General features: G+C 72.8%; 72 protein-coding genes, 2 tRNA genes and 2 pseudogenes. 41 read left to right on the top strand and 35 right to left on the bottom strand.

Going from position 1 to position 113,877, the window contains the following annotated elements; all coding sequences use genetic code 11:
- Positions 1–389 precede the first annotated feature (389 nt).
- Complete coding sequence (locus ACFWPI_RS12165; RefSeq protein WP_380377396.1) at positions 390–1,406, bottom strand: hypothetical protein; 1,017 nt, start codon at positions 1,404–1,406, stop codon at positions 390–392.
- 779 nt (positions 1,407–2,185) lie between these two features.
- Here ACFWPI_RS12165 and ACFWPI_RS12170 point away from each other — a divergent pair.
- Positions 2,186–2,869, top strand: coding sequence for an alpha/beta fold hydrolase (locus ACFWPI_RS12170; RefSeq protein WP_380377394.1), 684 nt, complete (start codon positions 2,186–2,188; stop codon positions 2,867–2,869).
- A gap of 36 nt (positions 2,870–2,905) precedes the next feature.
- On the opposite strand, the gene ACFWPI_RS12175 is transcribed toward ACFWPI_RS12170, so the two are convergent.
- Positions 2,906–3,532, bottom strand: coding sequence for a TetR/AcrR family transcriptional regulator (locus tag ACFWPI_RS12175; RefSeq protein ID WP_380377392.1), 627 nt, complete (start codon positions 3,530–3,532; stop codon positions 2,906–2,908).
- 188 nt (positions 3,533–3,720) lie between these two features.
- Between ACFWPI_RS12175 and ACFWPI_RS12180 the strand changes: the two genes are divergently transcribed.
- Positions 3,721–4,686, top strand: a complete 966-nt coding sequence (locus ACFWPI_RS12180) for an alpha/beta hydrolase family protein (RefSeq protein WP_380377390.1) — start codon at positions 3,721–3,723, stop codon at positions 4,684–4,686.
- Positions 4,687–4,772: 86 nt separating this feature from the next.
- Here the strand turns inward: ACFWPI_RS12180 and ACFWPI_RS12185 are convergent, their stop codons facing one another.
- The 5 genes and pseudogenes from ACFWPI_RS12185 to ACFWPI_RS12205 all read right to left on the bottom strand — a co-directional run bounded on the left by ACFWPI_RS12185 (position 4,773) and on the right by ACFWPI_RS12205 (position 8,715).
- On the bottom strand, positions 4,773–5,654 hold the full coding sequence (locus tag ACFWPI_RS12185; RefSeq protein WP_380377388.1) for a hypothetical protein: 882 nt from the start codon (positions 5,652–5,654) through the stop codon (positions 4,773–4,775).
- A gap of 89 nt (positions 5,655–5,743) precedes the next feature.
- Positions 5,744–5,944: an MbtH family protein gene (locus tag ACFWPI_RS12190; protein ID WP_380377387.1), complete on the bottom strand. Its 201-nt coding sequence runs from the start codon at positions 5,942–5,944 to the stop codon at positions 5,744–5,746.
- Positions 5,945–5,993: 49 nt separating this feature from the next.
- Positions 5,994–6,815 (bottom strand): annotated as a pseudogene (gene ddaH, locus ACFWPI_RS12195) (dimethylargininase); the annotation flags it as partial.
- A gap of 84 nt (positions 6,816–6,899) precedes the next feature.
- On the bottom strand, positions 6,900–7,724 hold the full coding sequence (locus ACFWPI_RS12200; RefSeq protein ID WP_063352421.1) for an ABC transporter permease: 825 nt from the start codon (positions 7,722–7,724) through the stop codon (positions 6,900–6,902).
- A 79-nt stretch (positions 7,725–7,803) separates the two neighbouring features.
- Positions 7,804–8,715 (bottom strand): ABC transporter ATP-binding protein, encoded by a 912-nt coding sequence (locus ACFWPI_RS12205; RefSeq protein ID WP_380338990.1) that lies wholly within the window; start codon positions 8,713–8,715, stop codon positions 7,804–7,806.
- Between the two features lie 458 nt (positions 8,716–9,173).
- Between ACFWPI_RS12205 and ACFWPI_RS12210 the strand changes: the two genes are divergently transcribed.
- Entirely contained in the window at positions 9,174–9,650 is a 477-nt protein-coding gene (locus ACFWPI_RS12210; RefSeq protein ID WP_380377384.1) for a GNAT family N-acetyltransferase, read from the top strand.
- 346 nt (positions 9,651–9,996) lie between these two features.
- Entirely contained in the window at positions 9,997–17,211 is a 7,215-nt protein-coding gene (locus tag ACFWPI_RS12215) for an amino acid adenylation domain-containing protein (RefSeq protein ID WP_380377382.1), read from the top strand.
- A gap of 74 nt (positions 17,212–17,285) precedes the next feature.
- On the opposite strand, the gene ACFWPI_RS12220 is transcribed toward ACFWPI_RS12215, so the two are convergent.
- Positions 17,286–18,119, bottom strand: a complete 834-nt coding sequence (locus ACFWPI_RS12220) for a thioesterase II family protein (RefSeq protein WP_380377381.1) — start codon at positions 18,117–18,119, stop codon at positions 17,286–17,288.
- Between the two features lie 337 nt (positions 18,120–18,456).
- Here ACFWPI_RS12220 and asnB point away from each other — a divergent pair, with 337 nt between their 5' ends.
- From asnB to ACFWPI_RS12300, 16 genes and pseudogenes are all read left to right on the top strand, one after another.
- Positions 18,457–20,340, top strand: a complete 1,884-nt coding sequence (gene asnB, locus ACFWPI_RS12225) for an asparagine synthase (glutamine-hydrolyzing) (RefSeq protein WP_380377379.1) — start codon at positions 18,457–18,459, stop codon at positions 20,338–20,340.
- On the top strand, positions 20,337–21,080 hold the full coding sequence (locus tag ACFWPI_RS12230; RefSeq protein ID WP_380377377.1) for an aspartate/glutamate racemase family protein: 744 nt from the start codon (positions 20,337–20,339) through the stop codon (positions 21,078–21,080). Before asnB ends, ACFWPI_RS12230 begins: the two co-directional genes overlap by 4 nt.
- The gene (locus ACFWPI_RS12235) at positions 21,077–22,864 is read left to right on the top strand and encodes a non-ribosomal peptide synthetase (RefSeq protein WP_380377375.1); all 1,788 of its coding nucleotides are present in this window, start codon (positions 21,077–21,079) and stop codon (positions 22,862–22,864) included. The genes ACFWPI_RS12230 and ACFWPI_RS12235 overlap by 4 nt, the downstream gene beginning before the upstream one ends.
- The gene (locus ACFWPI_RS12240; RefSeq protein WP_380377373.1) at positions 22,861–29,385 is read left to right on the top strand and encodes an amino acid adenylation domain-containing protein; all 6,525 of its coding nucleotides are present in this window, start codon (positions 22,861–22,863) and stop codon (positions 29,383–29,385) included. The genes ACFWPI_RS12235 and ACFWPI_RS12240 overlap by 4 nt, the downstream gene beginning before the upstream one ends.
- Position 29,386: 1 nt before the next feature.
- Positions 29,387–30,124, top strand: coding sequence for an aspartyl/asparaginyl beta-hydroxylase domain-containing protein (locus ACFWPI_RS12245; protein WP_063352428.1), 738 nt, complete (start codon positions 29,387–29,389; stop codon positions 30,122–30,124).
- A gap of 122 nt (positions 30,125–30,246) precedes the next feature.
- Positions 30,247–34,719 carry an SDR family NAD(P)-dependent oxidoreductase gene (locus ACFWPI_RS12250; protein WP_380377371.1) on the top strand — a complete coding sequence of 1,491 codons (4,473 nt, stop codon included), beginning with the start codon at positions 30,247–30,249 and terminating at the stop codon, positions 34,717–34,719.
- On the top strand, positions 34,716–43,322 hold the full coding sequence (locus tag ACFWPI_RS12255; RefSeq protein WP_380377370.1) for an amino acid adenylation domain-containing protein: 8,607 nt from the start codon (positions 34,716–34,718) through the stop codon (positions 43,320–43,322). Before ACFWPI_RS12250 ends, ACFWPI_RS12255 begins: the two co-directional genes overlap by 4 nt.
- Before the next feature lie 100 nt (positions 43,323–43,422).
- Complete coding sequence (locus ACFWPI_RS12260; protein WP_380374105.1) at positions 43,423–48,948, top strand: SDR family NAD(P)-dependent oxidoreductase; 5,526 nt, start codon at positions 43,423–43,425, stop codon at positions 48,946–48,948.
- Positions 48,945–52,124: an amino acid adenylation domain-containing protein gene (locus tag ACFWPI_RS12265; protein ID WP_380374102.1), complete on the top strand. Its 3,180-nt coding sequence runs from the start codon at positions 48,945–48,947 to the stop codon at positions 52,122–52,124. The genes ACFWPI_RS12260 and ACFWPI_RS12265 overlap by 4 nt, the downstream gene beginning before the upstream one ends.
- Positions 52,125–52,198: 74 nt before the next feature.
- On the top strand, positions 52,199–54,019 hold the full coding sequence (locus tag ACFWPI_RS12270) for a non-ribosomal peptide synthetase (RefSeq protein WP_380374099.1): 1,821 nt from the start codon (positions 52,199–52,201) through the stop codon (positions 54,017–54,019).
- The gene (locus ACFWPI_RS12275; RefSeq protein ID WP_380374097.1) at positions 54,016–55,218 is read left to right on the top strand and encodes an argininosuccinate synthase-related protein; all 1,203 of its coding nucleotides are present in this window, start codon (positions 54,016–54,018) and stop codon (positions 55,216–55,218) included. The genes ACFWPI_RS12270 and ACFWPI_RS12275 overlap by 4 nt, the downstream gene beginning before the upstream one ends.
- 1 nt (position 55,219) lies before the next feature.
- Entirely contained in the window at positions 55,220–56,515 is a 1,296-nt protein-coding gene (locus ACFWPI_RS12280) for an acetyl-CoA carboxylase biotin carboxylase subunit family protein (RefSeq protein ID WP_380374095.1), read from the top strand.
- 118 nt (positions 56,516–56,633) lie between these two features.
- On the top strand, positions 56,634–59,171 hold the full coding sequence (locus tag ACFWPI_RS12285; RefSeq protein WP_380374092.1) for a penicillin acylase family protein: 2,538 nt from the start codon (positions 56,634–56,636) through the stop codon (positions 59,169–59,171).
- 5 nt (positions 59,172–59,176) lie between these two features.
- Positions 59,177–59,575 carry a hypothetical protein gene (locus tag ACFWPI_RS12290; protein WP_380374089.1) on the top strand — a complete coding sequence of 133 codons (399 nt, stop codon included), beginning with the start codon at positions 59,177–59,179 and terminating at the stop codon, positions 59,573–59,575.
- Positions 59,576–59,752: 177 nt separating this feature from the next.
- Positions 59,753–59,936 (top strand): annotated as a pseudogene (locus ACFWPI_RS12295) (transposase); the annotation flags it as partial.
- 349 nt (positions 59,937–60,285) lie between these two features.
- A complete protein-coding gene (locus ACFWPI_RS12300) occupies positions 60,286–60,774 on the top strand; it encodes a GNAT family N-acetyltransferase (RefSeq protein WP_380374086.1) in 489 nt (162 codons plus the stop codon).
- A gap of 419 nt (positions 60,775–61,193) precedes the next feature.
- Here ACFWPI_RS12300 and ACFWPI_RS12305 read toward each other — a convergent pair whose 3' ends face one another.
- Positions 61,194–62,237, bottom strand: coding sequence for a TIGR02391 family protein (locus ACFWPI_RS12305; RefSeq protein WP_380374083.1), 1,044 nt, complete (start codon positions 62,235–62,237; stop codon positions 61,194–61,196).
- A 356-nt stretch (positions 62,238–62,593) separates the two neighbouring features.
- Here ACFWPI_RS12305 and ACFWPI_RS12310 point away from each other — a divergent pair, with 356 nt between their 5' ends.
- Positions 62,594–62,761, top strand: a complete 168-nt coding sequence (locus ACFWPI_RS12310; RefSeq protein ID WP_380374080.1) for a hypothetical protein — start codon at positions 62,594–62,596, stop codon at positions 62,759–62,761.
- A gap of 171 nt (positions 62,762–62,932) precedes the next feature.
- Here ACFWPI_RS12310 and ACFWPI_RS12315 read toward each other — a convergent pair whose 3' ends face one another.
- The gene (locus ACFWPI_RS12315; protein WP_380374077.1) at positions 62,933–64,090 is read right to left on the bottom strand and encodes a hypothetical protein; all 1,158 of its coding nucleotides are present in this window, start codon (positions 64,088–64,090) and stop codon (positions 62,933–62,935) included.
- A 611-nt stretch (positions 64,091–64,701) separates the two neighbouring features.
- On the opposite strand from ACFWPI_RS12315, the gene ACFWPI_RS12320 reads away from it, so the two are divergent.
- Both ACFWPI_RS12320 and ACFWPI_RS12325 read left to right on the top strand, forming a co-directional pair.
- Complete coding sequence (locus tag ACFWPI_RS12320; RefSeq protein ID WP_380374074.1) at positions 64,702–65,418, top strand: DUF6193 family natural product biosynthesis protein; 717 nt, start codon at positions 64,702–64,704, stop codon at positions 65,416–65,418.
- 114 nt (positions 65,419–65,532) lie between these two features.
- On the top strand, positions 65,533–65,949 hold the full coding sequence (locus ACFWPI_RS12325) for a hypothetical protein (RefSeq protein ID WP_380374071.1): 417 nt from the start codon (positions 65,533–65,535) through the stop codon (positions 65,947–65,949).
- Positions 65,950–65,970: 21 nt separating this feature from the next.
- Here ACFWPI_RS12325 and ACFWPI_RS12330 read toward each other — a convergent pair whose 3' ends face one another.
- From ACFWPI_RS12330 to ACFWPI_RS12345, 4 genes are all read right to left on the bottom strand, one after another.
- Positions 65,971–66,609, bottom strand: coding sequence for a flavin reductase family protein (locus ACFWPI_RS12330; RefSeq protein WP_380374069.1), 639 nt, complete (start codon positions 66,607–66,609; stop codon positions 65,971–65,973).
- Positions 66,610–66,824: 215 nt separating this feature from the next.
- Positions 66,825–67,283, bottom strand: coding sequence for an NUDIX hydrolase (locus tag ACFWPI_RS12335; RefSeq protein WP_380374066.1), 459 nt, complete (start codon positions 67,281–67,283; stop codon positions 66,825–66,827).
- Positions 67,280–68,533 (bottom strand): DegT/DnrJ/EryC1/StrS family aminotransferase, encoded by a 1,254-nt coding sequence (locus ACFWPI_RS12340; RefSeq protein ID WP_380374063.1) that lies wholly within the window; start codon positions 68,531–68,533, stop codon positions 67,280–67,282. Before ACFWPI_RS12340 ends, ACFWPI_RS12335 begins: the two co-directional genes overlap by 4 nt.
- The gene (locus tag ACFWPI_RS12345; protein WP_380374061.1) at positions 68,530–69,522 is read right to left on the bottom strand and encodes a Gfo/Idh/MocA family protein; all 993 of its coding nucleotides are present in this window, start codon (positions 69,520–69,522) and stop codon (positions 68,530–68,532) included. The genes ACFWPI_RS12340 and ACFWPI_RS12345 overlap by 4 nt, the downstream gene beginning before the upstream one ends.
- Positions 69,523–69,677: 155 nt before the next feature.
- Here ACFWPI_RS12345 and ACFWPI_RS12350 point away from each other — a divergent pair, with 155 nt between their 5' ends.
- The gene (locus tag ACFWPI_RS12350; RefSeq protein WP_380374059.1) at positions 69,678–71,003 is read left to right on the top strand and encodes a helix-turn-helix transcriptional regulator; all 1,326 of its coding nucleotides are present in this window, start codon (positions 69,678–69,680) and stop codon (positions 71,001–71,003) included.
- A 129-nt stretch (positions 71,004–71,132) separates the two neighbouring features.
- On the opposite strand, the gene ACFWPI_RS12355 is transcribed toward ACFWPI_RS12350, so the two are convergent.
- The gene (locus tag ACFWPI_RS12355; RefSeq protein ID WP_380374056.1) at positions 71,133–72,059 is read right to left on the bottom strand and encodes an alpha/beta fold hydrolase; all 927 of its coding nucleotides are present in this window, start codon (positions 72,057–72,059) and stop codon (positions 71,133–71,135) included.
- An 82-nt stretch (positions 72,060–72,141) separates the two neighbouring features.
- On the opposite strand from ACFWPI_RS12355, the gene ACFWPI_RS12360 reads away from it, so the two are divergent.
- Entirely contained in the window at positions 72,142–72,819 is a 678-nt protein-coding gene (locus ACFWPI_RS12360) for a TetR/AcrR family transcriptional regulator (protein ID WP_380374054.1), read from the top strand.
- 54 nt (positions 72,820–72,873) lie between these two features.
- On the opposite strand, the gene ACFWPI_RS12365 is transcribed toward ACFWPI_RS12360, so the two are convergent.
- The 3 genes from ACFWPI_RS12365 to ACFWPI_RS12375 are packed head-to-tail and all read right to left on the bottom strand — an operon-like array spanning position 72,874 to position 75,569.
- The gene (locus ACFWPI_RS12365; protein WP_380374051.1) at positions 72,874–74,313 is read right to left on the bottom strand and encodes an MFS transporter; all 1,440 of its coding nucleotides are present in this window, start codon (positions 74,311–74,313) and stop codon (positions 72,874–72,876) included.
- Positions 74,310–75,170, bottom strand: coding sequence for a glycerophosphodiester phosphodiesterase (locus ACFWPI_RS12370; RefSeq protein ID WP_380374048.1), 861 nt, complete (start codon positions 75,168–75,170; stop codon positions 74,310–74,312). The genes ACFWPI_RS12365 and ACFWPI_RS12370 overlap by 4 nt, the downstream gene beginning before the upstream one ends.
- Positions 75,171–75,218: 48 nt before the next feature.
- Positions 75,219–75,569, bottom strand: coding sequence for a hypothetical protein (locus ACFWPI_RS12375; RefSeq protein WP_380374045.1), 351 nt, complete (start codon positions 75,567–75,569; stop codon positions 75,219–75,221).
- Between the two features lie 111 nt (positions 75,570–75,680).
- On the opposite strand from ACFWPI_RS12375, the gene ACFWPI_RS12380 reads away from it, so the two are divergent.
- From ACFWPI_RS12380 to ACFWPI_RS12390, 3 genes are all read left to right on the top strand, one after another.
- Positions 75,681–75,752, top strand: a tRNA-Gln gene (locus ACFWPI_RS12380).
- Between the two features lie 2 nt (positions 75,753–75,754).
- Complete coding sequence (locus tag ACFWPI_RS12385) at positions 75,755–78,127, top strand: hypothetical protein (RefSeq protein WP_380374043.1); 2,373 nt, start codon at positions 75,755–75,757, stop codon at positions 78,125–78,127.
- A 36-nt stretch (positions 78,128–78,163) separates the two neighbouring features.
- Positions 78,164–78,880, top strand: a complete 717-nt coding sequence (locus tag ACFWPI_RS12390; protein ID WP_380374040.1) for a hypothetical protein — start codon at positions 78,164–78,166, stop codon at positions 78,878–78,880.
- A gap of 146 nt (positions 78,881–79,026) precedes the next feature.
- Here the strand turns inward: ACFWPI_RS12390 and ACFWPI_RS12395 are convergent.
- Positions 79,027–79,097 (bottom strand) — tRNA-Cys (locus ACFWPI_RS12395).
- A 338-nt stretch (positions 79,098–79,435) separates the two neighbouring features.
- Here ACFWPI_RS12395 and ACFWPI_RS12400 point away from each other — a divergent pair.
- Positions 79,436–80,104: a hypothetical protein gene (locus ACFWPI_RS12400; protein ID WP_380424762.1), complete on the top strand. Its 669-nt coding sequence runs from the start codon at positions 79,436–79,438 to the stop codon at positions 80,102–80,104.
- Between the two features lie 122 nt (positions 80,105–80,226).
- On the opposite strand, the gene ACFWPI_RS12405 is transcribed toward ACFWPI_RS12400, so the two are convergent.
- From ACFWPI_RS12405 to ACFWPI_RS12415, 3 genes are all read right to left on the bottom strand, one after another.
- The gene (locus ACFWPI_RS12405; RefSeq protein WP_208869253.1) at positions 80,227–80,886 is read right to left on the bottom strand and encodes a polysaccharide deacetylase family protein; all 660 of its coding nucleotides are present in this window, start codon (positions 80,884–80,886) and stop codon (positions 80,227–80,229) included.
- A gap of 365 nt (positions 80,887–81,251) precedes the next feature.
- Positions 81,252–82,118 carry a hypothetical protein gene (locus tag ACFWPI_RS12410; protein ID WP_380374034.1) on the bottom strand — a complete coding sequence of 289 codons (867 nt, stop codon included), beginning with the start codon at positions 82,116–82,118 and terminating at the stop codon, positions 81,252–81,254.
- 192 nt (positions 82,119–82,310) lie between these two features.
- Positions 82,311–82,748 carry a DoxX family protein gene (locus tag ACFWPI_RS12415; RefSeq protein WP_380374031.1) on the bottom strand — a complete coding sequence of 146 codons (438 nt, stop codon included), beginning with the start codon at positions 82,746–82,748 and terminating at the stop codon, positions 82,311–82,313.
- A 430-nt stretch (positions 82,749–83,178) separates the two neighbouring features.
- On the opposite strand from ACFWPI_RS12415, the gene ACFWPI_RS12420 reads away from it, so the two are divergent.
- Positions 83,179–84,288, top strand: a complete 1,110-nt coding sequence (locus ACFWPI_RS12420) for a hypothetical protein (RefSeq protein WP_380374029.1) — start codon at positions 83,179–83,181, stop codon at positions 84,286–84,288.
- Positions 84,289–84,362: 74 nt separating this feature from the next.
- On the opposite strand, the gene ACFWPI_RS12425 is transcribed toward ACFWPI_RS12420, so the two are convergent.
- Positions 84,363–85,160: a DUF2785 domain-containing protein gene (locus ACFWPI_RS12425; RefSeq protein WP_380374026.1), complete on the bottom strand. Its 798-nt coding sequence runs from the start codon at positions 85,158–85,160 to the stop codon at positions 84,363–84,365.
- A gap of 194 nt (positions 85,161–85,354) precedes the next feature.
- A complete protein-coding gene (locus tag ACFWPI_RS12430; RefSeq protein WP_380374024.1) occupies positions 85,355–86,047 on the bottom strand; it encodes an alpha/beta fold hydrolase in 693 nt (230 codons plus the stop codon).
- A 197-nt stretch (positions 86,048–86,244) separates the two neighbouring features.
- Here ACFWPI_RS12430 and ACFWPI_RS12435 point away from each other — a divergent pair, with 197 nt between their 5' ends.
- Positions 86,245–86,397 (top strand): hypothetical protein, encoded by a 153-nt coding sequence (locus ACFWPI_RS12435; RefSeq protein ID WP_380374022.1) that lies wholly within the window; start codon positions 86,245–86,247, stop codon positions 86,395–86,397.
- On the opposite strand, the gene ACFWPI_RS12440 is transcribed toward ACFWPI_RS12435, so the two are convergent.
- The gene (locus tag ACFWPI_RS12440) at positions 86,394–87,599 is read right to left on the bottom strand and encodes a ricin-type beta-trefoil lectin domain protein (RefSeq protein WP_380374019.1); all 1,206 of its coding nucleotides are present in this window, start codon (positions 87,597–87,599) and stop codon (positions 86,394–86,396) included. The two genes, ACFWPI_RS12435 and ACFWPI_RS12440, sit on opposite strands and share 4 nt — an antisense overlap.
- A gap of 476 nt (positions 87,600–88,075) precedes the next feature.
- Between ACFWPI_RS12440 and ACFWPI_RS12445 the strand changes: the two genes are divergently transcribed.
- The 3 genes from ACFWPI_RS12445 to ACFWPI_RS12455 all read left to right on the top strand — a co-directional run bounded on the left by ACFWPI_RS12445 (position 88,076) and on the right by ACFWPI_RS12455 (position 91,541).
- Positions 88,076–89,257 carry an acyl-CoA desaturase gene (locus ACFWPI_RS12445; RefSeq protein WP_380374017.1) on the top strand — a complete coding sequence of 394 codons (1,182 nt, stop codon included), beginning with the start codon at positions 88,076–88,078 and terminating at the stop codon, positions 89,255–89,257.
- 71 nt (positions 89,258–89,328) lie between these two features.
- The gene (locus ACFWPI_RS12450) at positions 89,329–90,507 is read left to right on the top strand and encodes a glycosyltransferase family 4 protein (RefSeq protein ID WP_380374111.1); all 1,179 of its coding nucleotides are present in this window, start codon (positions 89,329–89,331) and stop codon (positions 90,505–90,507) included.
- Positions 90,508–90,554: 47 nt separating this feature from the next.
- Complete coding sequence (locus ACFWPI_RS12455; RefSeq protein ID WP_380374014.1) at positions 90,555–91,541, top strand: alpha/beta fold hydrolase; 987 nt, start codon at positions 90,555–90,557, stop codon at positions 91,539–91,541.
- Here the strand turns inward: ACFWPI_RS12455 and ACFWPI_RS12460 are convergent.
- Both ACFWPI_RS12460 and ACFWPI_RS12465 read right to left on the bottom strand, forming a co-directional pair.
- Entirely contained in the window at positions 91,486–91,986 is a 501-nt protein-coding gene (locus ACFWPI_RS12460; protein ID WP_380374012.1) for a carboxymuconolactone decarboxylase family protein, read from the bottom strand. The two genes, ACFWPI_RS12455 and ACFWPI_RS12460, sit on opposite strands and share 56 nt — an antisense overlap.
- Before the next feature lie 63 nt (positions 91,987–92,049).
- A complete protein-coding gene (locus tag ACFWPI_RS12465; protein WP_380424765.1) occupies positions 92,050–92,430 on the bottom strand; it encodes a transposase in 381 nt (126 codons plus the stop codon).
- Between the two features lie 211 nt (positions 92,431–92,641).
- Here ACFWPI_RS12465 and ACFWPI_RS12470 point away from each other — a divergent pair, with 211 nt between their 5' ends.
- Positions 92,642–92,890 (top strand): hypothetical protein, encoded by a 249-nt coding sequence (locus ACFWPI_RS12470; protein ID WP_380374006.1) that lies wholly within the window; start codon positions 92,642–92,644, stop codon positions 92,888–92,890.
- Between the two features lie 348 nt (positions 92,891–93,238).
- On the opposite strand, the gene ACFWPI_RS12475 is transcribed toward ACFWPI_RS12470, so the two are convergent.
- The 3 genes from ACFWPI_RS12475 to ACFWPI_RS12485 form a co-directional block, all read right to left on the bottom strand.
- Positions 93,239–93,973 carry a hypothetical protein gene (locus ACFWPI_RS12475; protein ID WP_380374004.1) on the bottom strand — a complete coding sequence of 245 codons (735 nt, stop codon included), beginning with the start codon at positions 93,971–93,973 and terminating at the stop codon, positions 93,239–93,241.
- 471 nt (positions 93,974–94,444) lie between these two features.
- Positions 94,445–94,972, bottom strand: coding sequence for a hypothetical protein (locus tag ACFWPI_RS12480; RefSeq protein WP_380374001.1), 528 nt, complete (start codon positions 94,970–94,972; stop codon positions 94,445–94,447).
- Positions 94,973–94,995: 23 nt separating this feature from the next.
- Positions 94,996–103,068 (bottom strand): ricin-type beta-trefoil lectin domain protein, encoded by an 8,073-nt coding sequence (locus ACFWPI_RS12485; RefSeq protein WP_380374108.1) that lies wholly within the window; start codon positions 103,066–103,068, stop codon positions 94,996–94,998.
- A gap of 367 nt (positions 103,069–103,435) precedes the next feature.
- Between ACFWPI_RS12485 and ACFWPI_RS12490 the strand changes: the two genes are divergently transcribed.
- Positions 103,436–107,473, top strand: a complete 4,038-nt coding sequence (locus tag ACFWPI_RS12490; protein WP_380373998.1) for a ricin-type beta-trefoil lectin domain protein — start codon at positions 103,436–103,438, stop codon at positions 107,471–107,473.
- A gap of 273 nt (positions 107,474–107,746) precedes the next feature.
- Here ACFWPI_RS12490 and ACFWPI_RS12495 read toward each other — a convergent pair whose 3' ends face one another.
- The 4 genes from ACFWPI_RS12495 to ACFWPI_RS12510 all read right to left on the bottom strand — a co-directional run bounded on the left by ACFWPI_RS12495 (position 107,747) and on the right by ACFWPI_RS12510 (position 109,809).
- Positions 107,747–107,944: a hypothetical protein gene (locus ACFWPI_RS12495; protein ID WP_380373996.1), complete on the bottom strand. Its 198-nt coding sequence runs from the start codon at positions 107,942–107,944 to the stop codon at positions 107,747–107,749.
- Positions 107,945–108,212: 268 nt separating this feature from the next.
- The gene (locus tag ACFWPI_RS12500) at positions 108,213–108,719 is read right to left on the bottom strand and encodes a DUF6328 family protein (protein WP_380373993.1); all 507 of its coding nucleotides are present in this window, start codon (positions 108,717–108,719) and stop codon (positions 108,213–108,215) included.
- Positions 108,720–108,810: 91 nt separating this feature from the next.
- The gene (locus tag ACFWPI_RS12505) at positions 108,811–109,191 is read right to left on the bottom strand and encodes a hypothetical protein (protein ID WP_380373991.1); all 381 of its coding nucleotides are present in this window, start codon (positions 109,189–109,191) and stop codon (positions 108,811–108,813) included.
- Between the two features lie 354 nt (positions 109,192–109,545).
- On the bottom strand, positions 109,546–109,809 hold the full coding sequence (locus tag ACFWPI_RS12510; protein WP_380373988.1) for a hypothetical protein: 264 nt from the start codon (positions 109,807–109,809) through the stop codon (positions 109,546–109,548).
- A gap of 254 nt (positions 109,810–110,063) precedes the next feature.
- Here ACFWPI_RS12510 and ACFWPI_RS12515 point away from each other — a divergent pair, with 254 nt between their 5' ends.
- The 3 genes from ACFWPI_RS12515 to ACFWPI_RS12525 all read left to right on the top strand — a co-directional run bounded on the left by ACFWPI_RS12515 (position 110,064) and on the right by ACFWPI_RS12525 (position 111,921).
- Positions 110,064–110,357, top strand: coding sequence for a hypothetical protein (locus ACFWPI_RS12515; protein WP_380373985.1), 294 nt, complete (start codon positions 110,064–110,066; stop codon positions 110,355–110,357).
- Positions 110,358–110,672: 315 nt separating this feature from the next.
- Positions 110,673–111,008, top strand: a complete 336-nt coding sequence (locus ACFWPI_RS12520; protein WP_380373982.1) for a hypothetical protein — start codon at positions 110,673–110,675, stop codon at positions 111,006–111,008.
- Positions 111,009–111,249: 241 nt separating this feature from the next.
- Positions 111,250–111,921 (top strand): DedA family protein, encoded by a 672-nt coding sequence (locus ACFWPI_RS12525; RefSeq protein ID WP_380373980.1) that lies wholly within the window; start codon positions 111,250–111,252, stop codon positions 111,919–111,921.
- 124 nt (positions 111,922–112,045) lie between these two features.
- Here ACFWPI_RS12525 and ACFWPI_RS12530 read toward each other — a convergent pair whose 3' ends face one another.
- Entirely contained in the window at positions 112,046–112,522 is a 477-nt protein-coding gene (locus ACFWPI_RS12530; RefSeq protein WP_363584375.1) for a DNA starvation/stationary phase protection protein, read from the bottom strand.
- Positions 112,523–112,939: 417 nt separating this feature from the next.
- Here ACFWPI_RS12530 and ACFWPI_RS12535 point away from each other — a divergent pair, with 417 nt between their 5' ends.
- Together ACFWPI_RS12535 and ACFWPI_RS12540 are read left to right on the top strand one after the other, a co-directional pair.
- Entirely contained in the window at positions 112,940–113,341 is a 402-nt protein-coding gene (locus ACFWPI_RS12535) for an SsgA family sporulation/cell division regulator (protein ID WP_380373977.1), read from the top strand.
- 237 nt (positions 113,342–113,578) lie between these two features.
- On the top strand, positions 113,579–113,734 hold the full coding sequence (locus ACFWPI_RS12540) for a DUF6131 family protein (RefSeq protein ID WP_167745913.1): 156 nt from the start codon (positions 113,579–113,581) through the stop codon (positions 113,732–113,734).
- Positions 113,735–113,877 lie beyond the last annotated feature (143 nt).

The following is a 113,877-nucleotide window of genomic DNA, read 5'->3' on the forward strand; positions in this document are numbered from 1 at the left end:
AGGGCATGAACGATCACCCCACCCCGGACACCCCCCCCCCCCCCCCGCGCATCCCGAACCAGAGTGTGTCGGCCTGCGGGGGCCGTCCCCCTGTCAGGTGAACGGCCCCGGCAGGATGCTGGTCGGCTGAAGTCCGCGCGGCGCGATCGGTGACCGCCGCGTCGTGCCGCTCAAACAGGGTGATCCGGCTGGCCAGGCTTTCCGGACCTCTCCGTCATGCGGCGACGCTCCGTCACCTGCCAGCGCCGACGTCGGTGTTCGAGGAATGCCTTCCACAGCTCCAGGCGGTGGCGAGAATCCTTCGGAAACATAAAGCGGAGGACTCCGAGGATGACGGCGGCCACCAGAACGGGCGCGGACCCCGGGTGGTCGGTGAGGAACGGCACGGATCAGCCCTTCCTGTCACACAATTCGAGCGTGGCAGTGCCCAGCGCCACCCGGTAGGCGTCGCCGTGTCGAGTGAATCCCGCACCCCTGATTCCAGCCTCCCGGTGAGTCAGGGCCAGCGCCAGGTCATAGGGTTCGGGATAGCCGGTCCAGCGGAACGTCCACGAGTCCTCTGCGCCCCAGAGCCGGCGTACGGCACCGTGCCGGATCACCTCCGGTTCCCTCCTACGTTCGACTCCGGGGCGCTGCAGGGGGTCCCATGACAGACTGGTCGCCCAGCGGCCGCGCCGGTCAACGAGGTTGTAGCGGGAGACGAGACCGGCCAGCAGAGTGGTGGCGTCCCGCGAGATCGGGGGAACCGATGCCAGAGCGCGGCGTTCGTGCCCGGTGAGGTCGTAGTCCACCGTGAAATAGGAGTGCAGGGGCACACGACTGCGCCTGTTGCCGCGCTGGCATCCGGCTGGGTCACCGGTGATGGTCAACAGTGCACCGGTGGGCAGATGACGCAGGCAGAGGGAGCGCTGCCCGTGGCACGTGTAGCTGACCTCGTGTCGTAGTCCGGGGATGCCGCGCGAGACGGTCCCCTTGGTGGCCAGCAGTCTGGTGGCGACGTTCTCCGGGGCGCGCTCCGCCACCATCACCAACTGGTCCCGGCGGGGCGACATCACCGGGTCGTATGAAGCGACGACCGCGTAGCCCCACCTCGCAGTCGGACCGCTGTATACGTTGTCATTGAACAGCGCGAGCGCCAGCAGGGCCCGAAAGGCACGCTGGTCGTCCGAGCAGTGGTCCAGGCCGAGCCCGTGGGTGTCGCTGCTGACCGCGGATCGGGCGGCGGCCTCGCTCTCCGCGGTGTACTGGATGCGGAGCGGGATCCGCTCCTCGGCAGTCATGGTGTGGACGGGCAGCCCGCCCAACTCGCGCGCGGCGGTCAACCGCGCCTGCCGGAAGGGGATCGTGTCCCCGGACTCACGCTGGATGCGGCGTGTGAGCGTAACGATGTCCCTGTCGAGCGTCATGTCCGGCTCCCGGTGGGCGCGACTCAGTGCTCCCGCCCACTGCGCCCCATAGGAGGAACGACAGCTCTGCACCACGCGCGCCCGACGGCACTTTGCGTCCTCAACCCCGGGCGGCTGCGGGAGAAGCCCGGGTCCGACGTAACGGCGAGCGTGGTCGCCTGGCCAAAGCATAGCGCCTTGACGGCGTGCGGACGACGTCAAGAGATCGGCAAGGAGGCTCTGTGGCCGGGGATTTGTGCTGCCGGCTGAGCTCGGGCATCGGGTTGTTCCGGCGGGTCAGCGTCGGCAGGTGGGGCCGTCGACGACCTTGGTACCGGTCGGCGCGGCGGGCGTCGTGGGTTCGACGCGGCTCGGGGGTGCGCCCTGGTGTGGGTTGCGGGGGGGGGGGAGCCCCCGGGGGTGTCGGGGGGTTGGTCGCATCGACCGGGGGCGGGGCGGCGGCGAAGACTGGTGGTCGTCTCGTAGAGGCGAAGGTCGGGTGTCGGTGGCGGGTGGCTTGCCCTGACGCGCCTTCATCATGCAATCGGAGGACGGATCATGACGTCACGCAGTCGGCGAGCAGTGCTCCTGCTCGCCACCGCTGCTCTCGCACTGGGAAGCGCGGCCGCGTGCGGCACGTCCCGCGTGCCGGGTGCGGTCGGCTCGGCCGGTTCGGCGGCCGGCTCTGACGGCCGGCTCTGACGGCCGGCTCTGACGGCTCCGACGGTTCCGCCCGGACGGTCGTCAACAACGGGCACCGGCTGGTCTTCCACGTCACGCCCGGCCGTCTGCCCGCGGTCGTGCTGGATGCCGGCGGCGGGCAGGACTCGTCCTACTGGAAGGACCTGGCGCCGGCCCTGGCCAAGGACACCGGTGCGGAGATCATCACGTACGACCGGGCCGGTCTGGGTGCCAGCGAGGAGGTGGCCGGACCGTGGCGGGTCGACGACGCCGTGTCGGATCTGGCGGCGGTGCTGACGGCGGCAGGCGCCACGAGCCACGTGGTCCTGGCTTCGCACTCGGAGGCCGGGGAGATCGCCACCTACTTCGTGCGCAGCCACCCCGGGTGGGTGGGGGGTGCGGTTCTGATCGACGCCAGCCTGCCCGACTTCTACACCGACGGCGAGATCGACCGGGTCGTGGCCGCGAACAAGGACCAGGTCGCCGCTCTCGCCTCCCAGCCCTCCACTCCCCAGACCCGCCAACTGCTCTCCGTGGCACAGGACTACGCGGCCATGCACCGCGCATACCACCAGGCGTCCTGGCCGCAGGACCTTCCGGCGACGGTCATCGCCTCGGCCAGGACACCGTTCGAGACCTCGCCGCAGGATGCCCAGCTCTGGCGCGACGCGCAGGCGGCGTTCGCTCACGCCGCCCCCGACCGCGACCTGGTCGTGGCCGACAACAGCTCGCACGACGTCCCGCTCGACCGCCCCGACGTGGTGATCAGGTCCGTCCACGCCATGCTGGCCAGGACGGGCTGAACCGGGGAGCTCACGGTTGCGGAAGGCTCTCGCGCGTCAGGATGACGGCGGTCGCTGGAGACCCTGGAGGAGCAGGTCGACCAGGCGGCGGGGGTCGTAGCGGGGGTCGCCGTCGCGGCCGGCGCAGAGGTTGCCGATGCCGCGCATCAGTTCGTAGGCCTGCGTTCCGGGCCTGATCTCGCCGGCCTCGGCCGCGGCGGCGAGCAGCTGTGCGCAGACGGGCACCAGGCGGTCGAGGAAGTAGGCGTGCAGCGCGTCGAAGCCGCTGCCGTCCGACTGCAGCGCGTTGGCGAGTCCGTGCTTGGTGACCAGGAAGTCGACGAAGAGGTCGACCCATTGGCGAAGTGCCGCGAACGGGGAGTCGGCCTCGGCCAGCAGGGCCGGGCCGGCTTCGGCGCAGGCCTCGACCTGGTGGCGGTAGACGGCGACGACGAGATCCGCGCGGGTCGGGAAGTGGCGGTAGATCGTTCCCGTTCCGACGCCCGCCCTGGCCGCGATCTCGCGGATCGGCGCGTCGACGCCGGAGGAGACGAACACCTCGGCGGCGGCGGCCAGCAGCGTCTGCCGGTTGCGCTGCGCGTCGGCCCGCCTTCCCCTGGCCGGCGACTCCCCGGGCGGGGTCTCCCCTGGCTGGGTCTCCCTGGACTGGCCCGCAGTGGACACGACGTTCTCCTTCCGACAGCCGACAGCCGTTGGCCGATGACCGTTGACTAAGCGGAACGCTGTTCCGTATAGTAAGTGGAACAAGGTTCCGGTTACAGCATAGCCGAAACCGGACGCTCCCGACCGCCTCGCCCGACGCCGGCCGCTCAGGCCCGACCGGGAAAGGCCCCCGAAGGGACATGCGCACCATGAGCGAATCGACGCACCCGGCCGACACCTTCGGCCCGCCCGCCCCCGTCCCCGTCCTCTCCGTCAGTCCGGTCGTCCTGCCGGTGCCCGGCCGGGCCGTGGACCTGGAGGTGCGGGTCTCCGCCCCACTGTCCGGGAGCGACCTGCCGGTCGTCCTCCTCTCCCACGGCCAGGGCCACTCGAACCACCTCTCCTCGCTGAACGGCTACGCCCCCCTCGTCAACTTCTGGGCCGCGCACGGCTTCGTCGTGATCCAGCCCACCCACCTCAGCTCGACGACGCTGGACCTCGCCCCCGACACCCCCGGGGCGCCCATGTACTGGCGGTCCCGGGCCGAGGACATGACGCACATCCTCGACCGGCTCGACGCGATCGAGGCCGCCGTCCCCCAACTCCTCGGACGCCTGGACCACGGCAGGGTCGCCGTCGCCGGGCACTCGATGGGCGGGCACACCGCGAGCCTGCTGCTCGGCGCCCGGCTCACCGACCCCGACGACGGGACAACCGTGAACCTGGCCGAGCCCCGGATCACGGCGGGCGTCCTCCTGGCCGCACCCGGCAGGGGCGGTGACGCCCTCACCCCGCAGGTGGCCGAAAACTACCCCTTCCTCTCGACCCCGGACTTCTCCCGGATGACGACGCCCACGCTCGTGGTCGCCGGGGACAAGGACGCCTCCGCCCACCTGACGGTCCGGGGCCCGGACTGGCACACCGATCCGTACACCCTCTTCCCCGGCCCCAAGTCGCTGCTCACCCTGTTCGACGCGGAGCACGGACTCGGCGGGATCTCCGGATACGACGTCGCCGAGACCACGGACGAGAACCCCGCACGGGTCGCGCTGCTCCAACGGCTCACCTGGGCCTACCTGCGCACCGCGCTCCACCCCGGCGACCCCGCCTGGCAGACGGCATGCGAAGCGCTGGCAGCCGAAGCCGACCCGCTCGGCCGGGTCGACTCCAAGTAGCACCGGCCGACCGCGTACGTCATTCGACGCCGCCTCCCCGGTGAGTACGAGAGCGCGGGTGGTCGAACGGCCGTCGACCACCCGCGCTACTCCACCGGCGAAACGTGCAGCGCAGGAAGCGTGGGCGCCGTGGCCGGTCGTCCCGTCAACTCGCGGTAATGGCGCACCCGGAACACCCCGGACAGACCCGCCGTCACCGTCACAGCGAGCGCCAGCCACAGGGTGGAGCCCGCCATGGCGAGCACCCCGAAGGCCCGGTCGACCGCCGTGAGGCCCACGCCGAAGACCGCCACCGACGGAAAGAAGGACAGCGTGACGGGCAGAGCGATCCAGGTCGAACTGCGCGCGGTGTCCCCGCCGTGGGACCGGAACGCCTGCCGGGAAGTCCGCATCGCCTCACGGACCCCGATGCCGTCGATCATCATCGCCGGCAGTACCAGGTAGGAAGCCATCGCCCACGGGATGCCGACCAGCAGCAGCGACCCGAAGAAGATCACCACCACACCGACCAGTGCCCACACCACGATCGCCGGCAGCCGCCGCAGCGCCCGCCCGTAGCCGGCCCCGATCCCGACCGGCCGCCCCCGCAACGCGTCATCCGCCGCGACGATCAGCACCGCGTTGAAGAACGTGGCGAAGACCGCCACAACGAGGATCGCGACCACCACCAATGCCACGTTCCCCAGGACGGCCCCCGACCACAGCCCCGCCACCCCCAAGGCGAGCGCCCCGACCAACCCGGCGAGCACCACACCGGCGATCCCGGGCAGGAGCAGCAGCGCCTTGTGCTCCCACATCACCCGCGCCGATTCCCTGACCGGCCTCTCCGTGCACAACGTCCCACCCCAAAGGTTCTTAGCCGGGCGCGGCAGGTCACTCCCTGTGGCTCTCCGGCAGCTCCCGGCCCGCTTCCTGATCGGCCGTCCGTCGAACTCGTCGCGCAGCGGCCTCAGCAGGAACTCTGCCATCCCGTAGGGCAGCCGTCTGCGGGCCAGGGAGGGGTGCTGCGTTTCTGCGGCACGACCGGGCGGGGTGAGTGGGCGGGGCGGTGTGGGGGTCAGTCGTGGGTCAGGGTGCGGGGGCGGATGTCGGGCCAGGTCTGCTCGATGTGGTCGAGGCAGGCCTGGCGTCGCGCTGCGCCGAACACCGTCTTCCAGCCTTCGGGCACGGTGGCGAAGGCGGGCCACAGTGAGTGCTGGCCTTCTGCGTTGACCAGGACCAGGTAGTCGGCGTCGGGGTCGTCGAAGGGATTCGTCACCGCGTCGTCCTCTCGTGCTCGGTGAAAACCGGTGGGCTTGTCGGTGCGGTCAGTGGCCGCGCAGTTCCAGGGTGCAGCACTTGACGCTGCCGCCCGCCTTGAGGAGTTCGGTGAGGTCCACGCCGATCGGCTCGAAGCCGCGTCGGCGCAGTTCGCCGATCAGGTGGGTGGCCGACTCGGGGAGCAGGACGTGGCGGCCGTCGGAGAGCGCGTTGAGGCCGAAGACGGCGGCGTCCTCGGCGGTCGCCTGGATGGCGTCCGGGAACAGTTCGCGCAGTACCGCCCGGCTGCCGGGGGTGAAGGCCTCCGGGTAGTACATGATCTCGTCGTCGGAGAGGACGGCGAGCGCCGTGTCCAGGTGGTAGAACTCCGGGTCGACCAGGGTCAGGCTGGTCACCGGGACGCCGAAGAACTCCTGGGCCTCGGCGTGCGACCTCGGGTCGGTGCGGAAGCCCGTGCCGGCCAGCAGCCGGCGGCCGGCCAGCAGGTAGTCGCCCTCGCCCTCGTTGATGTGCTCGGGCCACAGCAGTTCGGACCAGCCCCGCTCGCGGAACCAGGACAGGTAGGCCGGGCCCTCGGCGGTGCGCTCGGCGTGGCGGAAGCGCGCGCCCAGGACCTTCCCGTCGACCACGGTCGCGCCGTTGGCCGCGAAGACCATGTCGGGCAGTCCGGGCAGCGGGTCGATCTCCTCGACGGTGTGGCCGAGTTCGCGGTAGAGGTCGCGCAGCCTGGTCCACTGGGCGAGCGCGAGCGCGCCGTCGACCGGCTTCTCCGGGTGCATCCAGGGGTTGATGGAGTAGCTGACGCCGAAGTGGCTGGGCCGGCACATCAGGAAACGGCGCGGGCTCGCGGCGCGGGCTGTCATCGGGGTGGTTCTCCTTGGTCTGCGTGCTGCACGGTCTACGTGTTGCGGGTCTGCGGGTCTGCGTGTTGCTCCGGGAGGTCCGGGGCCGGTTCAGTCGATGAGTCGGCGGCGCATCCCGCGGACGGCCAGGAACCAGGCGAGGACGGCGAATGCGGCCAGGACGGCCCCGTGCAGGGCGTCGCCCGCCCCGAGCGTCCCGAAGGCGGCGTGGCGCACCAGCTGCGTGCAGTGGAAGATCGGGTTGACGGCCGCCACTCCCTGGACCCAGTCGGGCAGCCCGTCCAGCGGGAAGAACACGCCCGCGGCCATCACCAGCGGTGTGAGCACGCCGGACACCACGAGCCGCAGCCAGTCGATCGCCGGCACCAGGCAGGACACCCACATGCCGAGCAGGGCGAAGGCGAAGCCGGAGACCAGCGCCACCAGCGGCACCAGCAGCAGCTCCGGCCCCGGCGGCAGGCCGATGGCGAGGCAGACCAGCAGCGGCGCGGTGCCGTAGACGGAGGACTTGACGGCGATCCAGGACGCCTCGGCGGTGACCAGTTCCCAGACGTCGACGGGCTGGCACAGGACGGCGTCGTAGATCTTCTGGTACTTGCGGCGGTTGAAGCTCTCGAACATCCCGGCGAAGGCCGAGGCGAAGAGCACCGAGGTGACCACCATGCCGACGCCGACGAACTGCGGGTACGGGTGTCCCTGGACCGAGTCGATCAGCCGGCTGAAGCCGATGCCGAACCCGGTCATGTAGACCAGCGGCTCGATCAGCGAGCCGAAGGTGATGGCGGGCCAGTAGCGGCGGAAGAGCAGCAGTTCGCGCAGCCACACCGCCCGCATGGTCGGCCACAGGGCGGGCGGGAGGCCTGGGGCGGGGCCGGTCTGGGCCTCGGTGCGGGGCATGGGCGTCGCCGTCGTCATCGGGTGTCCTCTCTGTGGGGGCGGGCAGGCGGGCGGTAGGTCAGGGGACGAGGGGGGCGAGGGAGCGGCCGGCCCGGGCTCAGCCGAACAGCTCTCCGGTCAGTGCGACGAACACGTCCTCCAGGGAGGTCGGGCGCAGCACGTCCGGCGGGCCGAGACGCTCGTGCAGCTGCGCGGAGATGGTCTCGGCGCGCAGGACGGAGACCGCCGGCCCGGTCCGCCGGCTGGGCAGTCCGGCCCGGGCGGCCTCGGCCTCGACGAGTTCGCGCCGGGCCGCGTCGCCCCGGTACTCGGCGGCCTGTGCGCCCGCGTGCGCGCGCAGCAGTTCGGCGGGGGTGCCCCGGGCGATCACCCGGCCGCCGGTCACCACGGCCACCTCGTCGGCGAGCCGTTCCGCCTCTTCGATGTAGTGGGTCGACATGACGACGGTGGTGCCGCTCTCGCGCATCCCGTCGATGACGTCCCACAGGTCCTGCCGGATCTGCGGGTCCAGGCCGACGGTGGGCTCGTCCATGAGCAGCAGCCGCGGGTTGTTGACGATGCCCCGGGCCAGCAGGACCCGGCGGCGCATGCCGCCGGAGAGCGCGTCGGCGCGGGTGTTCGCGCGGTCGGTCAGCCGGACGGCGGCCAGCGCCTGGTCGACCGCCTCACGGTAGCGCTCGCGCGGCAGGGCCGTGAACCGGACGAACACGTCGAGATTCTGGCGCACCGTCAGTTCGGGGTCGATGTTGTCGTGCTGCGGGACGACGCCGACCAGGGAGCGGGCGCGGCGGGAGTCCTCCGGCATCCGGTGCCCGAACACCTCCACGGTGCCCGCGTCCGCGCGGGTCTGCCCCGTGAGCATCCGCATGGTGGTGGACTTGCCCGCGCCGTTGGGCCCGAGCAGGCCCAGGAACATGCCGGGCGGCACTTCCAGGTCCAGGCCGCCCACCGCGGTGGTGGCACCGAACGTCTTGACCGCGCCGCTGATTCGGACGGCAGGAGTGTCCACGCGGGCGCTCCTTTCGGGGAGTCGGGGAAGGCAGGAGAAGCGCAGGGGATGTGCAGGGGATGTGCAGGGCAAGGCGAGGAGAAGGCGGAGGAAGTCGGGCGAGGCCAGGGGAAGTTCGGCGTCGGGGAAGGTACAAGGGAAGTCGGGGAATGTCACCGCCCGGTGCGCCGAAATCCTCGCTCCCCGGGGGCCGGGCCCGCGCGATCATCTAACCGCAGAATCGACTTGTCAGGAACCTGCTTTCGGGGGTTCCCCTGTCCATGACCAGGTGTTAGGTTGCTCGAAGATCAATGCCGCCGGGACGCACTATGTCGGCCCATCCGGGGGGAAATTCGGCTCCATCGCCCATAGTTCGCGACCGTAGCGTCGGTGTGCAACGGGTGCCGATCACGTATTCCTCCTTCGGTCGTCACCCGCGGCACCACCACCCCTTCACGCACCTGACCGAGGAGATGTGGATGCAGTCCGACGGACCGCTCACCGCGAACGTCCGCCTGCGGGCCGCGGTAGCCGAGGACGCCGGTGTCGTCACCGAGGTCTTCCTGGCCTCCCGCACCGCGACCATGCCGTACCTGCCCCGTCTGCACAGTGACGAGGCCACCCTGAGCTGGATCACCCACGTCGTGCTCCCGGACACCCGGGTGTGGCTGGCCGAGGACGCCGGGACCGGGGCCGTGCTGGGCTTCGCCTCGCTCGACGGCAGCCTGCTCGACCACCTCTACCTGCGCCCCGAGGCGCGTCGTCGCGGCATCGGGACGGTGCTGCTGGAGGCCGTCAAGTCGGCCAGCCCGCAGGAGCTCTCGCTGCACGTCTTCCAGAAGAACACCGAGGCGCGCGCCTTCTACGAGCGGCACGGCTTCGTCGTGGTGGACACCAACGACGGCAGCCGCAACGAGGAGAACGAGCCGGACATGACCTACCGCTGGACCGCGTGACTCCCGCCCGCACAGCGCGGTAGCCGGCAGTCCCCCCGCCGAGGGACGTCGGCGGGCCCCCACGGCCCCGGAGCCCACAAGGACCCCCGGAGGCCACCACGGCCGGGGCCCGCGACGGCCCCGGGGCCCCCGGCGGCCCGCGAATCACCGCGGCCCGCACATCACCACAGCGGGGCTCACAACGGCCTGAACTCACCACGGCCGCGGCCCCGACGGCCCCGGGGCCCACGACGCCCCGCGACTCACCACGGCCGGGGCCCACAACGGCCAAGAGCCACCGGAAACCACCGTCCGGCCCGCCCGACCCACCCGGCCGGCGGGGCGGTTCCACCTGGAGGGATGCCCCGTGCTGGGCGAACACAGCCTGCCCGCGGAGACACCGCTGTCGTACGCACAGTTGGCGCTCTGGTTCAACGACCGCCTCCAAGGCGGCGACGCCTCGTACAACGTCCCGGTGGCGCTGCGGCTGACCGGCCCGGTCGACCACGAGGCGCTGCGGTCCGCCCTGGCCGACGTGGTGGAGCGGCACGCGGCCCTGCGCACCGTCTTCCCCGAGCGCGATGGCGTACCGCGCCAGCAGGTGCTGGCGATGGCCGAGCTGGCGCCGGTCCTCACCGTGGTGCCCGTCACCGAGGAGGAGCTGCCCGCCCTGATCGAGGCCGGGGCCGGGCACGTCTTCGACCTGGAGGCCGAGGCCCCGCTGCGGGTGCACCTGTTCGTGCTCGGCCCGCAGCAGCACGTGGTGCTGATGGTGCTGCACCACATCGCCGGCGACGGCTGGTCGCTGGCCCCGCTGGCCCGCGACCTGAGCACCGCCTACCTGGCCCGCAGCCAGGACCGGGCGCCCGTCTGGTCCCCGCTGCCCGGCACGTACGCCGAGTACGCCGTGCGCCAGCACGCGAACCTCGGCGACCTGGACGACCCGCAGGGCCAGGGCGGGCGCCAACTCGCCTACTGGCGCCAGGCGTTGGCGGGCCTGCCGGACTTCCTGGAGCTGCCCACCGACCACCCCCGCCCGGCCGTGATGTCGCACCGGGGCGAGTACTTCCCGTGGGACCTCCCGGCCGAGCTGCACCGCGAGCTGCTGGCGCTGTCCCGCTCCTGCCGGGTCAGCATGTTCATGGTGCTCCAGGCGGCGCTGGCGACGGTGCTGACCCGGTCGGGGGCCGGTACGGACATCCCGATCGCCAGCCCGATCGCGGGCCGCACCGACGAGCGCTACGACGACGTGGTCGGCTACTTCGTCAACCCGTTGGTCCTGCGCCTGGACACCTCCGGTGACCCGACCTTCCGCGAGCTGCTCAAGCGGGTGCGCCGCACCGACCTCCAGGGCTTCGCCCACCAGGAGTTCCCGTTCGAGCGGCTGATCACCGCGCTCAATCCGCACCGCTCGCTGGGCTGGCACCCGCTGTTCCAGGTGATGCTGGCCTTCCAGAACACCCCCGAGGCCTCCCTCGCGCTGCCCGGCATCGAGAGCGAGATCGCCGAGGCGGGCCCGGGCGGTGCCAAGTTCGACCTGTCCTTCAACATGCGCGAGGTGCACGACGCCGACGGCGCCCCGGCCGGGCTCGGCTGCTTCGTCGAGTACAGCACCGACCTGTTCACCCGCGAGGGCGCCGAGGCCCTGACCGCCCGGCTCGGCCGGCTGCTCGCCGCGGCCGCGGCCGACCCGGACCAGCGGATCGGCGGGTACGACCTGCTCGGCGCCGAGGAGCGGCTCGACCTGTTCGAGCGCGCCCACGGGCCCGCTCTGCCCGTCCTGCCCACCCTGCCGGCCCCCGCCGTGACGTACCACGGCGCCTTCGAGGAGCGCGCCGCCCTGGAGGGCGAGGTCACGGCCCTCGTCGCCGAGGACGGCCGGTTCACCTTCGCCGAGGTCAACGAGCGGGCCAACCGGCTCGCCCGGGAGCTCGTGCGGCGCGGGGCCGGCCCCGAGCGCTACGTCGTCCTGGCGCTGCCGCGCACCACCGACCTGCTGATCGCGCTGCTCGCCGTCCTCAAGTCGGGCGCCGCCTACATACCGGTCAGCCCCGCCATGCCGCGCGAGCGGCTGGCCGGCATCCTCGCCGACGCCGCCCCGGTCTGCGTGCTCGCCACGGCCGCCGACGCCGGCCGGCTGCCGGACGGCGCGCCCGTCCTGGTGCTGGACGAGCCCGGGGCGCGGGCCGCCGTCGCCGCCCACCCCGGCGGGAACCTGACGGACGCCGACCGCACCGGCCCCACCGGCCCGGACGACCCGGCCTACGTCATCCACACCTCCGGCTCGACCGGGGTGCCCAAGGGCGTGGTGATCCCGCACGGCGGCCTCAGCAGCCTGATGCACCACCACCGCACCCGCATGGTCCGCCCGTCCGGCGGCCCGCAGGGCCGGCGCCTCCAGCTCGGCCTGGTCGCCTCGATCACCTTCGACACCGCCTGGGAGCCGCTGTTCTGGCTGCTGGAGGGCCACCCGCTGCACCTGCTGAGCGACGAGGTCCGGCTCGACCCGCAGGCCCTGGTCGGCTACGTCCGCCGGGAGCGCCTCGACTTCCTGGACCTCACCCCGACGTACGTCCCGGCGCTCACCGCCGCCGGCCTGTTCGCCGAGGGCCACCACCGCCCGGCCGTGCTGATGCTGGGCGGCGAGGCCGTCGGGCCGGCGCTGTGGAGCGAACTCTCCGCCCTGCCGGACGTGGCGGTGTTCAACTACTACGGCCCGACCGAGTGCACCGTCGACGCGCTCGCCTGCTCCCTGGCGGACAGCCGCACCCCCGTCATCGGCCGCCCGCTCGACAACACCCGGGCGTACCTGCTGGACGACCTGCTGCGCCCCGTCCCGCTCGGCGTGCCCGGCGAGCTCTACCTGTCCGGTCCGCACCTGGCCCGCGGCTACCTGCGCCGCCCCGCGCTCACCGCCGAGCGCTTCGTCGCCGACCCGTACGGCCCGCCCGGCGCCCGGATGTACCGCACCGGCGACCTCGCCCGGATGCGCCGCGACGGCCAGGTGGAGTACCTCGGCCGGGCCGACGGGCAGATCAAGATCCGCGGTTTCCGGATCGAGCCCGGCGAGATCGAGGCGGTGCTGCTGCGCCACCCCGCGATCGTGCAGGCCGCCGTCCTGGCCCGGGGCGCCGGCGCCGAGGAGCGCCACCTCGCCGCCTACCTGGTGACCGAGGACGGGAACGCCCCCGACCTCGCCGAGGTGCGCGAGCTGCTGGCCGGGCAGCTGCCCGACTACATGATCCCGGCGGCCTACGCCGTGCTGGCCCGGCTCCCGCTCAACTCCAGTGGGAAGCTGGACGGTTCCGCTCTGCCGGAGCCCGAGCTGCGGGCCGCCACCGGCCGCTCCCGGGCCCCCCGGGACGCCCGCGAGGCCGCGCTGTGCGCGCTGCTCGCCGAGGTCCTCGGCGTGGCCGAGGTCGGCCCCGACGACGACTTCTTCGCGCTCGGCGGCCACTCCCTGCTCGCCACCCGGCTGGTCAGCCGGGTGCGCACCGCCCTGGGGGCCGAACTGCCCATCCGGGCGGTCTTCGAGAGCCCGACGGCCGCCGGGCTCGCCCGCGCGGTGGACGCCGGGCGATGTCGCCCGGCGCTGGCCGCCGCCGCCCGCCCCGAGCGGATCCCGCTCTCGCACGCCCAGCGCCGGCTCTGGTTCCTCCAGCAGCTGGACCCGCACAGCGACGCGTACCACATCCCGCTGGCCCTGCGCCTGACCGGCGCCCTGGACATGGACGCCCTCGCCGCCGCGCTGCACGACTGCGCCGCACGCCACGAGGCCCTGCGCACCGTCTTCCCGCTCTCCCGCGGCGAGGACGCGGCCCCCCACCAGCGGATCCTCGCCCCGGAGCAACTCCCGCCGCTGCTGCGGCAGTCCGGCACCGCCACGGTGACCGAGGAGGGCCTGACCGAGGCCCTGCGCACCGCCGCCGCCCAGCCCTTCGACCTCGCGTCGGAGCCGCCGCTGCGCGCCCACCTCTTCGCCCTCGCCCCCGAGCGGCACGTCCTGCTGCTGACGGTCCACCACATCGCTTGCGACGGCTGGTCGATGGGCCCGCTCGCCCGCGACCTGGGCGCCGCCTACCAGGCCCGCACGGCCGGCCGGGCCCCCGAGTGGAGCGCCCTGCCCGTCCAGTACGCCGACTACACCCAGTGGCAGCTCGCGCTGCTCGGGGACGACGAGGACCCGGGCAGCACCGCCGCCCGGCAGTGGCAGTACTGGAGCGGGGCGCTGGCCGGCCTGCCCGAGGAGATCGCGCTGCCGGTGGACCGGCGGCGCACCGCCGAGACCGGCCAGCAGGCCGGCCGGGTGCCGCTGCGGCTGAGCGGCGCGGACCACCGCGCCCTGGCGGAGCTCGCCCGGGCCGACGGCGCCAGCCTCTTCATGGCCGTCCAGGCCGGTCTGGCGGCTCTGCTCACCCGCCTCGGCGCCGGCACCGACCTGCCGATCGGCACCCCGATCGCCGGGCGCACCGACGAGGCCCTGGACGACCTGGTCGGCTTCTTCGTCAACACGCTGGTGCTGCGCACCGACACCGACGGGGACCCGGGCTTCCGGGAGCTGCTGCGCCGCGTCAAGGACGCCGACCTCGCCGCCTACGCCCACCAGGACCTGCCGTTCGAGCGGATCGTCGAGCTGGTCAACCCGGAGCGCTCCCCCGGCCGCCACCCGCTCTTCCAGGTCGCCCTGGTGATGGAGCAGGCGGGCGCCGCCGTGGAGATCCCCGGCCTCGACAGCGAGCTGCTCACCGCCGGCCCGGCGCCGGCCAAGTTCGACCTCACCGTCACCCTGGGCACGCCCGCCGGCCCGGACGACGAGCTGACCGGCGCCGTCGAGTACCGCGCCGACCTGTTCGACCGGGCCACGGTCGAGGCGATCGCCGGCTGCCTGACGCGGCTGCTCGGCGCGGCCGCGGCCGATCCCCAGCGGCCGATCTCCCGGCTCGAACTGTCCGCCGAGGGCGAGCGGCCGCGGCTGCTGGAGCGCTCCGCCGGCGAGCGGCGGGAGCTGGCCCCGACCACGCTGGCCGCCCTCGTGTCGGCAGGGCTCGCCGCGCCGTCCGACACCCCCGCCCTGGTGTTCGAGGGCCGGGCGCTCGGCCCGGCCGAGCTGGACCGCCGGATCGACGCGCTGGCCCACCGGCTCGCCGCGGTCGGTGTCCGCCCGGGCAGCCGGGTCGCGGTGGCCGTGCCCCGCTCGGTGGAGCTCGTGGTGGCGCTGTGCGCCGTCCACCGCGCCGGCGGCGCCTACCTGCCGCTGGACCCGGACTACCCGGCCGACCGGCTCGCGTACATGCTGGCGGACGCCCGCCCGGCCGCGGTGATCGCCGCCCCGGAGCAGGCCGCCGCGCTGCGCCCCGCCGAGGGCGTGCCCTGCCTGTCGCCGCAGGACCTGCCGGCGCCCGAGGGCGTCGCGCCGACCGCCCCCGGCCCCGGGGACCCGGCCTACGTGATCTACACCTCGGGCTCGACCGGGCGGCCGAAGGGCGTGCTCGTCCCGCACCACGCCATCGCCAACCGGCTGCGCTGGGGCCAGGAGGAGTACCGGCTCGGCGCCCGGGACGGCGTGCTGCAGAAGACCTCGGCCAGCTTCGACATCTCGCTGTGGGAGTTCTTCTGGCCGCTGATCACCGGCGCCACCCTGGTGCTGGCGAAGCCCGACGGGCACCGCGACCCGGCCTACCTGGCGGAGCTGATCCAGCGCGAGGGCGTGAGCGTCGCCCAGTTCGTGCCGTCCATGCTGGACGTCTTCCTCCAGCACCCGCGAGCCGCCGAGTGCACCGGGCTGCGCCTGGTGGTGGCCAGCGGCGAGGCGCTGCCCGCGGCCACCGTGCGCCGGTTCCGGCAGGTGCTCCCGGGCGTCCGGCTGGACAACCTCTACGGGCCCACCGAGGCCGCCGTGGAGGTGACGGCCTGGGAGTGCGGCCCGGCGGACGAGCAGGCGCACCCGGTGCCGATCGGGCGGCCGGTCTGGAACTCCGGCGGCTACGTGCTGGACACCGCCCTCAACCCCGTCCCGCCGGGCGTGCCGGGTGAGCTCTACCTGACCGGCGAGCAGCTCGCGTACGGCTACCTCGGCCGCTCGGCGCTCACCGCCGAGCGCTTCGTCGCGGACCCGCACGGCGCGCCGGGCACCCGGATGTACCGCACGGGCGACCTGGCCCGCCACCGCCCCGACGGCGTGGTGGAGTACCTGGGCCGGGTGGACAGCCAGGTGAAGCTGCGCGGCCACCGCATCGAGCTCGGCGAGATCGAGACCCGGCTCGGCGAGCACCCTGCGGTCACGGCCTGCGCCGTCACCGTGCGCGAGGACCGGACCGGCACCGCCCGGCTGGTCGCGTACGTGGTGCCGGACGGCGCCGCGCAGCCGCCCACGGCCGCCGCGCTGCGCGCCCACCTGCGCGGCCACCTGCCCGAGTTCATGGTGCCCACCGCCTACGTGCTGCTCGGCGCGCTGCCGGTGACGGCCAACGGCAAGCTGGACCGCCGGGCGCTGCCCGAGCCGCAGACCCACGTCGAGAGCCGGGCCCGGGAGCCGCGCACGCCGGCCGAACGCACGCTGGTCGCGGTCTTCGCCGAGCTGCTGGGCGTGCCCGCGGTCGGCCCGGAGGACGACTTCTTCCTGCTCGGCGGCCACTCGCTGCTGCTGATCCGGCTGGTCGAGCGCATCCACGCGGAGTTCGGCGTCGACCTGCCCGTGAAGGCGCTGTTCGAGGCCCCGACCCCGGCCGCGCTGGCGCAGCGGCTGACCGGGCCGCGGCCCGGGCGCGCCGACGCCCCCTTCGAACCGCTCCTGGCCCTGCGGGCCACGGGCGACCGGGCGCCGCTGTTCTGCGTCCACCCGGTGACGGGCGACGGCCTCGGCTTCATCGGCCTGCTGCGCGGGCTCGACCCGGACCAGCCGGTCCACGCCTTCCAGGGCATCGGCCCGGTCGGCGGCGGGGAGCGGCCGGCCGACGTGGACGGCCTGGCCCGGGAGTACCTGGCGCGGATGCGCGCCGTCCAGCCGCACGGCCCCTACCGGGTGCTCGGCTGGTCCTTCGGCGGGCTGGTCGCGCACCAGATCGGCGTGCTGCTGCGCGAGCAGGGCGAGCAGGTCGACCTGGTCGCGCTGCTGGACAGCCACCCGGCGCCGCCGGACGCCGGGGAGGTCACCGACACCGCCGTGCTGGCCGAGCTGCTGACGGCGACGGGCGCGCCCGCCGCCGAGGTGGCGGCCGTCCTGGCGCAGCAGTGGCGGCCCAAGCCCTCGGAGCTGCTCGACCGGCTGGCCGTGGCGCTGCGCGAGGCCGCGCCGCGCGACGAGGACGAGCTGGCGGTGTTCCTCGACTCCTGCCGCTACCACGCCGCGCTGATGGCGGCGTGGACGCCGGGGGTGCTGGACGCGCCGCTGACCACCTTCACCGCGACCGGCGACCACCGGCCGCAGGACACGGTGGCCGTCTGGTCGGCCCACGCCACCGGGCCGGTGGCCAACCACCCGCTCGCCGCCCGGCACCTGGACCTCGCCGACGCCGGGCCGATCGACGAGATCGCCCGGGTCGTCGCCGCCGTCCTGCGACGGGCCGACGAGGGCCGGCGATGACGGTCCGTCCGGAGCGTTCCGGACGGACCGCCACCCGCCGCCCGGCCCCGTCGTACGGAACCGGGCGGCCGGGGTCAGGCGCCCGGCGCCCGGCCCTCCTGGGGGCCGTCCGCGGTGTCCAGGCACGCCCGGGCCTGCGCCGCGAGCTCCGCGAGCACCTCGGCCCGCTGCTGGTGCAGGAAGAAGTGGTCGCCCGGCAGGATGCGGTGACGGAAGCCGGCCGCCGTGGTGGACCGCCAGCCGGTGATCCACTCCGGTCCGGCCATCAGGTCGTCGGCGCCGCCGAGCGCCAGCACCGGGCAGGGCAGCACGGTCGGCCGGATCCGGTCGTTGTACTCGCCCAGCAGGGTGACGTCGGCCCGGAGCACCGGCAGGATCATCTGCATCAGGTCGGCGAACTCCAGCACCTCGGCCGGGGTCCCGCCGAGGCCGACGATGCGCTCCAGGAGTTCGTCGTCGGTGAGTCCGTGCAGCCGGGTGACGTCCGGGGTGCCGGGGGCCCGGCCGCCGGAGACCACGAGGGACAGCGGCAGCGGCCGTGCCTCGGCGGCGAGCCGGCGGGTCGTCTCGTAGGCGATCCGGGCGCCCATGCTGTGGCCGAAGAGGATGAACGGTTCGTCCGCCGGGCGGCTCGCCAGCAGGGCGAGCAGGCCGTCGACCACCTCGTCCATGACGGCCGACGGCGGCTCGGCGAGGCGGGTGCCCCGGCCCGCCAGTTCCACCGGAACGATCGTCAGGCCCGGCTGCTCGCCGGACCGGGCCCACGGCAGGTAGGCGCTCGCGGAGCCGCCGGCGTGCGGCAGGCAGTAGACGCGTACGGGCCCGGACCGCCCGTTCGGCGCGGCGTCCCGGTGCCACGGCGTCCATCGGGCCACCTCGTCGTGCTGTACGGCGGACGAACCGGTCATCGCTGCTCCTTTTTCTTTCCCAGTCAATTACGCGAAGCCTGAACAGGCCTCCCGCACGACTTTATGCGGTAATTCACGGGTTGGTCCAGCCCGTATTCCGGCATGCCCTGGGCAGATCCAACCAGGCGATGCCGCAGCTCAGTTGTGCCCTGAAATAGTCGGTTGGCGCATAAGGATCTTGAGTCTTTCCCGGAACACCGAGCTCTGTTACGGTGCTCCTCGTCCGGGTTTCTTTCGGATATTTCCAGAGTATTTCGATCGGCGAGTTCCGACGACAAGTTCCGACGACAAGTTCCGACGACGAGTTCCGAACGCACGACGGGAGAGGGCGGACAGAATGTGCGGAATAACCGGCGTATTCGTCCTGGGCGGCGGTCGCCCGGCCGATGCCGCCGTGGTCCGGGAGATGACGGCGTGCCTGGTGCACCGCGGCCCCGACGACGACGGCCACTACGCCACGGACGGCCTGTGCCTGGGCTTTCGCCGGCTGGCCCTGAACGACCTCGCCGGCGGCAACCAGCCGCACCGCACCGAGGACGGCACCCTGGTCTCGGTCTGCAACGGCGAGATCTACAACCACCGCGAGCTGCGCACCGCGCTGAGCCGCCGCGGCCACCGGTTCCGCACCGAGAGCGACACCGAGGTGCTGGTCCACCTGTACCGCGAGTACGGCGAGGACCTGACGGCCCACCTGGACGGCCAGTTCGGCTTCGCGCTGCACGACGCCGGCGCGCAGCGGCTGCTGCTCGCCCGCGACCGGGCCGGCATCGTCCCGCTCTTCTACACCGTCGCCGACGGCCAGCTGATCTTCGCCTCCGAGATCAAGGCGATCCTGCGCCACCCCGCCGTCAGCGCCCGGGTCGACCTGCGCGGCCTCGACCAGGTGCTGACGCTGCCCGGACTGGTCAGCCCGCGCACCATGTTCGAGGGCATCAGCGCCCTGCGCCCCGGCGAGCGGCTGATCGCCGACCGCTCCGGCGTGCGCACCGAACGGTACTGGGACCTCGACTTCCCGCTCGCCGCCGACCTCGACCCGGTGGCCCCCGAGGCCCTGGACCGGGAGCTGGACCGGTACGCCCACCGCACCGCCGACCTGCTCGACGAGGCCGTGCGCAGCCGGCTGCTCGCCGACGTGCCGATCGGCATGTACCTCAGCGGCGGCCTCGACTCCAGCCTGATCGGCGCCCTGATGGCCCGGGCCCGGCCCGGCCACGCCTGGCCCAGCTTCTCCGTCACCTTCCCCGGCCGCGACTTCGACGAGGGCCCGCACCAGCGGCTGGTCGCCGCCAAGCTGGGCACCGAGCACCACGAAGTCCCGGTCGGCGAGCACGAGGTGGCCGAGCGGATCACCGCGATGGTGCGCCACGCCGAGGCACCCGTGCGCGAGTCGTACAACGTCTGCTCGCTGGCGCTGTCCGAGGCCGTCCGCGCCGCCGGGACGGTCGGCGCGCTCAGCGGCGAGGGCGCCGACGAGCTGTTCGGCGGCTACCCCGGCTACCGCTTCGACGCCACCGGGCTCGGCGGCAGCCGGCTCACCGGCCTGGACGCCCGGCTGGAACGCGAGATCCGCGAACGGATGTGGGGCGTCGACCTCGGCTACGAGCAGGACCAGCTGCCCGCCCAGGAGTTCCGCCGCGAGCTGTACGCCGAGGACCTGGCCCACGGGCTGGACGAGTTCTCCGTCACCAACCAGCGCCTCGTCGACCCCGAGCGGCTGGCCGGGCGCCACCCGCTGCACCAGCGCTCCTACCTCGACTACCACCTGCGGCTCGCCGACCACCTGCTCGGCGACCACGGCGACCGGATGGCCCTGGCCAACGGCGTCGAGCTGCGCTTCCCCTTCCTGGCGAACGCGGTGGTCGACCACGCCACCACGCTGCCACCGGAGTTGATGCTCGCCCACGGCCGGGAGAAGGCCGTGCTGCGCCGGGCGGCCGAGGGCCTGGTGCCCGGCGAGGTACTCAGCCGGCAGAAGTACGGCTTCCGCGGCCAGACCAGCAGCCACCTGCTGAGCACCGGCGCCGACTGGTTCGAGGAGCTGGTCTCCCCCGTGACCGTCCGCCGCCAGGGCTACTTCAACCCGGACACCATCGCCGCCCTGACGCGGCGTCAGCGCGGCGACGGCCAGCAGGTGCACGCCCACCTGGACACCGACTACCTGATGCTCGTCGCGACCTTCGCCCTCTTCGTCGAGGAGTTCGATCTGCCGTGCCTGGGATGACCGCCACAGCCGCCGGGCCGATCGCCGGCCCCGGCACCCGCCCGCGCCACCCGCTGGTCGGGGTGGTCGGCGGCATGGGGCCGCTGGCCTCCGTCGAACTGCTGCGCACCGTCTACCGGGCCTGCCGGCTCCACCCCGAGCAGGACACCCCGCGGGTGCTGCTCTGGTCCGACCCGGCCGTGGTGGACCGCACCGAGGCCATCGGCAGCGGCGAACTCGACGAACTGCGCCGCGCCGTGGAGTCCTCGCTGCGCGGCCTGCTGGCCGCCGGCGCGGAACGCGTGGTCGTCGCCTGCATCACCGCCCACCACGTGCTCGGCGACCTGCCGGCCGACCTCGCGGCCCGCTGCGTCTCACTGGTCGACGTGGTGCACGAGGAACTGGCCGCATCCGGCGAACCGCACCTGCTGCTCTGCTCCTCCGGCACCGCCCGGGCCGGCATCCTCACCTCGGGCGCCGCCGGGGCCCGGGCCGCCCGGCAGCTGGTGGCCCTGCGCCCGCCGGACCAGGAGGCACTGCACCGGGAGATCCACCGCCTCAAGCGCGGCGAGGACCCGGCCCGCACCATCGACTTCCTGCGCGAGACCCTGCCCCGCTACGGCGTGCGGTCCTTCGTCGCCGCCTGCACCGAGCTGCACCTGGTCACCAGGGCGATCGAGGACGCCGGTCTGAGCGAGGCCCTGCCCTCCCTCGACCCGCTGACGGTCGTGGCCCACCGGATCATGAACGGAGAGTTGTGAGCCACACGAGCATCCTCGACCGCTGGGCCGACCAGGTCGAGCGCCGAGCCGCCGCCCCCGCCCTCGCCACCGCCGAGCGGGTCTGGAGCCACCAGGAGCTGGCCAAGCTGGCCGCCGGCCTGCGCGACCGCCTCGCCACCGGCACCGGCCCGGTCCTGGTCGCCTGCGCGGACCCCGTCCCGGTGGTCGCGGCGATCCTCGCCTGCGCCGCCACCGGCCGCCCGTTCGCCCCGGTGGACACCCGCCAGCCCGCCGCCCGCTGGACGGCCCTGCTGGAGGACCTCCGGCCGGGCACCGTGCTCGCCGACGCCGCCGGCCGCTCCGCGCTGGCCGCCGCCGGACACGGCCCGACCACCGGCGGGCAGCACCTGGCCGTCGCCGGACAGGGCGAACTGCCGCTGCTCACCGCCGAGTCGATCACCCCGCTGCCCTGGGCGGCCGACGACTGGACCGGCATCAGCGGCCCCGACGCCGGCTACGTCTACTTCACCTCGGGCACCACCGGCCGCCCCAAGGGCATCCGGGGCAGCTTCGAGGCCGTCGCGCACTTCCTGGACTGGGAGATCGCCGAGTTCGGCATCGCCCCGGGCACCCGGATCTCCATGCTCACCTCCCCCGGCTTCGACGCCTTCCTGCGCGACGCCCTCGTCCCGCTGTGCGCCGGCGGCACCGCCGTCCTCCCCGCGCCCGGCGCGATCCCCGTCGGCGCGGCCCTGGCCCGCTGGCTGACCGAGCAGCAGGTCGACCTGCTGCACTGCGTGCCCACCGTGTTCCGCACCCTGCGCGCCGCCGGGCTGGCCGCCGACTCCCTGCCGCGGCTGCGCAGCGTGCTGATGGCCGGGGAGCCGGTCCGCCCCGCCGACATCGCCTGGTGGCGGGCCCTGTTCGGGGGCGACAAGGAGCTGGTCAACCTCTACGGGCCGTCCGAGACCACCATGACCAAGGTCTTCCGCCGGCTCACCGCCGAGGACGCCGAGGCCGAGACCGTCCCGGCCGGCCACCCGATGCCCGGGGTCGAGATCGCGGTGCTGTTCGGCGGACGCCCGGTGGTGGACGCGATCGGCGAGATCGAGATCCGCACCCCGTTCCCGCTGCGCGGCTACCTGGGCGACGCGGCCGGCGGCTTCGTCGCACCGGACCGGTACCGCACCGGCGACCTCGGCCGGCTGGGCGCCGACGGCACCCTGGAGGTCCTGGGCCGCCGCGACCAGCAGGTCAAGGTGAACGGCGCCCGGGTCGAACTCGGCGAGATCGAGGACCTGCTGCGCCGCCACCCCGCGGTGGCGGACGTCTGCGCCGCCCTGGTCGAGGAGGCCGACGGCGAACCGGTGCTCTGCGCCTACCTGGTCGCCGACGGCGCCACCGACGAGGAGCTGCGCGCGCACGCCGCCGAGGGCCTGCCCGCCGCCGCCCGCCCCGCCCTGTACCTGCGGCTCGCCGCGATCCCGCGCACCCTCAGCGGCAAGGCCGACCGGCGGGCGCTGCCCAGCCCGGCCGCCGCCCTGGCCGGGCGCACCGGCGAACAGCCGCTGGACGGCCTGGAGGCCGGCATCGCCGAGCTGTGGCGCGAGCTGCTGCACGTGCCCGCCGTCGGCCGGCACGACGACTTCGCCCTGCTCGGCGGGGACTCCCTGGGCATCGCCCGCCTGCTGGACGGGCTGCGCACCCGCTTCGGCGTCGAGGTGCCGCTGCGGGTGTACGTCGGCGACCCGACCGTCGCCGGGCTGGCCGCGGCCGTCGCCGCCGGCCGCGCGGACGCCTCGCCGGAGGGCGGCCGCCGATGAGCCGCGACACCTCCCTGCCGCTGCGCGGCGACCGCGCCCGCGCGCCGCTGTCCTACGCCCAGCGCTCCATCTGGCGGGCCGAGCAGGTGCTGCCCGGCACCGCCCTGCACAACGAGAGCGCCGCCTTCCACGTCAGCGGCCCGCTGGACGTGGCCGCCCTGGAACGGGCGCTGGCCGCCGTCGCCCGGCGGCACGAGGTGGTGCGCTGCGCCGTCGCCGCCGACGGGGCGGGCGAGCCGTGGCAGCTGTTCGCCGACCTGGTCCGCCCGGCCGTCGAGACCGTCGACCTGACCGGCGTCCCCGAGGGCGAGCGCGCGGAGCGGCTCGCCGAGCTCACCGCCCGCGCCGTGGCCGTGCCCTTCGACCTGGCCCGGCCCCCGCTGATGCGCACCCAGCTGTTCCTGCTGGGCGGGGGCCGCTCGCTGCTGCTGTTCACCGCCCACCACATCGTGGTCGACGCCTGGGGCTTCGGCGTCTTCCTGGAGTCGCTGGCCGCCTGCTACGCCGCCGAACTCGGCGGCGAGGCGCCGGCCCCCTTCCCCGCTGGCGGACCCGACTTCGGCGACTTCGCCGCCTGGCAGCGCGGCGACGACAGCGACACCAGCCACGCCGCCGGAATCGACCACTGGCAGACCCGGCTGGGCGGCGAACTGCCCACCGCCGACCTGCCGTCCGACGTCGGCCCCGGCGGCGACCCGGCGGCCGGCGCGCTGCACCACTTCACCGTCCCCGCCGAACTGGCCGCCCGGCTCAGCGCCTTCGGCCGGGGCGAACTGGCCAGCCTGTCCACCGTGCTGCTCACCGCCTTCTGCGCCACCGCCGCCCGCTGGACGGGCCAGGACGACCTGGTGGTCGGCATGCCGGTGGCGACCCGCGGCCGCACCGCCCTCGCCGGCGTCGTCGGACCGCTGCTCAACCTCGTCGCCCACCGCAGCGACCTCGGCGGCGAGCCGAGCTTCCGGCAGGCCCTGGCCCGCACCCGCCAGCACCTGAAGGCCGACCTGCGCCACCGCGACACCCCCTTCGACCTGGTCCTGGAGCGGCTCGGCCGCGCCGCGGGCGGGCGCACGCCGCTGTTCCAGCTGATGTACTCCTTCCACAGCGGCCCCACCACCACCCTGGAGCTGCCCGGCGTCACCACCGCCCCGGCGCCCTCGCACAGCGGCACGGCCAAGTACGACCTGACCTTCTTCCTGCGTCCGCGCCCCTCGGGCGCGCTGGACGCGACGCTGGAGTACCGCACGGCGCTGCTCGCCCCCGAGACGGCGGCCGACTTCGCGGACTCGCTGCTGTGCCTGCTGGAGGCCGCCGCGGCCGACCCGGACCGGCCGCTGGCCGAGCTTCCGGTGCTCTCCGAAGGCCGGCGCCGGCGCGTCCTGGTCGACTTCAACCGGGCGCCCGACGCCGAGCGCGCCTGGGCCACCGTGCCCGAGGCGCTGCGCGGACTCGCCCGGCAGGACGGCGCCGCACCGGCCGTCGAGTCGCCCGGCCACGCCTTCGGCCGGGCCGCGGCCGACGCGGCCGCCGACCGGGTCGCCCGCCGGCTGATGGCCCGGCACGGCGTGGCGCCCGGCGACCGGGTGGCCCTGCGCGTCGAGCGCGGCGCGCAGCTGGTGCCGCTGATCGTCGGCATCTGGCGGGCCGGGGCCGTGCTGGTCCCGCTGGACGAGGCCATGCCCGCCGCGCGGGCCGAGCACGTGCTCGCCGACAGCGGCGCCCGCCTGCTGATCGGCGACCCCGCCGAGGGGCTGCCCGCCGCCGACCCGGCCGCGCTGCTCGACGAGGGCCTGGACGCCTCCGACTCCGGGGCGGGCGAGCCGCTGCCCGGCGCCGGGCCCGAGGACCTCGCGTACCTGATGTACACCTCGGGCTCCACCGGGCTGCCCAAGGGCGTGGCGGTGCCGCACGGCTGCGTCGCCAACCTGCTGCACAGCGTGGTCCGCGCCGAACCGGGCCTGCGCGCCGACGACACCCTGCTCGCCGTCACCTCGATCACCTTCGACATCTCCGTCCTGGAGCTGTTCGCCCCGCTGCTGGCCGGCGGCCGGGTCGTGGTCGCCCCGCGCGAGAGCGTCCGCGACGCCGAGGCGCTGGGCGCGCTGCTGGAGCGCAGCGGCGCCACCGTCATGCAGGCCACCCCCTCGCTCTGGCGCGGGCTGCTGGACGGCGGCTGGGCGGGCCGGCCCGGGCTGCGGGCGCTGTGCGGCGGCGAGGCCCTGGACGCCGACCTCGCGGATCGACTGCTGGCGCGCTGCGCCGGGCTGTGGAACCTGTACGGGCCGACCGAGACGACCATCTGGTCCACCGTCGGGCGGGTGCTGCCCGGCGAGGGCGTCACGGTGGGGCGCCCGGTGGCCGGCACCGTCTGCTACGTCCTGGACCGGCGGCTGCGGCCGGTGCCGCGCGGCGCCGTCGGCGAGCTGGTGATCGGCGGGGCCGGCGTGAGCGCCGGGTACCGCAACCGCCCGGAGCTGACCGCCGCCGCCTTCGTGGCCGACCCGGTCGACCCGGCCGGCGGCACCGTCTACCGCACCGGCGACCTGGCCCGCCACCTGCCGGACGGCCGGATCGTCGTGCTCGGCCGGGCCGACCAGCAGGTGAAGATCCTCGGCCACCGCATCGAGGTCGGCGAGGTGGAGTCCCTGCTCGCCGCCCACCCCGAGGTCCGCCAGGCGGCGGTGGTCGTGGACCGGGGGCAGCCCGCCGGGCCCCGGCTGGTCGCCTTCGTCACCGCCCGCACCGAGAACGACGAACTGCCCGACCGGCTGCGCCGCCACCTGCGCGAGCGGCTGCCCGCCGCCGCCGTCCCCGGGGTGATCGCCCCGCTGCCCGCACTGCCGCTCAACACCAGCGGCAAGGTGGACCGTCCGGCGCTGCTGCTGCGCGCCGGGGAGCTCACCGCCGCCCGGCGGGCCGCGCCCGTCACCGAGGCCGAGCAGGCCGCCGTCGCGCTCTGGGCGGAGGTCCTGGGCCTGCCGCCCGAGCGGGTCGGCACCACCGACGACTTCTTCGCCGCCGGCGGCAACTCCATCGCCGCGACCCGGCTGCTCGGCCGCGTCCGGGCCCGCTTCGGCGCCGCGCCCTCGCTCGCCGACTTCTACACCGACCCCACCCCCGCCGCCCTGGCGCGGGTGCGGCCCACCGCCCCGGCGTCCGCCGCCCGGACGGCCGGGCCGGCCCCGGACGCCGTCCCGATGACCGACCAGCAGCGCCAGCTGTGGCTGCTGCACCGCCTGGCCCCCGACTCGCCCGCCTACCACCTGCCCGCCGCGCTCGACCTGACCGGCCCGGTGGACGAGGCGGCCCTGACCGGGGCGCTCGCCGACCTGACCGCCCGGCACCCGGTGCTCGCCGCCCGCTGCGAGCTGCGCGAGGACGGCCCGGTGCTGGTCCTCGCGCCGCCCGCCGCACCGGCCCTGACCGTCCTGGACGCGGCGCCCGAGGAGCTGCCCGAGCTGGCCCGGGCGGAGGCCGTGCGCCCGTTCGACCTGGCCGGTGAGCCGCCGCTGCGGCTCACCCTGGTGCGCACCGGCCCCGAGCGCTCGGTGCTGCTGTGCACCGCGCACCACCTCGCGGTCGACGGCTGGTCGATCGGCGTGGCCGTGCGCGAGCTGGCCACGCTGTACGCCGCCCGCCTCGGCCTGGCCGAGCCGCCGCCCGCGCTCGACCTGGACTTCGCCGGCTACGCGGCCGACTGCGCCGACGAGGCTGGCCTGACGCTGCGTCAGGAGAACCTGGAGTACTGGCTGAAGCGGCTCGACGGGCACCCCGGGGTGCTCGACCTGCCCGCCGACGCACCGACCCGGACCAGGCCGACGGGAGCCGGCGAGACCCTGCCGGTGGCACTCGCCCCGGAGCTGACGGCCGCGCTGCGCGAGGGCGCCGCCCGGCTGCGCACCACGCCCTTCACCCTGCTGCTCGCCGTGTACGCGGCGCTGCTGGGCCGCTACGCGGGCAGCGACGACGTCCTGGTGGGCGTGCCCGTCGCCAACCGCGACCGGCCCGAACTGGAGTCGCTGGTCGGCTCGTTGGCCAACACCCTGCCGGTGCGCGTGGACCTGGCCGGGGCGCCGTCCTTCGCCGAACTCGCCGCCCGCACCGGGCGGGCGCTGGCGGGCGACCTCGGCCGTCCACTGGTCGCCTTCGACCGGCTGGTGGCCGGCCTCGGCCTGCCCCGCGAGCCGGGCCGGCCGACCCTGGTCCAGGCCTCGCTGGTGTTCCAGGACGCGCCGCCGGCCGACGTCCGGCTGGGCGCGGCCGCCGGCGTGCTGCGCCAGGTCCCCACCGGGGCGGCCAAGTACGACCTGACCCTGGCCCTGGACGAGCGCGCCGACCGGATCGCCGGCGCCCTGGAGTACGCCACGGACCGCTTCGGCCCGCAGTTCGCGGACCGCTTCGCCCGGCACTTCCACGCCCTGCTGCGTGCCGCCCTGGCCTCGCCGCAGGCCCCCCTCGACGCCGTCGAGCTCACCGACCCCGCGCTGCCCGCCCCCCGCCCGGCCCGCCCCGCGGGCGAGGCGCGCGCCGAGCACGCCGTGTCGGTGTCCGAGCTGTTCCGGGCCCGGGCCGCGGCCCGTCCGGACGCCCCCGCGATCCGGGCCGAGGGCGTGACGGTCGGCTACCGCCGGCTCGACGCCTGGAGCGACCGGATCGCGGCCCGGCTGCTGGAGCGCGGCGCGGCCCCCGGCCGGTTCGTCTCGGTGCTGCTGCCCGCCGGCCCGGTGCAGAGCGCCGCGATCCTCGGCGTCGCCAAGACCGGGGCCGCCTTCGCGGTGCTCGACCCGGCCGACCCGGCCGCCCGCCTGACCGCGCTGCTGGCCGACGCCGAACCGGTGTGCCTGCTGGCCGCCGAGAGCACGCTCGCCCTGCACCCTGAACTGCGCCCCGAACTGCGCTCCGAACTGCGCTCCGAACTGCGGGCGGACGACGGGCACTTCGCCGGCATCCCGGTCGAGGTCGTCGACCCGCGGGTGCCGGCCGCCGACGAGCCCGCGGGCCCCGCCCCGGCCGCCTCCCCCGCCGGCCCCGGCGACCCGCTCTGCCTGGTCTACACCTCCGGCTCCACCGGCACGCCCAAGGGCATCGCCCTGCCGCACGCGGCGCTCGCCCAGTTCGCCCACTGGCAGCGCGAGCACTTCGGCATCCGGCCGGACAGCCGGATCGCCCAGTGGGCCCCGTTCACCTACGACGCCGCGTACACCGAGGTGTTCGCCGCGCTCTGCTCCGGCGCGGTGCTCTGCCTGCCGCCGCAGGGGCTGCGCCGCGACCCGCTCGCGGTGGCCGGGTGGCTGCGGGCCGAACGGATCACCCAGATCCAGACCGTCCCGGCCTTCTTCCAGCTGGTCACCGAGGCGCTGGACGCCACCGGCTCGCACCTGCCGGACCTCGCCCACGTGCTGATGGCCGGCGAGGTGCTCCCGGTGGCGCTGGCCGCCGCCTGGGCGCACCGCCCCGACCGGCCGCGGCTGCACAACCTCTACGGACCCACCGAGTGCGTGCTGGCGACGCACCGCGAGCTGGCGCCGGGCGAGGAGTTCCCGGCCGGGGTGCCGATCGGCAGCCCGATCCCGGGCCGCGAGGCGGTGGTCCTGGACCGCCAGGGCCGGCTCTGCCCGGTCGGGGTGGTCGGCGAGATCCACCTGCGCAGCGACTTCCTGGCCGGCTCGTACCACCGCAGGCCCGAGGAGAGCGCCCGGGCATACGTCGCCGACCCCTGGCAGGCCGGGGGCCGGCTGTACCGCACCGGGGACCTGGGCCGCCGTCTCCCGGACGGCGAGCTGGCGTTCGTCGGCCGGATCGGCAGCCAGCTGAAGATCCGCGGCAACCGGATCGAGCTGGAGGAGATCGAGGCGCTGCTGGAGCTGCACCCGGGGGTCCGCGAGGCGGCCGCCGCCGCGCACGGCCAGGGCGGTGCCCGCAGGCTGGTCGGCTACGCGGTCGCGGCGCCCGGGGTCACCGGCGCCGAGCTGCGGGCGCACCTGGCCGAGCGGCTCCCGGCGGCGGTCGTGCCGGACACCGTGATGCTGCTGGACGCGCTGCCCAGGACGCGCACCAACAAGCGGGACCGGGCCCGGCTGCCGCTGCCCGGGGCCGCCGCCCGGCCCGCCGACGCCGCCCCGCTGGCCGGGGTCGAGCAGCTCGTCGCCGACGCCTGGCGCCGGTTGCTGGGCGGCGGCCCGGTCGGCCGGCACACCAACTTCTTCGAGGCCGGCGGCGACTCGCTGCTGGCCGCCCGGCTCCAACTGGAGCTGGCCCGCCGCCTGGAGCGGCCGGTCCGGCTGGTGGACATCTTCGGCCGGCCCACCATCGCCGAGTTCGCGGCCGGCCTCACCGAGGGCGCCGCCCCGGACGGCCGGGCCGCCGCCGAGACCGCCGAACCGCGCGGCGAACGCCGCCAGAGCGCCGTCCGGGCCCGCGCCAGGGCCCGCCGCGAGGCCCGGGACCGGGCCGAGGGCCCGGCCGCCGACCAGCACACACCGGCCGGGCCGACGACCCGGACCGCACCGACAGGGAGGGACTGACATGGACGTTCAGGGCGTGATGACGGAGCTGCACGGCATCCTCGGCACCGAGGGGCTGGAGCGGGTCGAGGAGTGCCTGCGCATCCTCACCGGCGAGCAGGCCCCGGAGTACCTGCACGACGACCAGGAGCCGACCCGGCTGTTCTTCCCCGGGATCAGCGCCCTGCCCTGGCACGACACCGCCGAACTGCCCTGGGTGGCCCGGCTGGAGGAGGCGTACGACCGGATCAAGGCCGAGTTCCTGGAGCTGCGCGCCGAGCAGGCCCGCTTCGCCCCGTACGAGGACCTGTACACCAAGGAGCTCGGCTGGCAGGGCTGGGACACCTACCAGCTGTACCGCAACGGCAGCTGGCGGGACGAGGTCCTGGAGCGCTGCCCCGAGACCCACGCCGCCGTCTCGGCGAGCCCGCACGGGCCGCGCGACGGCATGTTCACCATCCTCAACCCCGGCGTGCACATCACCCCGCACACCGGCGGCGTGAACCTGCTGCTGACCGCGCACCTGCCGCTGATCGTCCCGCCCGGCTGCGCCATCAAGGTCGGCGACGACGAGCGGGGCTGGGAGGAGGGCAAGGTGATCCTCTTCGACGACAGCTTCATCCACGAGGCCTGGAACAAGGGCACCCAGCAGCGCGCCGTCCTGCTCTGGGACGTCTGGCACCCGGAGCTGACGCCCGTCGAGGTCCGGGCCCTGGAGTTCCTGATGCCCCGTTTCCAGCGCTACCTCATGGCGGTCTGAGCCGCCCGGCGGCCCTGATCCCCACGGCAGCCCTGAACCCCATGGCGGTCTGAGCCCCGGCCGCGCACCCGGTCCTGCCCGCCCCGCCGCGCGCGGAGCCCACCTCACCCACGGAGAACACCTTGAACGCACAGCCGGTCATTCCCGACGAGGCCGAGACCGACGGCCGGGTCGCCGTCGTCGGCCTCGCGGGCCGCTTCCCCGGAGCCGATTCCGTCGACGCGCTGTGGGAGCTGCTGGCCTCCGGCTCCGAGGCGATCAGCCGGTTCGGCCCCGAGGAGCTGCGGGCCGCCGGGGTGCCGGACGGCGAGGCCGGCAGGCCCGGGTACGTGGCCGCCAAGGGCGTGCTGGCGGACGTCGCCGGCTTCGACTCCCAGCTGTTCGGCTACAACGCGCTGGAGGCCTCGGTCATCGACCCGCAGCAGCGGATCTTCCTCGAATGCGCCTGGGAGGCGCTGGAGGACGCCGGCTGCGACCCCGACCGGGCCCCCGGACCGATCGCGGTCTACGCCGGGTCGCTGCTGAGCACCTACCTGATCCACAACCTGCTGCCGCGCACCGACCTGCGGGACTCCCTCGGCGTGCCGATGCTCTTCCAGGGCAACCAGCCCGACCAGCTGGCCCCCCGCGCCGCGTACAAGCTCAACCTGCGCGGCCCGGCGGTCAGCGTGCAGACCGCCTGCTCGACCTCGCTGGTCGCCGTGCACCTCGCGGTGCAGAGCCTGCTGTCCGAGGAGTGCGACCTCGCGCTCGCCGGCGGCGTCACCGTCACCGTGCCGCACCGCTCCGGCTACCTGCCGGTGCCCGGCGGCATCGAGTCCCCGGACGGGCACTGCCGGCCCTTCGGCGCCGAGGCGGCCGGCACGGTCTTCGGCAACGGCGCGGGCGTCGTGGTGCTCAAGCGCCTCGCCGACGCGCTCGCCGACGGCGACCGGGTGCACGCCGTCATCCTCGGCTCGGCCGTCAACAACGACGGTGCGAACAAGGCGGGTTACACCGCCCCCGGGGTCGCCGGCCAGACCGCCGTGATCCGCGAGGCGCTGTCCGTCGCGGGCGTCGCCCCGGACAGCATCGGCTACGTCGAGGCGCACGGCACCGGCACCCCGATCGGCGACCCGATCGAGGTCGAGGCGCTCACCGCCGCCTTCCGCGCCGAGCAGGACGCCGACGACAGGTCCGCCACCGGCTGGTGCGGCCTGGGCTCGGTCAAGTCCAACCTCGGCCACCTGGACACCGCCGCCGGCGTCACCGGCCTGATCAAGGCCATCCTGACGGTGCGCGGCGGCCGCATCCCGGCGAGCCTGCACGCCGAGGCCGTCAACCCCGAACTCGGCCTCGCCGACAGCCCGTTCTTCGTCCCGGCCGGCCTCACCGACTGGCCGGTCGCCGACGGCCCGCGCCGGGCCGCCGTCAGCGCCTTCGGCATCGGCGGCACCAACGCGCACGTGATCCTGGAGCAGGCCCCCGAGCCGGCCCCGCGCGAGACCGCCGCGCCGGGCGCCGTCCCCGTCGCCCTGCCGCTGTCGGCCCGCACCGCCGCCGCGCTGGACGCCGCCGCCGAACGGCTCGCCGACGACCTCGCCGCCCACCCGGACCGCCCGCTGGCCGACGTCGCCCGCACCCTGCGCACCGGCCGGCGCCAGCTGGTCCAGCGCCGCGTCGTGGTCGCCGACGACACCGCCGCCGCCGTGGCCGCGCTGCGCGGCGGCGGCCGCCGGGAGTCGGTCCGGGCCCGCGCCGGGCAGGGCGCCGCCCCCGTCGCCTTCCTGCTGCCCGGCCAGGGCGCGCAGTACCCGGGCATGGCCCTGGGCCTGCACCGGGCGCACCCGGTGTTCCGGGCCGCCCTGGACGAGGCCGCCGACCTGCTGCGCCCGCACCTGGGCCTCGACCTGGTCGAGCTGCTGCGCGGCGGCGACGCCGACCTGCTGCGCCGCAGCTCCGTCACCCAGCCCGCCGTCCTGGCGGTCGGCCACGCCACGGCCGCACTGTGGCGGCACTGGGGCGTGCGCCCGGCGGCGCTGCTGGGCCACAGCCTCGGCGAGTACACCGCGGCGCTGCTCTCCGGCGTCCTCGACCTGCCCGAGGCGCTCGCCCTGGTCGCCGCCCGCGGCCGGCTGATGGAGCAGACCGCGCCCGGCGCGATGCTGGCCGTCCCGCTGGACGAGGCGGCCGCGGCCGACCTCGCCGCCGCGCACGGCCTGGACCTCGCCGCCGTCAACGGACCGGGCGCCTCGGTGCTGTCCGGCACCGCCGAGGCCGTCGAGCGGGCCGCCGCCGAGCTGGGCGAGCGGGGCCTGCGCGCCCTGCGCCTGCCGGTGGAGCGGGCGTTCCACAGCGCCCTGTGCGCGCCCGCCGCCGAGCAGTTCGCGGCCGAGCTCGCCAAGGTGACGCTGCACGAGCCCACCGTGCCGTTCCTGTCCAACCTCACCGGCGACTGGATCACCCCGGAGCAGGCCACCGACCCCGGCTACTGGGTGCGCCAGATGCTCGCCCCGGTGCGCTTCCACGACGGGCTGACCCGCCTGGCGGCGCTCGACGAGCGGATGGTGCTGGTGGAGACCGGCCCCGGCAGCGTGCTGACCGACCTGGCCCGCGCGGCCGCCGAGGGCACCGCCGGGCCGCGGCTCGCCCTGCCGCCGCTACCCACCCGCGGGCGGCGCGGCGCCGAGGACGAGCCCGGCAGCGCCGTCCTCGCGCTCGGCAGCCTGTGGGCGCACGGCGCCGCCGTCGACTGGGAGCCCGTCGACGCCGACGCCCGCCCCGCCGACCTGCCCGGCTACCCCTTCGAGCGGCTCCCGCACTGGATCGAGCCCGCCGTCCCCGGCCGGGCGCCCGCCACCGCGCTGCCCGCCGCGGACCTCGACGCGGTGCACGCGACCGTCAACTGGCGCCCGCTCGCCGAGGCCGCCGGGGACGACCCGCTGGCCGGCCGCCGCCAGACCTGGCTGGTCCTGCTGGACCGGGCCGGCGCCGCCCAGCCCCTGGTCGAGCTGCTGACGGCCCGCGGCCAGATCGTCACCACCGTCCAGCCCGGCCCGGCCTACCGCCGGGTGCGCCGCGGCGTCTACGAGCTCGACCCCGCCGACCCGGCCCAGTACGCGAAGCTGCTGGCCGACCTGCGCGGCCTGGTCCGCACGCCCACCGCCGTCCTGTACGCCTGGGGCCTGGACGAGACGCCGGACGAGACCGCCGGCTACTTCGGCCTGGTCCACCTCGCCCGGGCGATGTCCGCCGAGAGCGTGCTGAACGAGGTCCGGCTCGGCGTCGTGACCGCCGGGGCCTTCCCGGCCGCCCCCGGCGAGCAGCCCCGGCCCGCCGCCGCCCTGCTCAGCGGCCCGGTCCAGGTGCTCGGCGAGGAGTACCGCAACCTGCGCTGCACCCAGGTCGACCTCGCCGTCGGCACCCCGCTCGACGAGGCCGCCGCCGACGCGGTGGTGCGCGCCGTGCTCACCGGCCCGGCCCGGCTGCTCGCCCTGCGCGAGGGCGCCCTGCTCACCCGCACCGTCGAGCCCGCCGAGCGCCCCGTCCCGACCGCCCCGGCCCGGGTGCGGGCCGGCAGCACCTGGCTGCTCACCGGCGGCCTCGGCGGGATCGGCCTGACCCTCGCCCGGGCCCTGGCGAGGGCCGGCGCCGCCCGGCTCGTCCTGCTCGGCCGCGGCGCCGCCGACGAGGCCGCGCTCGCCGCGGTGCGCGAGAGCGGCGCCGAGGTGCTGGCCGTCCAGGCCGACGTCACCGACGCCGCAGCGCTGGACCGGGCACTGGAGCAGGCCCGTGCGGCCTTCGGCCGGATCGACGGCGTCGTCCACGCGGCCGGCGTGCCCGGCGGCGGCTCCGTCGAGCTGCGCTCCGACGACAGCATGCGCACCGTCCTCGCCCCCAAGACCGCCGGCCTGCGCCACCTGCTCGCCGCGCTGCGGCCCGGGGAGGCCGAGGTGCTGGTGCTCTGCTCCTCGCTCGCCACCCTGATCCCGACCTACGGCCAGGCCGACTACGCGGCCGCCAACGCCTACCTCGCCGCCGTCGCGGAGGCCGAGGCCGCGCGCGGCGAGCGCCACGCGGTGGCCGTCGACTGGGACATGTGGGCCGGCGTCGGCATGGCCAGCCGGGCCGAGGTCCCCGAGGCCCTGCGGGCCTTCCAGGCCGACATGCTGGCCGGCGCGCTCACCCCCGAGCAGGGCGCCCGCGCCTTCGCCGCCCTGCTGGAGGGCCCGCCCGGACGGGCCGTGGTGGCCCGGGCCGGCGCCGCGATCGCGGACGGCACGCTGCACACCTCCGCCGCCCCCGCCGCCGAGGCGCCCCGGACGGCGGCCCTGCCCCGCCCCGAGCTCGCCACGCCGTACACCGCCCCGGCCACCCCGACCGAGGAGCGCCTGGCCGAGATCTACGCCGAACTGCTCGGCCTCGACCGGGTCGGGGTGGACGACGACTTCCTGGAGCTCGGCGGCCACTCGCTGCTGGCCGCCCAGATCGCGGCCCGGCTGCGGGCCGAGTTCGAGGTCGACGTCCCCGCCCGGGTCTTCTTCGAGGGCGGCCGCGTCGCCGACCTCGCCACCGAGATCGAAGACCGCATCCTCGCCGACCTGGAGAACCAGTGACCAACCCCGCAGGCCGCCGCGAGGACCGCCTCGCCCGGCTCACCCCCGAGCAGCGCGCCGCCTTCGAGGCGCGCGCCCGGGGCCGCGCAGGCACCACCCCGGCCGCCACGGCCGGCCCCGCCGCCCCGGCCCCGGCCGTGCCGCCGCGCGACCCGGCGCTGCCGGCGCCGCTGTCCTTCGGCCAGGAGCGGCTCTGGTTCCTGGAGCAGCTCACCCCCGGGCTCGGGGTGTTCAACGAGTACGTGGGCCTGCGCCTGAGCGGCCCGCTGGACGTCGCCGCGCTGGAGGCCGCGTTGGACGGCCTGGTGGAGCGGCACGAGGCGCTGCGCACCGTCGTCGCCGCCGGCCAGGACGGCCCGGTGCAGCGGGTGCTGGAGCGCACCGCCCCGGTGCTGCGGGTGGCCGAGCCGGCCGGCGGCGAGGCCGGCTGGAGCGAGGCCGAGGAGCGCGCGCTGGCCGAGCGGGAGGCGGCCCTGCCGTTCGACCTGGAGCACGGCCCGCTGCTGCGCGCCCTGCTGATCCGCTCCGCGCCCGAGCGCGCCCTGCTGGTCGTGGTCAACCACCACCTGGTCGGCGACGCCTGGTCCCGCGCGGTGCTGGTGGAGGAGCTCTGCGCCCGCTACCGGGCCTTCCGCGAGGGCGGCCCGGCCCCCGAGCCGCTCGCCGTGCAGTACGCCGACTGGGCGCAGTGGCAGCGCCGCGAGCTCACCGACACCGCGCTGGCCGAGCCGCTCGGCTACTGGCGCGAGCGGCTGGAGGGCGCCCCGCACGTCCTGGAGCTGACCACCGACCGGCCCCGGCCGGCCGTGCCCAGCCACCGGGGCGGCCGGGTGCACTTCACCCTGGACGCCGCCACCACCGAGGCCGTGGAGGCCGCGGCCCGGGCGGCCCGGGCCACCCCGTTCATGGTCACGCTGGCCGCCTGGCAGGCCGTCCTGATGCGCCACTCCGGCCAGCAGGACGTCGTCGTCGGCGTGCCCACCGCGGGCCGCGACCGGCCCGAACTCGCCGGACTCGTCGGCATGTTCGTCAACAGCCTGGTGCTGCGCTCGGACCTCTCCGGCGACCCGACCTTCGGCGAACTGCTCGACCGGGTGCGGGAGACCTCGCTCGGCGCGCTGGCCCACACCCAGGTGCCCTTCGAGCGCCTGGTCCGCGAGCTGCGCCCGGACCGCGACCTCAGCCACGCCCCGCTCTACCAGGTGCAGTTCGGCTACCGCAACGTCCCCGCCCCCGACATCGCCCTGCCCGGCGTCACCGTCGAGCTGGTCGAGCTGGACAACGGCCTCTGTCGCACCGACCTGAGCCTGGAACTCGCCCGCGACGGCGAACTCACGGCAGGCGTCTGCGAGTTCAGCGGCGACCTGTTCGACGACGACACCGTGCGCACGCTGACCGAGGCCCTCCAGCGGGTGCTGGCCCGCGGCGCCGCCGACCCCGGCCTGCGGCTCTCCGACCTGCTCGCGCTCACCCCCGTCGAGCAGGCCCTGCTGGCCTCGGCCGGCGACGGCCCGGCGCTGCCCGAGGACGCGCCGGACGTCGTGACGGCCTTCGCCGAGGCCGTGCGCACCCGCCCGGACGCCGAGGCCGTGCTGCCCGGCGGCCGCCCGGACCAGGCCCTCACCTTCGCCCGACTGGACGCCCGGGTCGACGAGTTGCTCGCCAGGCTCCAGGCCGCCGGGGTGCGCCCCGGCGACCGGGTCGGCCTGTGCCTGCGCCGCGGCACCGACCTGCCCGCCGCCATGCTCGCCGTGCTCCGGGCCGGCGCCGCCTACCTGCCGCTCGACCCGGACTACCCGGCGGCCCGGCTGCGCCACGTGGTCGAGGACGCCGAGCCCGCCGTGGTCGTGGTGCACGCCGCGACCCGGGACGCCGCGCCCGCCGGCGCCCCGCTGCTCGACCTCGACGCCCCGGCCGAGTCCTCTGCAGCAGCACCCGTATCCGTATCCGTGGACCCGGACGCCCCCGCGTACGTCATCCACACCTCCGGCTCGACCGGCCGCCCCAAGGGCGTCGTCGTGCTGCGCCGCAACCTCACCGCCTTCCTGGCGGCGATGGACCGCGTACTGGCGGACGACGGGGAGCCCGCCACCTGGCTGGCCGTCACCAGCGTCTCCTTCGACATCTCCGTCCTGGAACTGCTCTGGACGCTCAGCCGGGGCCACCGCGTCGTGGTCAACCCCGACCCCGGCACGGCGGCGGCCCCCGCCCCGGCCCCCTCCACTCGGAACGCCGCGGCCTCGCAGGACGCCCCGGCCGTCCCCGAGTTCAGCCTCTTCTACTTCGCCAGCGACACCGCCGGCGCCGAGCCCGGCCCCGACCAGTACCGGCTGCTGCTGGACGGCGCCCGCTTCGCCGACACCAACGGCTTCTCCGCCGTCTGGCTGCCCGAGCGGCACTTCCACGCCTTCGGCGGGCCGTTCCCGGCCCCGTCGGTGCTGGCCGCCGCGATCGCCCAGGCCACCGAGCGGATCGGGATCCGGGCCGGCAGCGTGGTGCTGCCGCTGCACCACCCCGTCCGGGTCGCCGAGGAGTGGTCGGTCGTCGACAACCTGTCCGGCGGGCGGGTCGGGCTCTCCTTCGCCTCGGGCTGGCACGCGGACGACTTCGTCCTCGCCAAGGACGCCTACCAGGACCGCCAGGCGCTCACCGTCAGCGGGATCGAGCAGGTGCGCCGGCTGTGGCGCGGCGAACGGCTCCCCTTCGAGGGGCCCGGCGGCCGCACCGTCGACGTCCAGGTGCTGCCCCGCCCCGTCCAGGCCGAGCTGCCGTACTGGCTCACCTCCTCGGGCAACCCCGAGACCTGCCGCACGGCCGGCCGGGTCGGCGCCCGACTGCTGACCCACCTGCTGGGCCAGAGCGTCGAGGAACTCGGCGAGAAGATCGCCCTCTACCGGGAGGCCTGGCACGAGGCCGGCCACCCGGGCGACCCGCACGTGACCCTGATGCTGCACAGCTACGTCGGCGCCGACGCCGACGTCCGGGCGCACGCCTGGCAGCCGTTCCGCGACTACCTGCGCAGCTCGGTCGGCCTGATCGAGAACCTGGCCCGCAGCCTCGGCATGGACGTGCGCAGCAGCGACTTCACCGCGGAGGACCAGGAGGCCCTGCTCGACCACGCCTGCGCCCGCTACCTGGGCCACGGCTCGCTGATCGGCACCGCCGAGGAGTGCCTGCCGCTGGTGCACCGGCTGGCCGCCGCCGGCGTGGACGAGATCGGCTGCCTGGTCGACTTCGGCGTCGACACCGACGTCGCGCTGGCCGCCCTGCCCCGGCTGGCCGAGCTGCGCCGCACCGCGGCCGCCGCACCGGCCGCCCTCGCGGTCGCGGCCGACACCGAGCTGACGGCGCTGGTGCGCGCCCACGGCGTCACCCACCTGCAGTGCACCCCCTCGCGGGCCCGCACCCTGCTCGACGAGGCCGACCCGCAGGCCCTGCGCGGCCTGCGGCAGCTGCTGCTCGGCGGCGAGGCCCTCGACGCCGAGCTGGTGCGCCGGCTGGCCGAACACCTCGGCGGCCCGATCCGCAACATGTACGGGCCGACCGAGACGACCGTCTGGTCCACCACCGCCGAGGTCGACCCGGCCGAGGGCCCGGTCACCATCGGCGGCCCGATCGCCGGCACCACCGTGCGCGTCCTCGACCCGTACGGGCGGCGGGTGCCCGTCGGCGTGCCGGGCGAACTCCTGATCGGCGGCGCCGGGGTGACGGCCGGCTACCTCGGGCTGCCCCGGCTCACCGACGAACGCTTCGTCGCCGACCCCGAGTCGGCCGATTCCAACCCGGCCGACCCGGCCGCCCGGCTGTACCGCACCGGCGACCTCGTCCGCACCCTGCCCGACGGCCGCCTCCAGTACCTCTCCCGCAACGACCACCAGGTCAAGATCCGCGGCTTCCGGATCGAGACCGGCGAGGTGGAAGCCGCGCTCACCGCGCTGCCCGGCATCCGCCAGTGCGTGGTCACCGCCTACGGCCTGGGCACCGCCCGGGCCGCGCTGGCCGCCTACCTGGTGCCCGAGGACCCGGCCGCGCCGCCCGCCCCGGCCGAGCTGCGGGCCGCCCTGGCCGGGCAGCTGCCGGGCTTCCTGATCCCGTCCCGGTTCATCCCGCTCGACGCGCTGCCGCTCACGAGCAACGGCAAGGTCGACCGCGCGGCGCTGCCCGCCCCCGAGACCGTCCCCGCCGCCGGCCGCGACCGCACCGCGCCCGCCACGTCGACCGAGGAGCGGATCGCCGCGATCTGGCGCGAGGCCCTGACCCTCGACGAGGTCGGCACCGAGGAGGACTTCTTCGAGCTCGGCGGCCACTCCCTGCTGGCCGCCCGGATGGTCGCCGGGATCCGCCGCGACCTGGACGTCCAGCTGCCGCTGCGCACCCTGTTCGACTCGCCGACCGTCGCCGCCCTCGCCCGGGCCGTGGACGCGCTGGGCGCCGGCGGGGCCACCGCGGCGCCCGCCGAACCGGTCGAGCTGCGGCCCGACCCGGCCCGCCGCCACGAGCCCTTCCCGCTGACGGACGTGCAGCGCGCGTACTGGATCGGCCGCAGCGGCGCCGTCGGCGGTGACGTCGCCTGCCACCTCTACCTCGAAGTGGACGTCGCCGACGTCGACCCGCAGCGCCTCCAGGACGCCTGGCAGGCCCTGGTGCGGCGGCACGACGCGCTGCGCCTGGTCTTCGCCGAGGACGGCACCCAGCGCATCCTGCCCGAGGTGCCCGCGTACCAGCTGGCCGTCGAGGACCTGCGCGGGCTGCCGGAGCCCGAGCGGGCCGACGCCCTCGCCGGGACCCGCGCCCGGATGTCGCACCAGGTGCTGCCCGCCGACACCTGGCCGCTGTTCGAACTGCACGCCAGCCGGACCGAGGGCACCGACGCCCGGCTGCACCTGAGCATCGACACCCTGATCGCCGACGGCGGCAGCGTGCAGATCCTGCTGCGCGAGCTGCTGGCGATCTACCAGGGCTCGCTCGACCCGCGCCCGATGGAGCTCTCGTTCCGCGACTACGTGCTGGCCGAACAGACCCGCCGCGAGGGCCCCGCGCTGCAACGCGACCTCGACTACTGGCACGGCCGCCTGGAGACCCTGCCGCCCGCCCCCGCGCTGCCGCTGGCGCGGCGCCCCGAGGAGCTGACGCAGACCAGGTTCCACCGCCGCGAGGCGCACCTGCCCGCCGAGCTGTGGGAGCGGCTGAAGAGCCGGGCCGCCGCCGGCCGGGTCACGCCCTCGGCGCTCGCCCTGGCCGCCTACGCCACCGTGCTCGGCACCTGGGCGGCGGCCGACCGCTTCACCCTCAACCTGACCCTGTTCAACCGCGTCGGCGAGCACCCCGACCTGGCTGCCATGGTCGGCGACTTCACCGCGCTCAGCCTCTTCGAGGTGGACGGCGCCACGGCCGGCTCCTTCGCCGACCGGGCCCGCCGGCTCCAGGACCGGCTCTGGGAGGACCTGGACCACCAGCTGGTCAGCGGCGTGCGGGTCGGCGGCGACCTGGCCCGCCGGCGCGGGGTGGCCGACGCCGCCATGCCGGTCGTCTTCACCAGCGAGCTCGGCGCCGGCGAGGTCGGCGGCAGCCGGGTCCTGCGGGAACTCGGCGCCAAGGTCGCCCACACCATCACCCAGACCCCCCAGGTCTGGCTGGACCACCAGATCTCCGAGGACGAGGGCCGGCTGCGGCTGACCTGGGACGCCGTCGAGGAGCTCTTCCCCGAGGGCCTGCTCGACGCGATGTTCGAGGCCTACACCGGCCTGCTCACCGCCCTCGCCGAGCGGCCCGACGCCTGGACGGACCCGTACCTGGCCGCCCTGCCCGCCGCCCACGCCGAGGCCTACCGCGCGCTCAACGCCACGGACGGCCCGCGGCCCGACGGGCTGCTGCACGAGCCGTTCCTCGCCCAGGCGCGCACCGCCCCCGGGCGGACCGCCGTGGTCTCGGCCACCGGCACCGTGACCTACGGCGAGCTGGAGCGCGCCTCCGCCGCCGTGGCCCACGCGCTGCGCGGCGCCGGCGTCGGCCCCGGCGACCTGGTCGGCGTGCGCGCCGACCGGGGCTGGGAGCAGGTCGCGGCCGCGATCGGCGTGATCCGGGCCGGCGGCGCCTACCTGCCGCTGGACGCCGGCCTGCCGGCCGCCCGCGTCGCCCGCTCGCTCGAACACGCCGGCGCCACCGCGCTGCTCGCCCGGGAGTCCTGGGACGCGGCCGACGCGGTGCCGGCCGGCGTCACCCTGCTCGGCTTCGACCAGGCGCTGGCCACCCCGGCCGACACCGAGCCGGCCCCGGCGCCCACCACCCCGGCGGACCTCGCGTACGTCATCTACACCTCGGGCTCCACCGGTGACCCCAAGGGCGTGATGATCGACCACCGCGGCGCGCTCAACACCGTGGTGGACGTCAACGACCGCTTCCGGGTCGGCCCCGCCGACCGCGTCCTCGGCCTCTCCTCGCTCGGCTTCGACCTCTCGGTCTACGACCTGTTCGGCACCCTCGCCGCCGGCGCCGCGCTGGTGCTCGTCGGTCCCGGGGAGGAGCGCGACCCCGCGCGCTGGTCCCGGCTGGTCGCCGAGCACGGCGTCACCGTCTGGAACTCCGTCCCCGCGCTGATGGAGATGCTGCTCGCGTACGCCGGCGGCAACCCGGCCGCCGACCTGGAGTCGCTGCGCCTGGTCATGCTCAGCGGCGACTGGATCCCCGTCGGCATGCCCGACCACGTCCGCGCGCTGTCGCCCAAGGCCGAGGTGATCAGCCTGGGCGGCGCCACCGAGGCGTCGATCTGGTCCGTGCTGCACCCGATCGGCGCGGTCGAGCCGGGCCGCCCGAGCATCCCGTACGGGCGGCCGATGCGGAACCAGGGCATGGTCGTCCTGGACGAGGCCTTCCGGCCGCGCCCGGTCGGCGTCGCCGGCGCCCTGTTCATCACCGGCGTGGGCCTGGCCGTCGGGTACCGCAACGCGCCCGAGCTCACCGCCCGGGCGTTCCCGACCCACCCGGTCACCGGGGAGCGCCTGTACCGCACCGGCGACCTGGCCCGGCTGCTGCCCGACGGCGAGCTGGAGTTCCTCGGCCGGGAGGACTGCCAGGTCAAGGTGCGCGGCATGCGCATCGAGCTGGGCGAGATCGAGTCGGCGCTGGTCCGGATGGACGGCGTCCGGGAGGCGGCGGCGCTGGTCGAGGGCAACGGGCTCGGCGCCCGGCTCGCGGCCTTCGTGGTCCGCGAGGCCGCCCGGCCGCAGCCCGCCGCCCCCGCTCCCGCGGTGGCCCCTGCCCTGGACGCCGAGCGGGTCCGCCGGCTGGAGGCGCGCCTGCGCCAGCCCGGCCGCCGCGCCGACCTGGCGGGCCGCGAGGTCCTGCCCTTCGCCCTGCCGACCGACACCCTGGACCTGCGCCGGGCCGCCGCCCTGCGCGGCGCCGCCACCGGTTTCGCCGACGCCCCCGTGCGGCTGGCCGACCTGCACGCGCTGCTGACCGTGCTCGCCCGCCAGGACGAGGACGGCGTGCCCCGGTACGCCTACGGCTCGGCCGGCGGCCTGTACCCGGTGCAGACCTACCTGGCCGTCGCCCCCGGCAAGGTGGCGGGCCTGCCGGCCGGCACCTACTACGTCGACCCGGCTGGGCCGGCGCTGGTCGCCCTCGACGGCGCGCCGGGCTCGGCCCGGGCCCTGGACCGGGCGCTCTACAGCGAGGCCAACGGGCCGCTGCTCGACCAGGCCGGCTTCGCCGTCTTCCTGGTCTCCCGGACCGCCGCGATCGCCCCGGTGTACGGCGAACTCGCCGACCGCTTCTGCCTGTTGGAGGCCGGGGCGATGGCGCAGCTGCTGCGTCACCGCGCCGCCGACTGCGCGGTGGCACTCTGCCCGATCGGCGACGTCTTCCCGGAGCCGCTGCGCGAGGCGCTGCGGCTGGAGGACGGCCAGCGCGTGCTGCACACGCTCGTCGGCGGCCGGCCGCTGAACGCGGCCGCCGAGGAGCCCGGCTCCGGCACCGACTGGACGGCCGCGCTGCGCGACGCGCTAGCCGAACGGCTGCCCGGCTACATGGTTCCGCAGCGGGTGCGGGCGGTCGAGGCGCTGCCGCTGTCCGCCAACGGCAAGGTCGACCGGGCGGCGCTCGCCCGGCTGGGCGCCTCGGTGCCCGCCCCCGCCGTCGTCTCCGCCGTCCCCGTCGTCCCCGCCCTCGCGGCGGCACCGGCGGCGCACCGGCCGAGCGCGCTCGGCGCGATGGAGCGGCTCACGGAGCTGTGGCGGGAGGTGATGGACGGGGCGGAGGTCGGCGTCGACACCAACTTCTTCGAGGCCGGCGCCAACTCCATCCACCTGGTCCGGGTCCAGCGGCGGATCGCCGAGGACTTCGGGCAGGAGCTCTCGGTGGTCGAGATGTTCGACCGGCCGACCATCCGTCACCTGGCCGAGCTGCTGGACCGCCCGACCGCCGCCCCGGCGCCGCAGGCGGTACCGGCTGCACCAGCGGCACCGGCTGCATCAGCGCCCGAGCCCGCCTCGGACACCGCCGCACCCGACACCGCACAGCCCGCCGGCGGCGACCGCCGGCAGCACCACGAACGGCGCCGCGCCGCCCGCCGAGGCGGCTCCGGCACCGGCCCGACCGGCTGACCCCGACGGCCGGCGGCCGACACCCCGCACCCCGTGCCGGGTGTCGGCCGCCGGACCCCCGCGAGCCGCGTCGCATCACCACCCATGAGGAGAAAGCCCGATGACCACCCACGCCCCCGGGGGCCCGGCCGCCGCACCGCCGGACCTGCCGGACGCGATCGCCGTGACCGGCCTCGCCTGCCGGTTCCCCGGAGCTCCCGACGCCGGGGCCTTCTGGGCCAACCTGGTCGCGGGCCGCGAGAGCGTCACCTTCCGGAGCCCCGAGGAGCTGGCGGCCCTGGGCGTCCCCGCCGAGCGGCTGGCCGACCCCCGGTTCGTCGGGGCGGGCGGCGTGCTGGAGGGCCTCGCGGAGTTCGACGCCGAGTACTTCGGCATCCCGCCCCGCGACGCCGAGCTGATGGACCCCCAGCACCGGCTGTTCCTGCAGTGCGCGGTCACCGCGCTGGAGGACGCCGGGCAGCTGACCGACGGCGTCGAGGGCGGCGTGGGCGTCTACGCCGCGGCCGGCTTCAACTCCTACCTGACGCACCACCTGCTGCCCAACGCGGCCCACCTGGCCGACCGGGCCGACGTCCAGTGGCTGGCCGCCGGGGACAAGGACTACCTCGCCACCCAGACCTCCTACCGGCTGGGCCTGACCGGCCCGAGCCTGAGCGTGCAGAGCGCCTGCTCCTCCGCCCTGCTCGCGGTCCACCTGGCCGCCGAGGCGCTGCTCAGCGGCGAGTGCGACGTGGCGCTGGCCGGCGCCGTCTCCGCCGGGATCGGCCAGGGACTCGGCTACCTGCACGCCGAGGGCGGGATCCTCTCCGCCGACGGGCACTGCCGCCCCTTCGACGCCGACGCGACCGGCACGGTCTTCGGCAGCGGCGTCGGCGTGGTGGTGCTGAAGCGGCTGGCCGACGCGGTCGCCGACGGCGACACCGTGCGGGCCGTGCTGCTCGGCTCGGCGGTCAACAACGACGGGAACCGCAAGGTCGGCTTCACCGCGCCGAGCCTGGACGGACAGGTCCGGGTCGTCTCGGCGGCCCAGTCCGTGGCCGGGGTCACGCCCGGCGAGGTCTCCTGCATCGAGGCGCACGGCACCGGCACCGCGCTCGGCGACCGGATCGAACTCGCCGCACTGGGCCGGGTGTTCGCGGACGCCCCGGACTCCCGACGGGTGCTCGGCGCGGTCAAGTCGAACGTCGGCCACCTGGACACCTGCGCCGGGATGGCCGGGCTGATCAAGACGGTGCTCGCGCTCCAGCACCGCACGCTGCTGCCGACCGTGCACTTCGAGAGCCCCAGCCCCGAGCTGGCCCCGGGCCTGTTCCGGGTGCTGACCGAGGCCGAGCCGTGGTCCGGCCGCGACGGCGCCCGGATCGCGGGCGTCAGCTCCTTCGGCATCGGCGGCACCAACGCCCACCTGATCCTCCAGGACGCGCCGCCGCTGCCCGCCGCGCCCGCCGCCGAGCCGGCGCAGTGGGAGCTGCTGCCGCTGTCCGCCAGGAGCGAGCGGGCGCTCGACCGGGCCGCCGAGCGGATCGGCGCGGCGCTGGCCGGCCCCGGTGCGCCCGACGCGGGCGATGCCGCGTTCACCCTCCAGACCAGGCGGCGCCAGCACCCGTGGCGGCGCGCCGTCCTGACCGGTCGTTCGGGCGAGGCGTCCCCCGCCGCCCAGGCCGTCCAGGCCGTCGGGACCGGCCAGAAGGTCGCCTTCCTCTACCCCGGGCAGGGGGCCGGCCACCCCGGCATGGCGGCCGAGCCGTACCGCGCCGAGCCGCTCTTCCGCGCCGCGCTCGACCGCTGCCTGGACGCCCTGCGGCCGTGGACCACGGCGCCGCTGCGCGAGCTGCTGCTCGACCCGGCCCACCCGGACCTGTTCGACCGGACCGAGACCGCCCAGCCGGCCCTGTTCGCGGTGGAGTACGCGCTCACCGCGTGGTGGACGGGGCTCGGCATCCGACCGGTCGCACTCGCCGGGCACAGCGTCGGCGAGTTCGCGGCCGCCTGCGCCGCCGGCGTCTTCGACCTGCCCGGCGCCGCCCGGCTGGTGGCCGAACGCGGCCGGCTGATGGGCACCATGGCGCCCGGCGCGATGCTCAGCGTCCCGCTGCCCGAGCCGGAGCTGCGCGCCCTGCTGGACGACCCGGCCGGGCCGGAGCTGGCCGCCGTCAACGCGCCCGACCGCTGCGTGGTGGCCGGCGCCCCCGAGGCGGTCGCGCGGCTCGCCGAACGGCTGGCCGCGCGCGGCGTGGCCGCCCGGCAGCTGGCCGTGCGGCACGCCTTCCACTCCCGGGACGCCGAACCGCTGCTGGAGGAGTTCGCCCGGCTGGTCGCCACCGTGCCCGTCCAGGCGCCCGCCGTGCCGCTCGTCTCCGGCCTGACCGGGCGTGAGCTCACCGCCGAGGAGGCCGCGTCGCCGCAGTACTGGGCGCGCCAGCTGCGGCACACCGTCCGCTTCGCCGACGCGCTCGCCGCGCTGCCGGGCGACGGCCCGCTGCTGGAGCTCGGCCCCGGCCGGGGCCTGAGCGGCTTCGCCGTACGGACCCTGGGCGCCGGGCGCCCCGCGCTGCCCGCCCTCGGCGGCGCCGCGCCCGCCCCGGACCAGCCGCCGGCCCGGCTCACCGCGCTGGCCCGACTGTGGGAGCGGGGCGCCGAGGTCGACTGGTCCGCCCTCGGCGAGCGGGCCGGGCGCCGGCACGTCTCGCTGCCGGGCTACCCGTTCGAGCCCACCCGGCACTGGTTCGAGCCCGCCGCCGCCGAGCCCACCGCCACCACCCTCCAAAGCCCCGCCGCCTCCGCGCAGGTTTCCGACGGTGCGAGCGGCGTGGACGACTGGCTGCACGTCGTGTCCTGGACGCAGGCGCTGCCGCCGTCCGGCACCGGCCCGCTCCCGTCGTCGGTGCTCCTGCTCGCCGACGAGTCCGGCCTCGCCGAGGCCGTCGCCGGAGAGCTCGCCGCCGCCGGCGCCCAGGTCAGCCTGGTCCGCGCCCGCGCCGGGGCGCCCACCGGGCTCACGCTCGACGCCCCCTTCACGCTCGACGCCGACGACCCCGCCGCCTTCCCCGCGCTGGCCGCCGCCCTGGCCGCGCGCGGCACCGCACCGGACGCCGTCCTCTCCTGCTGGGCCCTGGACACCCCGCCGCTGCACCGGGCCACCCCGGGCGAGGCGGCCGACGGCGCGCTGCGCGCCCTCACCGTCCCGGTCCAGCTGGCCCGGGCCCTGGGCGAGGCGTTCCCCGGCCGGCCGCTGCGGATGCTGCTGGTCACCGACGCCGCCCACGGGGTGCACGGGCAGCCCGCCCGCACCCCGCAGGCCGCCGCCGGGCTGGGCGCGGTGCGGGTGCTGCCGCAGGAGCTGCCCGGCGTCACCGTCCAGGCCCTCGACCTGGACTGCCCGACCCGGGAGCCCGAGGAACTGGCCCTGGCGGCGCAGACCGTGGTGGCGCAGCTGCGCGCCGGGCGCGCTGCGGCGCCGCTGACCGCCGTCCGCGGCCGGGCGCACCTGGTGCCGGCCCCGGAGCGTCCCGTCCTCACCGACCCGGCCGGGCCGCAGCCCGCCGCGCCGTCCGGCGTGTGGCTGGTCACCGGCGGCCTGGGCGGGATCGGTCTGGCCGTGGCCGGCCACCTCGCCGAGGACGCCGGCCGGACGCTCGTCCTGCTCACCCGCCGTGCCGTCCCCGACGGCGCCGGCTGGCGGAGCCTGCGCCCCGAGGGCGCGGCGCCCGCCGCGAGCTGCCCGCCGGAGCTGGCCGAGGCCCTCGCCGGGCTGACGGCGCACGGCGCCCGGCTCTGCCTCGTCCAGGCGGACGTCACCGACGAGGCCGCGCTCGGCGCCGCGCTCGACCGGGTCCGGGCCGCGTACGGCCCGATCGCCGGGGTGGTGCACGCCGCCGGGGTGCCCGGCGGCGGTGTCACCGCGCTGCGCAGCGCCGGGGAGATGGCGCGGGTGCTCGCCCCCAAGGTGCTCGGCACCGTCCTGCTGGAGCGGCTGACGGCCGTGGACCGGCCGGTGCTGGTGCTCTGCTCCTCGGTGCTGGCGGTCACCGGTGCGGTCGGCCAGGCCGACTACACCGGCGCCAACGCCTTCCTGGACAGCTTCGCCGCCGGCACCCGGGCCGCCGTGTCGATCGGCTGGGACCGCTGGTCGCAGACCGGCATGGCAGTGCGGTCCGGCCTGCACGACTGGCTCGACGGCGGCGAGGTGCTCGACCACGCCCTGTTCGACGCCCGCCGGGCGGAGCCGGACGGGACGGTGGAGCTGCGGCTGCGCCGCACCGACCAGAGCGTCTGGCCGGCCGAGGAGCACCGGATCGGCGACGTCCCGGTCCTGCCCGGCACCGCGCTGCTCGAACTCGCCGTCGCCGGGCACCGGTTGGCGGTCGGGGACGGGCCGGTCGAGCTGGACGCGGTCTTCACCCACCCGCTGCGGATGCCCGCCGACGCCCCGCCCGAGGTCACCCTGCGGCTGCGTCCGGCGCCCGACGGCGGGCACCTGTGGGAGGTCCGCTCCACCGCCGTGCCGTCCAGGCCGCACGCCCAGGGCCGGATCGCACCGTACGGGGGCGGCTCCCCCGAGCGCCTGGACCTCGACGGCCTCGCGGCCCGCTGCGCCCCGGTGCCGCAGGTCGCGGTGCCCTCCGCCGCCGGGGAGCAGCCCGGCGGCGCCAGCGGCCTGCGCACCGGGCCGCGCTGGGAGAGCGTCACCGAGGTCCGCGAGGACGGGCGCGGCGAGGCGATGCTGCGGCTGCGCCTGCCCGAGGCGTTCCACGGCGACCTGGCCGCGCACCCGCTGCACCCCGCGCTGCTGGACACCGCCACCGGCGCCGTCACCGCCCGCACCGGCAGCCACCTGCCGGTCGCCTACCGCCGCCTGGTGGTGCTCGGCCCGCTCGGCCCCGAAGCCGTGGTTCGGGTCGACCGCCGCTCCGGTGACGCCGGGGCGGGCGACACGCTGGTCGTCGACGTGGTCGTCGCCGGGCCGGACGGCACTGCGGCCGTGCTCGTCGAGGGCTTCGTGCTGCGCCCGGCCCCGGCCGCCCCCGGCCCGGGCTCTCCTGGCCCGGACGTTCCCGGCCCAGACGCGGAAGACGGCATCCCGACCCGGGAGGGCCTGCTGGCCTTCGACCGGATCCTGGCCAACCGTCACCTCCCGCACGTGCTGGTCAGCCCCCGCGCGGCCGGGCCGGCCGCGCCCGTCCCGGCCGCATCGCAGGCCGCACCCTCCACGCCGCAGGCCGCCCCGGCGACCGGCCCCGAGGGGCTGGAGGAGCAGATCTCCGCGGTCTGGTCCCGGCTGCTCGGCGTCCCCCGGATCGGCCCCGAGGACAGCATCTTCGAACTCGGCGGCGACTCCCTGCTGATCGTCCAGATCACCGCCGAACTCCAGCGGCAGGGCCTGACCGTCTCCCCCGGCGACCTCTTCGCCCACCCCACCGTCGGACAGCTCGCCGCCCGGCTGCGCGCGGACCGCGCGCCCGCCGCCGAGCCGGCGTCCGACACCCCCGCCCCGCCCACCGCTCCCACCGAGCCCGATCCGGCCCCCGCGAAGGGGTCGGGCGAGGCGTTCTCGGACGCGGACCTCAGCGAAGACGACCTGGCCCGGGTATTCGCCCTGTTCCGGTCAGGAGAGGACACCAAGTGAACGACATCGAGGACATCTACCCGCTCTCGCCGACCCAGGAGGGGATGCTCTTCCACAGCACCACCTCCCCCGAGCACGGCCTGTACGTCGAGCTGACCACCTTCCGGGTGCGCGGCGAACTGGACCTGGCCGAGCTGGGCGCCGCCTGGCAGCGCGCGATCGCCCGGCACCCGGTGCTGCGCACGGCCTTCGTCCGCGAGCGGATCCGCACCCCGCACCAGGTGGTGCTGCCCAAGGCGGACCTGCCGATCGAGTTCCGCGACCTGTCCGGGCTGGACGAGCCGGCCCGGGAGCGCGCCGTCGCCGAGGAGCTGGAGCAGCGCGCCCGCGAGCGCTTCGACCTGGCCCGGCCGCCGCTGATGCGGCTGCTGGTACTGCGCCTGCCCGACGAGCACCTGGTGGTGTGGACGTACCACCACCTGCTGCTGGACGGCTGGTCCGCCGCGCTGCTGCTGGCCGAGGTCACCGCCGGACTCTCCGGTGACGCCGCCGAGGCGCCCGCGCCGCCCGCCTTCCGCGAGTACATCGCCTGGCTGGGCCGTCAGGAGGCCGAGCGCGACCGCGCGTTCTGGACCGGCTACCTGGCGGGCTACCGCGAGCCGGCGACGCTGAGCCTGCCGGGCGTGCGCCCGGGCGCCAAGCCGTCCGGCGACTTCCGCACGGTGCGGGCCGAGCTGCCCGCCGAGACCGTCACCGCGCTGCGGCGGCTGGCCGCCGGCAAGGCGACCACGCTCAGCAGCCTGGTCGAGGCCGCCTGGGCGGGGACGGTCGCGCGCTGCTCCGGCCGCGACGACGTGGTGGTCGGCGTGACCGTCTCGGGCCGCCCCGTCGACCTGGACCGGGCGGACCAGATGCTCGGGATGTTCATCAACACCGTCCCGGTGCGGGTGCGGATCGACCGGGAGCTGCCCGGCGACGAGTGGCTCGCTCGCCACGCCGCGACCCGCCACCCGCTGCTGGACCACCAGCACACCCCGCTGACCGACATCCAGCGCTGGGCCGACACCGCGCCCGGCGTACCGCTGTTCGACACCGTCGTGGTGGTCGAGAACTACCCGGACCGCACCGAGGCGGTGCTCTCCCACGGCGCGGTCACGGTCAGCGACGTCCGCTACGAGACCCGGACCAACTACCCGGTCACCCTGGTCGTGCGGGCCGCCGCCGAGATGCAGCTCCAGGCGGTGGTGGACGCCGGGCGGATCACCCCGGAGGAGACCGCCGCGCTGCTCGACCACGTCGTCGCGGTGCTGACCCGCATCGCCGCGCAGCCCGGCCGCCCGGTCCGGGAGCTGCTGGCCGTCCCCGAGGCGGCCCGCGCCCGCCAGCTCGACACCTGGAACGGCAGCGAGATCGACCGCGGCGAGCCGTCGGCCCTGCTGTCCGGGCTGATCGACGACGCGGTCCGCAGCCGCCCGGACCACCCGGCGGTGGTCGACCAGCAGACCCGGTACAGCTACCGCGAGCTCGACCGGCGGGCCGACGCCCTGGCCCGGCAGCTGGCCGCGCGCGGCGTACGCGCCGGCGACCGGGTGGGCGTCTGCCTGGGCCGCAGCGCCGACCTGGTGACCGCGATGCTGGCCGTCGCCCGGGCCGGGGCCGCGTTCGTCCCGCTCGACCCGGCCCACCCGGTGGAGCGGATCGGCCTCGTCCTGGCGGACGCGGCCCCGGCCGTGGTGCTCACTGACGCGACCGGCGCGCCCGCGCTGGCCGGCTGGGACGGCGCCGCCGTCGACCTGGCCTCCCTGGACCTGGCCGCCGCCGACCTGACGCTCCAGGAGACCGCCCAGCTGCCGGGCGCCGCCCCGGACGGCCTCGCGTACCTGATGTTCACCTCCGGCTCCACCGGCCGCCCCAAGGGCGTCGCCGTCGGCCACCGGGCGCTGGCGAACCTGGTGGACAGCCTGGCCCGCCGTCACCCCGGCCTCGACGGCGACACCCGCTTCCTCGCCCTCACCACGCTCAGCTTCGACACCTCGCTGGCCGAGCTGCTGGTGCCGCTCGCCGTCGGCGCGACGGTGCACGTGGGCGGCCAGGCGCTCGGGCTGAGCGGCCGCGAACTCGACCGCTACAGCGTCGAGCACGGCATCACCGCGCTCCAGGCCACCCCGTCCCGCTACCGGGCGCTGCTGGACTCCGACTGGCAGGGCGCCGGCCGGCCCCGGCTCTACAGCTGCGGCGAGGCCTTCCCCGCGGACCTGGCGGCGCCGCTGGCCGAGCGCGGCGAGTCGGTGTGGAACATGTACGGGCCGACCGAGACCACCGTGTACTCCAGCGTCGAGCGGATCACCGCCGACACCACCCGGGTCACCGTCGGCCGCCCGATCGCCAACACCGTGCTGCACGTGCTGGACACCGTGGACGGCGAACTGCTGCCGGTCGGCTGTGTCGGCGAGCTGTGCATCGGCGGCGACGGCGTCGCCCAGGGCTACTGGCAGCGGCCCGAGCTGACGGCCGAGCGGTTCGTCACCGACCCGTTCACGGGCGGCCGGATGTACCGCACCGGCGACCACGCCCGCCGCCTGCCCGACGGGCGGATCGAGCTGCTCGGCCGGATGGACCGCCAGCTCAAGCTGCGCGGCTACCGGATCGAGCCCGGCGAGATCGAGCAGGTCCTGCTGGCCCTGCCCGAGGTGGCGGCCGCCGCGGTCGCCGTCCGGGAGGGCCGCCTGGTCGCCTGGGTGGTGCCCGCCGACCGGGGCGCCCCGCTCGACGCCGCCGGCGTCCAGGCCGGGCTGCGGCGCTCGCTGCCCTCGTACATGGTCCCCGAGGCGGTCACCGTCCTCGCCGAACTGCCGCTCACCCCGGCCGGCAAGACCGACCTGCTCGCCCTGCCCACCCCGGCCGGGTTCGCCGACGAGGCCGCGCCGACCGGCGGGCCGAGCGGCACGGCGGACCACGAGGCGCTGGTGGCCCGGCTGTTCCGCGAGGTCCTGGCCCTGCCCGAGGTCGGCTTGGACGACGACTTCTTCGAGCTGGGCGGCGACTCGCTGCGCGCCCTGCGACTGGTCTCCCGGCTGGAGGCGGAACTCGGCTGCTCGCTCGACATCGAGCTGCTCTTCGACTCCTCCACGGTCCGCGACCTCACCGCGGCCATCGGCCCGGCCCTGGCCGCCGACGCCGACGCTTCGGGCTCCGACACCCCGGGCTCCGACGCCTTGGCCGACGCCGACCAGTGAACCAACCGGCGTCCCGGCCGGCCCCGGCCGCCGGGACGCCCCTGCACCGACCACACCGATTGGACACAACCTCCATGGCTAGCTCTACGGCCACGATTCTCGACGACGGCGAACGACGGCTCGACACCCTGCTGCTCTCCCGCTGGGAGGCCGATCCGGCGCAGCCCGCCGTGGTCGACGGCGACCGGGTCCTGCTCGCGGGCGAGCTCAGGGACCGCACCGTGCGGGTCGCCTCGCTGCTGCGCGAGCGGGGGGTGCGCCCGGGCGAGCGGGTCGCGGTCTACCTGGAGCGCTCGGCCGACTTCGTGGTCGCCGTGGCCGGGGTGATCCTGGCCGGCGCCGCCCAGGTCGCCTTCGACGTCAACGACCCGGTCGCCCGCACCCTCGACATGCTGGCCGACTGCACGCCCCGGCTGCTGATCACCACCCCCGAACTGCGCTCCCGCTTCCCCGAGTTGCCGGGCACCGAGATCGTCACCGTCGACGAGTGCGCGGCGGCCCGCCCGGCCGTCCCGTTCGAGCCGGCGGCCGACCTCGCCGAGCAGCCCGCGGTCGTCATCTACACCTCCGGCTCCACCGGCCGGCCCAAGGCCTCGCTGATCCCGCACCGCGCGGTGACCACCCGCCTGCGGGCGCTCCAGCGCGGCCACGGACTCGGCCCGGACGACCGGATGCTGCACCACACCGCGTGCAGCTTCGACATGTTCCTGATCGAGGTGTACTGGCCGCTGATCACCGGCACCACCATCGTCATCGCCGCCCCCGGCCGCCAGCGCGACGCCGACTACCTCGCCGAGACCATCCGCGCGGCCGACATCACCATCTTCTACTGCGTGGTCTCGCTGCTGGAGCTGTTCCTGCTGGCCCGCGGGCCCGAGGAGCGCTTCGACGGCCTGCGGCGCGTCCTCACCGGCGGCGAGCCGCTCGCGCCCGAGCTGGTCCGCCGCTTCCACGCCCAGTCCACCGCGCCGCTCACCAACCTCTACGGGCCGAGCGAGTGCACCATCTACTGCACCGCCTGGGTGCCCCCGCGCGACCCCGGCCTGGACACCGTCTACATCGGCCCGGCCATCGAGGACACCACCCTGTGGATCCTCGACGAGGACGGCAAGCCCGTGCCGGACGGCGAGCCCGGCGAGCTCTACATCGGCGGCGAGGGCCTCGCCCTCGGCTACCTCAACCGGCCCGAGCTCACCGCGGAGCGCTTCGTCCCGGACCACCTCGGCGACGGCCCCGGCCCGCTCTACCGCTCGGGCGACCTGGTCCGTACCCACCCGGTGGGCGGCCTGGAGTTCCTGGGCCGGGTCGACCTCCAGGTGAAGATCCGCGGCTACCGGATCGAACTGGGCGAGATCGAGTCCGCCGCCCTGCGGGTGCCCGAGGTCCGGCAGGCGGCCATGGTGGCCCACGGCCGCGGCAGCGACGCCCGGCTGGTCGGCTTCCTGGTGCTCGCACCCGGCGCCGAGCCCGCGAGCGTCACCGCCGCCGTGCGCGAGACGCTGCGCGGCGCCCTGCCCTCGTACATGGTCCCGGCGTCGCTGGCCGCCGTCGACTCGATGCCGCTGACCGCCAACGGCAAGCTGGACCGCGCCCTGCTGACCGAACGGGCCGGGGCCGTCCTGCCCACCGTCACCGACGAACCGCAAGCACCGCCCGGCGACAGCGTGGCCGCCACCGTCTCCACGGTCTGGTGCGAGGTCCTCGGACTGCCCGCCATCGGCCCGGACGACGACTTCTTCGAGATCGGCGGGGACTCCTTCAAGGTGGTCCGCGCCACCCGCAGGCTGGAGGCGCTGCTCGGCGTCGAGGTCCCGATGCACCTGATGTACGACGAGCCCACGGTGACGGCCTTCACCGCCGCCCTGGCCGAGCAGGGAACGGAGGGATCGCGGTGACTCCCCAGGTCGTCCGTTCCTTCGGCGAGCTCGACGCGATCGCCCGCGATCCGTCGGCCCCCGTCGTCACCCTGTTCAGCGGCGGGCTGGACAGCAGCTACCTGCTGCACCGCCTGGCCCGGGCCGGCGCCCGCAACGTCCACGCCGTCAGCGTCGACCTCGGCGAGGACGAGAGCAGCGAGCACAAGCAGCGGATCGCCGACCGGCTCGGCATCCGGCTGCACCTGGTCGACGGCCGGCAGGAGTTCGCCGAGGACTACGTCCGCCCGGCCATCGCCGCGCACGCCGTCTACCTCGACACCCACCCGGTCAGCTCCTCGCTCAGCCGCCCGCTGATCGCCAAGGTCGCCGTCGACACCGCCCGCGAACTCGGCGCCACCACCGTGCTGCACACCGCCAACCGCTCCCAGAACACCCTGCGCCGGCTCAACGGCGCCCTCGAACTGCTCGGCTTCGCCGGGCGCTACGGCAGCCCGTACGACCTGGACCCGGTGGACCGGGACCAGAAGATGCGCGAGCTCAAGGAAGCCGGCCTGGAGCAGCTGAGCGAGCGGCTGGTCAGCGGCGACTCCAACCTGTGGTGCCGGGAGTTCGAGTCCGGGATCCTCGACGACCCCGAGGACCACGCCGTGCCCGAGCGGCTCTACCAGTGGAGCGCGCTGCGCCCCGCCGAGGCCCCGGAGGCCGTCGAGGTCGCGTTCGAGGCGGGCCGTCCGGTCGCGGTGGACGGCCGCCGGCTGCCGCTGACCGAGCTGATCGACACCCTCAACCGCCTGGTCGGCGCGCACGGCCTCGGCCGGTACAGCGGGCTCGAACACCTGGGCCACGGCCCGAAGGTGCTGGAGATCCGCGAGATGCCCGCCGCCTGGCTGCTGCTGCGCTCGCGCCGCCACCTGGAGACGGCCACCCTCTCCGCCGAGCTGCTGCGGGAGAAGCTGAACCAGGAGCAGCTGTGGGTCCGCGAGGCGCTGGAGGGCCGCTGGTTCGGCGAACTGCGCCGGGCCAGCCAGGCGTTCATCGAGGTCTGCTCGGCGCCCGTCACCGGCTCGGTGCGGTGGCGGCTCTCGGCGGGCTCGGCCGAGACCCGGGCCATCGTCGCCGACCGGCCGCTCTACCTGCGCGACCGGGAGGCCTGGGAGCACCGCTCCGTCGCCGCCGAGCGCGCGGCGTTCAGCCCGAACCAGCCGCAGGAGCGCTGACATGGGCGGCTCGAACCCGGCGCCCCCTTCGTCCCCGGCGTCCCTTTCTCCCCCGGTGCTGCTGGTCGTCTACGGCCGGGGCTCGGCCACCGCGCGCGGGGTCCTGACCGCCGGGCGGCGGCTGTGCACGGCGGTCTTCCTCGGCGACCTCGGCGACCCGAAGGTGGCCGCCGACCTGGCCCAGCTGCCGAAGTCGGCCACCGTGGTGGACACGGCCGGCCTGACCGAGGAGCAACTGTGCGACCGGGCCGCCGAGTTCGGCGCCGCCGGAGTGATCACCTTCAGTGACCACCTGCTCCGGACGGCGGCCGCCGTGGCCGCGCGGTGCGGCCTGCCGTTCCACGACCGGGCCACCGTCGAGGTCCTGGTCGACAAGTTCCGCCAGCGCGAGGCCCTGGCGGCGGCGGGCGTACAGGCCACCGCCTGCCGGACGGTCCACTCCGCCACCGACCTCGGCCCGGCCCTCGCCGCGACCGGGCTGCCCGCCGTCCTCAAGCCCCGCTCGGGGGCCGGCAGCGTGGACACCTGCCTGGTCCGCAGCGCCGCCGAACTGGCCGACCGGTACGCCGAGTTCACCGAGGGCGTGGCGAGCCCGGCGGTGTTCGTGCTGGAGGAGTACCTGGTCAGCGACCCCACCGTGGTGGGGGAGTTCTGGGGCGACTACGTCTCGGTCGAGTCCGCGATCCGCGACGGCGAGATCCGCACCGTCGCGGTCACCGGCAAGCTGCCACTGGCTCCCCCGTTCCGGGAGACCGGCTACTTCACCCCGGCCCTGCTCCCCGCCGGCCTGGCCGACGAGGTCGTGGCCCTGGAGCAGCGCGCGCTGCGGGCGCTCGGCATCCGCGAGGGCGTCACCCACACCGAGATCAAGTTCACCCCCGACGGGCCGCGGCTGATCGAGGTCAACGGCCGCCTGGGCGGGCACGTCTCGGACGTCCTCAAGCGCTCCGCCGGGACGGACCTGCTCGTCCTCGCCCTCCAACTGGCACTCGGCGCGTTCGACCCGCCCGAGCCGGTGCTCGCCCTGGGCACAGGCTGCCCGAAGGTGGCGTTCCAGTACTTCATCTCCCCGCCCGCCGACGGCCTCGCCCCCGGCCCCGCCGAGGTGCTCGACGGCCTCCAGCACCTCCCCGGGGTGGACCTGGTGGACGCCCGGATCGACCCGTCCTGGCGGGCCGACTGGCGGGCCGGCACCGAGTGGCTGATCGGCACGGTCTACGGCTCCGCCCCCGGACACCCCGAGCTCCGGGCCACCGTCGAGGGCATCCACCGCACGATGGCCGACTTCTGGTCCTGACGGTCCTGAGCCCCGGCCCCGGTATCTACCCTCCTCGTCCCGCCCCACCGCACCCGCCCAACCTCGCACCCCTGGAGTCAACTTGCCGCGGCGCATACGCACAGCCACCCACGCGGCGGTGGCAGCCGTAGTCTCCGCCCTGGTCCTCGCGCTGCTCGCGCTGGGCATCGGGCCCATCCCGGCCCTCGGAACCGCCCTCGTCCCCGGGGCCGGGGCGTGGGACTCCGCCGCCGGCGCCGAACTCCCGCACACCGAGACCCTCACCCTGGCGGGCCTGAACGCGCCGGTCACGGTCGCCTTCGACGACAACGGCGTCCCCGCCGTCAAGGCCGCCTCCGACACCGACCTGTTCCAGGCCCAGGGCTACCTGCACGCCCGCTTCCGGCTCGCCCAGCTCGACCTGGAGCGGCGCGCCGGGCGCGGACGCCTGGCGGAACTCAACGGGCCCGGGAGCGTCGAGTCCGACCGCTTCGAACTCCAGATGGGACTCCTGCGCACCGCCGAGGCCACCTGGGCCGCCACCCCACCCGACAGCCCGGCCGGCCGCGCCCTCACCAGCTACACCCGGGGAATCAACGCCTGGATCTCCGAGCTGCGCCACAACGGGCAGTGGCCGGCGATCTTCTCCCTCACCGGGGTCTACCCGGCCGACTGGACCCCGGTCGACAGCCTGGTCATCCAGGAACTCCTCACCCAGAGCATGGACTTCACCAGCACCCCGCTGGACTACGCGATCTTCCGGGAGTCCCTCGGCGAGGAGCGCACCATGGACTGGTTCCCGGTCCACGCGCCCAACGACCAGCGGCCGTACGACGTCGGGCCGTACCGCGACCTCGGCATCGCGCCGCTGCCCGCGAACGTCAACACCGCCGGGCCCGACGGCCAAGCCGCCGCCAACCGGTCGGAGCCCCGCCCCGCGCCCGTCGCCCCCACCGGGAAGCCCGACCCCGCCGGGGAGGCGACCGCGGCCCACGCCCTGCTGGACACCATCCGCGCGCTCCCGGCCACCCAGGTCCACACCTTCCCGGACAGCAACGCCTGGGCGGCGAACGGCCCGGCCGTCGCCGGCGGCAACGCGATGCTCGCCGGCGACCCGCACCTGCCGATGACCCTGCCCTCGTACTGGTACCAGATCGCGCTGTCCTCGCCGGAGACCGACGTCACCGGCGCCAGCATGGCCGGCATGCCCGGCGTGCTGATCGGCCGCAACGCCAACATCTCCTGGTCCCTGACGGACGGGCAGAACCAGTCGACGGTCTTCTACAGCGAGCAGACCAGCCCCGACCACCCCGGCCAGTACTTCTGGAACAACGCGTGGCACCCGATGCAGCGGGTGGAGTACACCATCCCGGTCCGGGGCGGCGACACCGAACACCTCGCCGTGGACCTCACCGTGCACGGGCCGGTCCTGACCAGGGCCGGGCAGACCACCTCGGTCAGCTGGATGGGCAACATCCCCTCCCCCGACCTGGCCGTCCTGCTCTCCGTCAACAAGGCCCGCGACTACCAGGAGTTCCGCACCGCGCTCGCCGACTGGCACGCCCCCACGCTCAACTTCGCCTACGCCGACGGTGGCGGCAACATCGGCGTGGTCGCCGCCGGGTACTTCCCCCTCACCAAGGGCGGCAACCCCTGGTTCCCGATGCCCGGCACCGGCGAGTACGACGTGGTCGGCGCCATCCCCTTCGACGCCACCCCGCAGGTCCACAACCCGCCGAACCACGTGGTCGCGACGGCCAACCAGCGCCCCGTCTCCGCCGACTACCCGTACTACATCGGCACCACGCTCAACGCCTTCGACAACGGCTACCGGGCCAACCGGATCTACCAGTACCTGGAGAGCCACCAGGCGATGACCAGCGCGGACTTCGCCACCCTGCAGAACGACGTCACGGACTACCTCGCCACCGTCATCCTGCCGCACCTGAAGACCGCCCTGGCCGACCAGAAGCTCGACCCCCGCCAACAGGCCGCCCTCGACGTCCTGAACCGCTGGGACCACACCATGAAACCCGGCGTCGCCGGCGGGCCGATCTGGTGGACCTTCTGGAACGACTACCTGGAGACCACCTTCCAGCCCTGGTGGGACCACGCCAAGGTGCCGGTCGAACGCGACCGCCTGTACCTCAAGGTCTCCAGCGCACTGCCCAGCCTCGACGAGAACCTCGAAGCCTGGACCCTGCACGACCCGACCAACCCGGCCTTCACCTCCCCCGGCGGCCCGACCCGCACCGCGACGGACGCCATGCGCACCGCGTTCACCCAGGCCGTCTCCGAACTGTCCCAGGACCTCGGCAACGACCCCGACACCTGGACCTGGGACCGCGTCCACACCCGGCAGATCCCCTCCCTCACCGGCGCCGAAGCCCTCGGCTACGGCCCCAAACCCGCCGAGGGCGACCGCTGGACGGTCAACGCGGCCGACGGCGGCATGAACTCCACCTTCGGCCCGAGCTGGCGCATGGTCGTCGACTGGAAGGGCCCGGACACCGCCACCGCGCAGGCCGTCTACCCCGGCGGCCAGAGCGAGAACCCGGCCTCACCCTGGTACCGGAACTTCATCCCCTACTGGTGGGAGGGCCGGAACCCGCCGCTCCTGATGGCCGCCGACCAACCCGCCTCCACCAAGGTGTGGACCCTGCGACCGGGAGCCTGACCACCATGACGCAACAACACCCCTCCCCCACCCTCCTCCCCCTCCTCCTCACCCTCACTGCCACCACCGTCATAGCCCTCGGCTCCCTCTGGTCCCTCTGGTACCTCCCCTTCCTCTGCGGCCTCGCCCTCGGCACCACCACCGCCCTGCGCGGCCAACGAGCCCGCACCGCCGTCCTCACCGCCACCACAGCCGCCCTCGCCGGCTGGGCCGTCCCCCTCCTCTGGCGCACCGCCACCGGCGAAGCCGTAGCCGGCACCGCCCGCACCCTCGCCGCCCTCGCCGGCCTCCCGGCCCTGGCCTCCCTGATGATCACCGCCACCCTCCTGATCAGCCTCCTCCAAGCCCTCCTAGGCGTCTGGCTAGCCCGCACCACCACCGCCACCCTCCGCCCCACCCCCTGACCCCACCCCCCCCCACCAAGGCAAACGACGGCCCGGCCCGCTCAGCGGCCCGGGCCATCGCCGTTCCGTGCACTCAGAGGACGTTCTGAGCCAGTATGACTGTCTTGTGGTCACCTGATTGTGTGGGCTGGGGCGATTCAGGCCGGTCGCGCGGCTTGGTCCTGCTGGGCTGTTCGGGTGAGTGACCGCAAGCCATACAAGAGTGACTTGTCCGATGAGCGATGGGCGATGGGCGTTGATCGAGCCGGTGATCTCGGCGTGGAAGGCCGACCATCCGTCTCCGACGGGGCATCAGGGCCGCTACGAGATGCGGGAGATCGTCAACGCGATCCTGTACCAGGGCAGGACCGGCTGCCAGTGGGTGCCGAAGAACATCGAGAGCACCCGGCACAAGCTCAAGCGCCTGGTCAGCCTCGGCGTCCTCACCGAGCCCGAACCCGGCTTGTTCGCCCAGCACCGCCCGACCAACGCCGTCATGCCGCGCCACCAGCCCACCCTGACCAAGCCGACGGTTGAATCGGGCCTGCGCCCCGCCCACGGACGTCACCGTGCTGCCCCGGGACGCCCCGAACCTCGCCGACGCCCGGCCCCAGTCGCGAGCGCAAGGCCTTCCGGCTGACGTCGGGGCTGGCCTGAAACCCCTTGGACGGCAACGGGACCGGCTTGCTGAAATAGGAGACGGCCGCTGTTGGAGTCGAAGGGATGCGGCGGTGACCGAGATCAGGCTGCACCTGTCGGTACGCGGCCTCACTGACGCGAACCTGCCGTCCTGTAGCTGGGCTGGTTCCCCCAAACACGTGCGCGAGCTCGTCCACCAGATCCGCCGCGCCGAGGCGGGCGAGATCGACTACCTGGCGGTGTGCACGCCGGTCGGGCTCCCGGTGGCGGTCGGCGGCATCGACTACACGGTCAAGCCCGGCGCCGGCACGCTCTGGCAACTCGGTGTCCACCCGGCCCTGCAGTCCTGCGGGATCGGCACGCTGCTTATCCGCTCCGCCGAGCAGCGGATCGGCGCCCGGGGCCTGACCCGCGCCGAACTCGGCGTCGAGGAGAGCAACCCGCGCGCCCACGCCCTTTACGAACGCCTGGGCTACCAGGCCTTCGGCCGCTCGCTCGACTCCTGGGACGTGGAGGCCGAGGACGGCTCGCTCCAGCGGTACGAGACGATGTGCACGCTGATGCGCAAGGACCTGGCGTGACACTGGATTTCGCGGCGTTCGTCGCCTGGGGCGAGGACCTGCTACTGATGCGGCCCCACCCGAACTCCCCGGCCACCAGCCCTCCTGACCCGGGCCAATAGCCGAATCGGGCAAAGCGGCTCAGAACGTCCTCTCAGGCCCACCGCAACCACGGCCAGGGCAGGCACCTGGCCGACCAAGCGGTGGATCGACGGCACCAACCTCTGGGACGCCCTGGAACCCGCCCACCGCGGCGCCGCCACCCCGCCACCCGCCGCTCGATCCTGACGGCCGCCGCCGAAGCCATCGAAGCACCCGCCGACCCCGAGCAGCACCCGTCTTCGCACTCGCTCACCAAGTTGTTCCACATCGCCCCTCACCGGTCCTGTCCATAGAGCCATCGGCCAGGCCATGCAGGAAGCGACCGTTCGGCGGCTGGCTCACGAGGTCGTGGTAATCCCTCGCTGAGCAGCGAGATCTAGGCGACGGAGCAGAAGGCTTCCAAAGGCAATCGCCTCGTACGATTCGGATTCTTCTTCCTCGGGAGGGCTGCCATGCGCTCGCGGATTACGCAATCCAGCCATAGCCCCCATAAAAAGGAACTTGAAACCAGCTTGCTCACTCTGTCCGGACATTCCATTGGCTCGCCGCACATCGATCCCTTGAATCGGATCCGAGAACGCCTTAGCCATCAAGGACTGCCCCGACTCGGAAAGCTCCCCAGTTACATTTTGTACGCGGAATTCAATATGCCGAAAGACGGCTAGAACAGCTTGCGCAAAGTGCCCATCGCTCCACAGCGACCCCACCACGGAAATAATCTCCGGATGCAACCCATCCAGATCCCTCCTCTGACGCAAGGAGTGGTAATTTTCGATGAAATTCCTCCTCCGGAGCCAATAATCCCGAAAGTCCTGAGCGCCAGCAAAGAATCGGACCCTGCTGTCCACGGACATATGCGCCGGGACAATAACCTCCCGACCTCCTCTTCTTACAGCATCAGTACACCAGGGCTCGGAGCGCACAACATCCATCAAAAAATCCACGGGATCCCTAAATTCTAGACCACGGCATGCGGCCGCGACATCGCTGCTTTCCAAGGGACTAAAGCTGATGCGTTCAGAGCTCCAACGCGCTGCATCCTTCTCCTTCCTCACAGCCTCTCGTAAAATCTGCAAAAATAGCAATAGCACTCCATCCGATCCTGCACAATTAGCAACCCCCACCAGAGTCAGACGGACTTCATCAATCGACGAGACCTTAGCGCCTGCCCCATCGGGGATTCCCTCAACTAGCCCATCGGGTAATCCGGCAACCACAGAGCGGAGCGAATTGCCAGACTTCTGGAACAAGCGGTTCAATTTTTTAGAGCTTGGCCAGCGCCCCCTCGCTTTATGTGCGGTAAAGATTTCCTGCAGAAGCAGGCTTTCAGGTTCACTATTGACTCGGGGAAAGTCGTCAGTCCGCTCACTCGAACTTGCCACCTGTCGAACACCTCCAGCTACGTTTGAGATACGTCCAATTCCACCTGCGGCCGATCAAGCTCAAGAAACGGATCAGAATCATCCGGGATCCCATGGGCTTTCAGACACTGGTGTAGTGCTGACCCACCCTGGGTGTCCTTCAGTTCTCCGACATCGCACGGCTCTTCGAGTGCGGTCACCTCAGCCAGCAGGTGCTGAGGCCCGCCCCTCTCGGACCAAGGCCCACCGGAAGCGCCGACCCGCGAAACAACTACTACATCAACGCCCTCGCCCGCGACCAGCTCGGCCCCTACCAGCTGGGCAGACGAAGGCCCGGACCGGTTCACCGGACCGGGCCCTCTGCGATTTCGGTGGCGGTGCCCGCCGAGACCGTACACGCCCGGTTCAGCCACTGGGCCACGGTGGAGCAGGTGGACGCCGACAGCTGCCGGTTGTTGCTCTCGACCGACTCGCTGGACTGGCCAGCGATGATGCTCGGCGCCCTCCAGACCGACTTCCGCGTGGTGCGGCCCCCGAACTTCTGAATCACCTGGAGCCCTGCGCCGCCCTGTTCATCCGGATGGCGGCAGCGACCCGGGCGGGCGAGGGCTTCCACGGGTGAGCCGAGCGCCGGCTCACCCGGCCGACGGGTGTGCGGCGCGGGAAGCCCCGGCGGGTGGCCCCGGCAGCCGTCGCAGGGGTCACCCGCCGCGCGGTCAGATCAGTGCGCGGGCCCGGCGCTCCCAGTCCGCGATCCGGGTCATCGCGCCACTGACCTGCTTGACCGCGGCCGAGATGTCCCGGCCGGGCACCCGCAGCTCTCGGCTCATCTTCGCCACCCACCGCATGCCAACCTCGACCTCGCCGAGCACGCCGAGCACCTCGTGGGTGGACTCGGCGATGCTGACCATCTGCTCCAGGAAACCGGTCGGCGAACCGGTGCGCTGCTCGGGCGGCATCGCCGCTATGACGTCGAACGCCGTCTGGACCGCCGCATCCATCTCCACCATCTGCCCGGCGAAACGGGTACACACCTCCCGGAGAGCGGAGGCCGGCTCGGCCATCACCTTCCCCAGTTCGGTCATCGCCGGCAGCCACGCGCTCATCGGTGCCCCGGGCTGGGAGGCCCGCTCCATCAGGGGACCGATCTGCAGGACGGATTCGGTGATCGCCGCCATGAACCCGGCAATCGCCTCCGAGGTCACGACCATCGCCTCCATCTGCTCCTCCACCCGCGCGAACCGGTCGAACAGCCCGGGGGCCTCCGGGTCGTCCGGCTCCGCCTCGACCACAGCCGACACCGGCGCCGCCGGCAGCCCGAACAGGATCCGGGCCGCGGTCAGCGGCTCGAACCCGTTGTGCAGGGCACCCTCTAGCGCGATCTCCAGGTCCCGCCGCGCCCTGACCAGCCCGCTCCGACTGCGCTTGAACATAATCGTCCGGATTAGCGAGAGGTCGAACGGCAGCTGCCCGTGCTCGCCGATGTGGATGACGGGCTTGCCGGTCAGGTGCCTGATCCCGAGCTCATAAGTCACATTGGCATTGCCCCCGGTGAGGTCGGCAATCACGATGTCGTCCTGCAGCACGTGACGGCAGATCTGCTCAGTGATCTCGCCCGAGTCGGCAATCCCGTCCGCTCGGACCGGGACGATGCCGTGCCTGGCGCAGGCGGGCAGGATCACGTTCTCGTAGATCTCCAGGTTCTCCTCGAACGCCAGGAGCTCCGGACTCCCGTCCGGCGCGTGCTCGTTGCCGATGGGCGCGATGACGAAGGTCCTCTCGTCTGCCTCAAACCGGGCAGCGGCCTCGAACCGAACCTGTTCACGAAACGCCCGCCGCTCAGCGGTCAGGCCCCCACCCTGCGCGTACCGCATACCTCCGGCATACCGCAGGGATCACTACCTGTCACCACCCGACAACCAAACGAAAACCTCAGTAGCCGGCTCCCGTACGAACTGGTACGACGCGAAGAAAACCCGACCTGCCTCGGCATGCCCGGCATAAGCGCGATGAAGCAGACAGGTCAGGTCATCCACCGAATCGCCAGCCGTGAAACGTCGCACCACGACGCGCGCGTAGAGGGCCTGCGGTTCGGGCATATCGGCTGATCGCGATGTCACACCAACAAGTGTCGGCCGGTAGCTGGCGTCCGGCATGTCGATGGCCCAGCTGAACGACCCCTTGACTTGTGGAGGCCGATCTCCGCCCCGAGCCGGCCCCTGGTCAGAACCAAATTCAGACTCTCGACGGCCTCGTTCAGGGAAGCCACCGCGAGTATCTGATGAACTGCCAGGCTTTTCATATGGCCAGCAAGAACAAATGGCGACACGGACGAGGCCGTCCCATCCCCCTGAAGTGAGCTTGCTCCGGCACAACAGCCCTCTCCGCACCCACTGTGCGTCCGTCGACGGCACGACCAGACTCACGATCCGATGATCAGAAAGAAACGGCCACCAGGCGGTATCGATACGGGCAGACTGGGGTGATGAACTCCGGGACAGGGCTTGGCGAGGGTGGCTGGGACGATGACGGGGCCCTCCAGGCTGCGCTGGGGCGTACGGCCGAGGAACTCGGGCTCGCCCTGCCCGAGTTGGACGGGCAGTGGCGTCGCCTCGCGGAGTACGTCGACGCGGGGAGCGGCCGGCGCGTGATGGTGTATCCGCCTGGCGGGCGGCGGCGGACCTGCCAGGTGATCCTCCACCTCAACGGCACGCCCCTGGCCTGTGGGTGGACCTCGGACCTGGCGAAGGTGGTCAGGGCGACGGCGGCGTGGACGGGCGGCGCGGGGCTTGAGGAGACCCGGGCGCGCGCCTCGTTCGTCCGGTTCAGGCCCTGGGCCCTCGCCCACGAGCGGGAGCCGTTCGGTGCCGTCGAGTTGACGTGGCTCGTCAAGCTCGACCGCGTCCACAACCCGCCGTACAAGCGGCATCCGCGCGCCCACGCGCTGCTGGCGGCGGCGTACGCCCAGCCGGTGCTCCGGCAGCTGATGCCGGTCAACAGCCACTTCAACTTCTGGTTCTCCACCAGTGTCGAGGAGTTCTGGAGGAGGAAGGCCGGGATCGGGTACGTCATCTGCCCGTACGACGAGGGGCTGTACGGGGTATGGAACGACGGCGAGCTGCTCGCGCGCACCGAGACGCCGGAGGAAGCCGTCGCCCTTGTGGTGGCCGCCCTCCCGGAGGGGATCGGGCCGGCGCGCTGAAGCGACGCGGGGGAGCGCGGGCGGCGCATGGGGCTTTCGCAGCACGGGAAGTCGGACCGGCCGACTTCCCGTGCAGAGGGCGAGATCCGTCCGACGCTCCTTTAAGATCCCACGGTGAAGATCTGGACGGAGCGCCCTGCCAAAGCCGACGTCGAAGCAGTCGTCTGTCGCTACTTCAGTCTGCTCCGAACCGAGCGGATCCCCGAGGCCGTGGAACTCGTCGATCACGCCTCGGTCCGGCATGTGCTCAAGTCACTATGGGCCGGCTCGGTCGAGGCGCACGCCGACGAGGACGCCGACGAGGGCGAGGACAAGGACGAGACAAACGGCAGCCCTGCTGCCGACGGGTGGGACCAGGACTTGTCCTGGCTCCGCGAACTCGATCTCGCGGACTTCCACTGGGGCCACGAAGGCACCGGTTTCTACGTCGAGATCACCTACCGCGCGCAGATCATCGAGGTGTCATTGAGCTTCTGGGTCAAGCCCACCGACGCCGGCTGGGTCCTCTCGGGGCCGGCCACCCTCTGGTAGGAGGACGAACAAAAGAGCAGTTCAGACGGTCGCCGACTGGAGCTGGTGCGGCATGTTCCAGCCCTCGGCGAGCCTCGACGGGTGAACGTTGTCTCCCCCGCCGAAGAACTCGCAGAACTTCATGATCAGCGGGTCCCAGCCGAGCGGGTCCACGTAGTGCGTCCCGGGGATGACGAGGTCCTCCTCGACATGGGCGCGAAGGACCTCGACCTCGAAGGCGGTGGCGTGCGGCTCGGGACCGCCGAAGGGGTGGGCCGAGACGACCTTGCACTCCAGCTGGACCGGGCATTCCGCGACCCTGGGGGCCCTGACCAGGTCCGACGCCTGTTCGGTCAGCTGCGCGACCGAGAACTTGTCCGGCTCGTACCGGTAGCCCTGCTTCACCTTGTAGTCCGCCACGGTCGGCTTCCCGGTGGTGAGCGCGATCCGGTCGACGGCATCGACCATCGCCGACGAGGGCAGGTTGAGCACGCACTCGCCTTCTCGCAGCAGGTTCGCGGTGGTCTGACCGTTGTTGCCGAGACCGAGCATGCAGGACTGGCCCAGCCACCACACCGAGGACATCGGCGCGAGGTTCGCCGTGCCGTCATCGTTGAGTGAGCTGATCAGCACCACCGGAGTTCCGAAGTACAGGACCTTGAGCCCAGGGACGACGTGCATGCGCTGTGCCTTTCGCGAAGTGCCAGACGAGCAGGTCCGCGCTCAGGAGCACGAACCGTCGCCGACTCTCTCGTGAGCGGGACACCGGCGCTGGCGGAAACGCGACACCGCGTTTCGGGGGTGGCGAGTCGGCGAACACGCTGTTCAGGCCCGCGAGGCAAGCAGAAGGGCCGCCCCCGACGAGGGCAGCCCTTCCGCGACCTCCGCGGCGCGTGTCAGCGAGCGAGCAACTCGCGCACGGCGTCACTCACCTCGGGCAACTCGCCGGGTAGGGCCCACTGGTAGGCGTCGTGCTCGGTGAGGACGACGGGCTCGGCCTTCTCCACGGTGACGGCGAAGTTGAACTGGCGAGTGGTGCCGCCTCGACTGTTCCGGTAGTCGAAGTGGCCGACGTAGCCGATAATCTGATGGATCATCAGACCAGTCTCCTCGCTGGTCTCGCGGTGCAGGGCGCCCAGAATCCCCTCCCCCTCTTCGACCGTCCCGGAGGGAACCTCCCACAGGCCGCCCAGGTAGTCGCCGGGGTTGCGACGCACGAGCAGGACCCGACCTCCGTGGTTGATCACGGCGGCGGCGACGAAGCCGGTGATGCCTGCGGATTCAGCGTCGGCCGCGAGCCGGGCCGCGAACTCAGGAGACGGGGAGGGAGAGGGAGAGGGGAAGGCGGTGGTCACAACAGCTCCTCGTGATGGTCGCCGATCTTGATGGCCGCGCGAACGTACTGCTCGACCAGTTCGAGATCCTGCTCACGATGCCAGACCGGAAGCTTGATCATGTGCGCGTGGGCGCGCTCGGCGACGGGAAAGTCCCCGGCCTTGTACCGGCGCTGGGACTGCGGGTGGCCGGGGAACAGCGTGCTGGGCTGCTGGTACAGCGGCAACTGGTTGAGGGGGCAGGTGGAGCCGGGCCGGTCGAACTCGGTGGCGCCCTCGGCGAGCAGCGCTTGGTGGAACCGCTCGATCGGCAGGCCGCCGAGCTGTTCGGGCCGGTAGGTGAGCGTCAACCCGTACCAGGACGGAATCACTCCGTCGGGCATTGCGGTGACCTCCAGGCCGGGTATCCGGCCGAGCTGGTCGGTGAGGTGGCGGGCGATCTCCGCCCGGCCGGCGAGGTAGTCGTCGAGGCGGGCGAGCTGGTCGTGGGCGATGGCGGCGGCGAGGGGGTGGATGCGGAGCTTGAGGCCGGTCCCGGTGACCGCGTACCGCGCGAGCGGACGGCCATCCGGGATCTCGGTCTTGGCCCGCTTGTTGTAGTGCGCGAACGTGATGACCCGGTGGTAGGTGTCGTCGTCGTCCGTGAGAACGAACCCGCCCTCACCGCCGGACAGCGGCTTGGGTCCGTTGAGGGAGAAGGCCGAGGCGAGACCGAACGTGCCGACCTTCTGCCCGGCGGTGCCGGCGCCGTGGGCGTGGGACCCGTCCTCCAGCACCGCCAGGTCATGGACGTTCGCGACGGCCACGAGCTCGGTCATGTCGGCCGGCTTGCCCCACAGGTGGGTGGCCATGACCGCGCGGGTGCGAGGAGTGATCAGCTCCTCGACGCGGTTCGGGTCGATGTTGCCGTCCGGACCGGTCTCGCACAGCACCGGCACGGCACGAAGGTGGAACAGCGGGGAGGCGGTGGCGTGGAAGGTCCACGCCGGGACGATGACCTCGTCGCCGGGCTTGATCCTCGCGGCCCAGTAGGTGGCGTGCAGGGCAGCGGTGCCGGAGCTGGTGGTGACCGCATGCCGGACGCCGAAGTAGTCCTGCAGCCCGTCCTCCAACTCGGCGACGATGCCGGACCGGCCGGGGATGGAGATCGACTCGTCGAGCTGGGCGCCGACCTTGGCACGGGTGGTGTCGTCGATCGGCGGCCAGGAGAAGTGCGGGCCGTCGACGGTGACGGCGGCCTTGCCGCCGAGCAGGGCGAGAGGGCTGGTCACAGCATCTCCTTCGGGTCGATGTAGCGCCCCGCTGCCTTGGACTGGTAGCAGGAGGCGATGAACGCCGCGTGCGCCAGGTGCTGGTCGGCGCCGGAAGTGTTGGGCCTCTCACCGTCCAGGACCCGGCAGAAGTAGTCGATCTGCGCGGTCGCGGCCGAAGCGGGCGCGTGCGGGCGGGTCAGCTCCTCGACGATCGCGCCGTGCAGGTCGAACCGCTGGACCTGGCCCTTGGTCAACAGCACCGAGCCGCGGGTGCCGACCACGTACAGGCGCTCGGTCTTCGGGGCCATCCACCTGGACAGCAGCACGGAGCCGTACAGGTCGGCGTCGTAACCGAGCTGGATGACGGCGGTGTCCTCCGCGTCGTACCCGCCACCGGGAACGGCGGCGGTGGAGAAATCGGCGATGATCCGGCTGGGCAGGCCGAAGTACCACAGCAACAGGTCGATGAGGTGGTAGCCCATGTCGATGATGCAGCCGCCGCCGGCCTGGCGGATGTCCCCGCGCCATCCGGCACCGGGGTCGTCGGTGTGGAAGGTGTACTGGCCGTCGATCAGGAAGGGGGTGCCGATCTGGTCCAGCAGTCCGGCGACGCTGGTGTAGATCGGGTTGAAGCGCCGCTGGAGGGCGACCATCAACTCGACCTGGCCGGCCCGGCAGACCTGGGCGAGCTCTCGGGCCTCCCGCACCGAGGTGGCGAACGGCTTCTCCTTGAGAACGTGGACGCCGCGGGCGGCACACTCCTGGACAACCTCCCGGCCGACGTGGTGCGGGACGGCGACGACCACGAAGTCCGGGGACGCGGCGTCCAAAAGCTCACCGGTGCGGGTGAATCCGGGGACCTGGAGGGCTTCCTGCCGCTGTCGCAGGGTGGTGGGGTTGCTGTCGCAGATGGCGACGAGTTCGGCCCTGCTGGAGCCGAGCAGGCCGGGCAGGTGGTCTTCGAGCGCCTGGTGTCCGAGGCCGATGACCGCGGCACGTCGTTTCATATGCGGACTCCTTCCGCTTCGCGAAGGAACTTGTCGATGCATGACGAGTAGAGCTCAACTCGCAGTCACCAACCAGACGTTGTCCGTAGTCCCGGGGTGGTCCCGCTGTCGCCGGCAGTAGGCTCACGGTCACCGTCGATGATGGGATTGGCCCCGTGGACGACCAGATCCGGCACCCCCTCGCGTACGCCCGCGCGCTTCGCGGCTGGTCCCAGACCGACCTCGCGGCCCGCATCCACCACGCCGCCAGGAACAGGCCCGAGGGTCTCCGCTCCGGCACCGACAAGGCCGCCGTCAGCAAGTGGGAGAACTGGCGCAAGACGCCGAGCATCGAGTCCCAGCTCCTGATCGCCGAAGCCTTCGACGTCTCGATCGGCGACCTGGACGCCTTCGAGTGGCCGCACTGGCTGCCCGGCCAGGAGCAGCCGGTGCCGCTCGGATCGGCGTTCACCGTCCACGCACTTCGAGATGCACTGAGAGCCGCAATGGACCATCGCCGCCGCACCTTCATGACCTTCAGCGCGCTCGCGCTGGCCGGGCTCTCAGCCCAGTGGGCCACGCTCGAACCCGACCGGCTCGCCACCGCACTGGACGGCAAGCAGCTCGACGCCGAACTGGTCGACTGGCTGGAGGACACCAGCGCCAAGCTGACCGCCCAGCCCACCGAACAGCGGCAGCACACCGCGAAACTGATGGATGCCCAGCTGGAGACGGTCACCGACCTGCTGGAGCAGGGCCGGTACACCGAACCCATCGGCCGGCGACTGCACCTACTGGCCGCCTCCCTGGCGAGCACCTGCGGCTGGCACCGGTTCGACCAGGGCCAGCACTTCGCGGCGGGCAAGCTCTGGAACGCGGCCCTCGCCAACGCGCACGCTTCCCGCGACCGCGACCTCGGCGCCGGAATCCTCTCCGACTTCGCCTACCAGTCGATCTGGCTCAGCCAGCCCGGCGCCGCCATCGAACCGCTCAGCCAGGCCCTCATCCACACTCGGCACCCCACCGCGCAGTCCCTGCTCCACCTTCGCCGGGCCCGCGCGCACGCCGCCCTCGGCTCCGCCGCCGACTGCCACCGCGACCTGGCCGCCGCCGAGACCGCCCTGCTGACCGACAGCCCTGACCGGGCTCCCGCATGGTGCGGGTGGATGAGCACCGCGGACCTGGCCGTCGACTCCGGCCAGTGCATGCTCGACCTCGGCCGCACCGGCGAAGCCCACGCCCGCATCGACGAGGGCATGAGCCTGCTGCCACGATCCCGCGACAAGACCCGCGGGATCTTCCTCACCTACGAGGCCCGCAGTCTCCTACGGGCCCGGGAGGTCGAGCAGGCCCTCGCCGTCACCCACCAGTCCCTCGACCTCGCCACCCGGATCGGAGCCGAACGGTGCGTCATTCTGGTACGTGAACTCGCGCCCGCGTTCAAGCCCTACCGGCGGGTGCCGGGTGTACCTGAGTTCCTGGATCGTTTGAGGACTGCCTGACGTCTCAACGGCATCTCCGGCATCACCGGTATGAGCGTCCGACGCTGTGGTGGTCGGGGTCGCCGGCCGGGCCCTTCTCGGGCCTCGGCCGAGCCCTGGGTGCGCGCACCCGGCGGCGGGGGCCGACCGTCAGCTCCGGGTCTCCTGCCGGGTGGAGGTGATGAACTGCAGCAGGTGTTCGTTGACCAGGTCGGGGCGTTCCAGGTTGAGGCCGTGGCCGGCTCGTTGCACGATCTCGGCCCGGACTCCCGGGATCAGCGCGGTGACCCGCTGGAGGACGTGGCGCGGGCGGAGCAGGGCGCTGCGCTTGCCCAGCAGGACGAGGGTGGGCAGGCGGATGGAGCTCAGTTCCTCGTCGGTGAACGGCCTGGCGGCGGGGCGGGTGTTCGGCTTGTAGCTGCGCATGCCGAGCATCAGGGGGGCGATCATCTCGGGCGGCGAGCTGAGTGCGGGGTTGGCGAGCAGGCGTCCCAGCGCGGGGCGCAGCGGCCGCGGGGCGAGCATGCCGAACAGGCCGCCGATCATGTGGGCGTAGAACCGGGCGGGGACCTTCTCGATGCCGCCGGGGTCCATCGGTGCGATCGATGCGAGGCGTTCGGGTGCGTGGATGGCCTGGTTGAGGGTCAGCCAGCCGCCGTAGGAGAGGCCGACCAGGTGGATGCGGTCGAGTCCGAGGCCGGCGAAGACCTCGCCGAGCCAGGCCGCGTTCTCCTCTGAGCCGGCCGCGACGACGCGTTGGACGCTGCGGCCGGGGTCGTCGAGCGTGTCGATCGCGTAGACGGGGTGGTGTTCGCCCAGGGCGGCGATCTGCGGGTACCAGTTGGACGGGTGTCCGGCATGGCCGTGCAGCAGCACGATCGGTTCGCCGGTTTCGGATCCGTCGGGTCCGTCGGGTCCGTCGGGTCCGTAGTGGTGGACGTGGACGGTGCCGTAGCTGGTTTCGACATCGAGTTCCCGACGGGGGCCGGGCCACAGCTCCATCGCGCGGTCGTAGGCCTCAAGGAACTTCGTTCGGGCTTTCTCGCTGACGAAGTGTCCGACGCTGGTCCTGGTCATGGTCCCTCCCGGTGCTCGGAATGCATGAAACAGCAGCACTTGATGGTATGTTTGTACCATAAAAACGTTTGGAGGGAACCCGATGCCGAAGCTGGTGGATCACGAGGAGCGGCGGGCCCACATCATCGACGCCCTGCTGCGCACGGCGGCGGACACCGGGCTGCACGCCGTCACCATGCGGTCCGTCGCGATCGAGGCGGGCGTCTCGGTGCGGCTCGTGCAGTACTACTTCGACACCAAGGAGCAGCTGCTGCTCGCGGCGCTCACCCGCCTGGCCGCACGGATGGGCGAACGGATCCAAGGGCGGGTCCAGCAACGGATCCAGGAGCGGGTCCAAGAACGGCTCCAGGAAAAGACCCAGGAACGGGTCCGCGACCGCGCCGGGGCGGCCGGGCCCGCGGCGTCACCGCGCGACATCGTCGAGGCGGTCCTGCTGGAGTCCGTGCCGACGGACGAGGAGAGCCGGACCTTCCACCTCGTCTACACCGAGTACGCGGTGCTCTCCATCACCGACCCCGCGCTCGCCGGCCAGTCGTTCCTCACGGCGCCCAACGAGATGGAGGACTTCCTGGTCGGCCAGTTGACCGCCGCCCGGCAGGCCGGGGACACCGATCCGCGCATGGACGCCCGCCAGGAGGCCGTCGTCCTCCTGGCGGTCTCCGCCGGCCTGGGCCTGAGCGTCCTCCTCGGCCAGCGGACGGCGGACGACGCGGTGGCGGTCCTGCACTACCACCTCGGCCGGCTCTTCCCCAGCTCGTAAACCCCCGACGGCGGCAAAAGCGGCAGCCGACCGTAGGCACCCCCGGCCGGGGCGTCAGAGCCGTTCGGGGACGGGGTTGCCGACGGCCTCGATGGCGCGGCGGACGGGGACCTTCAGCAGGAGGACGAAGCCGATGAGGAAGAAGACCAGCAGGGAGATGATCGCCGAACGGTAGCTGCCGGTGATCTGGTAGGCGAGGCCGAAGACCAGCGGGCCCATCCAACTGGTGCCGCGGTCACTGACCTTGTAGACGCTGAAGTACTCGGCTTCCCGGCCCGCCGGGATGAGGTGGGAGAACAGCGAGCGCGAGAGCGCCTGGCTGCCGCCGAGCACCAAGCCGATCATGCAGGCCAGGGCGAAGAACCAGACGGGCTGGTGGGCCGGCATCAGGTACCCGAGGGCGAGGGTGGCCACCCAGCCGACCAGGGATCCGAGGACGGTCCGCTTGGCACCGTAGCGGCGGGCGATCCGGCCGAGGAGCAGCGCGCCGCCGATCGCCACGATCTGGACCAGGAGCACGGCGGCGACCAACGTGGTCTGGTCCATGCCGAGTTCCTCGCTGCCGTAGAGCGAGGCCTGGGAGACGACGGTCTGGATGCCGTCGTTGTAGCAGAGGAAGGCGCCCAGGTAGAGCAGCGTGAGCGGGTATTGGCGCATCCCGCGCAGGGTGCGGGCGAGTTCGCGCAGGCTGCCGGCGGCGGGCCGGTCCGGCACAGGGGCGGGTCGGTCGGGCACGGCGACGATACGGTCGGGGGCCGCGCCCGCCCGGGAGGGCAGCCGCAGCATCGGGACGATCGTGAACAGCGCCCACCACAGGCCGGCCGAGGCCAGGCAGATCCGCACGGCGGTACCGGAGGACAGGCCGAGCGCGTCGTGGCCCTGGAACAGCGCCAGGTTGGCGATCAGCAGCAGTCCGCCGCCCGCGTAGCCGTAGGCCCAGCCCTTGGAGGAGACCGCGTCGCGCTCGTCGGGGGTGGCCAGGCCGGGGAGGTAGGCGTAGGAGAGCGCGACCGACACCGCGTACGCGATGTTGGCGACCACCAGCAGTGCGCCGCCGAGCAGGTAGCGGTCGCCGTCGAGGAGGAACATCCCCATCGTGGCGACCGCGCCGACGTAGGCGAAGCCGCACATCAGTTCCTTGTGCCGCCCGGTGCGGTCCGCGACCGTGCCGGTCAGCAGCATCGCCGCGACCGAGAGCAGCACGGAGAAGGAGACCGTGTACGGGAAGAACGACCCGGCGCGCACCGACAGTCCGAGCGGGTGCACGTCGCCGGCCGCGTCGGCGGCGTTCTTGGCGACGGTGGTCAGGTACGGCCCGAGGAAGACCGTCAGGACGGTGGCCGAGAAGGCGGCGTTGGCCCAGTCGTTGATGTACCAGCCGAACCGTATCCGGCGCAGGGCGCTGTCGTCGGCGGCGGCGGCCGCGCGCTCCGGCGGGCCGTCCGGAAGATCGTCCGGCAGACGGTCCGGCAGGTTGTCCGTGGTGCTCGTCATGGGGCTCCCATCACCGTGCTGGAGCCGGTGCTGCCGTCGCTCCAGCAGCCGCGCTCGCCGAGGACGTCCCGCAGGACGTCTATGCGATCGGCCATGATGCCATCCACACCGAGGCCGAGGAGAGCCCTGATCCGTGTGGGATCGTCCACAGTCCAGACGTGAACCTGGAGGCCGAGGCGGTGTGCGGCGCGTACGAAGGCCCTGTCGACGACCCGGACGCCCCGGTGCCGCTCCGGCACCTGCGCGCACACCCCGGCGAACGGCGCCCCGGACCGCGCCCCGGCGAACGGCGCCCCGAACCGCGCGCCGGACCGCTCCCGCTCCCCGCGCCCCCGCAGCAGCGGCCCGGCCAGCGAACGCAGCCGCAGCCGGGCCACCTCGCGCGGGCCGAGCGAGGTGGCCAGCCGGGGGCCCGCGGCGGCGCGGACGGCGGCGAGGCGGCTGTCGGAGAAGCCGCCGACGCAGACCCGGTCCCAGGCGCCGGTCCGGCGGATCGTCTCGACCAGCGGCCCGACGGCGGCCGCCGCCTTGACGTCGACGTTGAAGCGGGCCCCGGGGAACGCGTCGAGCAGGTCCTCCAGCAGCGGCACGGGCTCGGTGCCGCCGATCCGGGCCTGCCTGACGGTGTCCCAGGGCAGTTCGGCCACCGCCCCGGTGCGGTCGGTGACCCGGTCGAGGCGGGTGTCGTGAAAGGCCACCAGCGCGCCGTCGCGGGTGGCGTGCACGTCCGTTTCGAGGTAGCGGTACCCGAGGGCGACGGCGGCCGCGAAGGCGGCGAGCGAGTTCTCGGGGTGGCCGAGGTCACCGCCCCGGTGCGCGAAGGCGAGCGGCCCGGGGTGGTCGAGGAAGGGGTGCATGTGATGCTCCGAGCTGCTGGGATGCGCGTTACAGTATTACGCACCCTGTCAAGCAGTAACGCCAGTACCGCCAGTAGTCCCATCAGTGCCATCAGTGCCATCAGTACCGCTACCGCCCGGATCGTCGACGCGGCGCAGATCGTAGAGGTACGACTTGCCGGCCTTCCAACTGCGCCAAGGACCGTGCGGAGGGAACAGCTCCTGGTCGTCCGTCCGCCCCGCCAGCGGCCCGGAGTTGGCGACCCCGTCGGCGCCGACGGTGCACCAGCCCCGCTCCGGCAGCCACCGGCACCACACGTCCAGGTCCAGCCGCTTGTACGACGGCCTGCCGTTGAACACGCCGTCCGCGCGGAAGTGGTACACCAGACCGTCCAGGCGGCGAACGAACTCGATCGACACGGCGGCTCCCCCCCATCAGGCACCCGAAGTGCCAGGCTACGCCGCGAGCCCGGCGGAGGCAGCGAAAGTACGTTGCACGGCCGCCGACCGGACGCATAGTCTCGCGCCCATCGACGTGTAGCTCAGCAGCAGAGCGCCGGGCTCTGGACCCGGAGGGCGCAGGGGCGGAACCTGCCACGTCGGCTATGGACGACAACGCTGACCAGCAGCGCCCCGCCGGGGCCGGGACATCCGCGCACTACCCGCAGCGCCAACTGGCCCTGGCCCAGGCGTTCCTGGCCTCACCGGCCGACTCCCCCACCAACGCCGAGACCCGGCGCAGCACCGAGACCCGGCGCAGCACCGAGGCCCGGGTCGCCCGCTGGCGCGCCGTGCTCGCCGGCATCGCCGACGGCCGGCTGACCATCGGCTCGCGCACCCCGGTGACCGGACTGCCCGCCTGGGTGACGCCCGAGGTCGTACGGGGCGGCTTCGCCACCTCCGCCGCGAGCGCCGAGGGCCCGCTCCAGCCGTACGAGCGCGAGGCTGCGGCCCTGGCCGGGGTGGCGGCCGAGCGCGGGGCGCTCTTCGCGTACTGCCTCACCGAGCCCGGCCTGTCCCGGCTGTACGACCTCCTCGACAGCGGCCGCTACGAGGCCGCCGTGCCGGAGGAGGCGGCGCTGCTGACGGTGGCGTGGCTCGTGCGGGCCGGGGACGCGGCCGGTGCGCTGGAACTCGTCGACGTCCTGGAGCCGTTCGCCGGCCGGCTGCGCTTCACCCCCCGGCCGTCCGCGCTGCCCGCGCCGGACTCCGAGGCGGTGCACCGGCGCACGGTCGGCGACGCCGTCACCACCCTCACGGGCCGGCGGCCGAACGCCGCCGTGGAAGCACAGCGCGAGGCGCTCACCGTCTGGCAGCCGTTCGGCGACCAACTGCTGGCCCACTGGCTGGAGACCGCCGAGGCCGGCCGGGTGCTGGAGCGTACGCCCGACAGCGCCTGGCTGGAGCGCAGCGCGATGCTGCTCCGCCGCTACGACGAACTCGCCGCGACCCACACCCGCTGCACCAAGCACCGCGACCCGAAGGAGAACCTCGGCATCCTGCGCGGCGCCCTGGCGGAGACCGCCGCCGGCCGGCCGTTGGACGCGCGCCGCCTCGGACTGCTGCGGCACGCGGTGGCATCCATGGTGCGCCGGCGCGGCCGGCCGGGCTCCGACCGGCACACCGAACTGCGCACCCGCCAGGCCGTCCAGGCGGCCCAGCCGTCGCACCACGACCTCGCCCAGCTGGTGCTGCGCCGCCTCTCCGGGCTGCACCAGGAGAGGGGTGTGGCCGACGTGGCCCCGCTGGTCGCCGACGTCTCGGCGCACGAAGCACACACCGGCAACACCCGCCTCCCCGCAGGCACCCCGGTGCCCGCAGCGATCCGGCAGGTGGTCGAGGCCGCGCTCAGCGCCCCGCTCGACACGCTCGTGGAACGCGGCATGGTGCCCTCGGCCGAGGTCCTGGCCGAACTGGTCCCGCAGCTCGTCGCCGTGACCAGTTCCCAGTCCTACCCGGACGAGACACTGCGCACCCTGATGGCGGCGAACTACCGGGCGTTCCGCAACCGCCGCTCGCTGCTCCTGAGCGACCTCACCGGGCAGGTGCGGGTCGACGAACTGCCCTGGGTACGGGCGGTGGCCGGACACCGCGTCGGCGAGGACGGCCGCGCACCCGCGCGTACCGCGCTGCACCAGCTCGGCGAACTGGCCGTGCAGGCGTTCCCCGGCACGCTCCTGCCGAACCCGCTGGTGCGCGAACTCGGCGTGCTCGCCCGGCAGGCCAAGCTCGACGCACCGTTCGTGGAGGAACTGGCGGCGGACATCTTCACGGGCACCTTCACCCCGAAGTACCTGGCGGCGGCCCGGGCCGCCGCGGAACTGCTCAGCGGCACGCTGTACGAGCGCTACTACGCCATCGACTACGCGGCCGTCCACGACCTCGCGACCGCCGAGGCGGGCGAGGCATACAAGGCGAACAAGGCGGGCAAGGCGAACAAGGCAGGCAAGGCCCCGGCGCGCGGCCGACGCCCCCGCTCCTCCCCCGGGTTCACCGAGCTGTGCGCGCAGCGCGCCGAGGTGTCCGGAGGATGGTCGGTCGCATCCAACGGGAAGATCATCGAGCAGGCCCAGATCCTCACCACCCACAACCTGGCCACCCTGGTCACCCGGGTCGGCATCAGCCCCGAGCCGGGCTGGGACGACCTGGCCTGGCGCAGCTTCACCACCGTGTGCCACGCGACGGCCCGGATCCACGACAACCCGCGGCCGCTGTCCACCATCAAGGACGCGGCGTACGCGTGGCGCCACCTGGTGTTCCACCTCTCCCTGTGCGAACCCGCCGCGCAGGCCCGGGTCATCGCCGGACTGCGCGGGGAGGCCGCCCGCCACCCCGCCCACGTCGCGGCCCGTCTCGCCCCCGCCCTGGCCGGCCTGCGCCAGGCCGCCCGCGGCGGCGCCGCGGACGCGGACGCCGGCCGCCGCCTCCTGGGCTGGACCACAGGACCGCACTGGCTCCACCCGGCCCCCAGGACCTGACCACCCCTGCTCCACCAACTCCACGAACGAGACGACGTGACCGACCAGAAAACCGGCCAGACCACCGACCAGACGACCGACCAGACGACCGACCGGCCTGCCGAGAAGCCCCAGGGCCTCCAGGCCATCTGGGCGAACACCCTGGAGCCGGTGGCCCCGCTGCCCTGGTACCGCAGGCTGTCCCTCAAGGCCGTAGTGGCGGCGACGCTGGCCGTGGGCCTCCTGGCCGCACTGGTGGTGGCCGCCGTGACAGGCGCCGGCGCCCCGCCGCGGCACCGGATCGCGCTGCCAGACCGGATCGGGGACCAGGTTCATCTGCCGGACGACGGTTCGGTCCAGACGGCACGCTCCAGCTACCAGCAGCGGATCAGGGCGCTGAGCCCGTACCGGGAGCTGACGGTGGGCGGTTACGGCACGACCGGATCGTCCAAGACCACGCTGCTGCTGGTCGGACTGACCGGGAGCTTCGCGGAGCCCCAGCGGGAACTGAACAAGTACTTCGGACGGCTGGCGGCCTCGGACGTGTTCAACGACACGGTGACGGAACGGCAGGACTACCCGACAGGCCCCCTCGGCGGCGCGTTCGAGTGTGCGGTGCTCACCTACCCGTCCACGTCCGAGACCACCTGCGTGTGGGCGGACGGCAGCACGGTCGGCATCGTCGTCGACAGCGCCGGCGAGAGCTCCCCACAGGAACTGGCCGACCGCGCCCGGGACATCCGCGCAGCCGTCGAGGTCCCGGCCGAGGACTGACCCGCCGCCGAACCAGGAAGCCGCCGACGTGACCAACTGACCCGGAGTCACGCCCGTCCGGGTCGGTCTTCACCCTCAGCACGAATCAGGGCGCGAACCCGGACAATTCCCAGGCCAGGAATACGGGCGAAATCGCCGAAAAGAAAAGGTGGAGATAGGAATCGAACCCATCTAAACGGCCCTGCAAGCCGTCGCCTCGCCACTCAGCCACTCCACCGCGGCAACGAGGGAAACATTACACGAGCATGAACGGGGATTCCTCGGCGACGCCGATCTTTCACTCCAGAAGGCTCTTAATGCGTCTAGTGCTATTTCTCTCGACATGGTGTCGACAGGGTCCTGCGGGCCAGCGCGGAAAAGTCACGGTGCGCTAGCCTGTGCCGATATCTCCGACCCGATGGGATTTCACTGATGGCCGTCGAGGAATCATGGTTCACCCGTACCACGGAGCTGCGTTGTGGAACCGCTGCGAACCGGTGCCAGTACAAGAGCCTCCCCCTGCGCGACCTTCCCCCGCTCGGTGTCGTGCGCCGCGCGCGGATCGTCCGCGAAGGCATGCGTGAGCGCCGCGCCGCCGTCCCGACGCCCGGCCGGCCCTCCCGCTTCACCGAGGGGGACTGGGTCCGGGTGAAGGACGAGGCCACGGTGCGCGCCACCCTCGACGCCAAGGACCGCCACCGCGGCCTGTGGTTCACCCGCAGCCAGTGGTCGTTCTGCGGCGGCGTCTACCAGGTCGAACGCATCGTGCGCCGCATGATCGACGACCACTACCGGGTGCGGCGCCTGTCCGGCACCGTCGCCCTGGCCGGCGCCACCTGCCACGGCGCCGACGGGGCCCAGGGCTGCGGACTGGACTGCGCCCTGCTGTTCCGCGACGAATGGCTGGAGCCCGCCCCCGCGCCGGTCCCCGCCGCCCGGCCCGCCGTCCTCTGGGCGACCGTGCGCAGCCTCCCGGAGATCCGCGCCACCCTCGACCCCGACGGGCGACTGGACGGCGTCCCCTTCCAGCCGGGCATGGAGCTCCACGCCGACACCCGCCACAGCGCCACCGAACTGCGCCACCGGTCCCTCGCCTGGTGGCAGCACCCCACCAAGGGCCGCTGGTTCATCCTCAACGGCCTGCGCTGCGGCGGCGAACCGCTCGCCACCGGCTGCGACCGCCGCTGCGCCCTGCTGTGGCACGAGTCCTGGCTGCATCTGGAACCCGCCACCACCACCCACTGACCTCCCGCCACCACCCACCGCCCGCCGACCTGCCGGGCACCGCACTCCGCGGTGCCCGGCAGGTTTTCGTCTCCGGCAGGTCCTCGTCGACCGTCAGCGCCGGCCGTCGGCGCCGCCGGCCGTCAGCGCCGCCAGCGGTCGCGCACCAGCTTCGCCGCCAGGTGCAGCGGCCCGTCCCGGTCACCGACGTAGCAGCGGGGAAGCGCGTACACCCCGCTGTGGACCCCGGGGCTGACCGCGCACCCGTACCCGTAGCCGGCTTGCGCCACCGCCTCCACCGCGGCGGCGTCGAGCGAACCGTAGGGGTAGCAGAACCCCTCGACCTCCTGCCCCGTGAGGTCCTCCAGCACGCGGCGGCTGTCGGCGACCTGGGCCGCCAGCTCCCGCGCGCCCAGGCCCGCCAGCCGCCGGTGCGTCAGCCCGTGCGAGCCGATCTCCAGCCCGGCGGCGGCGGCCTCGTGGACCTGGCACGCCGTCATCAGCGGCTTGCGCGGGCCCTGCCGGTCCCAGTCGTTGTATCCGCCCAGCCGGTCGGCCACCACGTAGACCGTCGCCGTGAAGCCGTACTCCGCCAGCGCGGGCATGGCCTCCTCCACGAAGTCGCGGTATCCGTCGTCGAAACTCAGCCCGACCATGCCCGCCGCGCTGCCGCCCCGGTGCGAGCGCATCAGGGCGCCGACCGACACCCCGCGCAGCCCGCGGGCGGACAGCCAGCGCAGCTGGCGGCGAAAGCGCGCAGGGTCGACGGTAATCAGATAGGGATCCTCACTCGTTGACGCCACCGAGTGGTACATCAGCGTCCACGGAAAACGCGCCGCACCTCCACCGGCCGCTTCTTCCGGGCTGTTGCGTGGTCGAATGATTCGCATGTTCTGCTCCAGCTGTCCGGCGGCACCGCCTGTGCAGGTGGCCTTCAGGGAAATTGCATTCTGGCAGCGTCGAACCCGGCTTCCATTCGCGCCAGGCGACTCCGCCCCATTTCACCCGGATGCCAGCCCAGAAGTCGCCCGACGAGTGCCCGGCCCGCACGGCCCGAATACCGGTTCCACCCCGTCCGGAACCGGCCGGCGTTTCACCTGGCCGCGACGGCGGCCGGTGCCCATGCGGCGGCTCTGGCGGCAGCGAGCGAGGCCCGGACCCGCGCTGCTCATGCGGAGGCGATTCCCGTCGTGCGGCTGTCGCCCGCAGGACGGCTGACGAGGCCCGCACACGCGCGGCAGATGCCGGGTTGAGGGACAGGGTCGTGGCACTGGGCGCACTCGGCGTAGCAGGCCGCTGCGGGCCGTACAGCGGCCCGGTCGGGCGGCATCTTGCGCTCCAGGCGGTAGCGGAGCACCGCGACCGCCGAGTGCACCGGGGCGGGCAGGCCCGGCAGCAGGGCTTGGGCGAGGTCGGCGACTGTACTGCCGCGTTCGAGCCATTGGGCGACCAGGGGTGCGAGTTCACGTGCTTCGGCCTCGCCCAGGCGCAGGCGCGGTTCGGGACGGATGACCCGGAACAGGGTGGCGACCGCCTCGCGGAGCTGTTCGTCCGGCGCGTCGTCTTCGGAGTCCCCCTCCCGCCCTTCCGTCCCCGGGGTGGTGACGGGCTCTCCGGACTGCCGGGAGGGGAGGGAGGGTTCTTTCGCCGGGTTCTTTACCAGGGCGTCAGCGCCGCCGGTGGTCGCCTCACCGGGCGCCGGACGGGTGGCACCCGGCGTGGCGAGCACCGTGAGCGCCGTGAGCTGCGGGGTGTCGTAGACGTGGGTCTCGGTGATGATCGTGCCGTCGGGCATGCGGATCTTCTCGACCCGGTAGAAGCCCGCCTCGGTCAGTTCCTTGAGCGCCTTGCGGATGGCGCTGCGCCCCTGGGGGCTGGTGTCGGCCATGTGCCGGCCGTCCTCGCGCCAGCCGTCCGGGCGGGAGAGGAGGTCCGCGAGCAGACCGCGAGCGGTGTAGGACAGCCGCCGGTACTGCAGCATGGTGTTGGGCAGCACGGTGAAATCGCGCACGTGGGCGCTACGATGGACACGCATCGGGAGGATCGCTCCTGTTGCCGGACCCCGGAGCGTTGGCGCGCTGCCGGGGTCACCTATTTGTGGTTAGGCCACGGAACGTACCACAACTACCTGACACACCAGGCGCGTTGACGCCAGCGGCCGGATCATATTCAAATCCTCCCGCCGACGGCCGGCACAAAGTGCGGCCAAGACCCCGCAAGCACCCGGTCAGCGCCGGCGGCCGAGCAGCTCGGCGGTCTCGGCGCGCCGGTTCCAGGCGATGACGGCCAGCGGCACCATGAAGATGAACGGGGTCCCGGCGTTCTCACCGTGCATCGCGGTGAGCTGGGTGACGAACGCGAACACCAGGAAGACGATCAGCGCCGTGGCTGCCGGCCCGGCCAGCCGGCGGACCAGCAGGCCGACCGCTCCGGCCAGCTCCACCAGCCCGGTCAGGTACATGAACCAGTGGCCCACACCCATGGCGTCGAAGACGGTCGTGGCGGCGGGGATCGCGAGCAGCTTGGGCAGCGCGCTGGCCAAGGCGAAGAAGAGCGCGAGCAGGATCCGCAGCGTCCAGACCACCCGGATCACGGCCTTGCTGGAACTCGCGGCCGTGGTGGTGGTGCTGGTGGAAGTGGTAGTGGCGGTAGCGGTGCTGGACATCTCAGGTCTCCCCGGTCGGCTGTCGTTGCTTTCCCAGGTATGACCGCCACCACCGCCCGAACTCATCGGTCCCGGAAGAAAAATTTTCCGGCAGCCCCAACTCCAGTGCCAGCAGCCCGCCGACGGCCTGCCGACAGCCCGCCAACAGCCCGCCGACAGCCTGCCGACGGTCCACCGCCCGCCGATCAGCCCCGCCCGATCGCCCTCGACCGCTTCGCCGAACTCAGGGTGAGCCGCCGCGTCGGCGGCCGGTTCGGCCACTGCGGCGTTGACCGTCAACGACGAGTGCGCGCAGAGCACACTGCGGAACCGCACGGCAACTACGGTTCCTGCACGGCCAGAAGGTCGAGTCCGCGGAATCCCCGGTGGCCACCCCGGCACGTTCGCCTGGGGAGGGGGCCGAGGGATCCTCAGCGAAAGGAAGCCCGAAGTGCACCGGACAACTGCGCACCAGCTGCGACGGACGACGGCGTTGCGCCGGATCGGGATCGGGTCGGGCCGGGTCAGGAACGTGATCGCGGCCACGCTGACCGGAGGCGTCCTGCTCCTGGCCGCCCCGGCCCCCGCCGGGGCGGTGGAACTGGACTGGCGGGGCGTCGGGGTCAGCAGCCTGTCCTACATGAAGACGGTGACGGTCAACGGCAACACCTACGACGTCACCAGGGGCCTCGACAACGGAATCTGGTTCCGGTTCAACAACGGTGCCTGGCAGCCGCTGGGCGGCTTCCAGGCCCAGAGCTACTACTCCCCCGCCATCGTGCAGTGGCAGGACCGTGTCATGGTCGCCCACCAAGGGGTGGACAACCAGATCTACTGGACCGCCGTGCAGAACCCGTCCGCGAACCAGTGGGAACCGTGGCACCGCATCGAGGGCGACGCCGCCGCCTGGGGCGGCATCTCCTTGGAGAGCCTGGGCAGCACGGTGCTCTTCGACTGGGCGGACGTCAACGGCCTCTACCGGATCACCAGCGTGCACACCCGCCCGGACGGCACCCGCTCGCAGACCGCGATCAGCTTCCCCAACAGCCAGTGGCACGTGGGGCCGCAGGGAAGCGGCACGACGGGCACCCGGCGACCGAGCCCGATCATGGCCTGGAACGAGGCGGCGGGCGGCGAGATGGAGCACATCTACCTGGTCGGGACCGACAACCACGTCTGGCAGATCTGGCGCAACCCCGCCACCGGGGCGACCGGAGCCGCGAGCCAGGTGCCGGGCGGGGCCGTGTGCATCTCCGGGGTGTCGGCCGCGCGGATGGGGTACCAGGACTACACCGTCGCCCCGGGCGACCCCCAGTACGCCAACCAGCGCCGACAGATGCTCGCCTGCATCGGGGCCGACGGCTACGTCTGGATCAACACCTCCTCCACCGGCGGTGACACCTGGGACGGGTGGCACCAGCCCGTCGGCGCCCTGGCGCCGTCGACGGACACCCCCGCGATCAACGCCACCGTCAACGAGTTCAGCATCGACATCAACTGGAACGGAGCCCGCAGCGGCCTCTTCCCCGACCACGCGATCGTCGAGAAGACGATCCGGTAGCGGGACGAGGGCACCGCGGGCGACGGCGAGGAGGCCCGGACGGCTCGCCACGTGGGGCATGGGGCGTCGGGCTGTCAGCCGATGGACTTCGCGTCGTCCGCCAGTACTTCGACGAGTCGCCGCTTGACCGCGTCGCGATGCGGGACCTGCCGAGGCGGCTGCCCCGGCTGCGGCGGGACGCCGAGGTCGGTGAGGAGGTAGAGCATCCGCAGGGTGCGCAGCGCGTTGGACACGTATGTCGGGGTGGTGCCCCGGGCCACGGCCCGGAAGTCGGCGCCGATGTCGTCGAGCCAGGCGACGGACTGGTCCGCGGTGAGCTTCGGGTTGGTGAGAGTCAGCGCGATCGCGCGGGCGAGCCGGTCGTCCTCCCGTTCGGCGTACAGGTAGTCGGTGGGCGCGAGGAGCCGCGCGGTCGCGAGGTCCAGCATCTCGACCGGCTCGACATCGCGGTGGCGGCCGAGGGCACCGAGCAAGTCGGCGCCGTGCGCCACGGCGTGCAGCCAGCCCAGCTGCGCGTCGTGTCCGCGCAGGTCGCTCTCTGCGGGGTACCAGCGGGTGAACGCGTCCAGCCATTCCTGGCGGAGGTCGCCGCGGCTGACGATCATGTCCAGGACCAGCGGCGCGAACGTGCGGGCCTGAATCGGCGAACCGGCGGCGAAGCGGGCCGCCATGTCATCGCCCAGGCGGACCCGGCGGTCGCCGTCGATGACGTCGCGCTCGATCCAGGTCCGCAACACGACGTACGGGTAGCCGTCGCGCACCTCCGGGTCCGGATCCCGCAGGCACTCCGCCAGTTCTGCGGTGAGCTCGTCCAGATCGCCGCCCGGGGGCACCGCACATGCGTCGGAGTAGATCTTGTACCAGTCAGTCACGAGCAGCGAGGCTAGCCCGCCGCAGACGACCTGACCAGCGATTATCCGGATCCGCCCACGGCGGCGACCGTAACGGCAGCGGCCTCGGTCTCGGCCTCGGCCTGGGCCTCGGCCGGAACCAGGGACGGGCGCGGGCGGCCGACGGCCCGTTCGCCGCCCGCGCGTCGGGTGGTCCGGATCGGGCGGCCGCGCCGTCAGCTGTCGGCGGCCTGCCGGATGAAGTCGGCCACCGCGTCCGGGCGGGAGACGTAGACGGCGTGGCTGCCGGACACCGCGGAGGTGCGGGCGCCGGCCCGTTCGGCCATGGCGTGCTGGGCGGGCGGCGGGATCATCCGGTCGTCGGCCGCCACCAGGTACCAGCTCGGCTTGGTGCGCCAGGCGGGCTGGGAGACGGCGCCGTTGAGGGCGTCGACGCCCCAGGGGACCTGGGAGTCGGCCATGAAGGCGGCCAGTTCGGCGGGGACGTCGGCGGCGAACGAGGCGGCGAACTCGTCCCGGTCGAGGAAGAGGAAGCCGTCCCTGGGCGGCAGGATCGGCGGCACCGGGGCGCCGGGCGCCGGGTCGGCGATCAGGCTGCCCACCGACTCGCTCTTGTCGGGGGCGAACGCGGCGATGTAGACGAGGCCCGTCACCTTCGGGTGGTTGCCCGCCTCCGTGATCACGGCGCCGCCGTAGGAGTGGCCGACCAGGACGGCCGATCCGTCGAGGCCGTCGAGGACGTGGTGGACGGCGGCGACGTCGCCCTCCAGCGACAGCGTCGGGTTCTGCACGATGCTCACCCGGAACCCGGCCCCGGTCAGCCGCTGATACACCCCCTGCCATCCGGAGCCGTCCACGAACCCGCCGTGGACGAGGACGATGTTCTTGCGGTTTTCCTGCTCACTCATCGGTTCTCCCATCGCCGCCTGGTACATGACGTTGCGTCATGGCAGGTTAGTGGCGACTCCGGGCGCCCGCGTCCGTCATCCGACGTAGTTCGGGCCGAGCCGCGCCTCACACCGCGCCGGACGGGACTCCACCGCACCGGACGGCACCGAACCGGGCCGGTGCACCGGAGTGGGAAGTCGGCCGGGCCGACTTCCCCTTGCAGCCCATCGCCGCCGGCCGCTACCACGACCGCTTCGAACTCCGGGGCGGCCGTTGGCAGTTCGCGGAGCGCCGGGTCCGCCTCACCCTGGTCGGCGACGTGAGCCGCCACCTGCGCGTAACCCCCGACCTCACGGGACAGAACAGCTAGGCATCCGTCCGCACGACCGCCCTGAGGGTCTGCTCGGGGCTGCCGTCGGCGGGCCGCGCGGTCACCGGGTCGCTGTTGCGCCCCGCGGTGCTGGAGGTGAGCGCCCAGCCGGCGGGGTTGACCACGGCCTGGCGGGCACCGTCGTAGCTCCACCGCTGGGCCGCGGAGCCGTCGCAGGCGGCGCGCACCACCTGGCCGCCGACGGCCGCGGGTGCGGCCAGGCACTCGTTGCCCTGGGCGGTGTGCAGGCTGCCGTCGCGGGCGAAGACGAAGAGCTGGTTGGCGTTGGGCGTGGTGGCGCAGCGGTAGCTGATGGCGCCGTTGGCGCCGCCGCGGTCGAGGCAGGCGCCGTTGGCGAACCGGAGCGGCCAGCGGGCGGACTGGCCGAGGCCGAGTTCGGTGAGCAGGGTGCCGTCGGGCTGCTTCCGCTGGCGGATCATGTCGTCGCAGGCGCCGCTGGTCGAGGTACCGGTGTTGGTGGCGGTGAGGGTGCCGCCGTTGCCGGTCATCGGGCCCCAGCGGTTCTCGGAGTACGCGTTGTCGTTGCAGGCGTAGGCGGGCCTGTTCCAGTCGAAGTACTCCACCCAGCTGTTCCAGTCGTGCTTGATCTGCTGCGACTTGGGGAGCAGGACCGAGCCGAGGACGAAGGAGGTGCCGGCGGTCTCGTCGGTGACGGTGGCCGTCACCCAGTGGGTGGCGGGGTCGATCCGGACCTGGAAGGCGTACGTGTGGCCGGTGACCGGGCGGCCCTGGTTGACGGTGCTGTTGGCGCACTGGAGGTGCTGGCCCTCGCCGGTGCTGTTCCAGCAGTGCGAGCCCTGGGTGCCGTCGGCGAACTGGAGCTCGGTGTCGGCCCAGGTGGACCAGTTGAACAGGCCGTCGTTCTGCTGCTTGTCCTGGAAGCCGATGTAGGAGAGGTTCCCGTCGAAGTTGAACTGGCTCGACCAGAAGACGTCGCCGTCGCCGGGGGTGGTCACCACCGTGTTGCGGAAGGTGACCTCGGTGAGGACGGTGTCGCCGGCGATTGTCCAGTAGGAGTACGAACCGGGCGTCTGGCCGTAACGGGGCTGGGCCGCTGCGGCCGGCACCGCCGGCCCCGCGAGGGCCGAGGCCGCCGGTTTCGCGACGGCCTGGACTTCTGCGAGGGCGAGACAGGCGAGCGGCAGCGCGCACATGGCGCGGCGCCGGGAGACGTGCGACATCCGTTGCTCCTGACAGGTCAGCGGCGGCCGCAAGCCGTCGGCGCCGTACGGATTCCCCAGCGCGACCCTCACCCACCCGGTCACGGTCCGCAACACATGAGGTCGCCAGGAGTGATCGGGGGCCCCGGAGATTCCACAGGCACCGATCACCCATTCGACTGATCGGTGCAGGCCGCCTCCCCGAAATGATCGTTCCGGGGCAAGCGCGCATCCTCCTCGCCGGGGCGCCCTCCCCCGGCTCTGCTCAACCACACCGAACCGTGCGAAAACCGAACGGGCGATCGGCGATCGGACGCACAGCGGAGCAGCCGGGCCCGCCGCCACCCGATCGGGCCGCCTCCGGCCGCGACACGGCGCAGCGCCGCGACAACGGCGGTCCGGATGCGGAAGGCTGACGCCACCCTGCCCGGGGCCTCGCGGTGCGGCTGCCACGGCCGGCCGGAGCGACCGGAGCGACCCGAGACCGAAATGGTGGCATGACCGTTCAGGACACCCCGCCCACCGGGACCACCCGGCGCGGCGACTTCGCCGAACTGCACCGGCGCGTCTCCGACGCCGGTCTGCTGCGCCGGCGTCCCCTGTACTACGCGGGCCGGAGCGCCGCGCTGTTCGCCGCCCTGGCACTGCTCCTGGCCTGGTTCGTCGTGCTCGGCGCGAGCTGGTGGCAGCTGTGCCTCGCGCCCCTGTTCGCTTTTGTGATCGGCCAGTTGGCGCTGCTCGGGCACGACGTCGCCCACCACGCGGTGTTCGCCGGCCGGCGGGCGACCGACCTGGCGGGCATCGTGCTGGGCAACCTGGTGGTCGGCATGAGCTACGGGTGGTGGGTGAGCGACCACAACCGGCACCACGCACACCCGAACCGCGAGGGCCACGACCCGGCCGCGGACTCCCTCCTCTTCACCCGGACCACCGAACAGGCAGGCCGTACAAGGGGATTGAGGCGGATCGCGGCCAGGTACCAGGCGGAGCTGTTCTTCCCGCTGCTGTCCCTCCAGGCACTCGGGCTGCTCGTCGCCACCTGCCTGACCCTGACCCGCGGCACCGTCCGGTACCCCGCCCTGGAGCGTACGCTCGCCGCGCTGCACTACGCCCTGGCCGCAGCCCTGCTGGCCGTCGTCCTCGCGCCGCTCCAGGCGCTGGCCTTCGCCGTGCTGTTCGGGGCGGTCCTCGGCGTGTACCTGGGGTGCATCTTCGCGCCCAACCACAAGGGCATGCCGATGACCGGCCCGGACGCGGAGCGTGCCGACTTCCTCCGCCGGCAGGTGCTGCCGTCGCGCAACCTGCGGGCCGGCCGGTTCGTTCACTTCCTCTTCGGCGGGCTCGGCTACCAGATCGAGCACCATCTCTTCCCGGCCATGCCGGTCGCGGCGCTGCGCCCCGCCTCGCGCATCGTGCGCGACTACTGTGCCCAGGTCGGCGTGCCGTACAGCGAGGCGGGCCTGATCGCCTGCTTCCGGGAGATCCTGCGGGACCTGCGGGCCATCGGCCGCTCCCTCCCCGCCGACCCGGCGCAGTCGGCCCCGCCGACCCGACCGACCGACCCGGGGCTGGCCCGGCCGACCGCCCCGGGGCCGACCCGACCGACCGACCCGGAGCCGACCCGGCCAACCGCCCCGGAGCCGCAGGCCGCGCCCGAAGCGGAGGCGGCGGCACGGTGAGCGGAGTCCTGTCCGGGCCGGCGGCGCGCACCGCGGACGGCCCGGCCCCCGGCGGCGAACGGCTCCGCGTCCTGATCGTCACCGAGTCCTTCGCCCCGCAGCTCAACGGTGTCGCCCACAGCGTCCTCCGGACCGCCGAACACCTCCTCGCCCGGGGCCACACCCCGGTGGTGGTGGCACCCGCCGTGCGGGCACCAGCCGCGCGGGCCGCGCGACGGCACGCAGGCGACCTGCACCGCGACCTGCACCGCGAGCAGGCGTACGGCTACGAGGTGGTCCGCGTCCCGTCGGTGCCACTGCCCGGCTACCCGGAGGTGCGGGTCGCGCTCCCGGGGCGCGGGGTGGCCGACGCCATCGAGCGGCACCGCCCGCACGTGGTCCACCTGGCCAGCCCGTTCGCGCTCGGGGCGGTCGGCGCCGCGGCGGCCGACCGGGCAGGGGTCCCGTCCGTGGCGGTCTACCAGACCGATCTGGCCGCCTACGCCAGGACGTACCTGCCGGCGCTGGGCGCGGCCGGACCCCGGCTGGCCTGGTGGCGGCTGCGACGGGTGCACTCCTTGGCAGCCCGGACGCTGGCACCGTCGCAGGCTTCGCTGCGCGCCCTGCTGGCGCACGGCATCCCCCGGGTCCACCTGTGGCCGCGCGGCGTCGACTGCACCCGGTTCCACCCCCGCCACCGTGACGAGACCCTGCGCCGGCGCCTCGGCCGCCCCGGCGACGTCCTGGTCGGGTACGTCGGACGCCTGGCGCCGGAGAAGCACGTCGACCGGCTGGCGGAGGTGTCCCGCATCCCAGGGGTTCGGCTGGTGGTCGTCGGAGACGGCCCGTGCCGCGCCCGGCTGGAGACCGTGCTGCCGGACGCGGTCTTCCTGGGTCTCCGGTCCGGGCACGAACTCGCCCGGCTCTACGCCTCGTTCGACGCCTTCGTCCACGCGGGGCCGTTCGAGACCTTCGGCCAGACCCTCCAGGAGGCCATGGCGAGCGGGCTGCCCGTCGTCGCCCCGGCGGCCGGCGGGCCGCTCGACCTCGTCCGCCCGGGCCACACCGGATTCCTCGTCCCGCCCGGCGCGGCGGACGGGTTCCGGGAGGCCGTCAAACGTCTCGCCCGCAACGACGAACTGCGGGCGGCGTTCGGGCGGGCGGGGCGTGCCGCGGCGACGCAGCGCAGCTGGGAGACGGTCGGCGACCTCCTCGTCGAGCACTACCGGCTCGCCCGCACCGAGACGGCCGGGCCACCCCTGCGCCGCTGAGCAGGCCGGCAGGAGAGTGCGGACCCACCCCGAAGAAACGGACCTCCATGCACCACCCCCTCGCCGCCGAGTACGTCCGCAGCCCCGCTCCGGCCGCCGGCACCGCCGTCTTCCTGCACGGACTGGGCGGCTGGACCCACAACTGGGCCCACCTGATCGACCTGCTGCGGACCTCGGCGCACTGCCTGGCCCTCGACCTCCCGGGCTTCGGAAGGTCGGCGCCCCCGCCCGACGGCGACGTCACCGTCGAACACCAGGCCGCAGCCGTGGCCGGCCACCTCGACCGCCACCTCGACCGCGACCTCGACCGTCGCCTCGACCGTCGCCTCGGCCGTCACCCCGACCATCACCCCGACCGGAACGGGCACCGCCGCGTACACCTGGTCGGCAACTCGCTCGGCGGCCTGATCGCACTGCGCCTCGCCGCCCAACGGCCCGACCTGGTCGCCACCTTGACCCTCATCTCGCCCGTGCTGCCGACGTTCCCGCCCGCCCCGGCCCTACGGGTGGCCCTGCTGGGCCTGCCAGGCGCGCCGCGACTGCACGCCCGCCTCCTGGCCACCCAGAGCCCCGACCGCCAACTCGACGACCTCTACCGCCTGATCTACGCGAACCCCGGCCTCGTCGGCACCGAGCAACGGTCGGTGGAGGCACGCGAGCGCCGACGCCGCGCCGAACTGCCGTACGCGCAGGACATGCTGGCCGAGGGAGTGCGCTCGGTGGTCCGCGCGTCCCTTCGGCGGGGCGAGGCCTCGGCCTGGCACCTGGCCCGCCGCGTCACCGCCCCCACCCTGCTCGTGTACGGACGGGACGACGCCCTCGTCCCCTTCCGTACGGCGCCCCGGGCCTACGCGGCCTTCCGCGACGCCCGCCTCCTCACCCTGCCCGGCGTCGGCCACGTCGCCATGCAGGAACGGCCGGCCCCCGTGGCCACGGCGATCCGCGCCCTGATCACCGAGGCGAGCCCGCGCGGCACCGTCACTGCGCCGGGATCGGGCGCACCGGGTGCTTGCTCAGGATCGACACGCGGTTGAAGGCGTTGATGGCGATCGCCACCCAGATGACCGCCGAGATCTGGTCGTCCGTCAGGACCTCACGGGCGACACCGTAGGCGGCCTCCTGCGCGACGGCGTCCGACGGATCGGTGGTCACCTCCGCCAGGGCGAGCGCGGCCCGCTCCTGCGGCGTGAACAGTTCGGTGTCGCGCCACGCCGGCAGCGTGCCCAGGCGCTGCGCGGTGTCGCCGGCCTGAAGAGCGGCCCTGGTGTGCACATTGAGGCAGTAGGCACACCCGTTGATCTGGGACACCCGCAGATTGACCAGCTCCACCACCCTGCGGTCCAACCCGGCCTCCGCCGCACCCGCCCCGGCCGCCTCGGCAGTCGCCCGCAACGCCCGGTAGGCCTGAGGGCTCTGCTTGTCGATGAACACCCGCCGCCGCACCGGGGCAGCGGTCACATCGGTGGTCACATCACTCACGGGAACTCCTCTGACGGATCAGCAGATCAACGGATCACTCACGGCCGGCATGTCACCACACCATCATAGTTGAAAGTGAAACCACTTTGGAAGGCGAAAGCGGCAACCCCGAAGGCCACAACACGAGCCCGGCTCTCCGGTCGAGGCCCCTCTGCAGGCCCCGGCCACGTGCTGGTGCACACGCACGATCGCGGAGTCCACCGAGACCACCCAGTCCAGGTCCCCATCGACATCGGCCCGGGCCATCAGCGCGACGAACACCCGTCCCCAGGCCCCGTCGACGGCCCACGTCCGCAGCAGGTTGCAGACACCCCGCCAGTTGCCGCACTTCTCCGGCAGATGCACCCACTGCGACCCGGTCTGGAGCTTGAAGGCGATCGCGTCGATCACCTCACGGTGGTCACGCCACCGGCCACCGCGCTTCGACGTTCGGTCCAGCAACAACGGCTCAATTCACGCCCACTGCACGTCAGTCAACGGCACACCCAGACCAACGACCAGATGATCCAAACGAAACTGCCTAGACCTCGAAGCCGGCGCCGCCACCATCCGCCGCTCCCTCCAGCGCGCCAACACCGACGGCCTGACCACCCTCCCCACCAAGACCCTCAGCTCCGAACGCCGTATCGCCCTGCCCGCTCCCTGCCTGCGCTCATTGCGCGACCACCTCGACCAGCAGGCCCAAGAACGGGAGAAGGCCGGCGAGAACTGGAAGGAGAGCGGTCACGTCTTCACCCCGCCCGACGGCCACCCGATCGAACCCGCCACCTTCACCCGGCACTTAAAGGCGCTCCTCCGCGACGCCATCGATCTCCTCAGCCGCACGCTCGGCCAAACCTCCGAGGCCGTAATCGAGCCCGACGACGGCGACGACCCACCGCTCTGTGCGGCACCCGTCCTCTGACGTTGCCGTCAACTACTGCCGTCAAGAGCCCTGGAAGCCCCGCCGAATAAGCTCGGCAGGGCTTCCAGGCCTATTAGCGCCAATGTCGGATAGAAACTCACTCCCACACGAAAGCGAGCGGGCACAGCAAGGCCAGGACCGTCACCCACATGCCCCCCAGGCGGGCAGCCCATCGAGCTGCCCACAATTCCCAGGAAGGGTCGAATGCTACCTTAATTCCATGTCGGTGCTTGAGATGCGACAACCCCATCAGAATAAGTCTAATGAGAGCAATGATTATAGGTCGCCAATTTCCCAACCAGTCTCAATTGGGACAATCGCGGCGCCGACAGCGATGACCATCCAGGGTCAATCCGCCAGATGTGAGACTTGCCGCACCTGCTCCGCACTCAGGTGCCGCACATCCCAAAGCAGCGCAGCAGTGTCGATAACTTCCTCAGGATGCCTGCGGCTTGCCGAAATTTGCGGCGTGCCCGCCAAAGAAGCCAGAACAGCGACTGGAACGCCGAGAACGGCCGCGAACCCATCGAGAAGATCAGGGTCAAGTTCCTTGACGCCACGCCCTATTGCCCCAATGGTTGCAGCCGATAGGTAAACATCAGACATCAAATACATCACCTTGGCCGCCGAAGACCATCCCAGATTTCGGAGGGCGAGCATTCGCACAAAAATCGATCCGAAACCCGGAGGGTACTGCTCAAATGAGCGCATCTTCCTGGGAGGGGCAATATGCGGCACATCGGCCAGAGATCGGGCGTAGTCCCGCAATCGCCGGCGGCTGGAAGCGGGCAAGGTGAGTACGCGCTGCACCAGTTTGGGGAGCGCACGACTGGCCGCCTCGTCGAAGTGTAATGCATCGTCCGGAAGAGCCAGATCCGCAACGAGGAAGAGGTCATGTCTCTGCATACCGACCTGCCCCGCCAGCCGACTGAGAAATTCCTCGCGAGAGGGTTCTCCAGCATGAATTGCTGACGGCCCGCCGTTGGTGCGTTCGATGTCACCTACGGGACCGACCCCCTGAATATGAGCGAGGCGCGCAAGGAGTACGTCAGGGCTGGGGCATGCCGGAAGTTCCATTGTCACCGCCACATGGAGATAGGTAGTCCTACGGGGTTTTCAAGCCCAATGGGGGCAGCCTCCACGAGACTGCCCCCACCAGAGTTCGCTAGTTCAGCGGCCTGGTAGGCCCAGAATAGTAGCTCCAGACATCGTCCGCGAATTCCCACCCGTGCCCTTGGAAGGCTCTACGGGTGACATCAAACAACGGTGTGTGCCCTGGAGAATCCGTCGGGCGATGTGGCCGGTCTGCGCCATTGCCGGGCAGATCACCGAGCCGTGGAATCCCATAAATTGCATTCGGGTGCAGTCGTTTATCACACTGCTGGGCACTACTGCGACGGGCCCAGCTGGACGAGGACCAACGAGACTGCGGAACCGCCTCGGCCAGCACCAACCAAATATCGTAGCCGTCGAAGCAGCCGTCAGCTTCATACCTACAGCCCTTGGAGTCGCATTCAAGCACTGCGACCCCAAGGGCTGAGATAATACAGACGACTACTGCGGATTAAACGCCCCGACCCAAAGATTCAGCTCGGAGCGAATTTCACCTTCTGAAATTGAATCACGGATACTTTCCAACGTCCGCATGATCTTCCTCAGCACAGCAAGATCAGTGATCCGAAGTTTAGACCCAGGATTCCCTTCGGAAAACTCTCGAACCTCATTCGCCACAGATTGAACGTTTTCGCCAGAGTCGACTAGCTCATCAAAGACCCTAGCGCAAATGTAATTCGCGTCGCCAAAATCATCACTGCCATCAAGCCATGCAGATACCTGGACTTGGACTCGACGCGCTAGAAGTTCCACTCTCCTGATCAATCCAGAATCGGCCGCAGCATCCAGGATGGACACCAAGGCTCGCGCCCACTCAATAGGCTGCGGGCCAGCATCGTCTGCCACAGAGAGCGTCAGGCACGAACTGCACGCAGAGATCGCCGCTGTCCACCAGCCAGCGGACGCCTCAGAAAGATCGTCCCTGGCCAGCAGCGCAGCGAACCCGCTAGGGCTGTCAATGAGGAACACGTCCTCAGGCGACGGAAGAGCCATTACCCACCTCCAAGCAAGCTGAACGGCGTTGCGAACACATCGATGCCAGCTCGCCCAAATGCTGCTTCGCCTATCGGTAGCACCGAATCTTCAGGAGTGAAGTGACCACTCCAGTTGGTTATAGAGGTGCCGAACAACTCATCAAGCTGTCCGGATCCCGCCGATAGGACCGACTCGCCAGGCTGCGCAAGTACTGTGTGAGCCATTTCAATCCGAGGCCATCCGCCTGATTCTCCTCCAGCATGAGCGGACATTACCCTTAGCTCTTCACCAGCAGAACCCCTGACAACGGCCCACTTAAAGTCGGTTTCCCCGCCCAACGCAGCCTGCAGGCCGCTCAGTCCGGTTCCATCACCAAGCACAGTGGGAACGACACCTCGCTGTGCTGCTGCCTTCCGCTCAAGGGCCTGCTTCGCCGGGCTCGCATTATTTGTGAGCTCGCACTCATTGTGCACCAAGATCGGGGTGCTGCCTGCGAGCACATAGTACGTGTGCAGCTGCGAGACGGTCAGGTTGTACATCCGTGCGCGGCCTTCGATGGCGCGGACGGTGGTGACGACGACGCGTTCGCCGGTGTCGGCCTTGAGTGCGTGGCCGGGGGTCAACTTGCCGGCTGGCACCCAGGCGTGATCGGTGTCGTCCCAGAACGGATGGTTGGCGGTCGTCTTGATCGTGCTTGCGGCACCATCGGTCGTGACATCGAGGTCGATCAGATCCTCGTCGTCATGCACCAGTTGGGCGCTGACGGTGCGGCCTCCCTGGTCTGTGGCCGTACCTTGATCCGCAGATTCGACGACGTCGCCGACCCTGATGTCGCTGATCGGCTTGGCCGAACCGTCGGCCATGAGAACCCGAGTGTCAGGTGTGAAGCTACACGTTGTCCCGACAGGCTGCTCTGGCGAGGTCGGGCTGGGCTTCGGGGTGACTGGCGCCTTAGAGTCGGACGGCCTGGTCTTGAGACGGTTGGGTTCTTCCGGTGCGGGAACCGGGCTCGAGGAGGAGCTCTTGGGAGTGCTCTTGGACCCGAGCTTCGCGAATGCGTTCCTGATGCCTCCGGCGTCCTCAACGGCCTCTAGCGCATACCTCAATCCCTTCACGCCCAACTTGACGAGCCCGTAGCCGTCAGCCGCGATTTCAACGACGGTCTCGGTCACCTCGCCAGCGACGTACGCCTTGTCGTCGTGGGGGATGCCGAAGGCGTCCGCCACCGGGTGCTCGGAGGGCTGAATGGGAGTGATGCCGGGGAACACCGAATAGCCACCGGTTTGCTTGGCGACCTCTCCGTTGATCCCGGCCAGGATGTTGTTTCCCGCCGTGTACGGGCTGTACTTCGCGAGCCAGCCGGCCGCGCTGTCCACTGCGCCTGCAACAAACTTTCCCGTGGCCTTGAGCCACCCTGGCCACAGGCCGCTGGGGTCGCTGAGGGTGATCGGATTGTCGTTGGCGTAGGTGTACCCGCCCATCTGGCTGGGGTTGCCAGGTTCCAGGAGCGGGTCCGCCGTGAGGAAGCGGCCGAGCGTGGGGTCATAGTTGCGGGCGCCGAGCAGGTTGAGGCCGCTGTTCGTGTCCACGGGTTTACCGAGGTAGCCGTGATTGTCCGCCCACGATGCGGGGACGGTTCCGCGGGGGCTTCCGTAGGGATCGAAGGCTCGCCGGGTGATGGCTTTGCTGGCTGCGTCGATCTGGAGGGTGGAGGTGTTCTGGGGGTTGGTCAGCTCGTAGGTGAGGCCTCCGGCGCTGGAACGGACGATGCTGGTTCCGTCGGGCTGTTGGTAGTAGCGCTTGCCGGTGACGGCGGCGCCGTCGACTGAGAGGGTGAGTTGTTCGGCGCCACCGAACAGATAGAGGACGGTGCCGTCGGAGCCACGCTGGATGAGCAGGTTGCCCCTGGCGTCGTACAGGTACCGGGAGGTGCTGTCGCCGTTGGACGTGGTGACGGTTTCGGTGCGGCCTTCGGCGTTATAGGTGAAGGCCTGGGTGGTGCCAGCGGTGGGCTGGGTGCCGCCAGGTCCCCATTTTTGGTTGGGGCCTTGGTTGCAGGTCCATAGAGCGACGCGGGTGCCTGCGGTACTACTGGTCCCGGGGATGTCGAGGCACAGGCCGGACGCCTTGTTGACCAGGGCGCCGTCGGTGCGGGTGCGCCACTGCTGGCTGGCATCGTTGGTGTCGCAGGTCCATAGCTCGATCTGTGCGCTGGAGCCGGCATTACCTCCGGTCGGGCGGGCGCAGGTGCCGAGGACGCGCACGGTGCCGTCGGTGCCGATGGCCCAGTTCTGCGCTTCGGTGCCATTGCAGGTCCAGGTCTGGACGGCTGTGCCGTTGGCGTTGTGGGCGCCTGCGGCGTCGAGGCAGAGCGGCGTAGTGCCGGTCGGAACGGCGGAGGGCAAGGTGGTGGTACTGGTCGTGGTTCGGGAGGTGGTGCTGCCTTCCGTGTCGTACTGCGGGGTCAGGGTGCTCGTGTAGCTGGGACCGGTAGGAGCGTTGGCCGTGGCGGGCCACTGCTGGTTGGCGCTGCCGGTGCAATACCACAGGCCGACCGGGGTACCGGGGTTCTGGTTCCAGCCGGGGAGGTCCAGGCACAGGGTGGACGCGGTGTGGACGAGGGCTCCGTTGGCGCCGTCCTGCCACTTCTGGCTGTCGCTGCCGTCGCACGTGGCCAGCTCGATACCGGTGCCCGCTCCGGCGCTGCCGCCGGCCGGGCGGGCACACTTTCCGAGTGCCCGTAGGGTGCCGTCACCGGGGCGGGTCCATTTCTGGGCGCCCGTGCTGTTGCAGGTCCACGTCTCGACGGGGGTGCCGTCGGCGGTGCGCGCGCTGGTGACGTCCAGGCAGAGCCGTGCGCCTCCGGTTCCCGCCATGGCCGAGGTCAGGCTGCTGGTGGGGGTGCCAGTGCTGGTGGTGACAGTGGTGACGGTGTTCGGCTTGGCAGCCGGGGTACGACCGTCGCCCGGGTAGACGCTGGTCTGGGTGACGTCGCGGGCGGTGTCACCGGTGACATCGCGGCGGACCTGCTGGGTGCGGTCGCCGAGCATGTTGTACTGGAAGCTCTGCCAGTACGGTGCCGGACCGCCCAGCGAGTTGAGCCCGACGGTGCTGTTGTTGCAGTGCGAGACCTGCCCGGCGCCCGGGGAGGAGACGCTCCCGGTATCGCTCCACGCTTCCACGAGACGGTTCAGACCGTCGTAGCGGAAGCACTGGGTATCGGACACCTGGTCCGTGCCACCGGAGGACTGCAGCTCGGAGGTGCTGGTGCGGTTTCCGACCTGGTCGTAGCCGTAGCTGGTGAACGAGATCGGGTTGGCGTCGGCCTGCTGGAGCTTGACGCTGCTTGTGGTGAGCCGGCTGGTGGTGTCGTCGTACGTCCGGGCCGTGCGCAGCAGGCCGCCGCGGTCGCCGTACTGGGAGAGCAGCAGTTGGCCGAGTGCGTTGTAGTTGGCCATGTCGAGGAGCGCAGCGGTTTCGGTGCCGCTCTGGACGACCTCGCCCTGGAGGTCGAGGGTGTAGCCGAGAGTCTCGGCGGGCAAGCCGCCGTCCGCGTTGTAGCTGAATCCACCGAGGAGACCGATGTTGTCTGTGTAGCGGGCGGTCTGGGTGTAGTCGCCGGCGAGCTTGCCTTCGGCGGCGGGGATGGAAGTCGTCATGGAGGTGGGCTGGTAGCGCGTGGTGTAGCCGTTGATCTTCTGTACGTATGTACTGCCCGTGGCGCCACCGGCGTAGCGGGTGGTGGAGGTCGGGAAGCCCTTGGCGAGGGTGTCGTAGGTGGTGGAGGCGAGCAGTTTGGACTGGTCACCCGTGTCGGTGCCCTCATAGCGACCGATGACGCGGCCGAGCAGGTCGTAGGCGAGGGAGAGTTGCTTGCCGCGGCCGTCGGTCGTGCTGGTGACGTGACCGAGGTCGTCGTAAGCGGTCGTTGAGGTGCCGGCATCGGGATCGGTCTGGGACGTACGTCGGCCCTGGAGATCGTAGGCGTAGGTCCAAGTGTTGCCGACGTTGTCCGAGATGGTGGCGAGCTTGCCGCGCTGGTCGAAGGTGTAGCGGGTGGTGGCGTCGCCGGTGCTGCCGCCGTGAAGGACGGAGGCGGTCGTCCGGCCAAGGGCGTCGGTGTAGACGGTACTCGGGGTGCCGCCGCTGGGCGGGGTGGAATCCGTCCGGTCGGCGCCCGGGTAGGTGGTGGTGGTCTGCCACAGCTCGGTGCCCTTGGCGTAGAGCTTGCTGGCGACTTTCCGGCCGGTGCCGTCGTACAGGTAGCGGGTCTGGGAGGGGACGGTGTTGTCAGCCTCCTCGAACAGCGTGGTGCCGGGTGCGGTGAGGGGGTCGTACCAGGCCGCGGTGGCCTTGGTCACCTGGCCGTGGCTGTCGTAGCGCGTGTGGGCCAGGAGGCGACCTTGGGTTCCGTTGGCCGGGGTGGACTGAGTCTGACGGGGTTGCAGGAAGCCGTCGTAGATGGTGGCCGATGTGGTGTAGGTACCGTTCTCCAGCTGTGTGTTCGTCGTGACGCTCGGGGGGTTGGCGCGTGTGGACGGGGCCGGGTCGACGCCGTGCATCTCGTAGCTGAAGGTGCGGTCCGCTTTCTTGTCGGCGTCCTTGCTGTTGCCGGGGAGCCAGATGGCGGTGCGGCGGCCGAGTGTGTCGTAGACCGAGTCCGTGACCCGGCCGTTGGCGTCCACGGCGCGGGTCACCAGGCCGCGGGCCGGGGATACGACGCTCTTCGCGGTCCAGCCCAGAGGGTTGGTGGTGGTGACTTCGGTCGGGAGGAGGCCTGTCGCCGGGGTATAGGCGGTGCGGTTGACCGCACCCGCGCCGTCGATGCTGCGGACAGCGCGACCGTAGGCGTCGAATTCCTGTGCGGCCAGGGTCTGGTAGGCGGCGTTGCCCTGAGCGTCGTAGGCCTTGACGGACTGAGTGGCGGTGACGAAGCCGGCGGTCGAACCGTTCTGCCCAAGAACGCCCGGCGGCCCGGGGTTGTTCAGATCAGTGTTGCCGTCGTAGATGAGCCTGCGGTCGCTGACGGTTGTGGAGGAGGACGGCTTGGTCCCGCAGGGGCCGGCGAGGGTCAGGACCCCGCTCGGATAGGCGAGCATCATCGGGTTGGCCGCTGGGGGCGTCGCATAGCTCGTGGTGGTGCAGCTCTGGTCGGCCGTGGTGGTCACATCCGGCTGTGACTCGACCTTGACGGGCCGTCCGAAGCTGTCGTACGTGGTGCTGGTGCGGGCGGTGCGCCACGTCGCTTGATCGGACAGCAGCGAGCTGGAACGCGAGCCGATCGACTGCACCCGGCGGGCCTCAAGCCTTGGGAGCGCCGACAGCAACCCTCCGTCCTTCGAACTCCACGCCGTCCTGTCCCGGCTGGTGATGACGGTGCTGACAGGCGTGTCGGTGAACTGCTTGGCGATGGCGGTGCCGCCAGCCTGTGTGTAGGTGACGGATTCCTGCGCCGTGCCGGCCAACCAGGGGCTGTCGACGGTTTCCTCGCCGAGGGAGTTCTTCAGCTTGACGACCCGGCGGGAGCGGTCCGCCTTGTAGTCATCGTTCATGCCCTGCAGATAGGAGACGGTGGTCTGGCTGACCAGGTCCGGACTGGCGCCGTCCGTGGTGGTGACGGTGCGATAGCCGCGGAAGTCGTTCCAGGTGCGGTACCGGTCGTCGGTCAGGTCGGAGTCGTCCCGGTGCCATGCCGCGCCACCACCGTAGGTGTAGGCGGTCGTCCGAGCCGGGGAGTTCGCCTTGGTGGTGTCCGAGACGGTGACCTTGGCGACCAGCGTCTTGTGGAACCAGTCGGCGACCGGCGCAGCCCCGCCCGGGGTGGTCCAGTACACCGGGTAACAGGCCATCGTGTTGCCGTCGGCCGAGGCGGGCATGGTGCCCTTGGTCCGGGAGCACTCCGGGTCGCGGTAGGTGACGGCGATCGAGGTGCCCGACTCGGTGTTGATCCCGATGATGCGAGGCCGGTACAGCGGCAGCGAGGACACGTCCGAGCTGTCAACGCGGTTGTCCACCTCGATACCGGCGAAGGTGACCGGGTCCAGGGCGATCTGGCCGCTGCCGCCAGCCGAGGTGTCCTGAGCGGTGTGCCGGATCTGGGACAGCCACATCACCGACTGCAACGAGCCGACGTTCTGCTTGTCCGGAGTCTTTCCGGTCACCGGATCGTAGGTACCCCCGGCAGCGGAGAACAGGTGCGTGAGGTCGTACCGGTCGACGTTCTGCCAGCCGCTCTGCGTGCGCAGCTCGGTGCGGATGGTGCTGAGGCGCTTGGTGGACCAGAAGGTCGGCGAGGCGAGACGGCAAACGTTGGATCCCGTGCCGCTGGTGGTCCAGCCGTCCTGGCAGGCCAGGTCGAACGGGACATCCGGCCAGTTCGAGGCCGTGGCCGCCGACAGGTTCTCCGGCTTGCAAACGGCATCGGAGACCGTGCACCGCTCGGCGGTGTCGAAGTTCACCCGGGCGGACGGCTCGCGGCCTGCGAGCGCGTCAGCGAGCTGGTAGCCGTAGGAAACGCGGGCGAGGTGGCCGCCACGAGAGTAGGGGACCAGGATGCCGGTGCCACTGGCGCTGCCCATGGCGTACCGGTTGGCCTCGGCGGCCCAGTCGTAGCGCTGGAGGTTGCCGTGGGGGTCGACCACGAAGTCCAGGTTCCAGCGCCATCCGAGCTGCTGGTCGCACTGGGAATCCTTGCCCTTGGCTGCGCTGTAGCAGGGGTCGCCGTTGTTCGGGTGGTACACCGGTACGGCCCAGGCACTGTTGGTCGCGCCATCGCCGGTGGTGCCGGGGGCGTGGTTGAGACCGAAGTAGTAGGCGGTGCCGTCCGTGGTGGTGACCTTGAAGTACTCGCCCTGCCACAGGCCGTTCGCCGCGCCCGTCAGCCGCTCGATGCGGGTGCCGTCATCACTCTGCAGGTGGTACAGGCCATCTGCGTCCCGGATCAGTTCGCCATTGTGGGAGCCGAGGGCGAGCGTGGCGTTCCATCCAGCCCAGCACTCGTCACCGGAATCCTTGATGCCGGCGTTCTTGCAGGACTTGTAGGAGCGTTCGAGGAAGCCGGGGCTGTAGGACCAGCCGTCACCGATCCACGAGGCCTGCGAGTTACGGGCGGAGGTCTCGCCGTCCACCGACTGCGAGTTGTACGACAGCGTCACTTCCGGGCCGGCCCCGGCCAATGATGGCGGAGTGGTGACCGGGTAGCCGTAGGTGAATGCGCCGGAGGAGCTCTGTGACCACGAGCCGGACGCGGACAGGTCGGTCGCCGTGTAGGACCCCTGGGAGCTGCCCGTGTCGGAGACTGCCGCGACCGCCATTCCGCCGCTGGCCGCGTCCGGGGAGAGCACGTAGTCGAGCTTGGTCGCGGGCACCTCGCCGGGTGCGGTCTTCGCGGCCGTGCTGGCGTCACCGGGCAGGGCGATGGTGCCGCTGACCCTCTTTGCCACAGGGTCGACAACCGACTCCAGCGGCTTTCGGGTGCGGCACTCCGACAGCTGGGGCGTGGTCAGCGCGCAAGCCGGCATCGCGACCAGGTGCAGCCGGGAGGCCCAGCCTCCGCCGAAGGCGTCGGCGATCCCGCTGTAGTCGAGTGAGACGTCCAGGCTTGCGGCTTCCTTGCCGCCGTCCGTGCGCTGGAGGGCGACCAGAAGACCGTCGACGTTCGCCTTCTCGGTCTGGGGCCGGTCAGCGACCTTGACCTCGACGCTGCCTGGCGGGGCGGCCGGTTCAGCGTCTGCTGCGGCCCTGGCCTTGGCACCGACCTGATCGGGGTGGGCTGCGGCGATCAGGACGGGGGTCGCGCCGGCCCGCGTCTCGGTGCTGGGCGCCCTGTCGGCGCGGGTGTCCTGGCTGGAGCCGGCCTTCGTGAGGTCGACGGAGACGGTAGCAGCTGCGGGCCAGTTGACCGGCCCGCTGTGGTGGACGGTCAGTTCCCGTGCCCCGACAGGGTGCGGCAGCGCCTTCGACTCGCCCTTGCCGTCGGCATCGTGGCCGCTGACTCGTGGGAGCTGGGGGATTTTCTCCTTGCTCTGGTCGGCGGCGTACGCACGGCCTAAGCCGACGTTCTCACCTGCGAGCGGGACCACCAGTGCCATCACGGCGGTGAGTGCGGCAACGGTGAGCGTGTTCCGTCGCCTGCGACCCCCTCCCCGTTCACGGTGGACGAACCAACTCAAACTGGGCTGCACGCATACCCCCACGTTCGTGAATTCGTAATGGGCCTGGGACCACTTGCAGATGGCAACCACAGCTCGCCCAACATGACGGCGGGAACCGTATTGCCAGACTCTTGGGCAACGCAATAGCGTTCGGCTGCGATTGGCAATCGAATTGACGATCAGTCAGCTGACGATTGCTTAGAAATCGCTCCACAATTGGACAAAGGCGCCCCGCACACCGGCGAGTGTGATGCATCCCACAGTCTGCGCGCGGGGTCAGCCGTGTCGTGAAAGTGATGACGCCATGGGGGAACTCCTTCCCACTCCGCCGCCGCAGCGGCATTACCTGATAAGGCATCTGGCAACCGCGTGCGCCGTCGGGCTCGTCCTGGCCGCACCCGGCGCCGCAGTCGCCGACGACCGCACCTTCGCCGTCCCGCCCGGGTCGGCCGCCCAGGCGCCCAAGCTTCCCGAACCCGCCCCGGGCCCCGTACAAACCGCCCGCCTTCAGGCCAAGAAGACGGGCAAGCCGGTCACCGTCGACGAGCTGACCACCGAGACGTCGCTCACGGTGGCCGGACCCGATGGCAAGCTCACCGCCACCACCCACCTTCAGGCAGCCCGGGTAAAGAAGAACGGCACCTGGACCGCAGTCGACGCCACGTTGGCCCGCAACCCGGACGGGGGCTACTCGCCCACTGCCACGCCGTCAGGGGTTACTCTCTCCGGCGGCGGCACCGGACCGCTGGCCACGCTCACCGACAAAGACGGTCACAGCTTCGCATTGGCCTTCCCCGCAAAGCTGCCCGCGCCCACCGTGACCGGCAGCGCCGCCACTTACGCGGAGGTTCTGCCCGGTGTCGATCTGCGGGTGGACGTCACCACGCAGGGCGCGGTCCGCGAAGTCCTGGCAGTCAAGGACGCGAGCGCCGCCGCCAACCCCGCACTGAAATCACTCAAGCTTGGCACCGGAACCACGAACCTCACCGTGTCCGCAGACGCGCACGGCAACCTCACTGCCGCTGCCGCCGATGGAAAGCCCGTCTTCCGCGCACCTTCCCCGCTGATGTGGGACTCCGCGTCAGACACCCCGGCGCCGCCGACTACCCCAACCATCAAAGCCGCCGCAGCGCCTCTCACCTCCTCCACCTCCGGTCCGATCTCCGGAGGTGCCCAAGCAGGCGCGGGCGACAGCGAGTCCTCGACGGATGGACCAGGTCGCGGCGCGCACATCAAGCCGATCGCGGTCGAGGCCACGACCAGCGCCCTCACGCTGACCCCGGACGCAGACCTGCTCGGTGGCAAGGACACCGTCTGGCCGCTCTACATCGACCCGACCTTCCAGCCGGCCCCGACCATGGGCACCAACCACTTCGCCCAGGTGATGCAGGGCTGTCCGACCAGTCCCCAATACGACATCGCGCAGGACAACGGCCAGGGCGTCGGATTCCAACATTACCGAACCAACTGCTATGGCATGGAACGCTCGTACTACGAGTTCAACACCAGCGCCGTGGCACCACAGATGTACATCGACGACGCGAAGATGTACTTCACCGAAACCTACGGCGCCAGCTGGGACTGCGGCCACACCGCCCCCGTCGCCCTGAAGTGGATGAGGGAGGCGATCGACGGCGGCACCGATTGGAACCACCAGCCGACCGTCTACCAGGACATCAGCGGTCAGTGGCCCAAGTCCGCCTACGGAAAATGCGGCTGGCAGACGGTCACCTTCAATGTCACGGACGCGCTGCGCTCAGTCGCCCAGGCAGGCAGCAAGGCCTGGACGGTAGGCCTGTTCGGCGACGAGAACAACTCGACCAACAACGACAACTTCATGCGGTTCGCCCCGAACCCGTACCTCATCGCCACCTACGATCTCCCGCCGAATACCCCCGACTCCATGTACACCAGCCCCCAGCCGATCAACCCGAACGGCTACGCCTGCGGCGGTGGCCAGCCAGGCTGGATCGGGCGGACCGTGCCGCTGGGCAACGGCGCCTCCGACATCACCCTGCACGCCTACGGCTCCACGCCGATGCCGGGCACCAACATCGTCATCGGTTTCCACGTCTGGGACAACATGGCGGCGGACGCCAACGGCAGTCCCGCCACCGTCACCTGGCCCGCCAGCCAGAGCATCAACGGCCGGGGCTGGGGCGACGCCAACATCGGCTTCCCGGTCTCCGACGGACACCAGTACGGCTGGAACGCGTGGGCCACCGACGGACTGCTCGGTAGCGCGGGCACCGCCTACTGCTACTTCAACGTCGACCTGACCCCGCCCACCCTCGCCTACATCGCGCCCTCCACCGTCTTCCCCCCGATCGGCAGCGGCATCAAGCCCACCGGCCACGCCGGCGACCAGGGCGCCACCATCCGTGTCACCAGCACCGACCCGGTCCCGGGCGGCTGCACCCGCGGCAGCTGCCTGTCCAGCGGCGTGCGCGAGTTCCAGTACAACCTGGACGACAACATCCCACCGACCGGCTACAAGGCCCAGCCCGTCGCAGGAGTGGACGCCAACGGCTCCGCCTACGCGGACATCCCCATCAACCTCAACCCCGACCAGTGGGGCACCCACCGCCTGTACGTGCGCGCCACGGACAACGCCGGAAACACCCAACCCCAGGCCGCGACCTACGACTTCTACGCGCCCTGGAACCCGGCCACCAAAGTCGTCGCCGGCGACGTCAACTTCGACGGCACCCCCGACTACCTCGTCCCCGCCGCCGACGGCTCGCTGACCCTGCTTCCAGGCAACAGCGACTTCACCGCCCAACCCGGCACCGCCTCCACCAAGACGCAGAGCCCCGAACAGGACAGCTGGAACAACTACCTGATCGCCCACCGCGGCTCGGTCAGCGCCAACAGCGTCGACGATCTGCTCGCCTACAACAAGAGCTCCAAGCAGCTCTACATCTACTTCAACGACTCCACCCGCGTGCCCGCCGGAACACCAGGCCACTTCAGCGACCGCGCCGGGATCGCCCAGATCGGCAACAGGACCGACTGCGCCAGAGGCGTCGACGGAACCTGGAACAACCTCACGCAACTGACTGCACTCAGCGCGACCCCCACCAGCGCGGGCCGACCCAACCTGATCACCATCGAGGCGGGCCACCTTCGCTACTACCCTGGCACCACCGTCGGCGGCTGCCTCCTCGCCCAAGGGATCGAACTCGGGGCCGACAACGAGAACTGGAGCAGCTTCACCCTCTTGTCCCCCGGGATCATCGGCAACACCCCGGCGCTGTGGGTACGCGACAGCGTCACCGGCGCGATCAACACCTTCCCCCTGCCCCTCACCGACGGCGCCCCGGCCGCGAAGTCCCTGCACGTCCCCGCTCACCAGGCCCTGGTCTCCGCGGTCAAGAACCCCGCTGGCGCCAACATGTGCGCCGACGTAGACCGTGGCCTCCCCGACAACGGGACCACCGCCCAACTGTGGGACTGCAACACGACAGGGGCCCAGGCCTTCACCCGCGGCATCGACAGCACACTCCACGTCCTCGGCAAGTGCCTGGACATCAAGGACGCTGCCACCGGTAATGGCAGCGGCATCCAGCTCTGGGACTGCAACAACACCGGCGCCCAGAAGTGGGCCGACGGCCCTTACTCCGGCACCCTGCAGAACCCGCAGTCCGGCCGCTGCCTCGCCGTCCCCGAGGGCAAGAACGACCCCGGCAACCACCTCATCCTCTGGGACTGCCTCGACGACGTCAGCCAGAAGTGGACCAGCCCCACCGCCCGAGCAGTGCTGCCACTCGGCGCGAGCTCCGCTGCGTACCCGACCGTCGACTCTCCCGGCGACATCAACGGCGACGGCAACCCCGATCTGATCACCACTGACACCAACGGCATCTTCACCCAGTACCTCGGCACGGCACCCGACGCAGGGCTGCCCCGCTTCGGCACCCCGCGCACCCTCCCCTCCGCCACACCTGCCAGCTACAACATCAGCTCCGCCCAGAACCCGAACCGGTGCTTCGACAACTGGGGCGCTGGCAACGGAACCTCCTTGCTCATCTACAACTGCTGGAACGGCGCCAACCAGAAGCTGACCTTCGCCGCCGACGGCACACTGCGCACCGGCGGACGCTGCGTCGCCACGAAGGACAACGCAACCGCCAACGGCACCGCCGTCGTCATCCTCGACTGCACCGGAGCCACCGGCCAGGTCTGGACCCTGCGCGCCGACGGCACCATCTACAGCCCCACCGCCAACCGCTGCATCGAACTCCCCGGCTGGAACGATGCCAACAGCACAGCCCTCGACATCTGGGACTGCGTCGGCAACCATGCCAACCAGCGCTGGACCATCTACCCCAACACCGCCTGACCACCACCCCTGACCAGCCAACCCGGGGCCTGCGGCACACCCAGTGCCACAGGCCCCGCCCGCACCAGCTGTGCTCCCAACAGCGGCTGTCAGTCGCCTCTTGTAGTACGACTCGAATTCTCGAAGAGCATGGAACAGGGCAACTCCGAGCCCCGCTAGGCTCCTTTCCGTTTCCCCGACAGCCTGCCGCAGGCGCTCGACACAACCTTCGCCAACCCGGCCCCGGTTCATCGGCACCCGACCTGGTGCGTCTGCCGGGCACGCCGTCGCCGGTCAGGGGGCCTGGGTGTCGGCGGCGGGTGGGGTGGGCGCGTCGTCGGCGTCGGCGGGCTCGTCGGCCATGGCGCGGACGTCCTTCGGGGTGGGCGCCACGATGTTCCGTTCCTCCGCGGACCGCTCCCGTACGGTGTCGTCGCCGTTCCGCGAGGCGTCGTGCTCCGCGGGGGTGGTGCCCGTGTCGTGCGTGCTCATGGCGTAGCCCTTCTCATCAGGTCGGTCGGCAGATTCGGTGCGCTCTGGAGGCGGCCTCGCGGGCCCGGTGGTTGCTTCTTGCTCGAACCGGCTGGCACGGCCTCTCCTCCTCGGGTTGCCCCGGCGTCTACCCCGAACGTCGATCGCGACGCGTTCGTACGGCCTCGGGATCCGGCTGGCGGGCCCTACCGTTCCTGGCGCCGCTCCGGCCGCTCCGGCCACGACGCCAGGACGCCACGACGGGATCCGGACGCGTGCAGGACCGGCGCTAGGAAGCCGTCCGGCGGGCGGCCGTGCGCCGCAGCACGATCTGGGGCAGAACAAGCCAGGTGGTGGTGAACCAGAGCAGGACGGCTGCGCTGAGGGCCCACGCGGCGACCGGGTTGCCGGTGCCGGTGCGCAGCAGGAGCAGCAGGGCGGCGGCGATGGTCAGGGCCAGGGTGACGAGGCCGGTGGCGATGAAGTGGCCGGCGACGTGGATGAGTTCGGGTTTCATGTCGCGGCCGGCGAGGAGGCGGTGGAAGGCCACGGGGGCGACGAGCGTGCCGGTGGCGAGGGCGCCGAGGATGACGGTGGCGACGTAGAGGTCCTTGTCGAAGTCGGGCAGGCCGGCGAAGCGCGGGGTGAAGGCCACGCTGATGAGGAAGCCGAAGAGGATCTGCGCGCCGGTCTGGCACACCCGGACCTCCTGGAGCATCTCGCTCCAGAGCCGGTCGGCCCGTTCCTGGGGCGTCTCGTCCCTGCCCCCGCCGGGCGACTTGTCGTCCTTCAGCACGGTGTCGTCTCCCTGTGCGCGGATCCGCGGGTGCGCGATTCGGGCAGGTCGGCAGGCCCGCAGGTCGGTGCCGACACTTCGGGCGGCCGGGTCAGGGGCGGTCTTCGTGGTGGCCGCAGAGCCAGGCCAGCGCTTGGTAGGCGCCCAGGGCGTACGCGGCGTTCGCGCCTTCGTCCGCGCCGTCGCCCCCACCCGAGGCCGAGGCCAAGGCCGAGGTGTCGCGCAGACGGACGGCGGCGGCCTGGCACTCGGCCAGGAGCTGCGCCCGGCACGGCCCGGTGGCGCCGAGCGCGGCGGCAGCGGTGAGGGGCGCCGCGACCTGGGCGCCGGCGGCCCACCGGTAGGCCCCCAGGATCCCGTGGTCGAAACCGGTCCACGGCTGCGGGCGGCCGTTGGCCGCCTCGATCGCGTCGAACACCTCGTCCAGCAGGCGCACCCCTACCGCCGGGATCGTCGTCTCGTCACTGGTCATGCCCGCAACCTACGTCGCCCGGACGCGGCCCGCCCCCGGGCGCCCGGTCCGTCCCGGGGCCGGCCGGACGGACGCTGGGCAATCGGGTGAACCCCACGACGGCCGCCGCGGTGCAGCCGACCGATCCGGATCCGGCTCGGAGCGCGGTGCGCAGCGCCGGGAGCAGGGTGGCCTCGGCCCAGGTGGGGAAGGCCGGCCGGCTGTCGCCGCCGACCGGGATGAGGGGGCCTCGCCGACGCTCGGCGCGCAGCGCTGTTCGGTCATCATCGTGTATCCGATCTGCGCCCGAACGCGGCAGCCGCCCGCACCACCGCTGTTCGTGACGGCCCGTGCTCAAGGGCGGCGGCGAATCACTCAGTCGCCCGCCGCGGGCAAGGCGATGCGGCACACCTGACCGGCTTCCAGCTCGACGACGACGGCCAGCACCGGGCGCAGCCAGCGCACCATCGACCGCGCGCCCGGATGCGGCGTTCGAAGCCGCCCGGCGACGGGCGACCCGAGCTCGGCCCGCTCCTGCCCGGACAGCTCGCGCGTCACCAGCCGCCGACCGTCGACGAGCACCACCAGCAACCGCCCCGGCTCGCCGGGCTCGTCCGGTTCGCTGACGGCCCCGACCACCCAGCCCCTCACCGCAGCCCGCCCGGACACCGTTCCAGCGCGGGCGGCACGATCATCGACGGACTCCTTCCGTGCACGAGGTGTGATCACCCGAGCATGGCAGCAGGCCCCGACGGGCGCGATCCATGCCGTCGTCGGGCAGCACCGGAACCAAGTGCGGGAACGGGGACGGGCACGGAAACCGGGCAAGGGTGCTCGCCTCGAAAGGCCCACCTCCGGATGTGGGTCCGCCGGCGATGGCCGAGGCTCGGTGCATGGCATCGATCATCGTGCTCTTCGAGCTGGAGCCCGACGGGGCCATCGGTGCGGAAGGTGTGGAAGGCACGGACGGTGCGGAAGGCACCGAACCCGCCGTGATCGCGGTGCACGCCGCCGGGGCCGATCCCGACGTGCCCGAGGACCCGCAGCCGTACACGCTGTGCGGGCTGGAGACCGGCCCGATGGAACACACGCACTACCGGCCGGTCCGGCCCGGTGAGCCCTGGTACCCGCCCACGCTCGCCGACCAGCGGTGCCAGGAGTGCGAGCGCGCCCTGCGCACGCAGTGACCGCCGCGCTGGGGAGAGGCGGGCGACCCCGCCCGGAGCCTGCAACTGCACGTCAGCGCGCCCCGGCACGTACGGCGTCACGGCCCGCGCGGGTTTCACCCCGTCGCGGTACCTGGGGTGATCGCCCGCCGGCGCCACGTCTCCACCGATCACGGGCGTCGTGCTGGGGCGGGGCACACCTTCAGGCTCTCTGCCGTCGCGTTCTCTGCCGTCGCGCACGCGGCCGGTCGGAGCCCGTCCTCCGGGGGTGGCCCGGGCTGGTCCGGATGCCACCGAGCGGGTGCGGCGGACCGGCCCAGCAGCGACGTTGAGAAGATGGACATCGTCGTCGTACTTGAGCTAGACATGCCGACCAACGTGCGGCTCCTCGGCCCCGACCACACCCCGGCGGACCCGGAGAGCCCGGTGCGCCGCGTACACGTCGCCCCCGCGGAAGCCTCGGGCACCTGCGGCCTCCGCACCCTGTGCGGCCTGGACACCGACGGAATGACCCTCGCCCCGCACCGCTACGCCCACCAACCTCCACCGCACTGGCTCACCTGCAGCACGTGCCAGGCCGCCAGGCAGGACCCCGCACCCGACGCCACCGAAACGGCTGCCCAGGAGCACCGCGAGGACGACGCCCACCCGGCGGAAACCGCCGCACACTGAGCACCGCACCCACCGCACCCACCGCGTCGAGCGCGCGGGCGGCGGCCGACGGCCGGTCGCCTCCTCAGCGCGAGCCGACGCTTCGGACCGAACGCGCAGTGGGCCCGGTCCGGGCGGCCCGGCAGTCCGGCAGTCCGGCAGTCCGGCAGTCCGGCAGTCTGCTCATCGGCCGCTCCCCCGGCCCTCGACGCAGGCGTTACATTGAGGCGCAAGGGGCGGCAGATCCCGAACGGGGTGGCTGATGCACTCGATCACCGACTGGCTGGACGGCCTGTCCGGCCCGGTCGTGTACGCGGTCGTCGCCGCCCTCGTCTTCGCCGAGGACGCCCTCTTCTTCAGCTTCCTCATCCCCGGCGAGAGCGCCGCCGTCCTCGGCGGTTTCCTCGCGCACCAGGGCAGGGTGTCCATCGGCTGGCTGGTCCTCGCCGTGGTCGGCGCGGCCGTCCTGGGGGACTCCGTCGCCTACGAGATCGGCCGCCGCATCGGCCCGGCGGTCCTCGACACGCGCATGCTGCGACGCCATGAGGAGCAGGTCGACAAGGCCCGTGACCTGATCCGCCGGCGGGGGCCGGCCGCCGTCTTCTTCGGCCGTTTCGTCGCCTTCTTCCGCCCCGTGGTGCCGACGCTGGCCGGCGTCTCCCGCATGCCGTACCGCCGTTTCCTCCTCTTCAACGCCCTCGGCGGCCTCGCCTGGGGCGTGGGGTTCACCCTCCTCGGCTACTTCGCGGGGGCCGCCTACACCAAGGTCGAGGGCACGGTCGGCGGCGTCGTCGCCGCCCTGCTCGCCGCGGCGGTCGTCATCGCCCTCATCGTCTGGCGCGTACGCCGCCGCAGGTCCGCAGCCAGTGCGCAGTCGCGCCGTACGCGGTCCCGCCGTACGCAGTCCCGCGAGGGCCAGGACGAGAAGCACTGACGGCCGGACCGCCCTGCCGACCGCACCGCGCGCGCCGGGGCCCGCGAACGGCCAAGGCGGCGCGCCCGGCGACGGGCCGGGGCCCGCACCCCGGCCCCGGCCCGTCGCGGTCGGCAGGGTGCCGTCAGTGCTGGTTCTCGGCCTGGAACATCCAGCTGTGCTTCTCCAGCTCGGCCGTGAGTCCGATCAGGAGGTCCTGACTGACGGGATCCGCCGGACCGGTCTCGTCGATGCGCACCCGCATCCGTTCGATCACGGCGGCGAAGGCCTTCACCAGGTTCTGGACGGCCGTCACGTCGGCCGTCCAGCCCTCGGGGAAGTCGGGCAGGTTGCTGGTGGCGGCGATCGTGGCGGCCCGTCCGTCCGGGCTGACCCCGATCGCGGCGGCGCGCTCGGCCACCTGGTCGGCGTAGTCGCGCGCGGTGGCGACCACGTCGTCGAGCTGGAGGTGGACGGAGCGGAACCGGGGCCCGTAGAGGTTCCAGTGCGTCTGCTTCGCCACCAGGGACAGGTCCAGCAGATCGACCAGGGTGCCTTGCAGGGCCTCCCCGGTCGTCTTGCGTTCGCTGTCCGGCAGCGGGCTGCTGATGACGATACCCATCGCTGAGTTCCTTCCGGGTCGGGGGAGCCGTCGGCCGGCCCCCGCGGTGCTGGCGGGCCCTCCACCCGGCGGTTCGGCCTCGACGGGCCGTTTCCCGACCCCCGGAGGACGGTGCTCCGAGGCGCCGGGGCGTCCGGGACTAGGACGAACGACCGGCCGGGCAGCGGGACCACGCGGCGGCTGCCCCTTCTCGCCGGACGGAAACCACCCGCCTCGCGCCGGGAACCGCGCCGGAACGGGCCACACCGGCCCTGGCCGCGCCGGAACGGTCCGTGCACGAGCGAACACACCGCGCACGCGAGGTTTCCGCATCAGGGCCATGAATCGGCCCGGGGCGGGTAGCCGAGCGCTGCCGCCGCCGGCGCTCGGTGCCGCTGCGGACAACCCGGCGCCACAGCCAGAAACGGAGTCCGTCGCATGACCGTCGTCACCTCCTGGTCCACCGCCGTCACGCTGCCCGAAGGCCCGTTCCCCGACGTGACCGTCGAGGCGCAACTGCGCTTCGACACCTCGCTGCCGTACGCGGTGTGCCTGGTCTTCCCGCCCCTCGGGGGCGGCGGGGAGGCGCAGTGGGTCTTCTCGCGTGACCTGCTGGACGAGGGCCGCCACGCCCCCGCCGGCCACGGGGACGTGACGGTCGCGCCCGGGCGGGCGGGCCGGGTCCTGGTCACCCTGTGCGCCGAGAACGGCCGGGCCGTGATCAGCATCCCCGTGGACGCCGTGACGGCCTTCCTCCTCGACTCCTTCGCCCTGGTGCCGGCCGGCACCGAATCCGACCACCTCGACATCGACGCCGTCCTCGACCGGATGCGGTCCTGACCCGCCACGGTCGACGGCGACGACCGCTCGGCGAAGGGCCGGGCATGCCCGAGCGGGGAACCGACCCATTCCGCTGCGGGCAGGATGGTTTGCCCGGCCCGCAGAGCGGTACACGCGGATCATGGGCGCGGCCGGAGAAACGACGGCTCCACCACCCCCGGACGGTTCCGGCACCACCATCGAGCGGCCGGACCGCCCCTCCTGACAACCGTCCCAGTCACCACACGGGAGGACCTCGTGATCGTCCTCGGCGTCATCCTGCTCATCATCGGTTTCGTCACCGGGATCTCGATCCTGTGGACCATCGGCATCATCCTGGCCGTCATCGGCCTCGTCCTGTGGATCGCGGGCTCCGTCGGGCACGCCGTCGGCGGGCGTCGTCACTACTACTGATCCACTCGTCCTACTTTCTGCACCACCCGCCCCAACCCCTGATCCGCCCGTTCACCAGCTCGTGCGGCTGTCAGCCCCGGCACCACGTGGGGTGCGGGGGCGGCAGCCCCCCCGCGCCCCCCCCCCCCCCCCGCCCCCCCCCC

Origin of the sequence: Kitasatospora sp. NPDC058492 (genome assembly GCF_042720685.1) — a bacterium.
In the GTDB taxonomy this organism is placed as follows: Bacteria; Actinomycetota; Actinomycetes; order Streptomycetales; family Streptomycetaceae; genus Kitasatospora.

Coding starts and splice junctions, on each gene's coding strand:
- ACFWPI_RS12360 (WP_380374054.1), top strand. CDS start 72,142: ATGCCGAAGCTGGTGGATCACGAGGAGCGGCGGGCCCACATCATCGAC.
- ACFWPI_RS12200 (WP_063352421.1), bottom strand. CDS start 7,724: ATGACGACGGCGACGCCCATGCCCCGCACCGAGGCCCAGACCGGCCCC.
- ACFWPI_RS12410 (WP_380374034.1), bottom strand. CDS start 82,118: ATGCGTGTCCATCGTAGCGCCCACGTGCGCGATTTCACCGTGCTGCCC.
- ACFWPI_RS12520 (WP_380373982.1), top strand. CDS start 110,673: ATGGACATCGTCGTCGTACTTGAGCTAGACATGCCGACCAACGTGCGG.
- ACFWPI_RS12270 (WP_380374099.1), top strand. CDS start 52,199: ATGGCTAGCTCTACGGCCACGATTCTCGACGACGGCGAACGACGGCTC.
- ACFWPI_RS12320 (WP_380374074.1), top strand. CDS start 64,702: ATGAACTCCGGGACAGGGCTTGGCGAGGGTGGCTGGGACGATGACGGG.
- ACFWPI_RS12180 (WP_380377390.1), top strand. CDS start 3,721: ATGAGCGAATCGACGCACCCGGCCGACACCTTCGGCCCGCCCGCCCCC.
- ACFWPI_RS12515 (WP_380373985.1), top strand. CDS start 110,064: ATGGCATCGATCATCGTGCTCTTCGAGCTGGAGCCCGACGGGGCCATC.
- ACFWPI_RS12220 (WP_380377381.1), bottom strand. CDS start 18,119: ATGACCGGTTCGTCCGCCGTACAGCACGACGAGGTGGCCCGATGGACG.
- ACFWPI_RS12505 (WP_380373991.1), bottom strand. CDS start 109,191: ATGACCAGTGACGAGACGACGATCCCGGCGGTAGGGGTGCGCCTGCTG.
- ACFWPI_RS12230 (WP_380377377.1), top strand. CDS start 20,337: ATGACCGCCACAGCCGCCGGGCCGATCGCCGGCCCCGGCACCCGCCCG.
- ACFWPI_RS12210 (WP_380377384.1), top strand. CDS start 9,174: ATGCAGTCCGACGGACCGCTCACCGCGAACGTCCGCCTGCGGGCCGCG.
- ACFWPI_RS12400 (WP_380424762.1), top strand. CDS start 79,436: ATGCGTGAGCGCCGCGCCGCCGTCCCGACGCCCGGCCGGCCCTCCCGC.
- ACFWPI_RS12260 (WP_380374105.1), top strand. CDS start 43,423: ATGACCACCCACGCCCCCGGGGGCCCGGCCGCCGCACCGCCGGACCTG.
- ACFWPI_RS12535 (WP_380373977.1), top strand. CDS start 112,940: ATGACCGTCGTCACCTCCTGGTCCACCGCCGTCACGCTGCCCGAAGGC.
- ACFWPI_RS12280 (WP_380374095.1), top strand. CDS start 55,220: ATGGGCGGCTCGAACCCGGCGCCCCCTTCGTCCCCGGCGTCCCTTTCT.
- ACFWPI_RS12185 (WP_380377388.1), bottom strand. CDS start 5,654: ATGGCAGAGTTCCTGCTGAGGCCGCTGCGCGACGAGTTCGACGGACGG.
- ACFWPI_RS12165 (WP_380377396.1), bottom strand. CDS start 1,406: ATGACGCTCGACAGGGACATCGTTACGCTCACACGCCGCATCCAGCGT.
- ACFWPI_RS12495 (WP_380373996.1), bottom strand. CDS start 107,944: ATGAGCACGCACGACACGGGCACCACCCCCGCGGAGCACGACGCCTCG.
- ACFWPI_RS12315 (WP_380374077.1), bottom strand. CDS start 64,090: ATGCGGTACGCGCAGGGTGGGGGCCTGACCGCTGAGCGGCGGGCGTTT.
- ACFWPI_RS12385 (WP_380374043.1), top strand. CDS start 75,755: ATGGACGACAACGCTGACCAGCAGCGCCCCGCCGGGGCCGGGACATCC.
- ACFWPI_RS12490 (WP_380373998.1), top strand. CDS start 103,436: ATGGGGGAACTCCTTCCCACTCCGCCGCCGCAGCGGCATTACCTGATA.
- ACFWPI_RS12485 (WP_380374108.1), bottom strand. CDS start 103,068: ATGGCACTGGTGGTCCCGCTCGCAGGTGAGAACGTCGGCTTAGGCCGT.
- ACFWPI_RS12455 (WP_380374014.1), top strand. CDS start 90,555: ATGCACCACCCCCTCGCCGCCGAGTACGTCCGCAGCCCCGCTCCGGCC.
- ACFWPI_RS12290 (WP_380374089.1), top strand. CDS start 59,177: ATGACGCAACAACACCCCTCCCCCACCCTCCTCCCCCTCCTCCTCACC.
- ACFWPI_RS12365 (WP_380374051.1), bottom strand. CDS start 74,313: ATGACGAGCACCACGGACAACCTGCCGGACCGTCTGCCGGACGATCTT.
- ACFWPI_RS12245 (WP_063352428.1), top strand. CDS start 29,387: ATGGACGTTCAGGGCGTGATGACGGAGCTGCACGGCATCCTCGGCACC.
- ACFWPI_RS12530 (WP_363584375.1), bottom strand. CDS start 112,522: ATGGGTATCGTCATCAGCAGCCCGCTGCCGGACAGCGAACGCAAGACG.
- ACFWPI_RS12525 (WP_380373980.1), top strand. CDS start 111,250: ATGCACTCGATCACCGACTGGCTGGACGGCCTGTCCGGCCCGGTCGTG.
- ACFWPI_RS12345 (WP_380374061.1), bottom strand. CDS start 69,522: ATGAAACGACGTGCCGCGGTCATCGGCCTCGGACACCAGGCGCTCGAA.
- ACFWPI_RS12330 (WP_380374069.1), bottom strand. CDS start 66,609: ATGCACGTCGTCCCTGGGCTCAAGGTCCTGTACTTCGGAACTCCGGTG.
- ACFWPI_RS12415 (WP_380374031.1), bottom strand. CDS start 82,748: ATGTCCAGCACCGCTACCGCCACTACCACTTCCACCAGCACCACCACC.
- ACFWPI_RS12445 (WP_380374017.1), top strand. CDS start 88,076: ATGACCGTTCAGGACACCCCGCCCACCGGGACCACCCGGCGCGGCGAC.
- ACFWPI_RS12370 (WP_380374048.1), bottom strand. CDS start 75,170: ATGCACCCCTTCCTCGACCACCCCGGGCCGCTCGCCTTCGCGCACCGG.
- asnB (WP_380377379.1), top strand. CDS start 18,457: ATGTGCGGAATAACCGGCGTATTCGTCCTGGGCGGCGGTCGCCCGGCC.
- ACFWPI_RS12430 (WP_380374024.1), bottom strand. CDS start 86,047: ATGAGTGAGCAGGAAAACCGCAAGAACATCGTCCTCGTCCACGGCGGG.
- ACFWPI_RS12440 (WP_380374019.1), bottom strand. CDS start 87,599: ATGTCGCACGTCTCCCGGCGCCGCGCCATGTGCGCGCTGCCGCTCGCC.
- ACFWPI_RS12355 (WP_380374056.1), bottom strand. CDS start 72,059: ATGACCAGGACCAGCGTCGGACACTTCGTCAGCGAGAAAGCCCGAACG.
- ACFWPI_RS12240 (WP_380377373.1), top strand. CDS start 22,861: ATGAGCCGCGACACCTCCCTGCCGCTGCGCGGCGACCGCGCCCGCGCG.